At 63.6% G+C, this 113,502-nt stretch carries 110 protein-coding genes (2 of these 110 running past the window's edge); 23 read left to right on the top strand and 87 right to left on the bottom strand.

Features of this window, described 5'->3' with window-relative positions; all coding sequences use genetic code 11:
• The 54 genes from fliR to flgB form a co-directional block, all read right to left on the bottom strand.
• Window positions 1-428, bottom strand: partial view of a flagellar biosynthetic protein FliR gene (fliR, locus tag AC05QJ_RS10635; protein WP_476746817.1) — the 5' portion only. 349 nt of this gene lie to the left of the window's left edge; the window shows 428 of its 777 coding nt (coding positions 1-428); its start codon is at window positions 426-428; the stop codon falls past the left edge of the window.
• Window positions 429-435: 7 nt separating this feature from the next.
• Window positions 436-705: a flagellar biosynthesis protein FliQ gene (gene fliQ, locus AC05QJ_RS10630; protein ID WP_400172261.1), complete on the bottom strand. Its 270-nt coding sequence runs from the start codon at window positions 703-705 to the stop codon at window positions 436-438.
• A gap of 16 nt (window positions 706-721) precedes the next feature.
• The gene (gene fliP / locus AC05QJ_RS10625; protein WP_476746816.1) at window positions 722-1,474 is read right to left on the bottom strand and encodes a flagellar type III secretion system pore protein FliP; all 753 of its coding nucleotides are present in this window, start codon (window positions 1,472-1,474) and stop codon (window positions 722-724) included.
• Window positions 1,474-1,935: a flagellar biosynthetic protein FliO gene (gene fliO / locus AC05QJ_RS10620; RefSeq protein WP_476746815.1), complete on the bottom strand. Its 462-nt coding sequence runs from the start codon at window positions 1,933-1,935 to the stop codon at window positions 1,474-1,476. The genes fliP and fliO overlap by 1 nt, the downstream gene beginning before the upstream one ends.
• Window positions 1,936-2,406 (bottom strand): flagellar motor switch protein FliN, encoded by a 471-nt coding sequence (fliN, locus tag AC05QJ_RS10615; RefSeq protein WP_476746814.1) that lies wholly within the window; start codon window positions 2,404-2,406, stop codon window positions 1,936-1,938. It abuts the gene before it with no gap.
• Window positions 2,407-2,452: 46 nt separating this feature from the next.
• A complete protein-coding gene (fliM, locus tag AC05QJ_RS10610; RefSeq protein WP_476746813.1) occupies window positions 2,453-3,421 on the bottom strand; it encodes a flagellar motor switch protein FliM in 969 nt (322 codons plus the stop codon).
• A gap of 9 nt (window positions 3,422-3,430) precedes the next feature.
• A complete protein-coding gene (gene fliL, locus AC05QJ_RS10605; RefSeq protein WP_476746811.1) occupies window positions 3,431-3,937 on the bottom strand; it encodes a flagellar basal body-associated protein FliL in 507 nt (168 codons plus the stop codon).
• Between the two features lie 129 nt (window positions 3,938-4,066).
• Window positions 4,067-5,365 (bottom strand): flagellar hook-length control protein FliK, encoded by a 1,299-nt coding sequence (locus AC05QJ_RS10600; protein WP_476746810.1) that lies wholly within the window; start codon window positions 5,363-5,365, stop codon window positions 4,067-4,069.
• A gap of 97 nt (window positions 5,366-5,462) precedes the next feature.
• The gene (locus tag AC05QJ_RS10595; RefSeq protein WP_476746809.1) at window positions 5,463-5,810 is read right to left on the bottom strand and encodes an Hpt domain-containing protein; all 348 of its coding nucleotides are present in this window, start codon (window positions 5,808-5,810) and stop codon (window positions 5,463-5,465) included.
• Window positions 5,811-5,837: 27 nt separating this feature from the next.
• On the bottom strand, window positions 5,838-7,541 hold the full coding sequence (locus AC05QJ_RS10590) for a SpoIIE family protein phosphatase (protein ID WP_476746808.1): 1,704 nt from the start codon (window positions 7,539-7,541) through the stop codon (window positions 5,838-5,840).
• Window positions 7,542-7,549: 8 nt separating this feature from the next.
• Window positions 7,550-7,855 (bottom strand): STAS domain-containing protein, encoded by a 306-nt coding sequence (locus AC05QJ_RS10585; protein ID WP_476746807.1) that lies wholly within the window; start codon window positions 7,853-7,855, stop codon window positions 7,550-7,552.
• Between the two features lie 95 nt (window positions 7,856-7,950).
• Window positions 7,951-8,403, bottom strand: coding sequence for a flagellar export protein FliJ (gene fliJ / locus AC05QJ_RS10580; RefSeq protein WP_476746806.1), 453 nt, complete (start codon window positions 8,401-8,403; stop codon window positions 7,951-7,953).
• Between the two features lie 6 nt (window positions 8,404-8,409).
• The gene (gene fliI, locus AC05QJ_RS10575) at window positions 8,410-9,768 is read right to left on the bottom strand and encodes a flagellar protein export ATPase FliI (protein ID WP_476746805.1); all 1,359 of its coding nucleotides are present in this window, start codon (window positions 9,766-9,768) and stop codon (window positions 8,410-8,412) included.
• Window positions 9,758-10,555: a flagellar assembly protein FliH gene (gene fliH / locus AC05QJ_RS10570; protein WP_476746804.1), complete on the bottom strand. Its 798-nt coding sequence runs from the start codon at window positions 10,553-10,555 to the stop codon at window positions 9,758-9,760. The genes fliI and fliH overlap by 11 nt, the downstream gene beginning before the upstream one ends.
• A 125-nt stretch (window positions 10,556-10,680) precedes the next feature.
• Entirely contained in the window at window positions 10,681-11,700 is a 1,020-nt protein-coding gene (gene fliG / locus AC05QJ_RS10565; protein WP_476746803.1) for a flagellar motor switch protein FliG, read from the bottom strand.
• A complete protein-coding gene (fliF, locus tag AC05QJ_RS10560; RefSeq protein WP_476746802.1) occupies window positions 11,693-13,477 on the bottom strand; it encodes a flagellar basal-body MS-ring/collar protein FliF in 1,785 nt (594 codons plus the stop codon). Before fliF ends, fliG begins: the two co-directional genes overlap by 8 nt.
• A 16-nt stretch (window positions 13,478-13,493) precedes the next feature.
• Window positions 13,494-13,820, bottom strand: coding sequence for a flagellar hook-basal body complex protein FliE (gene fliE, locus AC05QJ_RS10555; RefSeq protein WP_476746801.1), 327 nt, complete (start codon window positions 13,818-13,820; stop codon window positions 13,494-13,496).
• A gap of 117 nt (window positions 13,821-13,937) precedes the next feature.
• On the bottom strand, window positions 13,938-15,329 hold the full coding sequence (locus AC05QJ_RS10550) for a sigma-54-dependent transcriptional regulator (protein ID WP_476746800.1): 1,392 nt from the start codon (window positions 15,327-15,329) through the stop codon (window positions 13,938-13,940).
• Window positions 15,326-16,531, bottom strand: coding sequence for a sensor histidine kinase (locus AC05QJ_RS10545; RefSeq protein ID WP_476746799.1), 1,206 nt, complete (start codon window positions 16,529-16,531; stop codon window positions 15,326-15,328). The genes AC05QJ_RS10550 and AC05QJ_RS10545 overlap by 4 nt, the downstream gene beginning before the upstream one ends.
• Window positions 16,532-16,734: 203 nt before the next feature.
• Window positions 16,735-18,210 (bottom strand): transcriptional regulator FleQ, encoded by a 1,476-nt coding sequence (gene fleQ / locus AC05QJ_RS10540; RefSeq protein ID WP_476746798.1) that lies wholly within the window; start codon window positions 18,208-18,210, stop codon window positions 16,735-16,737.
• Between the two features lie 171 nt (window positions 18,211-18,381).
• On the bottom strand, window positions 18,382-18,678 hold the full coding sequence (fliT, locus tag AC05QJ_RS10535) for a flagellar protein FliT (protein ID WP_476746797.1): 297 nt from the start codon (window positions 18,676-18,678) through the stop codon (window positions 18,382-18,384).
• 22 nt (window positions 18,679-18,700) lie between these two features.
• Entirely contained in the window at window positions 18,701-19,084 is a 384-nt protein-coding gene (gene fliS, locus AC05QJ_RS10530; protein ID WP_476746796.1) for a flagellar export chaperone FliS, read from the bottom strand.
• 126 nt (window positions 19,085-19,210) lie between these two features.
• Entirely contained in the window at window positions 19,211-20,611 is a 1,401-nt protein-coding gene (gene fliD / locus AC05QJ_RS10525) for a flagellar filament capping protein FliD (RefSeq protein ID WP_476746795.1), read from the bottom strand.
• Window positions 20,612-20,691: 80 nt separating this feature from the next.
• Window positions 20,692-21,057 (bottom strand): flagellar protein FlaG, encoded by a 366-nt coding sequence (locus tag AC05QJ_RS10520; RefSeq protein ID WP_476746794.1) that lies wholly within the window; start codon window positions 21,055-21,057, stop codon window positions 20,692-20,694.
• A gap of 67 nt (window positions 21,058-21,124) precedes the next feature.
• On the bottom strand, window positions 21,125-21,979 hold the full coding sequence (locus AC05QJ_RS10515) for a flagellin domain-containing protein (RefSeq protein WP_042124605.1): 855 nt from the start codon (window positions 21,977-21,979) through the stop codon (window positions 21,125-21,127).
• Window positions 21,980-22,197: 218 nt separating this feature from the next.
• Window positions 22,198-22,452 (bottom strand): hypothetical protein, encoded by a 255-nt coding sequence (locus AC05QJ_RS10510; protein WP_476746793.1) that lies wholly within the window; start codon window positions 22,450-22,452, stop codon window positions 22,198-22,200.
• The gene (locus AC05QJ_RS10505) at window positions 22,449-23,738 is read right to left on the bottom strand and encodes a motility associated factor glycosyltransferase family protein (RefSeq protein ID WP_476746792.1); all 1,290 of its coding nucleotides are present in this window, start codon (window positions 23,736-23,738) and stop codon (window positions 22,449-22,451) included. The genes AC05QJ_RS10510 and AC05QJ_RS10505 overlap by 4 nt, the downstream gene beginning before the upstream one ends.
• A gap of 70 nt (window positions 23,739-23,808) precedes the next feature.
• On the bottom strand, window positions 23,809-24,735 hold the full coding sequence (locus AC05QJ_RS10500; RefSeq protein WP_476746791.1) for a ketoacyl-ACP synthase III: 927 nt from the start codon (window positions 24,733-24,735) through the stop codon (window positions 23,809-23,811).
• Window positions 24,736-24,980: 245 nt separating this feature from the next.
• Window positions 24,981-26,033 carry a pseudaminic acid synthase gene (gene pseI, locus AC05QJ_RS10495; protein WP_476746790.1) on the bottom strand — a complete coding sequence of 351 codons (1,053 nt, stop codon included), beginning with the start codon at window positions 26,031-26,033 and terminating at the stop codon, window positions 24,981-24,983.
• On the bottom strand, window positions 26,020-27,489 hold the full coding sequence (gene pseG / locus AC05QJ_RS10490; protein ID WP_476746789.1) for a UDP-2,4-diacetamido-2,4,6-trideoxy-beta-L-altropyranose hydrolase: 1,470 nt from the start codon (window positions 27,487-27,489) through the stop codon (window positions 26,020-26,022). Before pseG ends, pseI begins: the two co-directional genes overlap by 14 nt.
• Window positions 27,486-28,202, bottom strand: a complete 717-nt coding sequence (pseF, locus tag AC05QJ_RS10485) for a pseudaminic acid cytidylyltransferase (protein WP_476746788.1) — start codon at window positions 28,200-28,202, stop codon at window positions 27,486-27,488. Before pseF ends, pseG begins: the two co-directional genes overlap by 4 nt.
• Window positions 28,199-29,374 carry a UDP-4-amino-4,6-dideoxy-N-acetyl-beta-L-altrosamine transaminase gene (gene pseC / locus AC05QJ_RS10480; RefSeq protein ID WP_476746787.1) on the bottom strand — a complete coding sequence of 392 codons (1,176 nt, stop codon included), beginning with the start codon at window positions 29,372-29,374 and terminating at the stop codon, window positions 28,199-28,201. The genes pseF and pseC overlap by 4 nt, the downstream gene beginning before the upstream one ends.
• Window positions 29,371-30,372, bottom strand: a complete 1,002-nt coding sequence (pseB, locus tag AC05QJ_RS10475) for a UDP-N-acetylglucosamine 4,6-dehydratase (inverting) (protein ID WP_476746786.1) — start codon at window positions 30,370-30,372, stop codon at window positions 29,371-29,373. The genes pseC and pseB overlap by 4 nt, the downstream gene beginning before the upstream one ends.
• Window positions 30,373-30,539: 167 nt before the next feature.
• Window positions 30,540-33,422, bottom strand: a complete 2,883-nt coding sequence (locus tag AC05QJ_RS10470) for a TIGR00180 family glycosyltransferase (RefSeq protein ID WP_476746785.1) — start codon at window positions 33,420-33,422, stop codon at window positions 30,540-30,542.
• Between the two features lie 94 nt (window positions 33,423-33,516).
• Window positions 33,517-34,248 carry a cephalosporin hydroxylase family protein gene (locus tag AC05QJ_RS10465; protein WP_476746784.1) on the bottom strand — a complete coding sequence of 244 codons (732 nt, stop codon included), beginning with the start codon at window positions 34,246-34,248 and terminating at the stop codon, window positions 33,517-33,519.
• Between the two features lie 19 nt (window positions 34,249-34,267).
• Window positions 34,268-35,341 (bottom strand): class I SAM-dependent methyltransferase, encoded by a 1,074-nt coding sequence (locus AC05QJ_RS10460; protein ID WP_476746783.1) that lies wholly within the window; start codon window positions 35,339-35,341, stop codon window positions 34,268-34,270.
• Complete coding sequence (locus AC05QJ_RS10455) at window positions 35,331-36,242, bottom strand: NAD-dependent epimerase/dehydratase family protein (protein ID WP_476746782.1); 912 nt, start codon at window positions 36,240-36,242, stop codon at window positions 35,331-35,333. The genes AC05QJ_RS10460 and AC05QJ_RS10455 overlap by 11 nt, the downstream gene beginning before the upstream one ends.
• Window positions 36,194-37,417, bottom strand: a complete 1,224-nt coding sequence (locus tag AC05QJ_RS10450; protein ID WP_476746781.1) for a methyltransferase domain-containing protein — start codon at window positions 37,415-37,417, stop codon at window positions 36,194-36,196. Before AC05QJ_RS10450 ends, AC05QJ_RS10455 begins: the two co-directional genes overlap by 49 nt.
• Entirely contained in the window at window positions 37,414-37,974 is a 561-nt protein-coding gene (locus AC05QJ_RS10445; protein ID WP_476746780.1) for a dTDP-4-dehydrorhamnose 3,5-epimerase family protein, read from the bottom strand. The genes AC05QJ_RS10450 and AC05QJ_RS10445 overlap by 4 nt, the downstream gene beginning before the upstream one ends.
• On the bottom strand, window positions 37,971-39,053 hold the full coding sequence (gene rfbG / locus AC05QJ_RS10440; protein WP_476746779.1) for a CDP-glucose 4,6-dehydratase: 1,083 nt from the start codon (window positions 39,051-39,053) through the stop codon (window positions 37,971-37,973). Before rfbG ends, AC05QJ_RS10445 begins: the two co-directional genes overlap by 4 nt.
• Window positions 39,035-39,808: a glucose-1-phosphate cytidylyltransferase gene (gene rfbF, locus AC05QJ_RS10435; RefSeq protein ID WP_476746778.1), complete on the bottom strand. Its 774-nt coding sequence runs from the start codon at window positions 39,806-39,808 to the stop codon at window positions 39,035-39,037. Before rfbF ends, rfbG begins: the two co-directional genes overlap by 19 nt.
• A gap of 142 nt (window positions 39,809-39,950) precedes the next feature.
• A complete protein-coding gene (locus AC05QJ_RS10430) occupies window positions 39,951-43,538 on the bottom strand; it encodes a glycosyltransferase (RefSeq protein WP_476746777.1) in 3,588 nt (1,195 codons plus the stop codon).
• A gap of 115 nt (window positions 43,539-43,653) precedes the next feature.
• Complete coding sequence (locus AC05QJ_RS10425) at window positions 43,654-45,228, bottom strand: flagellar hook-associated protein 3 (RefSeq protein ID WP_476746776.1); 1,575 nt, start codon at window positions 45,226-45,228, stop codon at window positions 43,654-43,656.
• Window positions 45,229-45,241: 13 nt separating this feature from the next.
• The gene (gene flgK, locus AC05QJ_RS10420) at window positions 45,242-47,290 is read right to left on the bottom strand and encodes a flagellar hook-associated protein FlgK (protein ID WP_476746775.1); all 2,049 of its coding nucleotides are present in this window, start codon (window positions 47,288-47,290) and stop codon (window positions 45,242-45,244) included.
• 10 nt (window positions 47,291-47,300) lie between these two features.
• Entirely contained in the window at window positions 47,301-48,503 is a 1,203-nt protein-coding gene (gene flgJ / locus AC05QJ_RS10415) for a flagellar assembly peptidoglycan hydrolase FlgJ (RefSeq protein ID WP_476746774.1), read from the bottom strand.
• Between the two features lie 12 nt (window positions 48,504-48,515).
• A complete protein-coding gene (locus AC05QJ_RS10410; RefSeq protein ID WP_476746773.1) occupies window positions 48,516-49,625 on the bottom strand; it encodes a flagellar basal body P-ring protein FlgI in 1,110 nt (369 codons plus the stop codon).
• A 12-nt stretch (window positions 49,626-49,637) separates the two neighbouring features.
• A complete protein-coding gene (gene flgH, locus AC05QJ_RS10405; RefSeq protein ID WP_476746772.1) occupies window positions 49,638-50,333 on the bottom strand; it encodes a flagellar basal body L-ring protein FlgH in 696 nt (231 codons plus the stop codon).
• 48 nt (window positions 50,334-50,381) lie between these two features.
• The gene (flgG, locus tag AC05QJ_RS10400) at window positions 50,382-51,167 is read right to left on the bottom strand and encodes a flagellar basal-body rod protein FlgG (RefSeq protein WP_476746771.1); all 786 of its coding nucleotides are present in this window, start codon (window positions 51,165-51,167) and stop codon (window positions 50,382-50,384) included.
• A 45-nt stretch (window positions 51,168-51,212) separates the two neighbouring features.
• Window positions 51,213-51,953 (bottom strand): flagellar basal body rod protein FlgF, encoded by a 741-nt coding sequence (locus AC05QJ_RS10395; protein WP_476746770.1) that lies wholly within the window; start codon window positions 51,951-51,953, stop codon window positions 51,213-51,215.
• A gap of 202 nt (window positions 51,954-52,155) precedes the next feature.
• Window positions 52,156-52,335: a hypothetical protein gene (locus AC05QJ_RS10390; protein WP_476746769.1), complete on the bottom strand. Its 180-nt coding sequence runs from the start codon at window positions 52,333-52,335 to the stop codon at window positions 52,156-52,158.
• Window positions 52,336-52,425: 90 nt separating this feature from the next.
• Complete coding sequence (gene flgE, locus AC05QJ_RS10385; protein WP_476746768.1) at window positions 52,426-53,757, bottom strand: flagellar hook protein FlgE; 1,332 nt, start codon at window positions 53,755-53,757, stop codon at window positions 52,426-52,428.
• A 30-nt stretch (window positions 53,758-53,787) separates the two neighbouring features.
• The gene (gene flgD, locus AC05QJ_RS10380) at window positions 53,788-54,510 is read right to left on the bottom strand and encodes a flagellar hook assembly protein FlgD (protein ID WP_476746767.1); all 723 of its coding nucleotides are present in this window, start codon (window positions 54,508-54,510) and stop codon (window positions 53,788-53,790) included.
• A gap of 15 nt (window positions 54,511-54,525) precedes the next feature.
• Window positions 54,526-54,966 (bottom strand): flagellar basal body rod protein FlgC, encoded by a 441-nt coding sequence (gene flgC / locus AC05QJ_RS10375; RefSeq protein WP_009402938.1) that lies wholly within the window; start codon window positions 54,964-54,966, stop codon window positions 54,526-54,528.
• 3 nt (window positions 54,967-54,969) lie between these two features.
• Window positions 54,970-55,377: a flagellar basal body rod protein FlgB gene (flgB, locus tag AC05QJ_RS10370; RefSeq protein ID WP_476746766.1), complete on the bottom strand. Its 408-nt coding sequence runs from the start codon at window positions 55,375-55,377 to the stop codon at window positions 54,970-54,972.
• A gap of 28 nt (window positions 55,378-55,405) precedes the next feature.
• Here flgB and AC05QJ_RS10365 point away from each other — a divergent pair, with 28 nt between their 5' ends.
• Together AC05QJ_RS10365 and AC05QJ_RS10360 are read left to right on the top strand one after the other, a co-directional pair.
• Window positions 55,406-55,702: a hypothetical protein gene (locus AC05QJ_RS10365; RefSeq protein ID WP_476746765.1), complete on the top strand. Its 297-nt coding sequence runs from the start codon at window positions 55,406-55,408 to the stop codon at window positions 55,700-55,702.
• 19 nt (window positions 55,703-55,721) lie between these two features.
• Window positions 55,722-58,337 carry an autotransporter family protein gene (locus AC05QJ_RS10360; protein ID WP_476747909.1) on the top strand — a complete coding sequence of 872 codons (2,616 nt, stop codon included), beginning with the start codon at window positions 55,722-55,724 and terminating at the stop codon, window positions 58,335-58,337.
• 395 nt (window positions 58,338-58,732) lie between these two features.
• Here AC05QJ_RS10360 and cheR read toward each other — a convergent pair whose 3' ends face one another.
• Together cheR and AC05QJ_RS10350 are read right to left on the bottom strand one after the other, a co-directional pair.
• Window positions 58,733-59,560 carry a protein-glutamate O-methyltransferase CheR gene (gene cheR / locus AC05QJ_RS10355; protein WP_476746764.1) on the bottom strand — a complete coding sequence of 276 codons (828 nt, stop codon included), beginning with the start codon at window positions 59,558-59,560 and terminating at the stop codon, window positions 58,733-58,735.
• 56 nt (window positions 59,561-59,616) lie between these two features.
• Complete coding sequence (locus tag AC05QJ_RS10350) at window positions 59,617-60,546, bottom strand: chemotaxis protein CheV (RefSeq protein ID WP_476746763.1); 930 nt, start codon at window positions 60,544-60,546, stop codon at window positions 59,617-59,619.
• Between the two features lie 68 nt (window positions 60,547-60,614).
• Here AC05QJ_RS10350 and flgA point away from each other — a divergent pair, with 68 nt between their 5' ends.
• From flgA to AC05QJ_RS10330, 4 genes are all read left to right on the top strand, one after another.
• A complete protein-coding gene (flgA, locus tag AC05QJ_RS10345; protein ID WP_476746762.1) occupies window positions 60,615-61,367 on the top strand; it encodes a flagellar basal body P-ring formation chaperone FlgA in 753 nt (250 codons plus the stop codon).
• A gap of 184 nt (window positions 61,368-61,551) precedes the next feature.
• Window positions 61,552-61,869: a flagellar biosynthesis anti-sigma factor FlgM gene (gene flgM / locus AC05QJ_RS10340; RefSeq protein WP_476746761.1), complete on the top strand. Its 318-nt coding sequence runs from the start codon at window positions 61,552-61,554 to the stop codon at window positions 61,867-61,869.
• 46 nt (window positions 61,870-61,915) lie between these two features.
• Complete coding sequence (locus AC05QJ_RS10335; RefSeq protein WP_476746760.1) at window positions 61,916-62,383, top strand: flagella synthesis protein FlgN; 468 nt, start codon at window positions 61,916-61,918, stop codon at window positions 62,381-62,383.
• Window positions 62,384-62,458: 75 nt separating this feature from the next.
• Window positions 62,459-63,202, top strand: coding sequence for a flagellar brake protein (locus tag AC05QJ_RS10330; RefSeq protein ID WP_476746759.1), 744 nt, complete (start codon window positions 62,459-62,461; stop codon window positions 63,200-63,202).
• Between the two features lie 39 nt (window positions 63,203-63,241).
• Here AC05QJ_RS10330 and AC05QJ_RS10325 read toward each other — a convergent pair whose 3' ends face one another.
• The 3 genes from AC05QJ_RS10325 to bkdR form a co-directional block, all read right to left on the bottom strand.
• Window positions 63,242-64,573: an MFS transporter gene (locus tag AC05QJ_RS10325; protein ID WP_476746758.1), complete on the bottom strand. Its 1,332-nt coding sequence runs from the start codon at window positions 64,571-64,573 to the stop codon at window positions 63,242-63,244.
• Window positions 64,574-64,722: 149 nt separating this feature from the next.
• The gene (locus AC05QJ_RS10320; protein WP_476747908.1) at window positions 64,723-65,964 is read right to left on the bottom strand and encodes a glutamine synthetase family protein; all 1,242 of its coding nucleotides are present in this window, start codon (window positions 65,962-65,964) and stop codon (window positions 64,723-64,725) included.
• Between the two features lie 268 nt (window positions 65,965-66,232).
• Complete coding sequence (gene bkdR / locus AC05QJ_RS10315) at window positions 66,233-66,724, bottom strand: Bkd operon transcriptional regulator BkdR (protein WP_476746757.1); 492 nt, start codon at window positions 66,722-66,724, stop codon at window positions 66,233-66,235.
• A 200-nt stretch (window positions 66,725-66,924) separates the two neighbouring features.
• Here bkdR and AC05QJ_RS10310 point away from each other — a divergent pair, with 200 nt between their 5' ends.
• Genes AC05QJ_RS10310 through lpdA form a run of 4 tightly spaced genes read left to right on the top strand, consistent with a single transcriptional unit; the run spans window position 66,925 to window position 71,892 of the window.
• The gene (locus AC05QJ_RS10310; protein ID WP_476746756.1) at window positions 66,925-68,157 is read left to right on the top strand and encodes a thiamine pyrophosphate-dependent enzyme; all 1,233 of its coding nucleotides are present in this window, start codon (window positions 66,925-66,927) and stop codon (window positions 68,155-68,157) included.
• A gap of 1 nt (window position 68,158) precedes the next feature.
• The gene (locus AC05QJ_RS10305; RefSeq protein WP_476746755.1) at window positions 68,159-69,217 is read left to right on the top strand and encodes an alpha-ketoacid dehydrogenase subunit beta; all 1,059 of its coding nucleotides are present in this window, start codon (window positions 68,159-68,161) and stop codon (window positions 69,215-69,217) included.
• On the top strand, window positions 69,218-70,495 hold the full coding sequence (locus AC05QJ_RS10300; protein WP_476746754.1) for a dihydrolipoamide acetyltransferase family protein: 1,278 nt from the start codon (window positions 69,218-69,220) through the stop codon (window positions 70,493-70,495). It abuts the gene before it with no gap.
• A gap of 8 nt (window positions 70,496-70,503) precedes the next feature.
• Window positions 70,504-71,892, top strand: a complete 1,389-nt coding sequence (gene lpdA / locus AC05QJ_RS10295) for a dihydrolipoyl dehydrogenase (RefSeq protein WP_476747907.1) — start codon at window positions 70,504-70,506, stop codon at window positions 71,890-71,892.
• 206 nt (window positions 71,893-72,098) lie between these two features.
• Here the strand turns inward: lpdA and AC05QJ_RS10290 are convergent, their stop codons facing one another.
• Complete coding sequence (locus AC05QJ_RS10290; RefSeq protein ID WP_476746753.1) at window positions 72,099-72,821, bottom strand: TylF/MycF/NovP-related O-methyltransferase; 723 nt, start codon at window positions 72,819-72,821, stop codon at window positions 72,099-72,101.
• Window positions 72,818-73,684, bottom strand: a complete 867-nt coding sequence (locus AC05QJ_RS10285) for a phytanoyl-CoA dioxygenase family protein (RefSeq protein WP_476746752.1) — start codon at window positions 73,682-73,684, stop codon at window positions 72,818-72,820. Before AC05QJ_RS10285 ends, AC05QJ_RS10290 begins: the two co-directional genes overlap by 4 nt.
• A 335-nt stretch (window positions 73,685-74,019) precedes the next feature.
• On the opposite strand from AC05QJ_RS10285, the gene AC05QJ_RS10280 reads away from it, so the two are divergent.
• Window positions 74,020-74,649, top strand: coding sequence for a hypothetical protein (locus AC05QJ_RS10280; protein ID WP_476746751.1), 630 nt, complete (start codon window positions 74,020-74,022; stop codon window positions 74,647-74,649).
• Between the two features lie 385 nt (window positions 74,650-75,034).
• On the opposite strand, the gene AC05QJ_RS10275 is transcribed toward AC05QJ_RS10280, so the two are convergent.
• On the bottom strand, window positions 75,035-76,237 hold the full coding sequence (locus AC05QJ_RS10275) for an NAD(P)/FAD-dependent oxidoreductase (RefSeq protein WP_476746750.1): 1,203 nt from the start codon (window positions 76,235-76,237) through the stop codon (window positions 75,035-75,037).
• 246 nt (window positions 76,238-76,483) lie between these two features.
• Here AC05QJ_RS10275 and AC05QJ_RS10270 point away from each other — a divergent pair, with 246 nt between their 5' ends.
• The 4 genes from AC05QJ_RS10270 to AC05QJ_RS10255 all read left to right on the top strand — a co-directional run bounded on the left by AC05QJ_RS10270 (window position 76,484) and on the right by AC05QJ_RS10255 (window position 81,473).
• Window positions 76,484-77,038 (top strand): RrF2 family transcriptional regulator, encoded by a 555-nt coding sequence (locus tag AC05QJ_RS10270; RefSeq protein ID WP_476746749.1) that lies wholly within the window; start codon window positions 76,484-76,486, stop codon window positions 77,036-77,038.
• Between the two features lie 244 nt (window positions 77,039-77,282).
• Window positions 77,283-78,194 (top strand): 5-dehydro-4-deoxyglucarate dehydratase, encoded by a 912-nt coding sequence (gene kdgD, locus AC05QJ_RS10265; RefSeq protein ID WP_476746748.1) that lies wholly within the window; start codon window positions 77,283-77,285, stop codon window positions 78,192-78,194.
• Between the two features lie 104 nt (window positions 78,195-78,298).
• Window positions 78,299-79,852: a galactarate dehydratase gene (gene garD / locus AC05QJ_RS10260; protein ID WP_476746747.1), complete on the top strand. Its 1,554-nt coding sequence runs from the start codon at window positions 78,299-78,301 to the stop codon at window positions 79,850-79,852.
• A gap of 37 nt (window positions 79,853-79,889) precedes the next feature.
• Window positions 79,890-81,473, top strand: coding sequence for an aldehyde dehydrogenase (NADP(+)) (locus AC05QJ_RS10255; protein ID WP_476746746.1), 1,584 nt, complete (start codon window positions 79,890-79,892; stop codon window positions 81,471-81,473).
• A gap of 147 nt (window positions 81,474-81,620) precedes the next feature.
• Here AC05QJ_RS10255 and AC05QJ_RS10250 read toward each other — a convergent pair whose 3' ends face one another.
• From AC05QJ_RS10250 to AC05QJ_RS10205, 10 genes are all read right to left on the bottom strand, one after another.
• Window positions 81,621-82,358 carry a FadR/GntR family transcriptional regulator gene (locus AC05QJ_RS10250; RefSeq protein WP_476746745.1) on the bottom strand — a complete coding sequence of 246 codons (738 nt, stop codon included), beginning with the start codon at window positions 82,356-82,358 and terminating at the stop codon, window positions 81,621-81,623.
• A 174-nt stretch (window positions 82,359-82,532) separates the two neighbouring features.
• On the bottom strand, window positions 82,533-84,332 hold the full coding sequence (locus AC05QJ_RS10245) for a glycosyl hydrolase family 28 protein (RefSeq protein ID WP_476746744.1): 1,800 nt from the start codon (window positions 84,330-84,332) through the stop codon (window positions 82,533-82,535).
• Window positions 84,333-84,371: 39 nt separating this feature from the next.
• Window positions 84,372-84,740 carry a 5-carboxymethyl-2-hydroxymuconate Delta-isomerase gene (locus tag AC05QJ_RS10240; protein ID WP_476746743.1) on the bottom strand — a complete coding sequence of 123 codons (369 nt, stop codon included), beginning with the start codon at window positions 84,738-84,740 and terminating at the stop codon, window positions 84,372-84,374.
• Window positions 84,741-84,764: 24 nt separating this feature from the next.
• Window positions 84,765-85,541 (bottom strand): ABC transporter ATP-binding protein, encoded by a 777-nt coding sequence (locus tag AC05QJ_RS10235; protein ID WP_476746742.1) that lies wholly within the window; start codon window positions 85,539-85,541, stop codon window positions 84,765-84,767.
• A gap of 10 nt (window positions 85,542-85,551) precedes the next feature.
• A complete protein-coding gene (locus AC05QJ_RS10230) occupies window positions 85,552-86,391 on the bottom strand; it encodes an ABC transporter ATP-binding protein (RefSeq protein ID WP_476746741.1) in 840 nt (279 codons plus the stop codon).
• Window positions 86,392-86,403: 12 nt separating this feature from the next.
• Entirely contained in the window at window positions 86,404-87,315 is a 912-nt protein-coding gene (locus AC05QJ_RS10225) for an ABC transporter permease (RefSeq protein WP_476746740.1), read from the bottom strand.
• Window positions 87,316-87,348: 33 nt separating this feature from the next.
• Complete coding sequence (locus tag AC05QJ_RS10220) at window positions 87,349-88,962, bottom strand: ABC transporter substrate-binding protein (RefSeq protein WP_476746739.1); 1,614 nt, start codon at window positions 88,960-88,962, stop codon at window positions 87,349-87,351.
• Between the two features lie 43 nt (window positions 88,963-89,005).
• Window positions 89,006-90,043: an ABC transporter permease gene (locus AC05QJ_RS10215; protein ID WP_476746738.1), complete on the bottom strand. Its 1,038-nt coding sequence runs from the start codon at window positions 90,041-90,043 to the stop codon at window positions 89,006-89,008.
• Window positions 90,044-90,103: 60 nt separating this feature from the next.
• A complete protein-coding gene (locus AC05QJ_RS10210) occupies window positions 90,104-91,714 on the bottom strand; it encodes an ABC transporter substrate-binding protein (protein WP_476746737.1) in 1,611 nt (536 codons plus the stop codon).
• A 71-nt stretch (window positions 91,715-91,785) separates the two neighbouring features.
• Window positions 91,786-92,940 (bottom strand): mandelate racemase family protein, encoded by a 1,155-nt coding sequence (locus AC05QJ_RS10205; protein ID WP_476746736.1) that lies wholly within the window; start codon window positions 92,938-92,940, stop codon window positions 91,786-91,788.
• 360 nt (window positions 92,941-93,300) lie between these two features.
• Here AC05QJ_RS10205 and AC05QJ_RS10200 point away from each other — a divergent pair, with 360 nt between their 5' ends.
• From AC05QJ_RS10200 to AC05QJ_RS10185, 4 genes are read left to right on the top strand one after another with little or no spacing between them, the layout of a single operon-like run.
• Complete coding sequence (locus AC05QJ_RS10200) at window positions 93,301-94,029, top strand: oligogalacturonate-specific porin KdgM family protein (protein ID WP_476746735.1); 729 nt, start codon at window positions 93,301-93,303, stop codon at window positions 94,027-94,029.
• A gap of 52 nt (window positions 94,030-94,081) precedes the next feature.
• The gene (locus AC05QJ_RS10195; protein WP_476746734.1) at window positions 94,082-94,891 is read left to right on the top strand and encodes an NAD-dependent epimerase/dehydratase family protein; all 810 of its coding nucleotides are present in this window, start codon (window positions 94,082-94,084) and stop codon (window positions 94,889-94,891) included.
• Window positions 94,892-94,903: 12 nt separating this feature from the next.
• Complete coding sequence (locus AC05QJ_RS10190) at window positions 94,904-95,779, top strand: SMP-30/gluconolactonase/LRE family protein (protein ID WP_476746733.1); 876 nt, start codon at window positions 94,904-94,906, stop codon at window positions 95,777-95,779.
• The gene (locus tag AC05QJ_RS10185; protein WP_476746732.1) at window positions 95,772-96,635 is read left to right on the top strand and encodes an aldose 1-epimerase; all 864 of its coding nucleotides are present in this window, start codon (window positions 95,772-95,774) and stop codon (window positions 96,633-96,635) included. The genes AC05QJ_RS10190 and AC05QJ_RS10185 overlap by 8 nt, the downstream gene beginning before the upstream one ends.
• A 185-nt stretch (window positions 96,636-96,820) precedes the next feature.
• Here AC05QJ_RS10185 and AC05QJ_RS10180 read toward each other — a convergent pair whose 3' ends face one another.
• Complete coding sequence (locus AC05QJ_RS10180) at window positions 96,821-97,570, bottom strand: FadR/GntR family transcriptional regulator (protein ID WP_476746731.1); 750 nt, start codon at window positions 97,568-97,570, stop codon at window positions 96,821-96,823.
• 70 nt (window positions 97,571-97,640) lie between these two features.
• Complete coding sequence (locus AC05QJ_RS10175; RefSeq protein ID WP_476746730.1) at window positions 97,641-98,354, bottom strand: TraX family protein; 714 nt, start codon at window positions 98,352-98,354, stop codon at window positions 97,641-97,643.
• A gap of 70 nt (window positions 98,355-98,424) precedes the next feature.
• On the opposite strand from AC05QJ_RS10175, the gene AC05QJ_RS10170 reads away from it, so the two are divergent.
• The gene (locus AC05QJ_RS10170; protein ID WP_476746729.1) at window positions 98,425-99,219 is read left to right on the top strand and encodes a PA3715 family protein; all 795 of its coding nucleotides are present in this window, start codon (window positions 98,425-98,427) and stop codon (window positions 99,217-99,219) included.
• Window positions 99,220-99,232: 13 nt separating this feature from the next.
• On the opposite strand, the gene AC05QJ_RS10165 is transcribed toward AC05QJ_RS10170, so the two are convergent.
• On the bottom strand, window positions 99,233-100,087 hold the full coding sequence (locus tag AC05QJ_RS10165) for an AraC family transcriptional regulator (RefSeq protein ID WP_476746728.1): 855 nt from the start codon (window positions 100,085-100,087) through the stop codon (window positions 99,233-99,235).
• Between the two features lie 84 nt (window positions 100,088-100,171).
• On the opposite strand from AC05QJ_RS10165, the gene AC05QJ_RS10160 reads away from it, so the two are divergent.
• The 3 genes from AC05QJ_RS10160 to AC05QJ_RS10150 all read left to right on the top strand — a co-directional run bounded on the left by AC05QJ_RS10160 (window position 100,172) and on the right by AC05QJ_RS10150 (window position 103,048).
• Entirely contained in the window at window positions 100,172-100,798 is a 627-nt protein-coding gene (locus AC05QJ_RS10160; RefSeq protein WP_476746727.1) for a glutathione S-transferase family protein, read from the top strand.
• 36 nt (window positions 100,799-100,834) lie between these two features.
• Complete coding sequence (locus AC05QJ_RS10155; protein ID WP_476746726.1) at window positions 100,835-101,746, top strand: DMT family transporter; 912 nt, start codon at window positions 100,835-100,837, stop codon at window positions 101,744-101,746.
• A gap of 114 nt (window positions 101,747-101,860) precedes the next feature.
• Entirely contained in the window at window positions 101,861-103,048 is a 1,188-nt protein-coding gene (locus AC05QJ_RS10150; protein ID WP_476746725.1) for an MFS transporter, read from the top strand.
• Window positions 103,049-103,058: 10 nt separating this feature from the next.
• Here the strand turns inward: AC05QJ_RS10150 and AC05QJ_RS10145 are convergent, their stop codons facing one another.
• The 12 genes from AC05QJ_RS10145 to AC05QJ_RS10090 all read right to left on the bottom strand — a co-directional run.
• The gene (locus tag AC05QJ_RS10145; protein WP_476746724.1) at window positions 103,059-103,520 is read right to left on the bottom strand and encodes a hypothetical protein; all 462 of its coding nucleotides are present in this window, start codon (window positions 103,518-103,520) and stop codon (window positions 103,059-103,061) included.
• Window positions 103,521-103,535: 15 nt separating this feature from the next.
• A complete protein-coding gene (locus AC05QJ_RS10140) occupies window positions 103,536-104,114 on the bottom strand; it encodes a TerD family protein (protein WP_476746723.1) in 579 nt (192 codons plus the stop codon).
• A 32-nt stretch (window positions 104,115-104,146) separates the two neighbouring features.
• A complete protein-coding gene (locus AC05QJ_RS10135; protein ID WP_476746722.1) occupies window positions 104,147-104,722 on the bottom strand; it encodes a TerD family protein in 576 nt (191 codons plus the stop codon).
• 18 nt (window positions 104,723-104,740) lie between these two features.
• Window positions 104,741-105,748 (bottom strand): TerC/Alx family metal homeostasis membrane protein, encoded by a 1,008-nt coding sequence (locus AC05QJ_RS10130; RefSeq protein WP_476747906.1) that lies wholly within the window; start codon window positions 105,746-105,748, stop codon window positions 104,741-104,743.
• 128 nt (window positions 105,749-105,876) lie between these two features.
• Window positions 105,877-107,055 (bottom strand): TerD family protein, encoded by a 1,179-nt coding sequence (locus AC05QJ_RS10125; protein ID WP_476746721.1) that lies wholly within the window; start codon window positions 107,053-107,055, stop codon window positions 105,877-105,879.
• Window positions 107,052-107,642, bottom strand: coding sequence for a TerD family protein (locus tag AC05QJ_RS10120; protein WP_476746720.1), 591 nt, complete (start codon window positions 107,640-107,642; stop codon window positions 107,052-107,054). Before AC05QJ_RS10120 ends, AC05QJ_RS10125 begins: the two co-directional genes overlap by 4 nt.
• Before the next feature lie 105 nt (window positions 107,643-107,747).
• On the bottom strand, window positions 107,748-108,698 hold the full coding sequence (locus AC05QJ_RS10115) for an HpcH/HpaI aldolase/citrate lyase family protein (RefSeq protein ID WP_476746719.1): 951 nt from the start codon (window positions 108,696-108,698) through the stop codon (window positions 107,748-107,750).
• Window positions 108,698-109,792, bottom strand: a complete 1,095-nt coding sequence (locus tag AC05QJ_RS10110; RefSeq protein WP_476746718.1) for a cysteine protease StiP domain-containing protein — start codon at window positions 109,790-109,792, stop codon at window positions 108,698-108,700. The genes AC05QJ_RS10115 and AC05QJ_RS10110 overlap by 1 nt, the downstream gene beginning before the upstream one ends.
• Window positions 109,785-110,543 carry an HAD family hydrolase gene (locus AC05QJ_RS10105; RefSeq protein WP_476746717.1) on the bottom strand — a complete coding sequence of 253 codons (759 nt, stop codon included), beginning with the start codon at window positions 110,541-110,543 and terminating at the stop codon, window positions 109,785-109,787. Before AC05QJ_RS10105 ends, AC05QJ_RS10110 begins: the two co-directional genes overlap by 8 nt.
• Entirely contained in the window at window positions 110,533-111,705 is a 1,173-nt protein-coding gene (locus AC05QJ_RS10100) for a phosphoribosyltransferase domain-containing protein (protein ID WP_476746716.1), read from the bottom strand. The genes AC05QJ_RS10105 and AC05QJ_RS10100 overlap by 11 nt, the downstream gene beginning before the upstream one ends.
• Before the next feature lie 515 nt (window positions 111,706-112,220).
• The gene (locus AC05QJ_RS10095; protein WP_476746715.1) at window positions 112,221-112,526 is read right to left on the bottom strand and encodes a heme-binding protein; all 306 of its coding nucleotides are present in this window, start codon (window positions 112,524-112,526) and stop codon (window positions 112,221-112,223) included.
• On the bottom strand, window positions 112,495-113,502 hold the 3' portion of the coding sequence (locus AC05QJ_RS10090) for a Fic family protein (RefSeq protein ID WP_476746714.1). 531 nt of this gene lie beyond the right edge of the window; 1,008 of the gene's 1,539 nt are visible here — the last part of the coding sequence; the start codon falls outside the window, past its right edge; it ends in the stop codon at window positions 112,495-112,497. The genes AC05QJ_RS10095 and AC05QJ_RS10090 overlap by 32 nt, the downstream gene beginning before the upstream one ends.

The following is a 113,502-nucleotide window of genomic DNA, read 5'->3' as shown; positions in this document are numbered from 1 at the left end:
CCGTTCATGGACAGGAACAGCAACGTCACCAGCATGGTCAGGAACTGGCTGATCACCGTGGTGTTGACGCCGTTGGCCGGGTCGACCATGGAGGCAAACGCGAGGCCCATCTGGATCGCAACGATCTGACCGGCGATGACGAAGGCCTGGAACAGCAACTGCAGGGCCAGGCCGAACAGCGCTCCGATGAGGATCTGCTCGCCAATCAGCAGCAGTGCACTGAGGTCCAGCGCCTGGACCGTGGGCATTGGCGGCAAGGCGGGCACGATGACCACGGTAATGGCAACCGCGAAATACAGGCGTACGCGGGTCGGGATCAGGGTCGTGCCGAACACCGGCATGGTCATGAGCACGGCCGCCACGCGGAACAGCGGCAGCATGAACGTCGCCACCCAGGTGGATATCTGCGCGTCCGTCAGTTCCAGCATCGCCCGCTCAGCCGATCAACTGCGGGATGCTGCCGTACAACGACAGGATGTACTCCATGAACTTCTGCACCAGCCAGGGCCCGGCGACGATCAGGGTGACCAGCATCACCAGCAGGCGCGGCAGGAAGCTCAGGGTCTGTTCGTTGATCTGGGTGGCGGCCTGGAACATCGCCACCAGCAGGCCCACCAGCAGGCTTGGCACCACCAGCACGGCCACCATCAGGGTGGTCAGCCACAGGGCATCGCGGAACAGGTCTACGGCGACTTCAGGTGTCATGGTTCTCTCCCCGGCGCTATACGCCGCCGAAACTGCCGGCCAGCGTGCCGATGATCAGTGCCCAGCCATCCACCAGCACGAACAGCATGATCTTGAACGGCAGCGAAATGATCAGCGGCGACAGCATCATCATACCCATCGCCATCAGCACACTGGCCACCACCAGGTCGATGATCAGGAACGGGATGAAGATCATGAAACCGATCTGAAACGCGGTCTTGAGCTCCGAGGTGACGAACGCCGGCACCATGATGGTCAGCGGCACCTGGTCGGGACTGGCGATGTCGGTACGCTTGGACAGGCGCATGAACAGGTCGAGGTCGCTCTGCCGGGTCTGCGCCAGCATGAAGTCCTTGAGCGGTACCTGAGCCTTGTCGATGGCCTGTTGCGCGGTCAGGGTCTCGGCCAGGTAAGGCTGCAGGGCATCGCGATTCACCCGGTCGAATACCGGGGCCATGATGAACAGGGTCAGGAACAGCGCCAGGCCGATGAGGATCTGGTTGGAAGGCGTCTGCTGAAGACCGAGGGCCTGGCGCAGGATCGAGAAGACGATGATGATCCGGGTGAAACTGGTCATCAGGATGACGAACGCCGGAATGAAGCTCAGCGCCGTCATGATCAGCAGGATCTGCAGACTGACCGAATACTCCTGCTGGCCATCCGCCCCGTTGGACAGGGTGATGGCCGGAATCGACAGCGGGTCCGCCGCCACGGCCAGCGGCGCCGCCAGCAGCAACAGCAGCGTCAACAAGGTTCGCAAGGCGGGCATTACGGCTTGTCCTTCTGATCCTTGCCCAGCAACTCCATCAGGCGCTGGGCGAATTCCGGTGTGGCCGGCCGGGCATTGGCCGGCGCCGTGACAGGCTCGGCCATGACATGCAGGGTGGTCAGGCTGCCAGGGGTGTGGCCGACGAGGATCTGCTCGTTGCCCACCTGCACCAGCAACAGGCGGTCACGGGGACCGACCTGGCGACTGCCGACCACCTGGATCACCTGATTGGCAGCCGGCGCAGCGTTCTGCACCCGGCGCAGCAGCCAGGCGAGGAAGAAGATCAGCCCCAGCACCAGCAACAGGCCCAGGACCAGTTGGGTCAATTGCCCCGCCACGCTGCCAGAGGTTGCCGGCGCCACCACCGTGGCCGCCGGGCTGGCGCCGACTTGCGCAGCCCCGGCGATCGACTGCCAGAACAGGACAGGCGCCGCCAGCGCCAGGGAAACGAGCCGTTTCACTCAGCGCAGCTTCTTGATGCGTTCGCTCGGGCTGATCACGTCCGTCAGGCGAATGCCGAACTTCTCGTTGACCACCACCACCTCGCCATGGGCGATCAGCGTGCCGTTGACCAGCACGTCCAGCGGCTCGCCAGCCAGGCGATCCAGTTCGATCACCGAGCCCTGGTTCAGTTGCAGCAGGTTGCGGATGTTGATTTCGGTGCTGCCCACTTCCATGGAAATGTTCACCGGGATATCGAGGATCACGTCCAGGTTCGGCCCATCCAGGCTGACCTGGTCGTTAGGGCGTGGCGAACTGCCGAACTCTTCCATCGGCAGACGGCTGGCGCCGCCACCGGAAGCACCGCTGTCACCCGCCATCAGGGCGTCGATATCAGCCTGGCCAGCATCACCGGTTTCGCTCAGGGCAGCCGCCCACTCATCGGCCAGGGCCTGTTCTTCCAGGGAAGTAATATCGTTTTCGTTAGCCATCTTGTCCTCGACGGGCAATCAATTCGGTTAATGAGAGGTCGGGCGCTCAGCGCCGCTCGATCGGTGCCTTGATCTGCAGGGCCAGGGTGCCCTTGTGCGAACCCAGCCGGGCCTTGAACGACGGTACGCCATTGGCGCGCACGACCAGGTCCTCGGGCAGCTCGACCGGAATCACGTCGCCCGGCTGCATGTGCAGGATGTCGCGCAACTTCAACTGGCGGCGGGCCACGGTGGCGCTCAGCGGCACGCTGACGTCCAGCACGTCTTCGCGCAGGGCCTTGACCCAGCGCTCGTCCTGGTCGTCCAGGTCGGACTGGAAACCGGCATCGAGCATTTCCCGCACCGGCTCGATCATCGAGTACGGCATGGTCACATGCAGGTCGCCGCCACCACCGTCGAGCTCGATATGGAAGGTCGAGACCACCACGGCTTCGCTGGGGCCGACGATGTTGGCCATGGCCGGGTTGACCTCGGAGTTTATGTACTCGAAGTTGACCGGCATGATCGCCTGCCACGCTTCCTTGAGATCGACGAAGGCCTGATCCAGCACCATGCGAACCACTCGCAGCTCGGTCGGAGTGAACTCGCGCCCTTCGATCTTGGCGTGACGGCCATCGCCGCCGAAGAAATTGTCCACCAGCTTGAACACCAGCTTGGCGTCGAGGATGAACAGCGAGGTGCCACGCAGCGGCTTGATCTTCACCAAGTTGAGGCTGGTGGGAACATACAGCGAATGCACGTACTCGCCGAACTTCATTACCTGCACCCCGCCCACCGCCACGTCAGCCGAGCGACGCAACAGGTTGAACATGCTGACGCGGGTGTAACGGGCGAAGCGCTCGTTGATCATTTCCAGGGTCGGCATGCGACCACGGACGATCCGGTCCTGGCTGGTCAGGTCGTAACTCTTGACACTGCCGGGCTCGGCACTGGATTCGGTTTGCACCAGGCCGTCGTCGACCCCGTGCAAGAGGGCATCGATCTCATCCTGGGACAGCAGGTCCTGCACGGCCATCTTCGGCTCCTACTGCAATACGAAATTGGTGAACAGCAGTTGGTCCACGACCAGCTTGCCGACTTCCTTCTGTGCCACTTCCTGGACGCTGGCGGTCGCTTTCTGGCGCAGCATCTCCTGACCCACCGGCGTTGCCAGGGATTCGAACGACTGGCCCGAGAAGAGCATCACCAGGTTGTTGCGGATCACCGGCATGTGCACTTTCAGGGCGTCCAGCGAGGCCTGGTCACGGGCCTGCATTGTGATGCTCACCTGCATGTAGCGCTGACGGCCGTTCTGGTTGAAGTTGACCACGAACGCCGGCGACATGGACTCGTAGATGGCCGGCTGCTTGACGTTGGCCGCTGCGGCCGCGGCAGCCGGATCGACCTCCGGCTTGCTGTCCGACTTGTGCAGGAAGAACCAGGTTGCACCCACCGACAAGCCAATGGCCAGCAACAGGGCCAGCACCAACAGCAGGATCAGCTTGAGTTTGCCTTTTGCGGCGGGGTCTTTCACTGCTTCGCTTTTCGCCATGCCAATAATCCGTCACTCACAGGAGGTTTGTTCCACTATGGCGAGTGGTCGAGCAAGTGTTATGCCAGATTCAGGCGAAGGTTCCGGGAACCGCCGCCCGCTCGAAGCGGGCGACGGTGCGGGCGTGGTTCAGACCACGTAATCGACGGTGCTGGAGCCGATCACCGTTTGCGTTTCCACCGCGTCGGTAGCGGCAGCGACAGTACCATCGGCCACCTCGGCGTTGCGCCGGGCAGCGACGCCACTCATCTTCGGTGTGTCGTCCTGGTTGCCGCCCTGCTGCTGGCGGGACTGGTCAGCGACGTTGACGTCCGGTTGCGCCAGGCCTTGCTGGCTGAACATCTCGCGCAGACGATGGACCTGGCCCTCGAGCGCATCACGCACACCGGCGTGGCCACTGGTGAAGGTGATCTGCGCCGCCTGATCGACGGCCATGTTCACCTTGATGTCCAGGCGCCCGAGTTCCTTGGGCTCGAGCTGGATGTCGGCAGACTTGAGGTTCTGGCTGGACAGGTACATGACCCGGTTCACCAGCCCCTCGGTCCAGCCGCTCTGATTCATCGCCAGCGGCTGATGCAAGGGCGCGGGCGCCACGGCATTGGCGGTCTTCGGCGTGGCGGCCTGGGTCAGGGAGGCGAGGCGATTGGCGAAATCGTCGACGCGGGTATCGCTGCTGGCCCCCTTGAGGTCCTTGAGGCCGTCGTCGATCAGGTTGGCGAAAGCTTTTTCGCCGCCTTCGGACTGGCCGGCATCGGCGTCTGCCGACTCGACCATCTGCGCCAGCGTATTGACGGCCGGCTGCTGCCCGGCGGCGGCATCGGTTGGCGTGTTGCCTTTGGCGTGGGTCGACGTGGTGCCCTGCGCCTGGGCATTCTGCTCAAGCGCCAATCGCAGCACCGGCAGCTCGGCCAATGGATCACCCTCCGGATCGAACGGCCCTTCCTCCGTCGTCACCGCGGCAGGCACAGGTTGCTGGGTGGCAGCCTGAAGTACCGGCGCAACGGTTTCGGCCTGGGCCTGCAGCAGTTGTGCGCCCTGCGGGGCGTCGGTCAACTGACCGGCGACCAGGTTGGCGTCCAGCGATTTGGGATCGTCGCTGGCCGGGTCGGTCGCATCGGCCTGGTCGGCACTCTGGGCCTTGGCATCCGGGTCATCAGGCAATTTATTGCCACCATCGGCAACCTTGCCGGCAGCGTCCTTGTCCGCCTTGCCGTAATTTGCCGCCGGCTTGTCAACGCCGCCCCTGTCGCGCACCGGCGCTTCGATCTTGCCGTCGGGCTTGTCCCGGGTGTGCTGCGCATAGACCTGGGAAAAGTCGGAACCCTTGTCGTTGAGGCTTTGCTGGGCCTTGTCCAGGGTGCTGTTCTGGGCACGCGCAGCCTTGCTGGCAGTACCGGTTTGCAGCAATGGATTTGAAGCGACGGGCATGAAAAAGGTCTCCGCTACAGAAGCTCGTCAACACGAATAGCGAAGCCTACGCAAAAGTCGCGCCAGTTTTGCTCCCACGGCAAGACCGGCGCCTCGCTCAACTGACCCGCACGCGCTGGCACTCTTCGCGAAAGACCTGACGCACTTCACCGAATTCGCGACGGATCTGGTTGATCAGATGTTCGATGCCGAACAGCGCCTGGCTGTGAACCTGCTCTTCCAGCTGGCGGCACAGCTCGGCCAGTTGATGGGCGCCCATATTGCTGGCGCTGCCCTTGAAGCTGTGCGCGGCCTGTCCCAGCTCTTCGGCATTGCGCGCGGAAAAGAGCTGCCGCAGACGTTCCTCCGAATCGGCCAGGAAGGTTTCCAGCAACTTGATGTAGCCATCCTCCATGACATCCTGGAGATCGCTCAACACCTTGCGGTCAACATGCGTATCGGACACTTGTTCACTCCTTGATCAAGCCCTGGATTATGCCAGAGCGTCCCAGGCAAACTCCACGCATGCGCGGCGCCCGCCGTCTGTCCATTCAGCCTGCCGGCTCAACCCTTTCACAAGATTCAGACCACGACCACACAGCCGTTGTTCAACACCCGGCTGGCACTGCACCTTGCTCAGGTCGAAACCGGCGCCGCTGTCTTCGACTTCGATGACCAGACGCCCTCCGCCCTCGCGGGGCTCGACCTTCAGCAGCAGACGGATATAGCCGTGGTTCAGGGCTTCCAGCCGCCGGTTACGCTCTTCGTAATAACTGGCAAAGCCTTGCGCGTCACGCTTAAGTGCCGAGTCCAGGCCCAGCACACCGTGCTCCAGGGCATTGGAATACAGCTCGTTGAGCACGCTGTGCAACGCCCCGCTCTGCACCCTGAGCCCATGGATTTCCTGAAGGAGCTGCATCAGGCAAGGCAGCGGGTTGAAACGCTTGAGCGTCTGGGCCCGAAATTCGAACGACAGCGACCAATCCAGCGGGCTCGACTGCCCGCTGTCGGAATACACTACCGGTGGCGGTACCAACCGCTCAGGCGGCACCACGGTGATTTCAAGCATGCTGACATCATCCCGCGCCCGCCCACGAAACCGCTCCAGTGCCTGCAGCACATCCTCGAACAGGTGCCCGGGTTGCCGGCTGTCGGCAAAGACCTGCTGCAACCGCTCGACACCGAACAGTTGCTCGTGCTCGCTACAGGTATCCACCACACCATCGGACAGCAGGAACAGGCGGTCGCCCAGCGCCAGCGGCAAGACGTCGGTATGCCCGTCGAAGCGCTCCGGCGGCAGTACGCCCAGCGGCAAATGCCGCGACACCATGGGAATCGGCTCGCCGCCGGCAACCGGCAACAGATAGCCGTCAGGCATTCCGCCATTCCACACTTCGACCACGCGCCGCTCGAAACTCAGGTTGAGCAGCAGTGCACAGCAGAACATGTCCACCGGCAGGATGCGTTTGAGCTTGGCATTCATTTCCCGCAGGGTTTCGGCCAGGCCGTACCCCTTGGCCGTCATGCCATAGAACACTTCGGCCAGCGGCATGGCCCCGACGGCGGCCGGCAACCCGTGGCCGGTGAAATCTCCCAGCAGCACGTGCATTTCGCCGGTGGGCGTGAACGCCGCCAGCAGCAGATCGCCATTGAACAGGGCGTAGGGCGATTGCAGGTAGCGAATGTTCGGCGCGCTCAGGCAGCCACCATGGGCCACCTGATCGAAAACGGCCTTGGCCACCCGCTGTTCGTTGAGCAGATGATCGTGATGCCGGGCGATCTGGTCGCGCTGCTCCAGCACCGTAGCCTGCAGACGCCGCAGGCGATCCATCGCCTTGATCTTGGCTGCCAGCACCGCCGGACTGTAGGGCTTGGCCAGAAAATCGTCGCCGCCCGCCTCCAGGCAACGTACCAGCGCCTCGTCTTCGGTCAGCGAGGTCAGGAAGATGATCGGCACCAGGGCCTCACCTGCCAGGCGCTTGATGCGCCGGGCGGCCTCGAAACCATCCATCACCGGCATGACCGCATCGAGCAGCACCAGTTGCGGCCGCTCTTCGGCGAACAGCGCCACCGCCAGCTCACCGTTCTCGGCGGTGATGACCCGATGCCCTTGTTTGCGAACGATGGTGGCCAGCAGGAGACGATCGGTCGCACCGTCTTCGGCGATGAGGACAGTGAGCGGCCGAGCGTCGTTCATGAGCGAATTCAAGCTATGACGAACAGCTTGTCGAAATTGGAGATCGCGAGAATCTTGCGCACATCGGAATTGGCGTTGATCACTCGAACATCCGCTTCTTCTCCGCCGGCATAGTCACGCAACAGCAGCAACATGCCCAACGCGGAACTGTCCAGGTACGTGGTGTCCATCAGGTCGACCACCACGGCATCGGGCCGGTGCACCTGACGCTCGTAGGAGTCGCGAAACTCCTGATGCTTGCCGAAATCGAAACGACCCTTGACGCGGATCGTCAGCTCTTTCCCTTCCTGAGAAAAATCGGACTCAACAGCCATGTTTGCGCTTCCTTCGAAGATGGCCTGGCGTGGACATCTAAAGGTTTAGCAGTGGTCGGTCGGCCGGGCAACCCGCACCGACCAACGCCAGCCCCTCAGAAACGGTCGTGCCGGGGCAGGCGCTGAGACAGTTCGTCGAGCAGCTTCTGCTCGCGCTTGTCCTCGATCAGGCGGGCTTCCTCGATATAGCGCTGGACCAGCTTGCGCAACCCTTCGACGCGCGCGTAAGCCTCCTGCCAGGTGGTACGGGCGCTGTTGAGGTTGTTCTGGTGCCAGGTCAGGCTCTGGTGCTGCTGGGCGACGGCGGTGTCGAGCTGGCCCAGAAAGCGGTGAAACCCCACCAGCCACTTGCCACTCACGCCCTGCCCGCCGCGCTGCATCCACTGTTGCTGGTAATCGGAACGGAACTGGTCAAGCTCAGCCAGCTTGGCCTGCGCCAGGCTGACCTGTTGCTGGAAGTGCCCCAGACGCTGGGCTGCCTTGCGCTCGGCGTCCTCGGCCATCTCCACCACCGGGGCCAGGCGAGCAGCGCGACTGGGCTGGGCCATGACCTATCAGCCCGCCGCCAAGGGCGTGAAGACGCTCGCCAGGTGCTCGCGGCTCTGGGTCAGCCCCACGTTCTCATTGAGTCCCTGGCGCAGGAAATGCACGAGCTTGGGCTGCAGCGAGATCGCAAGGTCAGTTTCCTTGTCACCTCCGGCGACGTAGGCGCCGACGCTGATCAGGTCACGGCTCTGCGAAAGACGCGACCACAGCTGCTTGAACTGCTGCGCCTGCGTCATCTGCTCGGGCGTCACCACTTGCGGCATGACCCGGCTGATGGAAGCTTCGATGTCGATGGCCGGATAATGCCCCTCCTCGGCCAGCCGCCGCGACAGCACGATGTGGCCATCGAGCACGCCTCGCGCCGAGTCGGCGATCGGATCCTGCTGGTCGTCGCCTTCGGACAGCACAGTGTAGAACGCGGTGATCGAGCCACCGCCCGCCTCGCCGTTACCGGCCCGCTCCACAAGCTTGGGCAGCTTGGCGAACACCGACGGCGGATACCCCTTGGTCGCCGGTGGTTCGCCGATGGCCAGGGCGATTTCCCGCTGCGCCTGGGCAAAACGGGTCAGGGAGTCCATGAGCAACAGGACGTTCTTGCCCTTGTCGCGGAAGTATTCGGCGATCCGCGTGCAGTACATCGCCGCGCGCAGCCGCATCAGCGGCGCATCGTCCGCAGGCGACGCCACCACCACCGAGCGCTTGAGGCCCTCGGTGCCGAGGATGTGCTCGATGAATTCCTTCACCTCGCGACCCCGCTCGCCGATCAGGCCAACGACGATGATGTCGGCTTCGGTAAAGCGGGTCATCATGCCCAGCAGCACACTCTTGCCCACGCCAGTACCGGCGAACAGGCCGAGCCGCTGGCCGCGACCCACGGTGAGCAGGCCATTGATGCTGCGAATGCCGACATCCAGCGGCACGTGAATGGGGTCGCGATTGAGCGGGTTGATGGTCGGACCGTCCATCGGCACCCAGTCCTCGGCCTTCATCCCGCCCTTGCCGTCGAGAGCGCGACCGGCGCCGTCCAGCACCCGGCCAAGCATGCTCATGCCCATGGGCAGGCGCCCGCTGTCGTCCAGTGGCACCACACGGGCGCCAGGGGCGATGCCCGCCACGCTGCCCACCGGCATCAGAAACACCTTGCCGCCGGCAAAGCCCATGACTTCGGCCTCGACTTCCACCGGGTGATAGCTGTCATCGTTGATGACCAGGCAACGGCTGCCGACCGCAGCACGCAAGCCCTCCGCTTCAAGGGTCAGGCCGACCATCCGCAACAGGCGCCCTTCGACGACGGGCTGGGTCGGCAGGCTGATGGCTTCGGCATAGGTTCCCAGACGCTTGCCGAAACTGGTCCGGTCAAGGCGCATCGCTGGTTTCCGTTTCTTGCTCGGGGGCGCTCACCTTGTCTTGCAGCTCGATATGCAGATCAGCGGCTGCCGGGTGCAGCCCTTGATCGTGCAACTGATCGAACAATTGCTTCATGGCTTTTTCGATACGGGTTTCAACGGTGGCGTCGATGCGGCTGTGGGCCGTTTCGATCCAGCAGCCCCCGGGTTGCAGGCTGTCATCCTCGAGCAGACGCCAGTTCTCTTCATGACGCTCGCGCAAGGCCTTGGCCAGGGCGAAATCCTGCGGGTTGACATGGATGCGGATGTTCTCGGCGCCCATCGGCAGCAGCTTGAGGGCTTCGCGCAGGACATGGGTGATCTGGCTCGAATCGGTGCGCAGTTCGCGGCCGATCACTTCCCGGGCGATATGGCTGACCAGGTGCACCAGTTGCTTTTCGATCTGCGCGTCCTGCTCGGCAATCGGGTCGAGCAAGTGCCCCATCAGTTGCTCCAGGCTTTCCAGCCGGGCATTGAGCGCCACCTCGGCTTCCTGGCGGACCTTGAGCTGGGTGCTGTGGAAACCCTCGCGCTCGCCGGTGGCGAAGCCTTCGTTGTAGGCCTCCTGACGGATGCTCTCGAGTTCTTCGAGGGTCAGCGGCTGGACTTCCTCCAGCGGCACTTCCTCGACTTCCTCGGTCAGTTCCGGCGCAGGCTCGGGCTCTGGTTGCGGCTCGGGCTCGGGATCGAAGCTGGGCAGCGCCCAGCGATCGAACCCCTCGAGATCGCGGGCGCGGATCAGTTCACTCAAATGCTCGTTGGTCGACATGATTCCATGCGCTCGAAAGTCGGTTTGCGGATGATCGGCCTTTGCAGGTGGCGGGCGCTACCCGGAAGACCCCAGCATCGCCGGCCGGGTTCCGTGGAGACACGGAGCGGGCCGGCGACGACGGATCAGATCATCTCTTCGGCACCCTTGCCGCCCAGCACGATTTCGCCGGCTTCGGCCATGCGGCGGGCGATGGTGAGGATTTCCTTCTGCGCCGTCTCGACGTCGCTGACACGCACCGGGCCCTTGGCCTCCAGGTCGTCGCGCAGCAGCTCCGAGGCACGCTTGGACATGTTCTTGAAAATCTTTTCCTTGACCTTCTCGTCCGCCCCCTTGAGCGAGACCACCAGCACATCGGAGGACACTTCCCGCAGCAGCGCCTGGATGCCGCGATCGTCGACGTCCGCCAGGTTGTTGAAGACGAACATGAGGTCTTCGATCTGCTCGGAGAGATCGCCGTCGATGTCGCGGATGGCATCCATGAGCTGGCCTTCGACCGAACTGTCGAGGAAGTTCATGATGTCGGCGGCGCGCTTGATACCGCCCAGAGTGGTACGCGCGGCATTGGAGTTGCCGGAGAACTGCTTTTCGAGGATCTGGTTCAGTTCCTTGAGCGCCGCCGGTTGCACGGTATTGAGCGACGAGACGCGCAGGATGATGTCCAGGCGCACCTTGTGGTCGAAGTTGCCCAGCACCTCGCCGGCCTGGTCGGGATCGAGGTAAGCCACGACGATCGCCTGGATCTGCGGGTGTTCGTAACGGATGACGTCGGCCACGGCACGTGGCTCCATCCACTTGAGGCTGTCCAGGCCGCTGGTGTTGCCGCCCAGGAGAATCCGGTCGATCAGGCCGTTGGCCTTGTCCTCGCCCAGGGCCTGGGTGAGCATCTTGCGGATGTAGCCGTCGGAGCCGACGCCCAGGCTGGTCTGGTCGCCGACGATCTCGACGAACTCGCTCATGACCTGCTCGACCTGTTCGCGATGGACGTTGCCCATCTGCGCCATGGCCACGCCAACGCGCTGGACCTCTTTCGGCCCCATGTGCCGCAATACCTGTGCGGCATCGGTCTCACCCAGCGACAGCAGAAGGATCGCCGCCTTGTCGACACGGGTGAGTTTGGCTGTCATGGCTCGATTGTCACTCATCGGCGTTGATCCACTCTTTCACGACCTGGGCCACGCGACCCGGGTCTTCTGCCACCAGACTCTTGATAGCGTTGAGCTGGGCATCGTAGCCCTCGCTCGGACTAGGCAAGAGGATGCTTTGCGGACCACCCAGGCTCACGCGGTCGTTGGCGAGTTCGCCATCCAGACCCATCATGCCGCCCAGTTCCATGTCGCTGTCGCTACCCGACGACTGCTTGCCGTTGCCGGTGATGTTGTTGAGCACCGGACGCAGGACCCCGAATACCAGCACCAGGATGAACAGCACGCCGAGCACTTGCTTGACGATGTCCCAGAACCAGGGCTGCGAGTAGAACGGAATCTCGGCGATCGCTTCGCCACGATCGGCGGCGAACGGCACGTTGATCACACTGACACTGTCACCGCGGCTGGCATCGAAGCCTACGGCATCCTGGACCAGACGGGTGAAGCGCGCCAGATCCTCGGCACTCCAAGGCACCGTGCTGGTATTGCCGTTGGCCGGATCGATCTTGACCTGGTCATCCACCACTACCGCGACCGACAGACGGGTCAGACGCCCCTGCTGCTGACGGGTATGGCTGATGGAGCGGTCCAGCTCGAAGTTCTTGGTGGATTGCTGACGCTTGTCTGCCGGATAGGGCGCGAGCATCGGCTGGCCGGTAGCCGGGTCCATGACCTGCTGGCCATTGGCATCGAGCAGCGGCTGTCCAGGCTGGATCGCAGCTGCCGCACCCGCAGCGCCACCACCGGTGGTCTGCGGCGCCGAGGCCGGACCTGGCGGCTGGTTGCTCAGCGCACCCGGAACACCCTGAGGGCCGGAGCTGCTGGAGCGCTGTTCATTGACCGACTGCTCGCTGCGCAGGGCCGGCTGATCGGGGTTGAACTGCTCGGAGGTGGATTCCACCGCACTGAAATCGACGTCGGCAGAGACTTCGGCCTTGTAGCGGTCGTTGCCCAGCACCGGCTGCAGGATATTGTGCACGCGCTGGGTCAGCAGTCCTTCCATGCGACGGCTGTAGTCGAACTGCTTGCCGGCAACGGTGAGCTCACTGTTCTGCAATTGATCGGAGAGCAGGTTGCCCTTCTGGTCGACCACGGTGACCTGGGATTTGTCCAGTTCCGGCACACTGGTCGCAACCAGGTTGACGATGGCCATGACCTGGCCCGGCTCCAGGCCGCGTCCCGGATAGAGCTCGACGAGTACCGAAGCGCTTGGCTTGCGTTCGTCGCGCACGAACACCGAACTTTTCGGAATTGCCAGGTGGACCCGGGCAGCCTTGACGTTGTTCAGGCTGGAGACGGTGCGGGCGAGTTCGCCTTCGAGGCCGCGACGGTAGCGCGTGGCTTCCATGAACTGGCTGGTACCGAGGCCCTGCTCCTTGTCGAGAATTTCGAAACCGACGTTGCCGTCGCTCGGTGCAACCCCGGCGGCGGCAAGTTTCAGGCGCGCGCGGGAAACGTCGTCCGCCTTGACCAGCAAGGCGCCGGAGTTGGGTTCGACGTTATAGGGAATGTCGGCGGCAGCGAGGGTTTCCATGACCTGCTTGGTGTCCATGCCGCTGAGGCTGCCGTAAAGCGGACGGTAATCGGGCTGCTGCGACCACAGGACCACAGCGAAGCCGATGGCCACGCTGGCAGCCAGGCCGACCAGCAGGCCGATCTGACGCAGCATGGGCATCTGCGAAATGTTTTCCAGGAACGACAGGCCAAACAGCGGCGGTTTGGGCGCTGGCGGGCTGCCCTTGGCGGGCACGTTATCGACGACTGCATCGGCCATGAATCAAATCCCGCCCTTAAACCGGCATCTGCATGATGTCTTGATACGCCTGGACCAGCTTGTTGCGAACCTGAGTCAGCGCCTGGAACGAGACACTGGCTTTCTGCGACGCGATCATCACATCGGTCAGGTCGACACCGCTCTTGCCGATCTCGAACGCGTTGGCCAGTTGAGTGGAAGCCTGCTGGGTGTCGTTGACCTTGTTGATGGCCTGCCCAAGCATGTCGGCGAAGTTGCTCTGCCCCAGTTCGGGCGCCTGGACAGCCTTCGGCGTGGACATGGCTTCCATTTGCATGGCCCGCATGTCCAGCATCAATCGATTGAATTCAACACCTTGGCTCATGGACTTCTCTCTCCGACGACCCGCATTTTTTTGACACTCACCCAGCGGATGAACAGGACTTAGCAACAAGAGTGCCAGCTACGCCTGCGCCCCTCGCGAAACCCTTGCGCAATACCCTCAAAGCCCCGTGGCGTATAGGCTTGCCTCGATATCCATGCCGGCATCGCGCATCTGCGCCAATTTGTAGCGCAAGGTGCGTGGACTGATGCCCAGACGCTCCGCGGCCTCTTTGCGGCGCCCGCGCTCGGCGCGAAGGGTGTCGATGATCATCTGGAATTCATGGCGACGCAAGTCGTCGCCAAGCCCGCCTGCATCGGCGGTTTCGACCACCGCCTGCGGGGCCGGCGGCGCCAGCGGGCGAGGCGCCAGAGCCGGCAGCACGCCGGCCAGGCAAAAGTCCGCTGCGGCGATCGTGCCACCCTGCTGCAGGATCAGGGCCCGCTGGATGGCATTGTCCAGTTCGCGAACGTTGCCCGGCCACGGATACGCCTGCAGGCAGGCACGAGCCTCCTCTGAGAGCCTGACCGGCGCGTGCTTCATTTTATTGACGTGGCGCAGTAGCAGACGCTCGGCCAATGGCAGAATATCGGCGCTCCGTTCTCTGAGCGGGCGCCAGGCCAACGGGAAGACCGACAGGCGATAGAACAGGTCTTCGCGGAATCGCCCTGCCGCCACCTCGCCAGCCAGATCGCGATTGGTCGTGGCGACCACGCGGATATCCAGCGCAATCGGTTTGCGCCCGCCTACCCGCTCCACTTCCCGCTCCTGCAAAACCCGCAGCAACTTGGCCTGCAGCGCCATGGGCATTTCGGAAATCTCGTCGAGCAGCAGCGTGCCGCCGTCGGCCTGCTCGAACTTGCCGGCCTGCGCGGCGATGGCGCCGGTGAACGCGCCCTTTTCATGGCCGAACAACGTGGCTTCGAGCATGTTGTCGGGAATCGCCGCGCAGTTGATCGCCACGAACGGCTGACCGGCCCGCGGTGACTGTTGATGGATGTAACGCGCCAGCACCTCCTTGCCGGTTCCCGACTCGCCGGAAATCAGCACCGTGGAGTCGCTTCGCGCCACCCGCGCCGCCAGCTCCAGCAGTTGCGCACTGGCCGGCTCGCACGCCACCGGCCCCTCGCTGTCGGCGCTGCCGGTGACACCCAGCGCATGGCGGGCGACCAGATCCAGCAAGGCGCGGGGCTCGAAGGGCTTGACCAGATAATCCACCGCGCCCTGGCGCATGGCATCCACCGCACGCTCCACAGCCGCGTGGGCCGTCATCAACAACACCGGCAACTGCGGTTGGACGGTGCGCAGGCGGGCGAGCAACTGATGGCCATCCATGCCGGGCATGTTGACGTCGCTGACCACCAGGCCGAAGACCTCGACGGCCACCGCTTCCAGCGCTTCCTCGGCAGACCCCACCGCGCAATAGGTGAAACCGCCCAGCTCCAGGGTGTCACCCAGTGCCTGACGCAAGGAGCGATCATCCTCGACCAGCAGCACCTTTATTCTGCTCATGCCGAGGCCTCCGACAGCGCGCCGATCAACGGCAGGACAACCATGGCGCAGGTTCCCCGCCCCTTGCGCGAGCGCAGGTGCAACTCGCCCTGGTGCGCACGGGCGATCGCCTTCACCACCGCAAGACCAAGACCGGTACCGGTGGCCTTGGTTGTCAGGAACGGCTCCCCCAGACGTTGCAGCAATTCACCGTCGATGCCGGCACCGGCATCGCTGACGCACAGCCGCAACCAGGCACCACGACGATACAGGTGCACCTTGAGGCGGGCCTCGCCTTCGCTGGCCTGCAAGGCATTCTCCACCAGGTTGAGCATCGCCCCCACCAGGGTGTCGCGATTGCACAGCAATTCACCCAGGTGGCTGTCGCACTGCCAGCGCACGCTGTGCCCCTGCACCTGAACCTGGGCCGCCTGCTGCAGGGCCTGGAACAGCGCCTTGGGCGTAAGCCGATCGGTCAGCGGCAACTCGCCACGGGCGAATACCAGCATGTCCCGGACCTGATGCTCCAGTTCGTGCAGGCGCTCCTTGAGATTGCCTGCAAAACGCTGGCGGGTCTCCAGAGGCAGGTCCTGTTCGGCGAGATGACTGGCGTACAACAGGGCTGCCGACAGCGGCGTGCGGATCTGATGAGCCAGGGACGCCACCATTCTCCCCAGGGTAGACAGGCGCTCATGACGGGCGAGCTGGTCCTGCAGGTGGCGGGTCTCGGTCAGGTCGGTGAGCAGTACCAGCTGGCCTGGCTCGGCATCGAGGGAACGGGTGGCGATGGACAGGCGGCGACCATCGCGCAGTGAAATTTCGTGGCCATCGTCTTCCCGCGGCGCGAAGCTGCGGGCAATCACCTGACGCCACAGCTCACCCACCAGGGGTTCGCCAAGCAGCTCGCAGGCGGCCGGATTGGCCTCGCGCACATTGCCCTGGCCGTCGATCACGATGACACCGCCCGGCAGCAGATCCAGCAGGTTCTGCAAGCGGTTGGCCAGCCGCTCCTTTTCCGCCAGCTCGGCCATGCGCTGAGCGCTGACCACCTCAAGCTCGCCCTTGAGCTCGGTCACCCTGGCTTCGAGCAGGTTGTAGGACTGGCTGAGCTGCGTGGACATCTGGTCGAACAGGGCAAAGGCCTGCTCCAGGCCGACCCGGCTTTGCTGCTCGGCAGCATCCGGACGGGGCGGCTGGGGGGAGGTAATGGCGGCGTGGGGCATCGTGCACTCTCGCATGGCTCACCGTCATAAAACGGCATCTTGAGAGCGGTATAGCAATAGCCATGCCGGAAACTTTTCCGTCATTGGCGAGCGGACGCACCGCTGGCGGCAAAGCCCGTGGTACCGGGCATTCACCTCATAAACAGAAAGGGTTTTGCCGCGACCACCGGGCGCGCGGCGAAAGGCCCGGAAACCAACAGGCGTCAATCCTCCGCCTGTTCGTCTCCTTCGCGACGGCTCATGCCGTACTTGCGCATTTTTTCCACCAGCGTGGTGCGACGGATCCGCAGGCGTTCCGCAGCCCGCGCCACGATACCGTTTGCGTCGTCCAGCGCCTGCTGGATGAGCCCCTGCTCCAGGCTACCCAGGTAGTCCTTCAGGTCCAGGCCTTCCGGCGGCAGCATGGCGTTGCTAGGGAAACTCGGCGCGTGCCCGTTGATGGCGACCCGCTCTTCCAGATCGGAGCGCAGGCTGTCGACGAGCTGCTCGTCTTCATCATCGACGTAGCGGAATTTCTTCGGAAGCTCGGCAACACCGATCACACCGTAGGGGTGCATGATCGCCATGCGCTCGACCAGATTGGCCAGCTCGCGGACGTTGCCAGGCCAGCCGTGGCGACACAGCGACATGATCGAGGCAGAGTTGAAACGGATCGAACCCCGTTTTTCATGTTCCATGCGCGAAATCAGCTCGTTCATAAGCAGCGGAATGTCTTCCACCCGCTCGCGCAGCGGCGCCATTTCGATCGGAAACACGTTGAGGCGGTAGTACAGATCTTCACGGAACGATCCCACCTCGATCATGCTTTCGAGGTTCTTATGGGTCGCAGCGATGATGCGTACATCGATGCTCTGGGTCTTGTTGCTGCCCACCCGTTCGAAGGTCCGCTCCTGCAGCACACGCAACAGCTTGACCTGCATCGGCAACGGCATGTCGCCGATCTCGTCGAGGAACAGGGTGCCGCCGTTGGCCAGCTCGAAGCGGCCGGCTCGGCTGGTGATGGCACCGGTAAAGGCACCCTTCTCGTGGCCGAACAGCTCGCTTTCCAGCAGCTCGGCGGGGATCGCACCACAATTGACCGGCACGAACGGCGCTTCCCGGCGCTTGGAATGGTAGTGAAGGTTGCGCGCAACCACTTCCTTGCCCGTTCCGGACTCACCCAGGATCAATACGCTGGCATCGGTATCCGCCACCTGCTGCATCATCTGCCGGACATGCTGGATCGCCCGGCTGGTGCCCACGAGGCTGCGGAACAGGTTGGGCTCGCGCTGACGACCACGCTCACGCGCCTGGTCGTACATTTCGCGATAGACCTGGGCACGGTGCAGCGAATCCAGCAGGTTGCTGTAGCTGGGCGGCATTTCCAGGCTGGAAAGCACGCGGCGACGCAGGTCTTCGGGAAGCTCGGGCAAAGAATTTTCGCCCAGAAGCAGAACCGGAAGGAACTCATCCCAGGCAGCCACTGTCTTAAGCAAGCCCAAAAGACTTGCCGGGGCATTTACCGTCCCGAGGAGAACACAAAGCACTTCGCGACTTGACGACAACGACTCGACTACCTGCTGCCAGTCATGGCTCGAGCAAGGCAGATTTTCTTCCCCAAGAAAATTGAGTACTACCGCCAGCTCATGGCGGCGAGCACTATCGTCATCGATCAGGAGAATTTTGGTTTCACGCCACATGCAATAGCAACTTCCCTAGTCAACTCGAGGCCCTTTCGGAGGGCATGCTCGACATCATTCCGACTGAACGGTCAGTGTTCCGACGTCTGAAATTAGAAAACAGCCACTAGTTAAGTCAAAAAACGTTCAACAGTCAAATTTATGGCGCGCAACTGATTTTCGATTCACTCGTCAGCGGTACAGATGGTATACCTTCGACGCCTGTTGCGCCTGCTTGATCTTTGACATCTCGTCGGCAATCGACTGACGCTCCTCGGTCGCTACATCGATAAGCTGGCGATACACCCCCAACAGATCCTTGAGGTTGTCCCGCAGCGCCTCTTCGTCGATCTGCTCTGCGCTCATCACTTCATCCATGCAGGCGCGGCAAGCCTGATCCAGCTCACCCACCGCTTCCCAGTCTCGCTTGGCCAATGCACCGACCAGCGCGTCACGGGTTTCCTCGATTCGTTTGAGCACAGCACTCATCACGACACCTCATTGCAACTGGTTATTGTGGGGCGACCGCGTCCCAGCCTTCCTTGACGGTGGTCAACAATTCGGTCACTTCGTCGAGCGCAGCGATATCGCTCTTGAAGTTGGCATCGGTCAGGCGCCGGGTCATGTACAGGTAGAGCGCATCAAGGCGCTCCAGTTCCGGGGTCATGTTGTCCCGGTCCAGGCCCTCGCGCAGACCGCCGACGATGCCGATGGCCTTGCCGATGGCGATGCCCTTGCCGGCGATGTCCTTGCGTTCCAGCGAGCCTTTCGCCTGGGCGATACGATCGAGGCCGCCTTCCATCAACATCTGCACCAGGCGGTGCGGACTGGCTTCGGAGGTCTGTGCCTGCGCGCTGATTTTCTGATACTGCCGAAGGGCCAACATTGGATTCATGTCCGTACCTCAACACAATTGCTCTATGACCGGGCTATCGGCCCTGCGTCAAAAAACTTTAAAGGAAGATGTAAAAAGCCCGACACGCTGCAAAAGCAGTGCCGGGCTTTTGGCGTCAAGCCGGAATCAGGAGTTCTTGGCCTGGGCGTTCATGGCTTCGAAGATCGACGTGATGCTGTCGCGCTGGGAATTCAACTGACCCACCAGGGTGTCCATGGTGTTGTATTTCTTGGTCAGAGAAGCGGTCAATGCAGTGATCCGGGAATCGAGGTTGGACTGCTGGAGCGACAGATTCTTCTTGTTGGTTTCAAGAATCTTCGACCGGTCGGCCAACAAGCCATCAGCCTGGGTATAGACCTCCATCGCCTTGTTCATGCGACTGGCCATGCCGTCTTCACCGGTGAACAGGCTGGCAATCTGGCCACCCAGCTTCTGGGTATCGATCGCAGCGGTAAACTTGGTGCTATCCAGCTCCAGCAGACCGGTGCTCTGCGAGGTATTGATGCCCAACTGGGACAGTACCTGCAACTGACCATTGCCACCCGTGCTCGGCACCGTCAGCTCCGTGCGCAATGCAGTGAGCATGCCGCGCGCCAGCGAGTCGCCCGCCAGGGCCGGCGCAGTACCCAGGGTACCGTCGGCATTCTTCGGGGTCTGGCTCAGGCTGTTGATGGTGGTCACCAGCGCGTTGTAGGCATCCACGAAGCTCTGGACGGATTTCTTCAGGCCATCGGTGTTGGTCGCTACAGTGACCGTCGATTTGCCCTCGGCCACCAGCTCCAGGGTCAGGCCGCTCACCGCGCTGTCGATCTTGTTCGACTTGCTGGTGAGGCTCATGCCGTCAACCTTGTATTCGGCATCGCCGGCCAGATCGCTGATGTAACCCGCCGCCGTCCCGGCCATCTTGGTGGTACCGCTGATCTCCAGCTCGGGGATGTCGCCACCGACGGAAATGTCGGAGAGCTTGCCGGTGGTGGTCGAGGTCAGAACCAGTCGCGAACCGGTGCCATCGTTGATGATGTTGGCACTGATGCCTTTGGTGTTGACCGCAGCGTTGATGGAGTCACGCACCGACTGCAGGGTGGCGCCCGCTTCGATCTTGACGTCGTAGGTGGTGCCATTCTGCGAAATCTGCAGGGTGCCTTCGCCAATCGCCGCGCTGCTGTCGGCAAAACGCTGACTGGCCACCTTGGACGCGGTAGCCAGCTTGGTCACTTCGACGGAGTAGCTACCGGCAACCGCAGTAGAGCCCGCCGTGGCCTTGACGATCTTTTCGTCGCCAGTGGTTGCTGCGTAGCCGATGAACTGCGGCGTGGTGGTGCTACCGAGCTTCTCCAGCGCGGTCTTGTAGGTAGCCAGTGCGCTTTTCAGGCTGCCAATGGCCGAGATCGATGCCGTGTTGACCTTGGTCTGCCGGTCGATCTGGTTTTGCTTGGGCGTTTTTTCGGCGTTAACCAAAGCCTCGACGATCGCAGTGGTATCGAGCCCGCTGCCAAGGCCCAGGGACGGTAGAATTGGACTTGCCATTTTTCTCTCCTTTTTGGTTCACGCCAAACGCTTGACCATTTCCGTGCTGAAACGGAAATGCATCAAAATCCGTACCGCTTTCAGACTTTCTCGTCGAAAAGCAGGCTATTGACGTCTTTCATGCTTTTGGCCAGTTCCAGCGCGGTTTCGGAAGGGATCTGCCGAATCACCTCGCCGCTGTCACGGGCGATCACCTTGACGACCACCGTTCCGGTGGAATCGTCCAGGGAAAACTCCAGGTTGCGCTGCAACGACTGGACGAAATCCTGTAATGCCTTCACCGCCGTCTGCAGCTCGGCGCTGTTGTCCTGCTCATCTGCAACAGCCGAAAGTTTCGGCTTGTCGAACACCTTGTCGGACGCACCCTGTTCAGCGGTTTTTTCCTGCTGGGCCGCAGCTGCCGCCGGAGCCGGGTAAGACGAGTTCAATCTGACGCTCATGTCCATCGCCTGTCACCTCCAAAGTAAAAAGCGAGGGAATGCGCGTGCATCCCCTCGCTTTTCATCGTAGCTATTACTGAAGCAGTTTCAGTACAGCGGATGGCAGTTGGTTGGCCTGGGCCAGAACTGCGGTGGACGCTTGCTGCAGGGTTTGCTGCTTGGTCAGCTGAGCGGTTTCTGCGGCGAAGTCGGTGTCCTGAACGCGACCCAGAGCCGAAGCCGAGTTCTCGTTCATGCTCTGCAGGTTGTTGATGGTGCTCTGGAAGCGGTTCTGGATAGCACCCAGCTCCGACTTCTTGTCGTCAACTTTCTGCAGTGCAGCGTCGATCGCGGTGATCGCGCCGTCAACAGCGGTGTGGACTGCGGAGTCCGAAGTACCGGAGATCGCCAGGGCGCCGGTACCAACAGCCAGGGCGGTCGCCGCGAAGCTGGAGGTCATCGAAACGCTCAGGATCTGGCTGGTGCCGGTCATCGCACCGACCTGGAACTCCATGGTGCCAGCGGAACCGTTCAGCAGTTGCTTGCTGGTGCCGTAGGTGGTGGAGGTGGCGATACGGGTGATTTCGTCGGACTTGGCCGCGAATTCCTTGTTCAGCGCCGCACGTTCAGTGGTGCCGTTGGAGTCGTTACGCGCTTGCAGAGCCAGCTCACGCATACGCTGCAGGATGTTGGTGATTTCCGACAGAGCGCCTTCAGCGGTCTGGGTGATCGAGTTACCGTCGTTGGCGTTCTTGATGGCAACGGTGGTACCGGTAACCATGGTCTGCAGCTTGTTGGCGATCTGCTGGCCAGCGGCGTCATCCTTGGCGCTGTTGATGCGCAGGCCGGACGACAGACGGGTCATCGAGTTGCTCAGCGCGTCGGAAGCTTTGTTCAGGTTCTTCTGCACGCCCAGCGAAGTAGTGTTGGTGTTTACGGTTAAAGCCATGACGAATTCCTCGTTGGATGGATACTGCGGCTTCCGGCCCTGGCATCCGCCGGGTGTGGCCTAGAGAACCTTCGTAATGTTTATCGTCGACTTCGCGGGTTGCTTTAGGGCTTTTTCGAAAAAAAATGCCATCACCCCGCCACCCCTTGAAAATCAGCCACTTGCCGGAAGCCAGGGGCGCAAGGAGGTGACGGCACGGTGTGACGGCCGTCACAGTTTCATCTGGAAACTGCCTGATCGATCAACTCCGCCATTTCATATTCGAGGCTATCGGCTACCCCGATCCAGTCCTGGCGTTGCTGGGCGGCGAGCATCTGGCCCAGCAGGGCCGCCGATGGCTGCTGCAGGTGCGGTGCGCCGAACAGCGCCAGCAGCTCCTCGATCAGCGCCACCATTTCGGCGCTGCCCTCCACGTCCCGACCCAGACGGAACAGACCGGCGCAGTGGCGGACCTTCTCGTGGACGACACTCACAGGCAGAACTCCTGATCGAATACCGTGCCGGCAATCAGCGCGCCGGCACGACTGGTGTTGTAGAACGCCACATCAGGATGACGGGCGATGAAGCGCTCCAGCTCGATCAGGTAACCGCGGAAGTTGAGCTGGGTCCGTACCCGCTGGCCATGCCCATCCAGTACCCAGTGGCGCGCGGCAGACACCTGTGGCCCCAGCACACCATCGTCCCATCCGGTGTGGGTGCGGTTACCCGGAAAGGCGAAATCGGCACCGAACAGGGTGATACGGCGCATCCCCATCTTCACCGCCAGGTCAGCGGCCGGATGGATCACGCTGCCACCGACGAACAGATGGCCGCGGGGCAGTTGCGTCCGCACCCGGTCGTACAGGGCACTGTCGGAATAGGCGGCGTAGCGGGCACCACGCCAACCGGCCAGGGTGTCGACATCGAGCATTGGCATGTAGACCAGCGCTGTGGCGGCCGAAGCCTCGGATGGCAGGTGATGCAGGCGGATCTTGTGATCGACGCTGACCACGATGTCCGGCTTGATCCCGGCCGCCAGCAGCGGCTTGTAGGCGGTGTCGACGGCGATGAACAGCGGCCGCTCGGCCTGCTCGCGAACACGCTTCAGCGCCGCCAGGTGCCCTTGCAGGGACGGGCCGGTGGCGATGACGAACGCGCCCTGCCCTTCCCCACGGCCAAACAGCTCGGCCACGTCACGGTCCGCCCGCAGCAGTGGCAGGCTCTTGTCCAGCAACTCCACCAGATGAGGGTCGGCGACATCGAAGGTGGTGTTGTTGAACGTCAGGTGGGTTTCGCTGATCAGGCGGTCGCGGATCTTCGCATTGAAATCGTCGGCCAGCACCAGCTCGGCCGGCAGGGCGAAGTAAGGCAGGGCTATTTCAGTGGCGTCCCCCGCGTAGTGCAGCTCGACCCGCGGATCGGCCAGCCACTCAGACTGATCGAGCAGGTGCAGGACCAGCACGAACAGCGCGCCGTTGAGGAGATGGACATGCAGGTGGCGCAGTTCCGGACGCTGCAGCAGCACGCCCTGAAGATCACCGAGACCGGTGCCATAGAGATGGAGCGAGGGACTTTCGGGCAGGCTGGATGCCTGGAACCGGGCTTCGGCGAGGCGATCATGGCGACTGGTGAGCTGGATACCCTCCACGCTCAGGGTCGATCCCCGCCCTTCGGTCAATACGGCCTGGACCTTGCTGCTGTCCTCCCGCGCCAGGCGGGGGAACAGCGACGGCCAGCGCGCCTGGAGAATCTCGGCGTTACGCTGGAAAAACTCGCTCATCGGTCGAGCATCCTTTACCTGCGAAACGCCTGAGATTAACCCAGTGGCGAGGTTTATTCAGCCACCGCCCTCAAGGACGATGAAGAATGGCGGAGCCCCACGACAGGCCGACACCGAAACCGCTCACCGCCACGCGCTGCCAGGTGCTGTCCAGCGCATGTTTCTCGAGGAGCAGAGGAATGCTCGAAGACACGGTGTTGCCGGTTTCGACCATGTCCTTGACGAACTTGTCCGGGTTGTCTTCGAAGCGACGCGCCACGGCGTCGACGATCGCCGCACTGCCCTGGTGGATGCAGAACGCGTCGATGTCATCGGGCGACAGGCCTGACTGCCCGAGCAGCTCGTGCAAGTGCGCCGGGACCTTGAGCAACGCAAAGTTGAAGACCTGGCGCCCGTTCATGAAGAACACGCCATCGTTGACCTTCAGGTGCTCGGCGCCGGAACCGTCGGTACCGAAGGCGGATTTGCCCAGTGCCCAGACCGGGTCTTCCCCCATCCAGGTCGCGGTTGCGGCATCGCCGAACAGCATGGTGGTGTTGCGGTCTTCGGGATCGACGATCTTGGAGTACGGATCGGCGGTCACCAGCAGGCCGTTCTTCAGGCCGGTGGCTTCCATGAAGCCCTTGAGCGCATAGATCCCATAGACGTAGCCGGAGCACCCCAGGGAAATGTCGAACGCCGCGACATGCGTCGGCAGGCCGAGCTTGTCCTGAACGATCGCAGCGGTGTGCGGCAGGCCTTCGGCGTCGCCGTTCTGGGTGACGACGATCAGGGCGTCGATGGCGTCGCGGGACAGCCCGGGATTGGCGGCGAACAAAGCGTTGACCGCCTCGACGCACAGGTCCGAGGTTTCCTGCTCGTCGGATTTGCGCGGCAGGAAAGCCGAACCGATCTTGCCGAGAATGAACTCTTCATCCTTGCCGAATTTGGCGCCTTGCGCGTAGTTGTCCAACCCCGCGCCAGGCACGTAGCTCGCAATGCTTTTTATGCCAATCATCATGGCTTCCCAATAAATAACCGCTAGAGATCACCGCTCGCATGATTCGAGGGGCGCCAGAAAACAGGGATTTCCGCCGCCCGATCACTTGGACGACAGTGGAAATGACGGTGACACGGCCCGCCGCTCCCATCAACGATAGAGACACAGATGTCCGTTCTGACCGATAGGTCACGGATTTTCACAGACAATGCCACAATTTCCTAGCGTGTGCGCCTCAACGCACCGCGCCAGAGGCACCTGGCCTATTCGACCAGCGACCAGTCAAGGGCCGTGCCGCGGGCCAGGGGCTGCCGGGCCTTGCGCCCGAGCAGTGCCTCCAGGTGCTTGGGCGCAAGCCCCAGCCCCGGACGAATGGCGCGCACGTTGCTGGCGCTGAAGACTTCGCCGGCGGCCATGTCGCGCACCACGTAGAGGGAACGCCGGAAGCGTCTGGACGCCTCCTCGGCCTGGCTTGCGCCGTAGCGCACCTGGCCCAGGGACTGCCAGGCACGTTCGGTCTCCTGCACCAGGCTGGCCAGTTCCGCAGGCTCGAGGGAAAAGGCGGCATCCACGCCACCTTCCGCCCGGCTGAGGGTGAAATGCTTTTCCACCACGCTGGCCCCCAGCGCCACGGCCGCGACCGAAGCGCCGACACCCAGGGTGTGGTCGGACAGACCGACCTCGCAACCGAACAGCTCACGCAAGTGGGGAATGGTCCGCACGTTGCTGTTTTCCGGGCTTGCCGGATAGGTGCTGGTGCATTTGAGCAGGACCAGGTCGCGACAGCCCGCCTCGCGTGCTGCACGTACCGTCTCGTCCAGTTCCGCGAGGCTGGCCATGCCGGTCGAGATGATCATCGGTTTGCCGGTTGCCGCCACCTTGCGAATCAGCGGGAGGTCGGTGTTTTCGAAGCTGGCGATCTTGTAGGCCGGCACATCCAGGCTTTCGAGAAAGTCCACGGCGCTCTCGTCGAACGGTGTGGAAAACGCCAGCATGCCCAGTTCCCGGGCACGACGGAAAATCGGCGCGTGCCATTCCCACGGCGTATGGGCCTGCTGATACAGCGCATAAAGCGAGGAACCGGACCACAGGCTGTGGGGATCCTCGATGAAGAACTCGCCCTCACTCAGGTCCAGCGTCATGGTGTCGGCAGTGTAGGTCTGCAGCTTCAGCGCATGGGCACCGGCACGGGCAGCGGCCTCGACGATCTGCAGCGCACGGTCCAGCGACTGGTTGTGATTGCCGCTCATTTCGGCGATCACCAGAGGCGCCGCATCCGCGCCGACGCGGCGTTGCCCGATGTCAAAACTGCTCATGCTGCAAATCCTTGAATATCCGTTCGAAATGGCTTTCGGCCTGTGTATAACCCGCCGCCCGGAACAGCGCCAGCGAGGCCTGGTTATCCGGCAGCACCTGGGCTTCGATCAGTTGCAGAGCGGGCCATCGCCTGCGCACTTCGCGCTCCCCTACCAGCAGCAGCGCCCTGCCCCACCCCAGCCCGAAACGGCCGTCGAACAGGTAAAGCGACACACGGGCGCGGGCATCGTCCAGCCGGTCATAGCGCAACGTGCCCACCGGGCCATCGCCGTGCTCACCGATCAGTAACACGCGACGGGGATCGGCCAGGGTGGCAGTGAGCCAGCAGCAATGATCATCCCATTGCAACGGTGCCTGCTGCAGCGAGACACGCCGGACCGGCTCGGCGTTGCGTCCGTCGAACAGCAACCGGGCATCGCCTGCTGCGGCGTCTCGCACACGCAGCCCCTCGCCCAGCAGAGCCACCGCCACCCGCTGCGCGCCAAGGCCATCCACAAGCGCCTGGCCGCGCTCGGCGAAGTGCTGGCGCAGCAGTGGATTGTCCAGCAGCACGGCGATAGCACACTGCAGCGCCTCGACACTCACCCCGCATGCCGGCCCCAGATACAGGTGCACCCCCGCCCTGGCCAATGCTTCGGCGTTGGTCACCTGATTGTCGGCGACGCTGACACACAGGCTCGGCAAGCCCACGGCGGCCCGCTCCCAGGTCGTGCCACCACCGGCACCGATGAACAGCGTGGCCGCCGCCATGCGCTGCGGCAGATCGTCGACGAAGGGCAACAGTACCCACTCCGGATGCTGATCGACCAACGCCTGCAAGGCAGCGAGGTCCGGGCTCGACTGGCCGGCAATGCAGTGCACCTGCACGCGCTCGAGCCCAGCCAGTGCCTGAAGGGTCTTCAAGGTCATGCCGGCTTGATCGAAGCCACCGAAGCTGACCAGCACCCGTCGGCCTTGCTCGTCCCGTGCGGCCCTGTCCGTTCTGAAGGCCGGGCGCAACAAGGCATGGCGAGGTCCCGCCAGCACCCGGCAGGTCGCGGGCACCAGCGGCTGGTAGAGCGCCTGACTGGCGGTGAAATTCTGATCCAGCAACAGGTCGCAGTCGTGCGGGCGGTCGGCCAGGTCGTCGATGACCATGATCCGTCGCCCCCAGCGCCGCGCCGCCGTTTCCCAGGCGGCGCCCAGCTGGTAGTGATCGACGATGATCCAGTCGAACGCCGATCCGGGTGGCAGGAGATCGCCCAGGGCGGCAATGTCATCAGGCGCTTCGGCTGGCAGGGCCAGCACTTCATGTCCCGCCTCGGCAATGCGCGCCAGCTGGTGCCCAGCCAGTTCCCGGCAGGCAAAGCTGACGCGCGCCCCCTGAGCGACCAGCACCTGCGCCAGCGTCAGGCAGCGCGCTACATGGCCAATACCGATCGCGGTACTGGCGTCGGCGCGGATCAACACCCTCACCCGTGCAACTCACCGGCCGCCAGCAGGGCCGTGTAGAGGAATTCGGCGCGGCGCCAGTCTTCTTCGGTATCGATGTCCTGGACTAGATGGCGCGGCAGGATCACGGGCAAACTGCGTTCGGAAAACAACGCTTCGCCACTGAGCCAGGCTTCGCTGCGGCCCCAGTAGAACTGACCGGCATCCTGGAACGCCGGCGGCAGGTCCTGGGAGCGCGTCTCACGGTACTGCGGATAGAGCGGCGTCAGGCCGCCGTCCTCGGTCAGGCCCAGCGCACGCTGTACCGGAAAGCCGAAACTGCAGACAGAGAATGCGAAGGACTTCTCGGCGCACGCCCGCAGCAACAGCAGGCCCTCTCGCAGGTAGCCCACCTGCAGCAACGGCGCGGTGGCGTAGATGCAGCAGGCCAGCTCCACGGCGTAGCCCTGCTCGCGCAGTGTGCGCAAGGCGTGCACGATCACCGCCGTGGTGGTGGCGTGGTCGTCGGCCAGTTCCGCCGGTCGCATGAACGGTACTTCGGCGCCGTGGGCACGCGCCACCTCGGCGATCTGCTCATCGTCGGTGCTGACCACGACCCGCTCGAACAGGCCGCTGCGCAGCGCCGCGCGGATCGAGTGGACGATGATCGGCTCGCCACGAAACAGCTTGAGGTTCTTGCGCGAGATGCGCTTGCTGCCGCCACGGGCAGGAATGATTGCCACCACGCCAGCGGTCATGGACGCTGCTCCGCAGCCGAGGCCAGCACCCGACGCAAGATGTCCGCCACCTGATCCTGCTGCCGGTCGCTCAGGTCCGGATACAGCGGCAGGGTGATGGCCTGGCGGTAGTAACGCTCGGCCTCGGGGAAATCGCCCTCGGCGAAACCGAGTTCGCGGTAGTACGGCTGCAAGTGAATGGGGATGTAATGCAGGTTGACGCCGATGCCGGTCTCCCGCAGGGCCTCGAAGATCGAGCGATGACAGGCCTCGAGCCCGGGATGCAGGCGCACCACGTACAAATGCCAGGCAGACTCGGCCTGCGCCTGCGCTACCGGCAACTGCAACGGCAGGTCGGCGAGCAACCGCTGATAGCGTGCGGCCAGGGCCCGGCGGCGCTCGAGGAACCCGTCGAGCCGACGCAGTTGCGACAACCCCAGCGCGGCCTGGATATCGCACATGCGGTAGTTGAAGCCCAGTTCGGTCTGCTGGTAATACCAACCGCCGTGGGCCGGCTCGGTCATTTGCGAAGGATCACGGGTGATACCGTGACTGCGCAGGCTGCGCAGCCGCTCGGCCAGTTCCGGCCGATCGCACAGGACCATGCCGCCCTCACCGCTGGTGACGATTTTCACCGGATGGAAGCTGAACACCGTGAGGTCGGCGTACGCACCGCTGCCCACCGGTTCGCCGGCATACCGCGCGCCCAGGGCGTGCGCCGCATCCTCGATGACGACGAAGCCGTATTCCTGTGCCAGCCGGCGAATACCGGCCATGTCGCAGCTCTGGCCGGAAAACGCCACCGCCACCACGACTTTCGGCAGGCGCCCGGCCGCCCTGGCCTGCTCCAGCTTGCGCGCCAGCGCACCGACGTCGAGGTTCCAGGTGTGCGGGTCGATATCGACGAAGTCCACCTGGGCGCCGCAATAACGGGCGCAGTTGGCCGAGGCGACGAAACTGTTGGGGCTGGTCCACAGCCCGTCACCCGCTCCCAGCCCCGCCGCCAGGCACGCCAGATGCAGACCGGCGGTGGCATTGCAGACCGCGACCGCATGACGGGCACCACAGCGCTCGGCCACCGCCTGCTCGAAACGTTCCAGGGTCGGCCCCTGGGTCAGCCAGTCGGAGCGCAGCACCTCGACCACCGCATCGATATCACCCTGATCGACGCTCTGCCGGCCGTAGGGAATCATGCCGACAACCGCGCATGCAGCTCGGCGAGCTGGCCGACGGAGAGGAATTCGGGGTTGGTGTCGGAGCGGTACTCGAAGTCTTCGGCCACTCGCCGGCCCTGCTCGCCGCGGCCATCCAGGGCGAAATCAGCCTCGACGTTGTTGAAGCGGATCGACGGCTCGATGGTGAAGTGATCGGCGAACTCCAGCGTCATGCGCGCATCGTCCAGCGGGATCATCAGTTCGTGCAGTTTCTCGCCAGGACGGATGCCGACGATCCGGTGCGGCAGTTGCGGCGCCATTCCCCGGGCCAGGTCGACGATACGGATCGATGGAATCTTGGGTACGAACACTTCACCGCCGTGCATGCGCGCGAAGCTGTCGAGCACGAACTGCACGCCATGGTCGAGGGTGATCCAGAAACGGGTCATGCGCGGGTCGGTGATCGGCAGGTCGCTGGCACCCTCGGCGACCAGTTTGTTGAAGAACGGCACCACCGAGCCACGGGAGCCAGCGACATTGCCATAGCGAACCACGGCGAAGCGGGTCTGTTGCTGGCCACCGACGTTATTGGCGGCAACGAACAGTTTGTCCGACAGCAGCTTGGTGGCACCGTAGAGGTTGATCGGGCTGGCGGCCTTGTCGGTGGACAGGGCGACGACCTTCTGCACACCGTTCTCGATGGCCGCGGCAATGATGTTTTCCGCGCCATTGACGTTGGTGCGGATGCATTCGGTGGGGTTGTATTCAGCGGCCGGCACGTGCTTCAGCGCAGCGGCATGGACCACGTAGTCGATACCGCGCATGGCCTGACGCACGCGCTCGGCATCCCGCACATCGCCAAGGAACCAGCGCATGCACGGCGCGGTAAAGCTTTGCTGCATCTCGTACTGCTTGAGCTCGTCACGGGAAAACACCACGACCCGCTTGGGCCGGTAGTGCTCCAGCAGACGCTTGATGAAGTTGCGCCCGAACGAGCCGGTACCGCCGGAGATGAAGATGGACTTGTCGTCGAACATGCCTGGATCCTTGCTGGGCCGCCGCCAGCGCTGTGACACAGGCCAGGCGGCGACCGGAACTCGCATTGGGTGGGGGCCGGAACGTTTTTCTGACCCCTGCCCTGTTTATGCAAGCCCGAAGCAAGATACAGGCCACTCCCTGGCCCGTTTCGCGGCGCTGCGGCGCCTCAGCCGATCAGGCTTTTCCAGTCGAAAACGGCACGGGCCGGCGCCAGGCTGCGCGCATGGGCAGCGCTCTGCCACAGGCCGGCCCACTTCTGCCGCAGTGCCGCCAGCGCGACAGCATCTTCCGGCAATCGGCCCGGGTGGACGACCTGGACCTGCGGCGTCCACACGGTCAGCAGGCCCGCATCGGCGACTTTCAGGCACAGGTCGACATCGGCGTAGTGACTGGCGAAGTCGCCTTCATCCAGGCCGCCCAAGGCCCGGAATACCTCGGTACGCACCATCAGGCAGGCACCCGACACCGCCGGGTAGTTCTGCTCCACGCCCGCCTGGCCCAGATAGCCGGTTTCTTCCCTGGCCAGGCCGACATGGGCAGCCACCACACGACCGTCGTCGGCGAGCATCAGACCGCCCTGGGTGACCTTGCCGGCCGCGTCCACCAGTTTGGCGCCGACCACGCCGACTTCCGGACGCTGCGCCTGATTGAGGAAGGCTTCCAGCCAGTTGGCGTTGACCAGTTCGGCATCGTCCGCCAGCAGCACCAGGTACTCACCGGTAGCCTCGGCGCTGGCAGCATTGACCAGCGCGGCCGGGCTGAGGCGCTGCGGGCTCTGCAGCACGCGCACGCGGCCACCCAGTTGCTGCAGTTGCTCCAGCCATTGCAGGTGCTGCGGCGACTGGCTGGCGTTGTCGGCGACCAGCACTTCGTAGCGCAGGTAGCGGGTCCGTTGCAGCACGCTTTCCAGACAGCGTTGCAGGGTCTCGTGGTTGTCTTCGCTGCGCAGGATGATCGACACCTGCGGCCGCTCCATATGCCGGTAATCGACCCGCAGGGCACCGGGCTGCGCCGAGATGACCTGGGCCTTGTAGCCGCGCGCGGACAAATGCCGGGCCAGCGCCTGGCGGGCATGCTCGTTGTGCTTGAGCTCGGGAGCGCGGGCAATCAGCAGCGGCTCGTCGAGGTGAGCCAGGCCACTCAATCCGCCCTGCTCGATCAGGCGCAGCAGCAGTTCGTATTCCAGCGCGTCGCTGAAATCGGCACGATAGCCACCCGCCTCGACCAACACCTCACGGCGTACCAGCCAGTGCCGCGCCATCATGACCGGCAGGCTTTGCAGCAGGTCGAGGTTGACCCCGGGGCGCAATACTTCGCGCCAGGCGCCGCCAGACAGTTGCTGGATCTCGTCCACCGCCACGGCACGGATGTCCGGGGCGTCCATCAACTCCAACCCCGCACGCAGCAGGCCGGCACTGGTGAACTCATCGCCGGCCTCGGCCAGCATCAGCCACTCGCACGAGGTCTGCCGGGCGATCTGGTTGATCTTGTCGATGTAATCGTCCTTGGTCACCCGGACGAAGTGCAGGGTGTTGTGCAGCGAGGTCATCGCCGGCAGCGGGCCGGCGGTGAAGACCACGATACGGAACGACCGGCTGACGCCGCCCAGCAGGCTGTCGAAGGTGGCCTGGAGCCGGGCTTCGTCATGCTCGAGGTTGAGCAGCAGGATGCCGATCTGTGGCCCGCCCTGATGCTGCTTGAGGTGTTCGGTAACCGCCTCGCGGCTAGACGCGTCGGGGTGGCGCGCCTCCAGCCAGTCGAGCAGGCGGCCGGACGGCTGGTCAGCGAGCAGACTGCGGCCGCCATCACGGGTCACGGCCTCCAGGCGAACGGCCCATTCGCGGAGCTTGCCGGCTGCCTCGCTTTCACCGTCGTCGGCGAGCAACTGCTCCAGGCGCCTGACCACGTCGAGGTTGTACGGATTGGCGGCCAGCGCCTCGCGGGCACGGGCAATCTGGCTGAAGGCGTTGTCGTCGGCACGTACCGCCAGCAGGCGCTCCTGGCGCAGCCAGACCGACTCCAGTTGTTCACGCTGCACGCGCCCGGCCGGCATGGCGTGGAGCAGGAATTCGATCGCGGTCAGTTGATCGAAGAACGCCTTGTTGTAGAACGGCAACTCGACGTACTGGGTCGGCAGGAACTTGCGCTTCGGCTCGTCCCCCAGGCCTTCGATGACCGACGAGAAGATCGGTTCGATGATCAGCGAGCGGCCGCCCGCCAGGCCTTCGTACATCTGGGCGAAGCTCTGGTGGGCGAAGGCCTGCAGGTCTTCGCGCTCACCCTTGAGGGGGGTGTCCAGGCTCGCCAGGACGCCGGCGAACTCCTCGCGGCTGGCCACCGAGACCGGATCCGGCAACGCCAGGGCGTAGGTCACCTCGGTGTTGTGCTCGGAAGCGCCGTAGTTGGCCTCGCGCACCGCGTAGGGAATTGGCAGCATGCGCGCCTTGGCGCTGGCCAGCAGGAAGTAGGTGTGGCTGACTTCCAGCCACTCGAAACGCAGGTTCTTCGGAATCTGTGCAGCCCAGTCGCGCAGCAGCGGGGTGCGGGTCACGGCATAGAACGGCGGAATGAACGCGTACAGGTAGTCCATCACGCGCTGGCGCGGATCTTCGCTGGCGAAGTCTTCCTGGCCGATCTTCTTGTCGCGGCGGTAGTAGTTGATGTGCCCGGACTCGGCCAGGTACATCATGCTGTAGCCCTGGCAAATGCCGTAGTCGGGGTTGGCCTCGAGGAAGTCCAGCGATTCGGCGATGGCCTCCGGCAGGATGAAATCGTCATCCGCCACCAGTGCCATGTACGGCGTCTTCACCAGGTCCAGGCCGTGCTTGATCTTGGCCTGGAAGCCCATGTAGTCGTACTGCGGCAGATGCCGGTAATCCACATGCGGGAAACGGCTGGCGATGTCGGTCGCGGGCTCGGGGGACGAGTCCAGCACCAGCAGGGTGCCCGGGAAGTCCTTGTAGTACTGCAAGGCACGACTCAGGAAGGCCGGACGCTTGTGGGTCAACATGACGAGGGTGAAGTGCTCGCGCAGGGCGGTGCTTTGCATATCTGTACCTGACAGGGAAATCGGCGGTGTTCTCGAGGGCCTCATCGCTGGCAAGCGGCACGCCGCCAGGCCAGCGCCCACGAGGTGGTAGGTTTCAGCGGATCCGGCGCAGGTAGCCGTCCGGTGCCACGCTGAGCAGCAGTTTGTCCTGCATCTGCTGGTCGATCTCGAAATCGCTGTTTTCCTTGAGGTATTCCCACACCGCGGTCTTCGGGTTGTCGCCTGGGCCCCACGGGCGGTCGGGGAAGAACTCGGCCGGCATGTCCTCGACCACGGTGTCCATCACCACGCAGTAGCTGTCCACTGCCAGCAGCGGCGCATAGGCGCGCAGTTCGGCAAGGACGTGGTCGTGGGTGTGGTTGGAGTCCAGCACCAGGATGACTTTCTTGCCTTCGGCGATGGCCCGCACCTGGGCGATGGTCGCCTCGTCGATGCTGGAGCCTTCGATCATGGAAATGCGCTTGCTCATCGGGTGCGACTCGATGGCCTCGCGGTTGTGCGGGCGGATGTCGCGGTCGATGCCCAGCACTTCACCGTGGCCCTGCAGTTCCAGCAGCGAGGCGTAGTAGATGATCGAACCACCGTGGGCGATGCCACACTCGACGATCAGGTCCGGCTTGACCCGCCAGATGATCTCCTGCATCGCCAGCATGTCCTGGGGCAACTGGATGATCGGCCGGCCCATCCACGAGAAGTGGTAGCTGTACTTGTGCTTCGCCGACTCGTTGAAGAAGTCCCGGGCCAGGCCCTTGAGGTTCTCGTCCCGGCCCTGGGCGGCGATTTCGGCCTGGCACTCGGCTTCGAAGGCTTTGATAACGTCGGTCATGGTGCGATCTCTTGGATAGTCATTGAAATGCGGCGCTGTCGACGGCGTGGTAGACGAACCGGTCGGCGGTCATGCGGCGGATTTCTTCGAGGTAGTTGGAATTCATCACGAACAGGTTGGCACCACCGGGCAGTGCGGCCATCGCCTCTTGCGGCGATGACACCCGCGCGCCGCTCAGGGGCAGGTAACGGCCCTGCTTGGCCGGGTTGATATCGACCACCTGGTCGACCGACACCCCGGCACGCTGGAGAAACAGCGAATAGATCACGCCCTTGGACGAAGCGCCCCAGATGGCCGAGCCGCGCCCGATATCGCGGCGCACGATCTCGACGGCCCGTTCGAGGCTGGCGCTGAAGTCGTCCGGCAACTGCAGCGGCTCGATGGCGCAGCCCTCGAGGCTGCGCAGGCTGGCAAGGTCGGCAACGATATACAGGTACTGCCCGCCGAACAGGCGCCCGGCTTCCAGCACGCGGCCGAAGGCACGCTCCAGGTCGGCAAGGCGGAAGTAATTGACGTGCTCGTAGAACAGGTCGAACCAGGCCTTGTGCTCGATGATCCAGTCCAGGCATGGCACTTCGATGTAGATCAGGCCGCTGCCGCCATTGGCCTTGGCGATCTCGCCAAGGAAGCTCATCGGATCGGCGATGTGCTCCAGCACATGGCGCAGGACGATGGCCTCGGCGCGCAGGTCCAGCTCGGCGGTGAACGGTGCCTTGATCACGTCCGGGTTGTTGCCTTCGTAGGCCGGATCGATACCGGTGACGGCGTAGCCGCGCTCGCGCAGCAGTTCCAGGAAATAGCCTTTGCCACAACCCACTTCGATCAGGCTGCGCCCGCCAAAATGCCTCGCCACGACGGCCTCGACATCATTCAGATGGCGCTGGAACTGCCCGGAGTGGGCCTGCTCGTTCTGGTAGTCGCTGTCGTAGCTGAGCTTGTCGGCATCGAAGGCATCGTTGAACACCAGGCCGGTGCGGGCATCCTGCACCAGCAGCATGTCGGCCGAGGCACTGGCGCGGGCACTGGCAGCGTCGGCGAAGGTGCGGTTCTGCAGCACCGGCAAACCGGTGGCGCGATACAACTCATGCTTCATGTTCTGCTCCCAGCAGGTCATGCAGGCGGCGGGCATCACCCCAGAACGCCATCGGCTCGTGGGTCGGATAAGGGTAATGACCGAGGTTCAGGGCAATGTGCGAGCCACGGGCGGCACAGTGGCGTTCCACCAGTTTGCGTACCGACACCGGCTGGCCGCTGCACAGGTTGACCACACCGCTGAAGTCGCGACGCTGCAACAGCGCAGCGAGGTGCGCGGCGACGGTTTCGACAGGCAGAAAGTCCCGCAGTTGCTCACCGCCCGACATGTCGAAACGCCCGACGCCACTGTCGATGGCGCGATCCAGGGCCGCCAGCAGGCTGTTGGGGTTCTGCCCCTCGCCGTACAGATAGAACAGCCGTGCCCATTGCAAGGTGAATGGCTGCTGCTGGCGCAAGGTTTCCAGGAACAGGCGCAGGCTGTGCTTGGCCAGGCCATAAGCCGTGGCGGGATGGCAGCCGTCGGTCTCGCGCAGTGGTCCGCTCTGCAGGCCGTATTCGAAGCAGGTCCCGGTGACCTGCACCTGCGCGACGCCGCTCGCCACCACACGCTTGATGAAGCCGTAGTCGGCCATCAGGTTGTGCTCGAGGTGGAACAGGCCCTGGTAATTGGGCAACCCGGGCCAGGCCAGGTGCACTAGTGCGTCGATGCCATCGCACAGGGCGGCGACATCGGTGTGCGGATCGTGGATATCAGCCGCGACGAACTCGACAGCGTCGAACCACGGCAAGGCTTGCGCCGGTTCTTCGCGGCGCGCCACCGCCCGCACCTGGCAGCCACGCGCCAGCAGCGCCGCGGCCAGGTGCCGGCCGACGAAACCGGTAGCGCCGGTGAGCAGTACCTTGAGGCCGGTCACAGGACGGTCAGCTCCGGCACGGCGATGACGAAGCGACCGCCCCATTCACGCACCAGCGCCTGTTGTTCACTGACTTCCTTGAGCAGGTTCCACGGCAGCACCAGTACGTAGTCCGGCTGCTCGATGGCCAGACGCTCCGGCGCCACCACCGGAATCCGACTGCCCGGCAGGAACTTGCCCTGCTTGTGAGGATTGGCGTCAGCCACCCAGGCCAGCAGGTCGGCACGCACCCCGGCGTAGTTGAGCAGCGTGTTGCCCTTGGCGGCAGCGCCGTAGCCCACCACGCGCTTGCCCTCGGCACGGGCCTGCAGCAGGAAGCGCAGCAACTGGTGCTTGATCCTTTCGGCGGCCGGGGCCAGGGTCGAATAGAAGTCGGCGCTGGTCACGCCCACCTTGTCCTCGATGCGCAGCAGGTTTTCCACCGTCGGCAGGATCGCCTGCGGGCCACCGGCACGCTGCACGAACACCCGCAGCGAGCCACCATGGGTCGGCAGTTCCTGGACATCGAAGATCGCCAGGCCATTGCGTTCGCACAAGGTCCGGACCACCGTCAGCGACAGGTAGGAATAGTGCTCGTGGTACAGGGTGTCGAACTGGTGCTCGGCCATCAGGCTAAGCAGATGCGGGAACTCGAAGGTGGCCACGCCCGACGGTTTGAGCAGGGTGGCGAAGCCGCGCAGGAAGTCGTTGATATCGGGGACATGGGCCAGGACATTGTTGGCGGCCATCAGGTCGGCAGACCAACCCTCCTCCACCAGTTGCCGGGCGCTGTGCTCACCGAAGAACACTTCGCGGATCTCCAGGCCTTTTTCCCGCGCCGCCTGGGCGGTACTGCGCGTGGGCTCGACGCCCAGGCAGGGAATGCCACGGGCGGCGACGTACTGCAGCAGGTAGCCGTCGTTGGCAGCGATCTCGACCACCCGGCTGGTGCTGTCCAGGCCGAAACGCGCAGCCATGTCTTCGACGTAATGGCGGGCGTGGGCCAGCCAGGAACTGGAATACGAGCTGAAATAGGCGTAGTCGGCATCGAACAGCGCATCGGCGCGGGTGTAGTCCTCGGTCTGCACCAGCCAGCACTGCTGGCAGACACCGACCTTGAGCGGCACCCAGGCTTCGGCCTGGGCCAGTTGTTCCGCGCGCAGGTAGGCGTTGGAAGGCGGCGCGGTGCCCAGGTCGATCAGCGGCAGGCTCAACGCTGCGCCACAGCCACGGCAGTTCATGGATGCACTCCGGTGAAATGATGATCCAGCCAGGGATGAGTGGCGTCCCTGGCCGACAGATTCTTGACAGGTAGCGGCCAGTCGATCGCCAGGCGCGGGTCGTGGACCGACAGCCCACCCTCGCGGCCCGGCGCGTAGTCGGCGCTGTGCAGGTACAGCAGCTCGGCTTCGTAGCTCAACACCTGGAAACCATGGGCAAAGCCGGCCGGGATCAGCAGGCTGCGGCCGTCGCCGGCGCACAGCCGTTCGGCATGCCAGTGCAAGAAGGTCGGCGAGCCGCTGCGCAGGTCCACTGCCACGTCCCAGACCTCGCCGCGCAGGCAGGTGATCAGCTTGGCTTCCGGAGTCTCGCCCTGCTGGTAATGCAGGCCGCGCACGGAGCCCGCGCCGAGGGTGCGGGAGTGGTTGATCTGGCGCACATGGAACGGCGTTCCCAGTTCGCTCAGGCCACCTTCGCAGAACAATCGGGCGAACTGGCCACGGGCATCGCCATGGCGCTTGTGCTGCACGCTGAACAGCCCGGCCAGCGGCAGCGATTGCAACAGCAGATCGCTCACGACAGCTCCGCGTACAGGTTCAGTTGGTCAAGGGTGACGGCGCGCAGATCGTCGCCGCGCTTCCATGCCAGGTGCCATTGCAGGGTGTGCTCCAGGCACTCGCGCAACGACCAGCGGGTGCGCCAGCCCAACAGTTGGCGGGCGCGACCGCTGTCCAGGCGCAGCACACCGGCCTCATGCAGTTCGCTGGCCTCGACCCGCACGCCAGGTGCGTCGGACCACTGCCGGGCCAGGTGAGTCACCACATCGCCGACGCTGCACATGTCGCCTTCGTTCGGCCCGAAGTTCCAGGCGCCGGCGAATTCCGGGCCCTGGGTATAGAGCCGATGCGCCAGCAACAGATAGCCCGCCAGTGGCTCCAGCGCATGCTGCCAGGGCCGGATGGCCTGCGGATAACGCAGGGTCACCGGCTCGCCTGCGGACCAGGCCTTGAGCACATCGGGAATCAGCCGCTCGGCAGCGAAGTCGCCACCGCCCAGCACGTTGCCGGCCCGCGCGGTGGCCAGCGCAAGACCGTGATCCGCGTGACCTGCGGGCGGGAAGAAGGATGCCGTGTAGGACTGAGCCAGCAGTTCACAGCACGCCTTGCTGCTGCTGTAGGGATCATGGCCGCCCAAGGCTTCGTTCTCGCGGTAGGGCCACGGCCATTCCTGGTTGGCGTAGACCTTGTCGGTAGTGACCAGCACCACCGAACGCACCCCGCCGACCTGGCGGATCGCTTCCAGCAGGTTGAGCGTGCCGATGACGTTGCTGGAGTAGGTGCCCAGCGGATCGCGATAGGCTTCGCGCACCAGCGGTTGCGCGGCCAGGTGCAGGACGATTTCCGGCTGGGCGTCAGCTACCACTTCGAGCAGGGCACCGAGGTCGCGCAGATCGCCACGCACATCCTTGATGTCACTGCCGACACGGGCCAGTTCGAACAGGCTCGGCTCGGTGGACGGGTCAAGGGCGAACCCGGTGACCTCGGCCCCCAGCTCACGCAGCCACAGCGCCAGCCAGCTGCCCTTGAAACCGGTGTGGCCGGTCAGCAGGACGCGCTTGCCTTCCCAGAATTCGCGATTCAGGCCCACTGTTTCCATGGGGCCTCCCCGCTCTGCCACAGGTGTTCCAGATGATTCTTGTCACGCAGGGTGTCCATCGGATGCCAGAAGCCGTCGTGCTGGAAGGCTTGCAACTGGTCCTCGGCCGCGAGGCGCGCAAGGGGCTCGGACTCCCAGGAAGTCTGGTCGTCGCTGATGTAGGGCAACACCTTGGGCGACAGCACGAAGAAACCACCATTGATCCAGCCGCCGTCTCCACGGGGCTTTTCGATGAACCCGCTGACCTTGTCGCCCTCGCGTTGCAGGGCACCGTAGCGCCCGGGCGGTTGCACAGCAGTGACGGTAGCGAGTTTGCCATGGCGCAGATGGAAGTCCACCAGCGCGCCGATGTTCAGGTCGGATACGCCGTCGCCATAGGTAAAGCAGAATGCCTGCTCGTCCTCCAGGTAACGGGACGCACGGCGCAGGCGGCCGCCGGTCATGGTTTCCTCGCCGGTATCGACCAGGGTGACCCGCCAGGGCTCGCTGTAGTTCTGGTGGACGTCCATGCGGTTGTTGCGCATGTCGAAGGTGACGTCGGAGGTATGCAGGAAGTAGTTGGCGAAGAAGTCCTTGATCGCGTAGCCCTTGTAGCCGAGGCAGATCACGAAGTCGTGGATACCGTGAGCCGAGTATTGCTTCATGATGTGCCAGAGAATTGGCTTCCCGCCGATCTCGATCATCGGCTTGGGCTTGAGGTGCGACTCTTCGCTGATGCGCGTGCCCAGTCCACCGGCCAGAATTACCGCCTTCATGTCATCCCCTCTTGTTCGTCACCGGCCCGGCGCACGCGCCAGGCCGCCCTGATCCATCCCGCACGCCGGAGCAGTGCGGGATTTATGGCGATATGAGGGGTACTTGCAGGAAACGCGCCAGCTCCGGCCCGGCGTGACGGCGTCAGCCCGGCATCCAGCCGTCGTACCAGACCTGCACGTGCTCGGGCCGCAGCACAAAGTTGCGCATGACTTCGTCGTGCAACTGGTCGCCCATGCGGTAGCTGGCGTCCGGATCGGCCAGGTGCATGCGGATGGCCTCCAGCCATTCCTCGGTGGAGTTCGTCTTGACTCGCGTGCAAGGCAGGTAGCCGCGGTAGGCGGCAGTGTCGGTGACGATCACCGGATAACCGCAAGCGCCGTACTCCAGCAGGCGCAGGTTGCTCTTGCAGTCGTTGAAGATATGGAACTCCAGCGGTGCCAGTGCCAGGTCGAGGTTGAGGCTGGAGAGCTTCGCCGGGTATGCGGCCAGGCCCACCGGCGGGTGGAATTCATGGACGTAGGGACGCAGGTCCGGCGGGCACATGCCGAAGAACACCCACTCAACGTCGTTGGCCAGGGTCTTGATGACTTCGGCGATGACTTCCAGGTCGCCGGTATGGCTGGTACCGCCGCCCCAACCCACCCGTGGCTTGCTGGAGGTCCGGCGCTGGGCGCGGCGACCGACCCACAGCTCTTCGGCGAGCATGTTGGGCAGCACACGGATGTCGTGATGGGTGTCGCTCAGGGCATCGGCCAGCGGCTCGGTGGACACCACCAGGCGGTCGCAACGGGCGATGCCGCGACGCAGCGAACCTTCGAGGTCGCGCGGGGTGTGCTTCAGGTGGCCGTTCTTCTTCGGCACCTTGATCACGTAGTCATCCAGCTCATAGATGACGAAACCCTTGGAGTAGGTTTTCAGCCGCTCGATTTCCTTGATGAACCCTTCGGTGTAGCGCCCCTGCAGAATCGCCACGTCGGGGGAGCTGCGCTCCAGTTCGACGTTGGTGGGGATCTCGAAGTACTGCTGCTGGGTCACCCAGCCCGCCGCTTCGAGTTCGGTCAGCGGCTTGATGACCCGGTAGTGGCCGACCGCAGTCTTGTTCATCGGCAGGGCCAGTACATGGGGCAGCGAGCGACCGAGGAAAGGCTGCCAGCCGTCCTTGAGGCCGGGGTCGAGGCGGAAGGCGGGCCCTTTGAGGGTCAGGTTGATGTTGTAGGCCGGGTCACGGGCAATGACCGGCATCCAGGTGCGCTGGAAGGTCTCGTGCTGCTCGGCCAGGACCACCTGGCGCTCGGCCTGCTCCTGCGGATCCGGTGCGGGGCCTGGCGGGGTATCCAGCACCAGCCTTGCCCTCGGCGTCCAGACACTGAGGTAGCCGGCCTGACGCATGCGCAGGCCCAGATCGACATCGCTGAATGCGGCGCTGAACGCCTGGTCGTCGAGGCCGCCCAGGTCGAGGAACAGCTGCTTGCGCACCAGCACGCAGTCGGTGCCCAGCGCCGAGTAATTCTGCGCCACCTGCAAGCGCTGCATGTAACCACCGGCCTGGACCATTTCACCCACGAACGGCGAGTACACCGCACCGCGCAAGCCCAGCAGGCCACCGGCGTTGATCACCAGCCCTTGCGCATCGCACAGTTCGGCACCCGCCATGCCCACTTCAGGGCGCAGGCCGTGGCCGACCAGGACATCCAGCCAGTCGCCATCGGTCACCACGGCAAACGGGTTGAGCATCAGCACGAAGTCGCCGCGGGCCTGCTGCGCGGCCAGGTTCTGCTGGGTGGCGAAAGACGTCTTCTCGCCCAGCGTCAGCACCCGCAGGCGCTCGCCGCCCATCTGCGACATGGCGGCCAGCCAGACGCGGGACGCCTCGTGTTCGCTGGCGTTATCCACCACCAGCACTTCGTAGTTCGGATACGCCGTTTTGCCCAGCACACTTTCCAGGCAACGCTCCAGCGCTGCCACCTGGTCGCGGAAGCTGATCACCACCGTCACCAGCGGCTGCGCGGCGTGCAGATAGCGAATCTGGTTGATCGCACTGCCTGCTTCGTTTTCGAGACGGTAGTCCATGCCCAGCCGCTGCAGGTGCGCCTGGAGCAGCAGCGGGTTTTCCGCCACCACCGCTGCCGAGGACAGCCAGGCGGCATAACCGAACGCCGACTCCACCAGCACTTCCGGAATGTGCTCGACCGCTTGCGGCCCGTGGCTCTCGACCATCCGCCAGAGCAGATCATGGGGTGCCAGCTCGCGGTAACCCGAAGCGAAACCGCCGGCAGCCAGGCAGTGCGAGCGGGAAAAGGCCAGCACACGCCCGGTGAAGGGATAGGCCCGTTGCAGGTCGAGGTTGAAGTCGGGCTTGAACACCGGGTCCAGTGACTCACCGTCACGAATCCCGCCCTCGTCGCCGTAGCAACAGGCCATCTGCGGCAGGTTTACGGCACGCTCGGCCATCAGCATCAGGCTGAATTCGCTGAGGCGGTCGCCCGCACGCAACAGACAGAACCAGTCCACCCCTTCCAGCTCAGGCAACAGCTCGTTGAGCTGCTGGGCCCAGCTCGCCTGCAACGGGCGCTGGATCAAGCTTTCGTCGAGACTGGAAGACAGGCGCCCGCTGGACAGCAACAGGGTGCTGGCTGCGCCATAGCATTGCCGGTTGATACTCTCGAGCGTGCGCTGTACCGCCTGGCCATCGCCGTCGCTATCAATCACCACCACGCTGATGCGTGGGCGCCACGCCCAGTGCTCGCTCAAGCGCATCAATCTGCGCAGCACCAGCGGGTCCTGACGGCAACCCAGCCACTGGGCATAGAGGTCGGCGAACGTATCGCTGTCGTGGCCGACCTGCGACTCCTGGATCGCCTGCAAGGCACGCAGCACATGCACCAGGAACAGGTTCTCCCATTCCCGCGGCACCGCATGACCGTCCACCGGCAACACATGAATGCGCACCCAGCCGGAAAAACTTTCCGTGGCCGGCGGTCGTGCGGCGAACATGCCGCGCAACCACTGCATTTCGGTGGTTCGGGCGTTCCCGATATCCGGCTGGCGACGCATCTGGGCGGGATGGACTCGCTCGATGCACTGTACCTGCGCGGTCACCGCCAACTCGCCACGGCGCAGCAGGCAAACGAACAGGGCGAAGTCCAGAAGTGCGATGAAACCTGCCTGCACCAGCGCCGGCAACAGTTCATTGAGATCGCTGGCGCGCATCAGCGTATTGCTGAAACCGCCGATGAAATTCAGTGGATTGCTTTCGAAGAAATCCAGCAAGTCGTTGCCGTGGTAGACCGTATCGCCCCAGGTGAACCAACTGTTTTCCAGACGCTGGGAAAGCGCGAAATCCTCGCCATCGGCCAGGTTGCGACGGCAGGCCACCAGGCTGACATCGGCATTGGCCTGGTACAGGCGCATCTCGCTGCTGATGCAGTCGGCCATCAGTCGGTCGTCGTCGCAGAGGAACTGCACGTACTCGCCCCGGGCCATTTCCAGGCCCGCCAGCAGATTGCCGCCAAAGCCCAGCGGCTGCGGGTTGCGCTGGTAATACAGCGGGCAGCGGGCCAAAGGCTCCAGTTCGTCCACTACCGCCTTGATTTCCTCATCGCGACCTTCATCGCAGACGATGACCTCGAGGTTCTCGTAGTTCTGCGCCAGGGCACTGATCAGCGCCGCACGGAAAAAACGAGGATTGCTGGCGGGAATGACGAGACTGACAAGAGGGGCTGGGTTCACGACGAAGACTCTCGACCGGTGACTGCCCTCGGATGAACATCAGAACAGTCTGGACCGTGGGGGATGGACTGGAACACCCGCCACCCCGAAGGACGAAGTGGCGGGTTTGCGGCGATTACAGGACGTTGAACAGGCTCAACTGGCTGACCCGGCTGAAGGCCATCTGCGAAGCCTCGAGCATGGTTTTCTGCAGGGTCAGACGGGTCATCACCTCGGCCGGATCCGAATCGCGGATCGACGACTGGGTGCTGGCATTGGCGATGCTCAAGCTTTCGTTGGCGGTTTCCTGCAGGTCCAGCGCCTTGCCGCGGGCACCGATGGAGGTGACGGTGTAGGCAATCTGGTTCTGCCCGCTGCTGATGTTGGCGATGGCCGAATCGAGGTCGGCGCGCAACTGCTGCGAGGCCGCTTCGCTGCCGTCGATCGGTTTCTCCAGCGCCTTGCGCAGGTTGCTGACGGTGTCGAGGATGCTCTGGGTCTGGTGCTTGTTGACCTGGACGCTGTACTGGTCGGTGGCACCCGGCGTACCGCTGAAGGTGAACTCGATACCGGCGGCAGTGGCTGTCGGCGGCGTACCGCTCACGGTGCCATTGGCCACGGGGCGGCTGTTGGCCGTCAGCGGCTGGGCATACAGCTCGAAGTCGGTGGCGCTGGTGAACTTGATCACCGCTCCGCCCGTAGGGAACGCCTTGGCGTACTTGTCGGCATCGACCACGCTGGTGGAACTGATCTGGCTGCTGGACGTGTTGCCCGGGCTGCGCGTACCGGTGATGGTGTCCGGCTTGCTTTCGAGGGTGAACGTGTGGCCGGCCACCACCGCATCCGGGTTGGTGTCACCCGTCTGCAGGTTGATGTTCAGCTTCAGGTCGACACCGCGGAAGGTGACCGAGCTGCCGCCGATGGTGCCCGGATCGAAGGTCCCGGAGTTGGTAGCCTCGGTGGTGACATCGTTGCCGGAGGCATCGGTGATCTTGAACTGGGTGCTGCTGAGCAGCGTGACGGTGTAAGGCTCGCCGCTGCGGAACTGGTCGTTGTAGGTCACCGAGCCCGACATCTGGCCGTTGCTCAGGCGTACGCGACCATCGTCCGGACTCGGCGCGGTCAGGGTGGTCTGGGTGCGACTGGTGTTCAGCGCCTGCTGGAAGGTGGCGAAACCGCTGTCGTTGGCAGCCATGGTGAGCATGTCGCCGACCTGCAGTTGCAACTGGCCCTGGTCACCCTGGTAGCTGTAGGTACCATCGGCGTTGCGCACGAACGGCTGGGTCTCGGCGTTGGAGCCGGCGAACAGATACTGGCCATTCTCGTCGCGGGTGTTCATCAGGCTCAGCAACTGCTCTTCCAGCTTGCCCAGCTCGGTGGCGGTCGCCTTGCGCTCGGTATCGGTGAAGGTGGCATTGCCCGCCCCCAGCGCCAGCTCGTTGACCCGCTGCAGAATGGTGTTGATCGAGCCCAGCGCAGTCTCTGCCTGGCTCAGGCTGTTGCGAACGGTGGTGGTGTTGGTGGCGTACTGGTCCAGCATCGAGCTCTGGTGCTCGAGCTGCAGCAGACGGGCCGCACCCACCGGGTCGTCGGCGGCGGTGCGCACGCGGATCAGGTCGCTGGCCTCTTCGCTGGTCTTGACCACGCTGGAGTAGTTGCGCTGATAGTTGGCAGCGCTGGATTCGTAGTACTGGGAAGTCGAGATACGCACGTTCTACGTCTCCTTAGAGGGCGCTGATCAGCGTGTTGAACATGTCCTGCGCCGCTTTGACGATCTGCGACGAGGCGGTGTAGTACTGCTGGTACTTGACTAGGTTGCCGGCTTCTTCATCGAGCTGCACGCCAGACAGCGAGTCGCGGGAGGCCTTGGCCTGGGTCAGGATGGCGGTGGTCGCCGAGCTGTCCATCTGCGCCTGCTTGGTCTTGGCGCCGACGCTCTCCACCAGCTTGCCGTAGGCGTCGGTCAGGCTGACGCCCTTGGTGGCGCTGCCGACGTCGACGGTCTGGGCTTTCTGCAATTCCAGCAGCGACAGGCCGTTGCGGTTGTCCGAAGAGGCCGCACCGGTAAGCGAAACGGTGTACGTGTCGTTCTTCTTGGGCGACCCGGCGACGTCCATCTGGAAGCTGAAGGTCTTCTGTACGTTGTTGCTGTCGAGCACCGGGGCACCGGTGGAATCGACCATCGGCACGTTGATCTGCAGGGTGTTGTTCTGGCCCGGCACGAAGGTGCCGCTGCCGATCGAGTTGCCCTTGGAATCCACGACCGAGTAGGTCTGCGGGGTGAGCGTCTCGTCACCGAACACCAGGCGCACCGGCGTCGAATACTTGATGCCGTTCTGCAACTCGAGGCGCTGGGCCGAATCGGCGATATCCAGGACCGAGGTGAGTACCGGCTGGGTAATCACACCGGTGCCGGTGTTGCTGCTGTTGGACGTAGCCGTGAGCGGCGCAGCCAGGGCCAGGCGCTTGGAGTCGGTCATCACCACGTCAAGGTTGGCGGCGGCGTTGCGGGTCGGGGTGATCTTGAAGCTGTCACCGGCGCTGACCGCCCCGCCATTGAGGTTCAGGCTGAAGCCGTCGATCACCGGCTGCGGATCATCGTTGAGATCGAAGGCGCCCATGCTGGTGTTGTCGGGCAGCTTGCGCACGGTGTAACTGGTAGCGCTGGTGAAGGTCACCTGGTAGTCGCTGGTGCTGAGCAGGCCAGTGTCCTTGATCACCACGTCCAGGTTGCCGGAGCCACTGCTGTTGCCGCTCATGGCAATGCTGCGGCCGGCCATGGCCAGCGCGTTGTTGATATCGCTGAACAGTGCCGCGCCGAACTCACCGTTCTTGTCGATGCCCTGGGCCAGTTGCGAGTTCATCTTGTCGGCCATGACCAGTGCCAGGCGACCGATCTCGTTCTGCGCTGGCACCAGCGTCTCGGAACGATAGCGCAGCAGGCCACCGATCTCGCCACCGGTCAGCGAGTTGGTCACGTCGACAGTGGAATTGTTGTAGCTCAGTTTGATCGACACCTGACTCGGGTCGGTGGTGCTGGTCACTGTGGTGAGGGTGTTCACCGAAGTCCCGAGCACCAGCGACTGGCCGTTGGCCAGGGTGATATCGATGTTGCCGTTGCGCTCGCTGGTCTGCACGCCGACCAGTTCGGACAATTGGCGAATGGTCTCGTCGCGCTGGTCCATCAGGTCATTGGGCTGGCCATTGACGGCGGCGACCTTGGCGATCTGTTCGTTCAGCGCGGCGACCGTCTTGGCCAGGTTGTTGACCTGCTCGGTCATCGACTTGAGGTTGCCGTTGATATTGGCGTTCTGTTCCTTGAACTGCGCCGCAATGGTGTTGAAGCGGTTGGTCAGGGCTTCGGCGTTGGTCAGCAGCAGTTGCCGCGAGGCGTCGTCGTTCGGCTTGCTGGACAGCCCCTGCAGGGAACTGAAGAAATTCTGCAGCGCACCGGTGATGCCTGTGTTGGCGTCGGACAGCAGGCTGTCGACCGAGGTGATCTGGCTCAGGTACGACGCCGCATCGCTGTTGAGCGAGGTACTGGTGCGCAACTGGTTGTCGAGGAAGCTGTTGTAGACCCGGCGCACGTCGGCCAGGGTGGTGCCGGAGCCGATGAACACCTGGCCGTAGCGGATCGAACCATTGGTGGTCTGGATATTCTGCTGGCGCGAATAGCCAGCAACGTCGGCGTTGGCAATGTTGTTACCCGTGGTGTGCAGGCCCGATTGCGCGGCCGTGAGGCCCGACATCCCGATGCTGATCAAACTCGCCATGGTTCAAACCTTATAGTTTCGTCGTTGGACTGATCGCCGCGTAGCTTTCGTACGACTTCATCTGTTTTGCGATCTGCGAGATCTTGCTGGCGTAATCCGGGTCGGTGGCGTACCCGGCCTTTTGCAGCTCTCGCACGAATTGTTCCGGGTTATCGGCCGACTTCACCGCTTCTTGATAGCGGCTGTTGTTCTGCAACAGGCTGACCAGATCGTGGAAGCTGTCCTGGTAGGAATCGTAGGAACGGAAGGCCGCCGTCTCCTTGACGAACTGGCCGTCGCGGAATTCGCTGGTGATCGCCCGCGCCGAATCGCCCTGCCAGTTGCCGGTGGCCTTGATGCCGAACAGGTTGTGACTGCTGCTGCCATCGCTGGCGCGCATGACCGACTTGCCCCAGCCGGTTTCCAGGGCAGCCTGGGCCACCAGGTAACGCGGATCGATACCGATGCGCTTGGCGGCCTGCTCGGCCATCGGCAGCATGGTGCTGATGAACTCGTCGCTGGAGGCGAAGGCCCTTTTCGCGGGCGCCAGCGGCGGCTGGGCCACGGCACGGCTGTAGATCTGCATCGAGTTCGGCGCTGCGAAGCTCTTGGCCGGCTCCCAGTCGCCCTTGATCACCGCGTCGGTGGCAGCGGTGGTGCGTTGTGGCAGCGCTGCGGTATTGGTGGTCGCGGCTGCAGCGTCGGCGGACGGCACGATGCCGGCCAGCAAACGGTCCGTCAGCTTGCCCGGCAGCGCCAGGCGACGGGAATTGAGCGCGGCCACATCGTTGCGGGTGGTCGCGGTCTCCTCGGCATTGCGTACCGGCTCGGCCACCTTGCTCGCCCACAGCGAGCGCTGCTGCACATCCACTCGCGGGAACGGGCTGGTGTTGGGCGTTGCTGCCTTCTGCTTGGACAACTGGCGCATCAGCACGTCCTGCAGGCCGATCCCCCCGCCCTCGCGGGACAGGCTGACGGCCAGTTGCTGGTCGTACATCTGCTGGTACTGCTTGGTGGTCTCGGTATTGAGCGGGTTGTCCTTGGCCAGCACGTCGGTAGCCGAACGCACCGACTTGAGCATTTCGTTGAGAAACAGCGACTCGAATTCCTGGGCGACCTTGCGCAGGTTGCCCTCGCTGTCGCGGTCGCCGACCTTCAGCGAATTGAGGCGATTGAGGTCGGTGTAGGCACCGCTGTCGGTGGTGCCGTAGGTCGTGCTCTTGGGCATGTCCATGGGTACGAGGCCTCAGATCACGATCAGGTCGGCCTGCAACGCGCCGGCCTGCTTCAGGGCTTCGAGGATCGCCATCAGGTCGCTCGGTGCAGCGCCGACCTGGTTGACGGCACGGACAATCTCGTCGAGCGTGGTGCCCGGGCCGAACTTGAACATCGGCTTGGCTTCCTGCTCGGCGTTGACCCGGGAACGCGGCACCACGGCGGTCTGGCCATTGGAGAAGGCGCCGGGCTGGCTGACGATCGGGTCTTCGGTGATGGTCACGGTCAGGCTGCCGTGGGTGACCGCAGCCGGCGATACCTTGACGTTCTGGCCAATGACGATGGTGCCGGTACGCGAGTTGATGATGACCTTGGCCACCGCCTGGCCCGGATCGATCTCGAGGTTCTCCAGGATCGACAGGTAGTCGACCCGCTGCCCCGGATCCAGCGGCGCGGTAACCCGCACCGAGCCGCCATCCACCGCCTGGGCAACACCCGGGCCGAGCAGTTCGTTGACCTTGTCGACGATGCGCTTGGCCGTGGTGAAGTCCGGGCGATTGAGGTTCAGGGTCAGGCTGTTGCCCTGGTTGAAGCCGCTAGGCACGGCGCGTTCCACCGAGGCACCGCCGGGAATACGGCCGGCAGAGGGCACGTTGACGGTGATCTTCGAACCATCACGGCCCTCGGCGTCGAAACCGCCCACCACCAGGTTGCCCTGGGCGATGGCGTAGACGTTGCCGTCAATCCCCTTGAGCGGCGTCATCAGCAGGCTGCCGCCGCGCAGGCTCTTGGAGTTGCCGATGGACGACACGGTGATGTCCACCACCTGCCCCGGCTTGGCGAACGGTGGCAGATCGGCATGCACCGACACCGCAGCGACGTTTTTCAATTGCACGTTGCCGGAACCCGCCGGCACCTTGATGCCGAACTGCGAGAGCATGTTGTTGAAGGTCTGCAGGGTGAACGGGGTCTGGGTGGTCTGGTCACCCGTACCGTTCAGCCCCACCACCAGGCCATAGCCGATCAACTGGTTGGAGCGCACGCCGGAAATGCTGGCGATATCCTTCAGGCGCTCGGCATGGGCGCCGAAGGCGGCACCGAGCAGAAGGGTCGCGGCAAGCAGTTGCTTGAAGTTGAACATGGGCATCCGGACCTAGAACGGGAAGAGCGGGCTGAGGAAGAAACGGTCGAACCAGCCCGGCTGACTGGCGTCGGCGAAGGACCCTGTACCCGAGTAGGTGATGCGTGCATCGGCAACCCGGGTCGAGGACACGGTGTTGTCGGTGGCGATATCGTCGGCGCGAACCATGCCGGCGATGCGCACCAGCTCGTCGCCGGTGTTCAGCGTCATCCATTTTTCGCCACGCACGGCAATGATGCCGTTGGGCAGCACATCGGCCACGGTCACGGTGATCGAGCCGGTCAGGGTATTGCCCTGGGCCGCCTTGCTGTCGCCTTTGGTGGCACGGTCGCCGCTGTAGCCGGCGCTCAGGCTCAGGTCGTTGCTGCCGATCGGGTTGTTGGTGGTCAGGCTCGACCCGAACAGCGAGGTCAGGCCCAGCTCGGCATTGCTGTTCTTGGCGATCTGCGAGTTGGCGTTCTTGCTGGCCTGGGTTCGCTCGTTGAGGGTGATGGTGATGATGTCACCGACCCTGAACGCCTTGCGGTCGCTGTACAGGTTCTGCTCGAAGCCGGCCTGGTAGATCGAACCATTGTTGGCCGCCGCCGGCAGGGGCGTGCGCGGCAACACCGGCGCGTAGTACGGATCGTTGGGCTTGGGCGTCGGACCGACGCAACCTGCCAGCAATACCACCCCCCCCAGGGCGAAAACGGACAACAAACGGCTCATGACTCTGACCTCACGGTGTAGCGGATGACGTGACCTGGGCGACTTCAATTACAGGTTCTGGGTAACGTACTGGAGCATGCTGTCGGCGGTGGAAATCACCTTGGAGTTCATCTCGTAGGCACGCTGGGTGGTGATCATGTTGACCAGCTCTTCCACGGTGCTGACGTTGGAGTTTTCCAGGGTCTGCTGCAGGGTGGTGCCGAAGCCGTTCAGGCCTGGGGTACCGATCTGTGGCGCACCGCTGGCAGCGGTTTCCAGGAACAGGTTGCCACCCATGGACTGCAGGCCGGCCGGGTTGATGAAGTCGGCGGTCTGGATGTTGCCGATGATCTGCGCGGCAGGGTTGCCGGCGGTGGTGATCGACACGGTACCGTCCTGGCCGACGGTGAAGGTCTGGGCATCCGGCGGAACGACGATGGCCGGCTCTAGGGCGAAACCGTTGGCGGTGACGACCTGGCCGTCGGAGTTCAGGTGGAAGGTACCGTCACGGGTGTAGGAAACGGTGCCGTCCGGTTGCAGGACCTGGAAGAAACCACGACCGTTGACCGCGAGGTCCAGCGGGTTCTCGGTGGTCTGCAGGCTGCCGGTCATGAAGTTTTTCTGGGTGCCGACGATGCGCACACCGGTACCGACCTGCAGGCCCGATGGCAGCTCGCTGTCCTGAGTGGACTGGGCACCAGGCTGGCGCTTGACCTGGTAGAGCAGGTCCTGGAATTCGGCGCGATCACGCTTGAAGCCGGTGGTCGAGACGTTGGCCAGGTTGTTGGAAATGACGGTCAGGTTGGTGTCCTGGGCGGACAGACCGGTTTTACTGACCCAAAGAGCCGGAAGCATGCTGTTCTCCTCGTACGCCTGTTTTACGGCGCTACGCCTGTGTAATTAGCTGATTTGCAAAACCCGAGCCATGGCTTCGTCGCCTTCCTTGGCCGTGTTCATCATCTTGACGTGCAGTTCGAACTGCCGGGCCAGCGCCAGGACCGACGTCATCTCTTCCACGGCGTTGACGTTGCTCGCTTCCAGGAAGCCGGACACCACCTGCACGTTGGCATCGGCGTCGGCCGGCTGGCCGCTCTTGGTATGGATCAGGCCGTCGAGGCCCTTGGTCATGTTCTTCAGGTCGGGGTTGACCAGCTTGATGCGGTCCACCTCGGCCATCACCCGCGGGCCTTCGCCCATGGCGCGGATGCTGATGGTGCCGTCCTGGCCGATTTCGACCTTCTGCTCCGGCGGCACGGCGATGGGACCACCGTTGCCCATCACCGGCATGCCGTTGCCGGCGCGCAGCACACCGACACCGTCGATGTTCAGGCTGGCGGTACGCACGTAGGCTTCGCTGCCGTCGGGAGCCTGCACGGCGATGAAGCCGTCACCGCCCACGGCGATATCCAGGTCGCGACCGGTTTCCTGCAGCGCACCGGGGCTGAAATCGGTGGCCGGGCGTTCGGTCATGGCGTAGGCCCGCGCCGGAAAGCTGTCACCGAATACCGGCATCGAGCGCGCCTGCTCCAGGTCACGCTGAAAACCGCTGGTGGAAATGTTCGCCAGGTTGTTGGCGTGGGCCTTCTGGGCCAGCGCGTTCTGGCTGGCGCCGGTCATGGCCACGTATAGCATCTTGTCCACAGTCATCCTCCGCTGCGCTGGCGAACACTTGCCGTTCACCGCTGCTCCGGCACGATGAAGCAATTTTCGAACCAAGTTGCTGACGCCAGAAAAAAGCCCCGTGTTTTCGGGGCTTTGACTGGGCAGAAATCTGCCGGGGCGGAAACGGAAGACAAATTATCGGCGGCGGACTGCCGTCAGCGGCAAGATTCCGCCCCGTCACTCAGGGACGACAACCGGCATTGTTGAAGGGACCGGCGAACTGCCGCCAGCCCTCCCCGGGAGAGTGCTGAGAACAGACCAGCCGCCCGTCCGCCTGGCTTTCCCAGCGGTACCACGGCGCCATCGCCGCCCACGACTGAGCCGCCAGCAGCGCCAGGACAAGCCACAGATATCGCTTCATCGATCACCTCCAGAAACAACGAACCCCCGCCCGGATCGGGAAGGGGCTCGCTCGACACTCAGGGCACCGGATCAACCGGCGCCACCCTCATCAGGTCATCTGGATGATGGTCTGCATGATGGCGCTCTGGGTGGAAATGGTCTTGGCGTTGGCCTGGTAGTTGGACTGCGCCTTGACCAGCTCGACCAGCTCCTGGGTCAGGTTGACGTTGGACTCTTCCAGCGAGTTGGACGAAATGGAACCCAGGGTGCCGGTCTTCGGCGTGTCGATGCCCGGGATGCCGGAGGAATAGGTTTCCTTCCAGCGGGTTCCGCCCTGCTGCTCCAGACCCTGCTCGTTGGCAAAGCTGGCGATGGCCAACTGGCCGATGGCGCGGGACTGCTGGTTGCTGAAGCTGGCGAACAGCACGCCGGTGGAGTCGATGCTCAGGCTCGACAGGATACCGGTGGCATAACCGTCCTGGGACTGGGACAGACGGGCCGTCTCGGTGTTGTAGGAGGTGGTCGAGTTCATGTCCAGGCGAATGCCGGAGGCATTGGCCTCGGAGCCATTCGGCACCCAGGTACCGGTAGTGGAGTTGTACGCCGACGGAATCCAGCCCTTCACGGTGAAGACGTTGTTCACCACCTCGAAGCTGTCATCCGGCGCAACACTGCCGGTCATGGCCTTGACACTACCGTCGGCATTGAAGGTCATGGTACCGGTGAGCGGCACAGTGCTCGCAGGGTTCTGCGGGTTGCGACCGTCGATCAGGGTGTACATGGTCCAGGTGTTCTGGTCGGTCTTGCGATAGTACTGCTCCATGGTGTGTTTATTACCCTGGCTATCGTAGATCTCGGTCGAGAACTTCTTGCTGTAGGTGGTCTCGTCGGTCGGCACGAAGGTCGGGCCAGCCGGTGTAGCGGTCGGCAGCGGAATGCTGTCGGCGGAAGAGTTCAGGTTGATGCCCTGGTCGATCAGACTGGTGGGCTTGGGCGCCAGTGCCGAGGTATCGATCTTCAGGTCGGTCAGGCCAGCCTTGAGGATGGTGCCGTTCTCGTCTGCGGCGTAGCCCTGCAGGCGCAGGCCGTCGGAGGTGACGACGTAGTTGTCCTTGTTGGTCTGGAAGGCGCCGGCACGGGTATAGCTCAGCGAACCGTTGTCGCTGAGGATGAAGTAACCCTGACCCTGGATGGCCATGTCCAGCACGTTGCCGGTGTTGTTCACATCACCCTGGCCGAACTGCTGCGACACTGCCGCCAGACGCACGCCGTTGCCGACGGTCTTGCTGCCGACGCCCAGCTTGCTGGCCGAGTACACGTCCTCGAACTCCGCGCGGGAGGACTTGAAGCCGGTGGTCGCAACGTTGGCGATGTTGTTGCCGGTTACGTCCAGTTGTTTGCTGGCTGCATAGAGACCGCTAAGGCCGATATTGAAAGACATCTTTCCACTCCTGTGCCGCGTTAGCCGGCTCTATATACCGATGGTTTGGACTTTGGACAGCGCGACGCTGCCCAGACCGGCGAGGTTCAACATCATCTCGCCCCCTGTCTGACTGATAGTGACGCTGCTCACCGTTGCCGGCAGCAGGGTATACATTTCCATGGCCTTGCCATCGACGGTGGTGGTGGCCGTGAAGGTGTAGGTATCCGGCGAAACCACTTCGCCCTTCTCGTTCTTGCCGTCCCAGACGAAGGCAGCATTACCGGCCGATTGCGCGCCCAGGTCGAGGGTGCGCACGGCGTTGCCGTCCTTGTCCTTGATGGTCACGGTGACACTGCTCACCGACTGCGGCACCACCACCGAACCGTTCAGGCTCTTGCTGGTATCGACCACTGCCTTGTCGGTCTGGGCGATGACCGAGCGGCCCACCAGCGACGACGCCTGCAGCGCCTGCGACGACTTGTAGTTGCCGGAAATGGCGGTGACCGACTCGTTCAGCGAGGTGATGCCTTCGAGGCTACTGAACTGCGCCAGCTGGGCGACGAACTCGCTGTTGTCCTGCGGATCGAGCGGGTTCTGGTGCTGCATCTGGGTAACCAGCAGTTGCAGGAACGCATCCTTGCCCAGGGTCTGGCCACCGGTGGAGCTGTTGGTGGCAGAGGCGACGCCGGTCTGACTGGTGGTGGTCTTCCCCGACGCCTTGATGACGTCGTTGAGGTTAACCCCTGCGGTTGTATCGTTGACGCTGGCCATTGGCGTGGTCCCTTATCACTGACCGAGGGTCAGTACTTTCTGCATCATGGTCTTGGCCGTGTTCATCAACTCGGCGTTGGTCTGGAACGAACGGCTGGCCGAGATCATGTCGGCCATTTCCTCGACCACGTTGACGTTCGGGTAATAGACGTAGCCGTCCTTGTTCGCCGCCGGATGGTTCGGCTCGTAGCGGGCCTCGAGGTTGCTCTGGTCCTCGACCACGCCGAGCACCTGCACGCCCTGGCCTGCCGCATCCTGATCCTGGAACAGCGACTGGCTGCCGTTCTGGGCCTGCTGGAAGGTGGTAGCGAACACCGGATGGCGAGCGCGGTAGGTCTGGTCGATGCTCGACGACACGGTCTCGGCGTTGGCGATGTTCGAGGCGACGGTGTTCAGCCGGGTGGTCTGGGCACTCATGCCGCTACCGGCGATATTGAAAACACTGGCGAGGGACATGGATTACTCTCCGCGCAGGGCTGAAACCAGCCCTTTGAATTTACTGTTGAGGAGCGTGAAGCTGGCCTGGAAGCCCACGGCGTTCTCGGCGTAGCTCGATTGCTCAAGCTGCGCGTCGACGGTGTTCTGGTCGATCGAAGGCTGCATCGGCGTGCGGTACTGCAAGGCTTCGTCGCTGAGGGTGACACCCTCGGCCTCGATGTGCCGGGAGTTGGTCCGGTCGAGGGCAAAATGACCTTTCTGGGTCTTCTCGGTCTCGGCAGCGAGCACGCTGGAGAAGTCCATGTCCCGGGCCTTGAAGTTCGGCGTATCGGCGTTGGCGATGTTGTTGGCCAGCACTTCGGCACGCTGGGCACGGAAGCTCAGTGCCTTTTCATGGATGCCGAGGGCTTTGTCGAAGCTGATGCTCATGTCGGGGAAACCTTCGAAGGTTGACCGGATGTTCGTTGCCGAATCAGAGAGCAAGTCCCATGCCAATCAGATCAAGCCCAGTAAAACCGGGGATTTGGCCCTGTTGCCGCCGGCGGCAATGCCAGAAAAGCGGCAACGGCTTTCCGCCGGACCAGGTCAGCAGCGGCGAAAAGCGGCAATGCCGCACGGAAAGCCGGCGCCAAAAGGATGTCATTTTAATGGCCAGTTCGTTACCATCCCCGCCGCTCGTTGCGTGGCATTAAGCCATCACCACCAGCAAGGCCCCGGCCACGCAAGGACGTACCGTGATATCCAAGACGTTTAAGGAATGAACTGTGGCTTCCGTGATTTTCCGCAAGACCCTGCTCGCCCTGGCGGTAACCGCCACCACCCTGCCCGCCTATGCGCAGACCGTCCAACTGACCAACGCCGGTTTCCTGAGCGAGCGTCAGACCTACACCGAAGATCTCGAGATCACCGGCACCTACACCGGCGGTAGCGATGAAGATGCCATCGAATTCAATGGCAGCCATCTGCAGAAAGACCTGATCCTCAACGCCACCATCAACAGTACCGGCGACTTCGCTGGCGGCGTGGACATGGATGTCTACGAAGACGGCCTTACCTCGATCAACAACTACATCGACGGCAGCGTGATCAACAAGGGCAGCATCAGCGCGATCGGCGGCGGCGCCAACGCCCTGATGATCGACCCTGCGATCATCGGCGGCAGCGTGATCAACGAAGGCCTGCTGTCGGCCAAGGGCGAACCGCTGACCGATGGCGGCGGCACCGACGTGGCCCGCGCCATCGACATGAGCGGCTCGACCCTCATCAAGGGCGACCTGGTGAACGCCAGCAGCGGCCGCATCCTGGCCGAAGGCACCGATGCCAAGGGCATCAACCTGGAAGGCGGTGAGATCGTCGGCAAAGTCATCAACCGCGGCCTGATCCAGGTCACCGGCAACGGCGCCACCGCCATCGACGTCACCTCGAACGAGCGCTGGCTGCAGACCGATATGACCGATCTGGCCGGCCTCGAGAACCACGGCACCATCATCGCCACCGGCGACGATGCCGAAGGTATCCGTATCGATGGCGCCAGCTTCACCAGCACGTCCAACCAGGTGATCAATACCGGCACCATCCGGGCTACCGACGCGGCCATCGTCATCGGCGGCGTCGACATCGACCCCGATGAGACCCACCCGAGCCCTTATCAGCCGCTGAACATCATCAACAGCGGCAAGCTCACGTCCGAGGACGAAGCGGTCGATGCCAGCGAAAGCAACCGCAGGGTGTACCTGACCCTGCAGAGCGGCAGCGAGATTACCGGCAACCTGATCGATCTGAGCAATATCATCGTCACTGGCAACACCGACTTCACTGGCACCAACGCCGACTCCGACGGCTATAACATCCGCATGGCGGATGGCAGCAATGACTGGGTCGATGTCGGTAGCGTCTCGAACAACACCCCAGCACAACTGAACCTGCTCAGCGCCCATACCAGCCTCGATGGCAGCCTGTGGGTCGCCAGCAACTCTGCCCTGGGCCTTAACCTGAGCAGCGCGACCAACCCGGACGTCGCCGTACTGAGCATCACCGGCACCGCCGAATTCGGCCAGAACGCACAGATCAAGCTGGCCGCCCAGGGCGAGGATTTCTCGGCCAACGGTACCGTCTACAAACTCATCCAGGCTGGCCAGATCAACGTCCAGACGGCCGACGGCCTGGATGTGGACCCGAATGGCAAGCTCAACCTGGTCAGCTCCTCGGCCCTGCTGAAAATCGATAGCTACAGCCTCGAAAACAACACCCTGGTGGCCACCGTCACCGGCAAGGGCAAGGACGAAGTCGAGGAAATCATCACCAACAACGGCGGCTCGGCCAACAGCCAGAAAGCCCTCGGCAGCCTGGTCAACGACGGCGTGATCAACCGCATCCGCCAGCAGAACCCGAACGACCCGTTGCTGCAGGCCCTGCTCAACACCAACGAAGCCGACCTGACCCGCATCGCCGAACAACTGGCCCCGGAAACCAACGGCGGCGCCACCCAGGCGGCCACCACCAGCCAGAATCTGGTCAGCAACGTGACCGGCAGCCGTACCAGCAGCCTGCGCGGTGCCTCCTCGGGTGAAGGCTTCAAGGAAACCGGCGTCTGGGTGCAGACCCTGTACAGCGACGCCACCCAGGACCTGCGTGACGGCGTGGCCGGCTACAACGCCTACAGCCGTGGTATCGCGGTGGGCGCCGACGGCAAGCTGAACGACAACCTGACCCTGGGCCTGGCGTACAGCTTCATCAACACTGACGTCAACGGCAAGACCGGCAACAAGACCGAAGTCGACAGCCACGCCTTCACCCTGTACGGCGGCTACGAGCTGGGCAACTACTTCGTCGACGCCAGCCTGACCTACGGCGTCAACGACAACGACAGCAAGCGCAGCATCGCCAGCACCCAGGCCAAGGCCGACTACGACAGCGACCTGCTCGGCCTGAACCTGGTGGGTGGCTACACCTGGAAGATCAGCCCGCAATTGCTGGTCGAACCACGTCTGGCCGCGCGCTACAGCCTGGTGAACATCGACGGCTACCGCGAAAAAGGCTCCTCGGCGGCACTGAAAGTCGAAGACCAGCGCTACGAAGCCATCGAACTGGGCGCAGGCTTCCGGGTTGCCAGCAGCTATGCACTGGGCGCCGGCACCCTGGAGCCACAGGTCAAGCTGATGGCTTACCACGACTTCGCCGCCGACCAGGCCAGCAGCACCTCGACCTTCCTGCTGGGCAACACGCCCTTCGTGACCACTGGCGCCAAAGCCGTGCGCAACAGCTATGAAGCCGGTATCGGTACCGACTACAAACTGGGCGCGGTGACCCTGGGCGTGAACTACGACTACATCGGCAAGTCGGGCTTCGACGCTGACGTGTTCAGCGCCAAGGTGCGTTACGACTTCTGAGGCAGCTGTAAGCTTCAAGCTGCAAGCTGCAAGCTGCAAGAAAGAGCCGTCCGCGCCGCTGCCCCCGCCGGCTTTCACTTGCAGCCTGAAGCTTGAAGCAACCAAGACCCCAGAAGCCAAAAGCCCCCAGTCGCAAGACATGGGGGCTTTCTCGTTTCAACCAAGCCTCAAGCGAAAAGACAAGGCGCCAACAACGCGACCCGCTCATTCTTGCAACTTGCAACTTGCAACTTGCAGCTTGCCCCCCAGAAACCAAAAGCCCCCGATCGCAAGACACGGGGGCTTTCTCGTTTCAACCGAGCCTCAAGCAAAAAGACAAGGCGCCAACAACGCGACCTGCTCTTTCTTGCAGCTTGCAGCTTGCAGCTTGCAGCTTGCAGCTTACAACTTGCAGCTCACTTGGCCTGATAGATGATCCCGGGACTGCACTGGACCATCTGGTAATGGTCGGGCAGGCCGTTCAGCGCCTCGGACGCACCGAGGAACAGATAGCCACCCGGCTTCAGGGTGGCATGGATGCGGGTCAGAATGTCTTTCTTCACCTGCGCCGAGAAGTAGATCAGCACGTTGCGGCAGAACACGATGTCGAACTTGCCCAGGGCGGCGTAGCTGTCGAGCAGGTTGAACGAACGGAACTCGACGCGACTGCGGATCGGCGCCTTGACGGCCCAGCGCCCCGGCCCTTTCGGATCGAAATAACGCTGCAGGCGCTCCTGGGACAATCCCCGGGCAATCGCCAGACTGTCGTATTCGCCGGTCTTGCAGTTGGCCAGCATCGAGCCGGACAGGTCAGTGGCGACGATCTGCGCGCCCATCTTCAACTGGCCGACGTTGCTGCGCTCGAATTCGTCGATGGACATGGAGATCGAATAGGGCTCCTGCCCCGAGGAACAGGCCGCCGACCAGATCCGCAGGCGCTGCCCCGGGTTGTTGCGGATCAGCTCCGGCAACACCTTGTTCTTCAGCACCTCGAAGGGGTAGGTATCGCGGAACCAGAGGGTTTCGTTGGTGGTCATGGCATCGACCACCTGTTCGCGCAGGCCACTGCGCGGCTGGCTCTGGATACGGTGCACCAGCTCGGTCAAGGTCTTGATGCCCTGCTGTTCCATCAGCTTGTCGAGACGACTGGAAACCAGGTACTGCTTATTTTCACCCAGCAGGATGCCACAGGCTTTTTCCAGGAAGACCCGGAACTGCTCGAAATCCAAATTACCCGTAGACAATGGTGCCGCCTCTTAAATCATTTACAACACCAGGGGCCGGGGCCCCTGGCCGTTATTTAGTGTGTGGCCTTGATCCGGTCGACCACGCGCTGGGCCAGGTCGTCCGGCCGGAACTTGGCCAGGAAGTCGTCGGCGCCGACTTTCTTGACCATCGCCTGGTTGAACACCCCGGACAGCGAAGTATGCAGGATGATATGCAGGTTTTGCATGCGCGGATCGTTGCGGATCTCCGCGGTCAGCGTGTAACCGTCCATCTCCGGCATCTCGATGTCGGAGATCATCATCAGGAATTCCTCTTCCGGACGCTTGCCCTCATCCACCATCGCCCTCAGGTAATCCAGCGCCTGACGACCGTCATTGAGCGCAACCACCTCGACACCGACAGTCTGCAGGCAGCGACTGACCTGCTTGCGCGCCACCGAGGAGTCGTCGACGGTGAGCACCCGCAGCGAAACCGCCTTGCTGTGGACCTCTGCATCGACCACACCGGTCGAGACCGACTCGGAACTCGGCGCCACCTCGGCGAGGATTTTCTCCACGTCGATGATTTCGACCATCTTGTTGTCGACCCGGGTCACCGCCGTCAGGTAGTGATCGCGACCGGTCCCCTTGGGTGGCGGATGGATCTCTTCCCAGTTCATGTTGACGATGCGTTCGACCGAGTGCACCAGAAACCCCTGGGTCTTGGTGTTGTACTCGGTAATGATGACGAAACTCTTGCTTGTATCTTCATTCAGACCGGGCAAACCGGTCGCCATCGCCAGATCCAGGATCGGGATGGTCGCCCCACGAATATTCGCGACACCGCGCACGACCCGACTGGACTTGGGCAGAAGCGTCAGGCTCGGGCATTGCAGCACTTCCCGAACCTTGAACACGTTGATCCCGTACAACTGCTCGCCGTTGAGGCGGAACAGCAGCAGTTCGAGACGATTCTGACCCACCAGTTGCGTGCGCTGGTTCACCGAATCCATTACACCAGCCATGCCAGACTCCTCAACCAACACATGGGGTCGCGTGACCATATAGGCACGCGCCTTGCTTTTTAACTGTTATGAAAACGAAAACGACATTTTTCCGACGCCTGCACCGCCATCTGCCCGGCTTCCTTGCTGCGCTGTGCTTGTTGACTCCTGGCGCTCGAACTCTGGCTGATACGTTCACCTTGCCTGAACAGCTTATCGGTGTCACCCAGGGGTTTCTTGAATTCACCGTTGAAGACTACCTCGCCAAGACCCAGACCGAAGGCCGCTACGAGATTCAGGTGAACAATCTCGACCCGCGCCTGCGCATGCCCTTGTGCAGCGAACAGCTCGGCGCCAGCCTGGAAAGCCCGCCCCAGCCACTGGGCCGGGTCACGGTGCGAGTGCGCTGCGATGGCACTTCGCCCTGGACCGTGTTCGTCCCCGCCCAGGTCAAGCTCTTCCGCGACGTGGTCGTGGTCACCCGCCCGCTCAAGCGCGAAGCCGTGGTCAGCGAGCAGGACGTGGCCCTGCGCGAGCGCGACGTCGGCCTGCTGGGCCAGGGCTTTCTCGCCAGCCTCGACCAGGCCGTTGGCCAGAAGGTCGTCCGACCAATGGTCATCGACCAGGTCATCACGCCGGTTCATCTGGAGCAGGCCGAGGTCATCCGCAAGGGCGATCATGTGGTCATCACGGCCCGCAGCGGCACCCTGGCCGTGAGAATGCCGGGCGAAGCCCTGACCAAAGGCGGCATGAGCGAACAGATCCGGGTGCGCAATCTCAACTCCAAACGGGTAGTCAAAGCCAGGGTAACCGGTCCCGGCCAGGTGGAGGTTTCCATGTGACCTTGTGACGCACAGCAAACGCCCGGCCGATGAAGGCTGGCGATAAGGAAGCGCATTTCCTAAACTGTGTCCCATTACGGGCTGATGGACCTGCCGCGACGGATGTATTCATTCGCGCCTAAAGTTTTTTCCGGGTTGGCCGAAAAAAGGGCAAGCGTCCAAATTCCCACGAGGTTTTCTGATCATGGTCATCGACTTCAGTCGTTTGAATAACTCCCCGTCAGTGACGGGCGGCCTGCGCACTGGCAGCAGCCAGGAAAGCGCCGCCAGCAACCGCGCAGGCCAGCCCGATGCAGTCTCCAGCACTGGCCAGAGCGGGGAAGCGGTACATCTCAGCCAAGAGGCACAGCAGTTGCAACAGGTCAGCGACAAGCTGCGCGACCAGCCTATCGTCAACAGCGACCGTGTGGCCGCGTTGAAACAGGCTATCGCCGACGGCAGCTACCAGGTCGACGCCAACCGCGTGGCCAGCAAACTGCTTAATTTCGAAGCCCAGCGCTAGCCCCCGGGCCCGCTGACTTCAAGGACGCCAGGACCAAGAGCCAGCCATGCACGACACGACCCTGCTGCAACTGATCGAAGACGATATCGGTCCGGCGGAACAACTGCTCCAACTGTTGCGGGACGAATACGTCGCCCTGCACGGACGGGACATGCCGGTACTGGAGAACATCCTCGCCCACAAGCAATCCCTTGTGGTGCTGCTCGATCAGCAGGGACGTCGGCGCAGTCAACTGCTCACCAGCATCGGCCTTACAGCGGACCGCGCCGGGGTGGAAGTACTCGCCAGCCAGTCGCACCTGGGGCCGAAATTGCTGCAGCAACTCGATGTACTGGGCAACCTGCTCAACGAGTGCAAGGAGATCAACGAGCGCAACGGCCAGTCGATCGTCCTGCAGCAGGCCACTACGGCCAACCAGATCAGAATCCTCATGGGCGGTGAAGCCCCTTCGCTCTACGACAGCCGGGGCTCTACCTCGCCGCTTGCCAAGCCTCGTGCGCTCAGCCAGGCGTGACCCTCTATCAAGGCACAACGCATGCTGGCAGAATGCCGGCTGCGTGTGTCGTTTTTGCCTGGAGATTCATCAACCGTGTTGAATGACGTAGACGCTCCGCAGCCTCCAAAGGTCCTAACCACGCCCTTGGAAATTGCCGCCCACTTGCGGACGCTGCTAGAGAGCCATGATCCACTGATCATTACCTTCCATGAACGCAGCCAGCGTTTCCAGAGCTACGTTGTCGAAGTCGACCGCGACAGCAACGTCCTGGCCCTGGACGAAATGATTCCTCGCGACGGCGAGCGTTTCCTGGAGAACGGCGAGCCCTTCCGGGTAGAAGGTTTCCATGATGGCGTCCGGATCGCCTGGGAATGCGACCAGCCCATGACGGTCTCGTCTTCCGACAGTAGCCGTTGCTATCGGGGCGCCCTGCCCACCGAGGTCACTTATCATCAGCGCCGCAATGCCTTCCGTGCGGCCCTGAAGCTTTCGCAACTGGTCGATGTCGTGCTCGACGGTGAAAAGCTCAAGGGTGCCGGTGCGATCCGTGGCAAATTGCTGGACATCTCGGCAACCGGCTGCAAATTGCGCTTCGAGGGCAACATCGAAGAGCGCCTGCAGTTGGGTCAGGTCTACGAGAAGTTCGCAGCGGGTGCGCCGCTGGGGCTGACCAGCATGTCGGTGGAACTGCGCCACCTGCATTTCGAGGAGCGCCAGAACATCACCTTCGCCGGTGTGCGCTTCCACAATGTCACCGGGCAGATGCAGCGCAAGATCGAAAGCTTCGTTTACCAGTTGCAGCGCGAAGCACGGCGGTTCGACAAAGACGATTACTGATCGTCGCCCGCCAGGGGCCGCCTCGCGGCCCCACCACCCTCAAGACCGAACCGGCTCTTCCCCCTCGGGCTTCACCTTTTCCCCTTCCTCTTCCTCGGTGTCCTCCGCGGCAACCGGCGCCTGCATCTGATCCTGCACTACCTGCTCGGCCACCCGCGGGTCCAGCGCTGCCGCCAGAGGCGAACTTGCGGCCGGCATGGCAACGTGAGACAGCGGGGCATCGTCGACCTGGTGCAGCCCCGTCACCGCTTTCGGCCGGATTCGCCAGACCAGCACCAGGGCGAAGAAGGTGAAGAAGGCGTAGAGCATCTGGTCACCGAACGTCTTCATCAGCACGCCCGCCGCCAGAGGCCCGATACTCGCGCCAACGCCGTAGGTCACCAGCAACATCGCCGTCAGCGATACCCTGCGCTCGCTCTCGACATGGTCATTGGAGAAGGCCACGGCCAGGGGATAGAGGCAGAACTGCAGCAGCGAGACCACGAACCCCGCGACGAACAGCACCAGCATCGGCACGCTCGGCAGGATCGCCAGCGGCAAGGAGGCCACCGCCAGCCCCACCGCGACACTACGGATCAGCACGGCACGGTCATAGCGGTCGGACAGCCAGCCCAGCGGCCACTGCACCAGCAGGCCGGCGAAGATGCAGCAACCCATGAAGATACCGACCTGTTCGGTGCTCAGGCCCTGCTTGGACGCATACAGCGGCGCCAGGCCATAGAAAGAACCGACGATCAGGCCGGAGCCGAGCACCGTGCTCAGGGACTGCGGCACACGCTTGATGAAAAACCGCGGCTCCATCGGCGCCGGGCGCAGCGGTGCCGGGTGGATGCGCCGGGTGAGCGCCACCGGCACCAGGCACAAGGCAAAGCACATGGCGACCAGCATCAGCAGTTCAGGGCCGAGTTGCGGATGCACCACGAGAATCAACTGGCCGAGCACCAGGCCGAGGTAGGACGCGATCATGTAGCCGCTGAACACCGCCCCGCGCTGCCTGGCGTCGGCCTGCTCGTTCAGCCAGCTCTCGATGACCATGTACTGGCACATCATGCCGAGGCCGACGATGACCCGCAGGAACAGCCAGGCCGGCAGGAAACTCACCAGCCCGTGCCCAAGTACCGCCGCACCGACGATGCCGGCGCAGGTGGCATAGGCACGGATATGACCGACCCGGGCGATCAGCCGGTGGCCGATCTTGCCGCCCAGGGCCAGGCCGAAGTAGTTGGCGGCCATCAGCGCACCGACCCAGAGACTGTCCACCTGATCGGCACTCAGGCGCAGGGCCAGGTAAGTACTCAACAGGCCGGAGCCGATCAACATCATCAAAGCGGCGAAGTACAACGCGCGAAAAGACTTCCAGATAGTGCGCATCAGCGTCCCGAACGGCCTCTTGAGCAGATGGAAAAACTGCGTGAAAGCATAAGTGATTATTTCAGCGACAGGCTCGGGGATGCGGAAAAAAACACAGGGCCGATTCGCTTGCTGAGCGGATCGGCCCTGTTTTGTGAAGCCGTCGACGGTCAGGCCTGGGCAGCCAGTACGCGACGCTCCCACGGCGTGATTTCATCGAAGAAGCTGGTCAGCTCCATGGTCTTGGTGGCGTGGTAGCCGTCGACGAACTCCTTGCCGAACAGCTCGCGCGCCAAGGTGCTGCGCTTGAGACGGTCGAGTGCCGCATGCAGGGTGCAGGGCAGCGACAGATGATCCGGCACCTCGAACTCGCCCTGGATAGCTGCGGTCGGCTGCAGGCGCTGTTCGATGCCATGCAGGCCGGCCGCGAGGCTGGCAGCGATGGCCAGATAAGGGTTGGCATCGGCGCCCGGCAAACGGTTCTCGACCCGTCGCGCCACGGGCGAACTGGCCGGAATGCGCAGGCCGGCGGCGCGGTTGTCCTCGGACCAGCAGGCGTTGTTCGGCGACGCGTAGGGATGGCACAGGCGCTGGTAGGAGTTGACGTTGGGCGCGAACAAGGCGGTGAAGTCGGCCATGCACGCCTGCTGGCCGCCAATGAAGTGATGGAACATGTCGGTGGGTTTGCCGTCGGCAGCGCTGAACGCGTTCTTGCCGCTGTCGATGTGCACCACGCTCTGGTGGATGTGCATCGAGCTGCCAGGCGTTCTGGCCAGCGGCTTGGCCATGCACACGACGGTCACGCCGTGCTTGAGGGCGACTTCCTTGAGCAGGTGCTTGAACAGGAACGTCTGGTCGGCCAGCAGCAGCGGGTCGCCGTGAAGAAGGTTGATTTCGAACTGGCTGACGCCCATCTCGTGCATGAAGGTGTCACGGGGCAGCCCCAGCGCCGCCATGCAGCGGTAGACCTCCTGGAAGAAGGGTCGAAGGCCATTGTTGGAACTGACACTGAACGCCGAATGGCCCTCCTCGCGACGCCCATCCAGCCCTAGCGGCGGCTGGAACGGCTGGGTCGGGTCGGGATTGGGAGCGAAGACGAAGAATTCCAGTTCGGTCGCCACCACCGGCGCAAGCCCGAGGGCAGCGTAGCGGGCGATCACGTTCTTGAGCTGGACCCGGGTCGAAAGTCCGGAGCCTTCGCCGCTCAGTTCGTCGGCATCGCAGATCGCCAGCGCCCGGGCAGGTTCGCTCCACGGCAGGCGGTGGATCTGCGCGGGATCGGCCACCAGTGCCAGGTCGCCGTCATCGCTGCCGTAGAAGCGCGCCGGCGGGTAGCCGCCCATGATGCATTGCAACAGCACGCCCCGCGCCAGTTGCAGCCGACGGCCTTCGAGGAAGCCTTCGGCAGTCATCACCTTGCCGCGCGGCACGCCATTGAGGTCCGGCGTGACGCATTCGATTTCATCAATGCCCGTCAAACGCTCGGCGAGAGAGCGCTGGTCATTGGTCGTCATGACTCTATCCTTGTTGTTTTCGCATGCCGTGAACGGCGACCTCCACAACATAGGCAGCGAGCGTTAAAAATATCAAGCATAGAAGTGGCCAGATGATCGTGATTTTCTACACCTGTAGATTGCAATCGCCGGCAAGCCGGCTCCCACAGCCTGGACTACCTCCAGGTTAACGCGACTCCCGCAACGTCACCCCATTGGCCGGTAACGGCAGCGCAGTCTTGTAGCGCACCTGCTTGAGGGCAAAGCTTGAGCGGATATTGGCCACACCCGGCAGCCGCGTCAGGTAATCGAGAAACCGCTCCAGCGCCTGGATGCTCGGCAACAGCACCCGCAGCAGGTAGTCCGGGTCGCCGGTCATGAGGTAGCACTCCATCACTTCCGGGCGTTCGGCGATCTCTTCCTCGAAGCGGTGCAGCGATTGCTCCACCTGTTTTTCCAGGCTGACATGGATGAACACATTCACGTCCAGCCCCAGCACCTCCGGCGCCAGCAGGGTCACCTGCTGGCGAATCACTCCAGAGTCCTCCAGCGCCTTGACCCGGTTGAAACAGGGTGTGGGCGACAAATTCACCGAGCGGGCCAGCTCGGCGTTGGTGATGCGGGCATTTTCCTGAAGGCTGTTGAGAATGCCGATGTCGGTACGATCCAGTTTGCGCATGAGAGAAATTTCCCTGCCTTTTGTTCTTTTGCAGAATATTTATCCGCGCGCCCCGGCAAAGGCAATCAACATCAGAAAAATATTCTTCGGGGGCCGGAATATCATGTAGTCAGGACTGACTCTCTGGTCACAAGCCGGGTCTCAGTAGCGACCGCTTCGAAGCTCAACAAAAACACAAGACAGAGCGAGCGTAAAAAAGCATGAACGAGTACGCCCCCCTGCGTCTGCATGTGCCCGAGCCTACCGGCCGGCCAGGCTGCCAGACTGATTTCTCCTACCTCCGGCTGACCGACGCCGGCAAGGTCCGTAAACCCGCCATTGACGTGGAACCGTCCGACACTGCCGACCTGGCCTACAGCCTGGTGCGGGTGCTCGACGAACAGGGCAATGCCACCGGCCCGTGGGCCGAGGACATCGACCCGCAGGTACTGCGCCAAGGCATGCGCGTGATGCTCAAGACCCGGCTGTTCGACAGCCGCATGGTGGTCGCGCAGCGGCAGAAGAAGATGTCCTTCTATATGCAGAGCCTCGGCGAGGAAGCCATCGGCGCGGCCCAGGCCATGGCCCTGAACCGCACCGACATGTGCTTCCCCACCTACCGCCAGCAAAGCATCCTGATGGCCCGCGACGTGTCGCTGACCGAGATGATCTGCCAGTTGCTGTCCAACGAGCGCGATCCGCTCAAGGGGCGCCAGTTGCCGATCATGTATTCGGTGCGCGAAGCCGGCTTCTTCACCATCAGCGGCAACCTCGCCACCCAGTTCGTCCAGGCCGTCGGCTGGGCGATGGCGTCGGCGATCAAGGGCGATACCAAGATCGCCTCGGCCTGGATCGGCGACGGCGCCACCGCCGAATCCGACTTCCACACCGCCCTGACCTTCGCCCACGTCTATCGCGCCCCGGTGATCCTCAACGTGGTCAACAACCAGTGGGCAATCTCCACCTTCCAGGCCATCGCCGGTGGTGAAGCCACTACCTTCGCCGGTCGTGGCGTCGGTTGCGGCATCGCTTCGCTGCGGGTCGACGGCAACGACTTCGTCGCGGTCTACGCCGCCTCGCGCTGGGCTGCCGAACGCGCCCGCCGCGGCTTCGGCCCGACCCTGATCGAGTGGGTCACCTACCGCGCCGGCCCGCACTCCACCTCCGACGATCCGTCCAAGTACCGCCCTTCCGATGACTGGAGCCACTTCCCGCTGGGCGACCCGATCGCCCGCCTGAAGCAGCACCTGATCGCCAGCGGCCACTGGTCGGAAGAAGAACACCAGGCCGTCACCGCCGAACTGGAAGCCGAGATCGTCAAGGCACAGAAGGAAGCCGAACAGTACGGCACCCTCGCCGGCGGACAGATGCCGAGCCCGGCGTCGATGTTCGAGGACGTCTACAAGGAGATGCCGGAGCACCTGCGCCGGCAGCGCCAGGAACTGGGGATCTGACATGAACGATCACAACACTTCAATCCAGTTGGACACCGCCATGGCGACTACCACCATGACCATGATCCAGGCCCTGCGCTCGGCCATGGACATAATGCTCGAACGCGATGACAACGTGGTCATCTACGGCCAGGACGTCGGCTACTTCGGCGGCGTATTCCGCTGCACCGAGGGCCTGCAGACCAAGTACGGCAAGTCGCGGGTATTCGATGCCCCGATCTCGGAAAGCGGCATCGTCGGCACCGCGGTGGGCATGGGCGCCTACGGCCTTCGCCCGGTGGTGGAAATCCAGTTCGCCGACTACTTCTACCCGGCGTCCGACCAGATCGTCTCGGAGATGGCCCGCCTGCGCTATCGCTCGGCCGGCGAGTTCATCTCCCCGCTGACCCTGCGCATGCCTTGCGGCGGCGGCATCTACGGCGGCCAGACCCACAGCCAGAGCCCGGAAGCGATGTTCACCCAGGTCTGCGGCCTGCGCACGGTGATGCCGTCCAACCCTTACGACGCCAAGGGCCTGTTGATCGCTTCGATCGAGTGCGACGACCCGGTGATCTTCCTCGAACCCAAGCGCCTGTATAACGGCCCGTTCGACGGCCACCACGACCGCCCGGTAACGCCCTGGTCGAAACACCCGGCCAGCGCCGTGCCCGACGGTTACTACAGCGTGCCGCTGGACAAGGCAGCGATTACCCGCCCCGGCAACGATGTCACCGTGCTGACCTACGGCACTACCGTCTATGTGTCCCAGGTCGCCGCCGAGGAAACCGGTGTCGATGCCGAGGTCATCGACCTGCGCAGCCTGTGGCCGCTGGATCTGGAAACCATCGTCGAGTCGGTGAAGAAGACCGGCCGCTGCGTGGTCGTTCACGAGGCCACCCGCACCTGCGGCTTCGGCGCCGAACTGGTGTCGCTGGTGCAGGAGCATTGCTTCCACCATCTGGAGGCGCCCATCGAGCGCGTCACCGGCTGGGACACCCCTTACCCGCATGCGCAGGAATGGGCGTACTTCCCCGGCCCTTCGCGGGTCGGTGCGGCATTGAAACGGGTCATGGAGGTCTGAATGGGCACGCACGTCATCAAGATGCCGGACATCGGCGAAGGCATCGCACAGGTTGAGCTGGTGGAATGGTTCGTCAAGGTCGGCGACACCGTCACCGAAGATCAGGTCGTGGCCGATGTCATGACCGACAAGGCCACGGTGGAAATTCCCTCGCCGGTGTCCGGCAAGGTCCTGGCCCTGGGTGGCCAGCCCGGCGAGGTCATGGCGGTGGGCAGCGAGCTGATCCGCATCGAAGTGGAAGGCGCCGGCAACCATCAGGAAAGCGCTGGCAAACCGGCTCCGGTGGTGGAAGACACACCCGCTCCCGCGCCCAAGGTGGAAACCCAGGCTGCACCTGCGGTACCCGCCGCGGCCGCCCCAGCAGTGAGCAACGTACAGAGCGCGCCGATCGTTCCCCGCGAGGCCAACGAACGTCCGCTGGCCTCGCCCGCCGTGCGCAAGCGTGCCTGGGACGCCGGCATCGAATTGCGCTATGTGCACGGCAGCGGCCCGGCCGGGCGCATCCTGCACGAAGACCTCGATGCGTTCCTTACCCAGCCGAGCCGCGGCCAGGCAGCACCGAGCGGCTATGCCAGGCGCGAAGACAGCGAGCAGATCCCGGTGATCGGCCTGCGCCGCAAGATCGCCCAGCGCATGCAGGACGCCAAGCGCCGCGTCGCCCACTTCAGCTACGTCGAGGAAATCGATGTCACCGCCCTCGAAGAACTGCGGGTGCACCTGAACAGGAAATGGGGTGACAGCCGCGGCAAGCTGACCCTGCTGCCGTTCCTGGTCCGGGCCATGGTGGTGGCGCTGCGCGAGTTCCCGCAGATCAACGCCACCTACGACGACGAAGGCCAGGTCATCACCCGCCATGGCGCCGTGCATGTGGGCATCGCCACCCAGGGCGACAACGGCCTGATGGTGCCGGTACTGCGTCACGCCGAAGCCGGCAGCCTGTGGGCCAACGCCAGCGAAATCGTGCGCCTGGCGCACGCAGCACGCAACAACAAGGCCAGCCGCGAGGAACTGTCCGGCTCGACCATCACCCTGACCAGCCTCGGCGCCTTGGGCGGCATCGTCAGTACGCCGGTGGTCAACACCCCGGAAGTGACGATCGTCGGCGTCAACCGCATCGTCGAACGGCCCATGGTAGTCAACGGCCAGATCGTCATCCGCAAAATGATGAACCTCTCCAGCTCGTTCGATCACCGGGTGGTCGACGGCATGGACGCCGCGCAATTCATCCAGGCCGTGCGCGGCCTGCTGGAACAACCCGCCAGCCTGTTCGTGGAGTGAGAGTGAGCATGCAGACTCTGGACACAACCCTTTTGATCATCGGCGGCGGCCCCGGCGGCTACATTGCGGCGATCCGCGCCGGGCAACTGGGCATTCCTACCGTATTGGTGGAAGGCCAGGCGCTGGGCGGCACCTGCCTGAACATCGGCTGCATTCCGTCCAAGGCGCTGATCCATGTCGCCGAGCAGTTCCACCAGACCCAGGCCCACAGCCAGCACTCCAACCTTGGCATCAAGGTTGCGCCGCCTAGCCTGGACATCGGCCAGAGCGTGGCCTGGAAGGACGGCATTGTCGATCGCCTGACCAGCGGCGTCGCAGCCCTGCTGAAGAAAAACGACGTCAAGGTGATCCACGGCTGGGCCAGGGTGATCGACGGCAAACTGGTGGAAATCGACGGTCAGGACCTGCGCATCCGCTGCGAGCACCTGCTGCTCGCCACCGGCTCCAGCAGCGTCGAGTTGCCGATGCTGCCGCTGGGCGGCCCGGTGATTTCCTCCACCGAGGCGCTGTCGCCCACGGCACTGCCCAAGCGCCTGGCGGTGGTCGGCGGCGGCTACATCGGCCTGGAACTGGGCATCGTCTACCGCAAGCTGGGCGTTGAGGTCAGCGTGGTGGAAGCCCGTGAACGCATCCTGCCGACCTACGACGCCGAGCTGACCCAGCCGGTGGCCGAATCGCTGAAGAAACTGGGCGTGAAGCTGTACCTGGGCCATAGCGTCGAAGGCTTCGACGCCGCCGAAAACCGCCTGCGGGTACGCACCCCGGACGGTGCCGAACTGAGCCTGGAAACCGACCAGGTGCTGGTCGCAGTTGGCCGGCGCCCGCGCAGCAAGGGCTTCAACCTCGAAGCCCTGGACCTGAAGATGAACGGCGCGGCCATTGCCATCGACGAGCGTTGCCAGACCAGCATGCGCAACGTCTGGGCCATTGGCGACCTGACCGGCGAGCCGATGCTGGCCCACCGCGCGATGGCCCAGGGCGAGATGGTCGCCGAGCTGATCGCCGGCAAGCAGCGCGCCTTTGCCCCCGCCGCCATCGCTGCGGTGTGCTTCACCGACCCGGAGCTGGTGGTGGCCGGCAAGACCCCGGAGACGGCGAAGGAAGAAGGCCTGGATTGCCTGGTGGCGCAGTTCCCGTTCGCTGCCAATGGCCGGGCCATGACCCTGGAGTCGAAGAGCGGCTTCGTGCGCGTGGTGGCGCGTCGCGACAATCACCTGATCGTCGGCTGGCAGGCGGTGGGGGTTGGCGTGTCGGAGCTGTCGACCGCGTTCGCCCAGTCACTGGAGATGGGCGCGCGGCTGGAGGATGTGGCGGGCACCATCCATGCTCACCCGACGCTGGGTGAGGCGGTGCAGGAAGCGGCGCTGCGGGCCTTGGGGCACGCCCTGCACATTTGAGGCAGCTGCAAGCTACAAGCTGCAAGCTGCAAGTAGAAGCTGCGGGGACATCCGGATTGTCCCCGCGGCCTGAAGCCAGGGTGGTACCACGCTGGCTTCGAAGCAGAGGTGTTCAGGGCTTCAAGCTGCAAGACAAGGCGATGGAGATTCCGCTTTTTCTTGCAGCTTGAGGCTTGCAGCTTGCAGCTTGCAGCTTGCAACTGACCTCACACCCGGAAGTAACCCACCGAAGAATCGAACGGCAGACGCTTGAGTTCGATCTTGTTCAGGTCCAGCACGTCGCGCAGGGCGGCGGTTTCGCCAGGGAAGTTGCGGTAGGCGACTTCGTCCAGCACCACGATGGCGCCCTTGGGCATGTACGGCAGGAAGGTTTCCAGCGCCACCTTGGTCGACGAGTACAGGTCGGTGTCGAGGATCAGCATCGCCACCACCAGGTCCGGACGGGTCTTGACGAAGGCCGGGACGGTTTCGAGGATGTCGCCCTTGACGATCTCGCAACGCGGGATGCGGTTGACCGGACGGATCAGGTCGTTGGCCTCGATCATGTCCTGGATCAGGGTCTCGTCGGTGTCGGAGAACATGCTTTCGTTGATGTCCGACGGATCTTCCTTCTCATCGATGCTGGCAAAGCCCTGGAAGGTGTCGAAGCCGATGATCGAACGGTTGATCGCATACGGCTCCAGAATCATCGACAGCTGCATGTACAGCATCAACGAATTGCCCTTGTAGACGCCGCACTCGACGATGGCGCCAGGAATGTCCTGGACCATCTTGAACAGCTCGATCCGCGACAGCGCCGCGGTCACGGCGATGCGGTTGGCGAAGACGAAGGGGGCGTCGGCCACGTATTGGGCATCGACGCGGCTCAGCACGCTGGCGCGCTTTTCGTTGTACTCGACCTCGGCAGCAGTCAGACGACGCTTGGTCATGGATTAACTCCCTGGAATTGCGAAAAGTCGCTGGCATGGAAAAGGTCTTTGAAGCCGGCCTCGACGTCGAAACAGCCGTTGTCGACGTTCGGCGCACCGCGCTTCTGAATCAGGTCCTGCAGGTGGATCAGGCGGAAGTCCACGCTGAACCGGATGCGGTCGGTGTGGTTGGCCACGGTACCGTGCAGGTGCGAACCGGAAAACACCAGCATCTCGCCGCTGTTGGCGGCCACGCGGATCTCCGCACTGTTGTCGATCTCTTCCAGTGGCACCGGGTGGACGCGGACTTCCTCGGTGATGTTGTCCTTGGCCTTGAGGCGCTGGTTGTTGATCCAGTCGGTCAGGCTCCAGGTGTGGGAAGAGTTCTGCACCGGTTTGGTGAAGTAGGCCGGGTTGATCATCATGGTCTGCTCGGGCTCGATGCTGTAGATCGGCATCCAGGTGTTGAGCTGGCAGTCGACGCTGCCGTACCAGGTGTCGCGGTGCGCCTTGTAGGCGTAGCTGACGCCGGCGTGCAGGTAGTCGTAGTTGGGCACCACGCGCACCCGTGGCACGTCGAAGATGTAGTCGTCCGGGTCGGCGCCGATTTCGAGGATGTAGTCGCGGATCAGCGCCTTGGCTTGCGGGCCGTTGGTGAACTTGCGCTTGAGCCGGGTGACGTGCTCGACGAAAGTTTCCACCGGCATCTGCTTGTGCAGCGACAGGTGATCGGTCTCGCCATCGAAGGCTTCGGTGATGCTGTGACGGGCCAGCGCACACAGTTCGTGGGCACTGCGCAGGTTGGTATCGAGGAAGATGTCGCCCGCGTAGACGTTCTCGCGGAATGCCGGCTTCTTCTGCAACTGGTTGATGTAAAGATTCATACGTGCCTCTTCCTCATAAGGACCGATGCCCACCGGACGCGGCGGGCCATGAATTGAAGTGGACGCAAGGCGACGCCACTCTGCCCGTCCGGCAGAGAACTCCAACCGCATGGGGTCCGGGTCATTGCCCGGATGTAGTGCTCTCTGGATCGGCACCGGGTGGGCAAACTTTAATGCCGCCGGGCAGCGCGCAGCGTTGCCGCAAGCGGCAAGCGGTTTCCGCCCCGGCAGCGTCTGATCAGGTCGCAAGCCCCGGTTTGCCGGGCTTTGCCAGGCTGGCACAGCTATTGCGATAGCACCGCTGAACCTGTGTCCCCACCAAGGAGCATGATCCCGTGAGCATCATCAATGGCCATGGCTGGCAGAACGTCGCCGCCAACCAGCACCGCAGCGTCGCAGCCGTTACCGGCATCGACACGCAAGCTTACCAGTCGGAAACGGCGCTGGCGTCGACGGTATCCACCGTCAGTCGCCCGAGCGCGGCGAACAGTGCGTCCGATTCGTCGTACCAGGACGCAAAGGATGCCCAGGACGAGGCGTTCGCCAAGCTCAAGGTGGCGCTGCAGAACATCGACACCGGCAGTTCCGGTGACGACGAGACCACGGGCGTCAGCGCGTCTGCCACCGGCAGCACCGGCGCCAGCGCCGCCGAACAGTTCCGTGACTACATGGCACTGTCGCCGGCCGAGAAGATCCGCCTCAAGATGCTCAGCGAACTGGGCCTGACCGAGGAAGACTACGAGGCACTGCCGCCGGAGAAGAAAGAGAAGATCGATCTTGCGATCGCCCAGCGCATCAAGGATGAGTCGGAGCTGAAGTCCATGGGCCAGGCGGAGCCGCAGATGCAGGCGGCGATGGCGGCACAGAACCTGAGCGCATCGCTGAGCCAGCAGCAGCGGGAAGCGGCCGATCCGGCCCAGGCACGCAAGGAACGGGAGGATCGGGAAGATCCGTTGAAGGTGTAAGACAGCCTTTGCAAGGTGCTTGCCGATAGACCGCGTTGGAGCTGCGGGGCGCATGCCTTGGGATCTTCAGCGCTCTCCAGATCGAGCGCCGTCCGCACGGCGCATCGCCGGCAACGCCGGCTCCCACATTTGCTGCAACGTGCCATGGCCTGCGAGATAGGCGTTGCCAGCCTTTGGTGCTCGGCGCGATAGCATGCCGTAAAAACAAGGCGAGCAACCATGGCCTGACAGGCGTAGGTACGTTGCAATGTGGGAGCCGGCGTTGCCGGCGATGCGCCGTGCGGACGGCGCTCGATTTCAAGAGCGCTGAAGATCCATCGACAAACGCTGTGCAATCACCACCCTTCAAAAACGTGTGTAGATCCTCATGCCGCAATAGCGTGCATCACGCAATCGGAATCAGCGGATCCGCCGCCGCCAGCGCCACAGCCCGGTCCGCCACCGGCGGATAGATCCACACGGTGTTGATCTGGCTCTTGAGCTGCTTGCCCTCCTCCCGCACCAGCTTCACTTCGCGCTCCCAGCCTTCGGTAAACACCGCGCCCCAGGCACCGAGGTCCAGGCAGGTGACGTACTTGGGCTGGCGATAAGGCGTCGGCGCCACGCCGAGCAGATCGGCGGCGACGTTGTTGCCGGCATGGCGGCCCAGCGGGATGGCATGCTGGCAGGTCATCAGGGCGTGGTTGCCAAGGTCGTCGGTGGCGGCGTAGGCCGTATCGCCCGCAGCGTAGATATCGGGCTGGCCGAGTACTTTCAGGTTGCCGTCCACATGCAAGCGGCCCTGGCGATCACGTTCGCCGGTAATCTGCACGGTCAGGTCGCTGGCACGCACGCCGGTGGTCCAGATTACCGTGGCAGCCTCGATGCGCTGGCCGTCGGACAGCGTCACGCCCTCGGCATCAACGGCTTCCACCGACGCCTTCAGTCGCCACTCCACACCCAGCTCGGCGCTGGCCTGGGCAATGGACGCGGCGATCTCGGCGCCTTGGGACGCACCAATGGCCTCGCCACGGTCAACGACGATCACCTTCACTTCCGCGTCCTGGCCAAGCACGGCACGCAGGCGGGCCGGCATTTCGGCTGCGGTTTCAATGCCGGTGAAACCCCCACCGGCTACCACCACGGTATTGCGCGCTGCCGACGCCGGGCGTTGCGCCAGGGATTTCAGGTGCTCTTCAAGACGCAGCGCTTCTTCGAGCTGGTCCACATCGAATGCATGCTCAGCCACACCAGCCATGTCCGGGCGCGCCAGGCCGCTGCCGGTGGCGAGCACCAGCTTGTAGAAATGGCTGATCGCAAGATTGCCCTGGGCATCGCGGTATTCGACGCGCTTGCCGGCCACATCGATGGTCTGCGCGAAGCCCTGGATGAAACGCACGCCCACCGCCTCGAACAGCTCACCCAGCGGCGCCACGGCGCGGGCAACATCGGCCTCGTAGAAACGCGGGCGGACACGCAGTTCCGCCTGGGGCGCCAGGACACTCACGGTAACGTCCGTGCGGCCATGGATATCCAGCAGGCGGGTCGCGCTCAGGGCGCTCCACAGGCCACCAAAACCGGCACCGAGAATCAGGATGTGCTGTTGCATTGTTGTGCTCCGCTTGAGAAAGGATTCGATTTATCAACTACGACTCTATTGATCGTAGTTAATAAAAACAAGCTACCGTTCATCGCTGCCCTGCTCGCCGGAGCTGGAAAATCCCTCTGACGCCTTGATCCAAGCGGATTCAGGCATCTGAAAATATTTTCGGGCTGACGGAAGGTCGCTTTCGGCTTTGCCGGCGAGTGGCACAGGCTGGTAGTATTTGCGACCAGTTCAGTCGGAGATAACGCGATGTCGCTTTACAGTGCGGGGGTCGAATACGGCATTCACTGCCTGATATTCCTGGTGGGTGACGGCGGCGAAAGCCGCGATGCCAGCGTGCGCGATCTGGCCGAGCTGCAGGGCGTGCCGCAGGACTATCTGGCGAAGATCTTCACCAAGCTGGCCAAGAGCAAGCTGGTAGTGGCGACCGAGGGCGTACGCGGCGGCTTTCGCCTGGCCCGCCCGGCTGACGAAATCACCCTGCTGGATATCGTCGGCGCCATCGACGGGCGCAAACTGATTTTCGACTGCCGCGAGATCCGCGGCCGCTGCGCCCTGTTCGACGGCGAACCGCCCGCTTGGGCCACCGAAGGCCCGTGCGCCGTGCATGCGGCGATGATCACCGCGCAGAAACGCATGGAAGAAGCTCTCGCCCAGCAGACCGTGCTCGACCTGGCGCGCAAGGTCGGGCGCAAAGCCCCTGCCGGGTTCGCCGCCGAGGTTGGCGACTGGATGAGCGGGCGGCGGGAGAAGAAGGCCACGGCGGATGAGACGCAGATTCCGCTGGTCGAACTTCCTTCCTGACACGATCCCCTTGACGCCAGTGCCTGCGAAATGCGGGCACTGGTGCAATTGTCATACGACAACACTCCCGTGCTAAACGCCTCTACAACCCCCGCCGAATCTGCCATCGATCCTCTACGGGCCTCCTGAACAATCCACAGCCGCAGAAAAATTCCATATTCCGGGCTAGTCATCGCGCAAGTTGTACGATAACGTAAGACAACACCTAAGCCGCCCCACTCATCAGACCTCAAGGTTTCACACAATGACTCCACAAGAACTGAAATCCATCCTGTCCCACGGCCTGTTGTCTTTCCCCGTTACCGACTTCGACGCCCAGGGCGACTTCCACCGTGCCGGCTACATCAAGCGCCTGGAATGGCTCGCCCCCTACGGTGCCAGCGCCCTCTTCGCCGCTGGCGGCACCGGTGAGTTCTTCTCCCTGGCCGCCAGCGAATACAGTGAAGTGATCAAGACTGCCGTGGACACCTGTGCCGGCTCCGTACCGATCCTCGCCGGTGTCGGCGGCTCCACCCGCCAGGCCATCGAATATGCTCAGGAAGCCGAGCGCCTGGGCGCCAAAGGCCTGCTGCTGCTGCCCCACTACCTGACCGAAGCCAGCCAGGACGGCGTGGCCGACCACGTCGAGGCGGTGTGCAAATCGGTAAACATCGGCGTGGTGGTCTACAACCGCAACGTCTGCCGCCTCAACGCCACGCAACTGGAACGCCTGGCCGAGCGCTGCCCGAACCTGATCGGCTACAAGGACGGCCTGGGCGACATCGAACTGATGGTGTCGATCCGTCGCCGCCTGGGCGATCGCTTCAGCTACCTCGGCGGCCTGCCGACCGCCGAAGTCTACGCAGCGGCCTACAAGGCCCTGGGTGTGCCGGTGTATTCGTCTGCGGTGTTCAACTTCGTGCCGAAGACCGCCATGGACTTCTACAACGCCATCGCCCGCGACGACCACGCTGCCGTCGCCAAGCTGATCGACGACTTCTTCCTGCCGTACCTGGATATCCGCAACCGCAAGGCCGGCTATGCCGTGAGCATCGTCAAGGCCGGAGCCCGCATTGCCGGTTATGACGCAGGCCCGGTCCGCACGCCACTGACCGACCTGACCGGCGAGGAATACGAAATGCTCGCCGCGCTGATGCACAAGCAAGGCGCCCAGTAAGCGTCACGCGGGTATCCGCCACGGGCTGCCGCGGGTCACTGCAATGACCCGCCGCGGCCCGGACCTGCCTGGAATTCCTGAACAAGAACGACAAGGGCCAACCCATGCAGTTGATCGAACATTCCGACTCACCGCGCTATGTCCGCCTGCACGCCGAGGACAATGTCGTGGTGGTGGTCAACGACCAGGGCCTGGCGGCCGGCAGCCGCTTCGGCGATGGCCTGACCCTGGTGGACAACGTGCCGCAGAGCCACAAGGTGGCACTGGTCGATATCCCCAAGGGCGAGCCGGTGCGCCGCTACGGCCAGGTCATCGGCCATGCCCTGCAGGACCTGCCCCGTGGCAGCTGGGTGCGGGAAACCCAGTTGGCGATGCCCGAGGCCCCGGCCCTGGACCGCCTGCCCATGGCCGACGCCACGCCCGCCGCCCTGCCGCCACTCGAGGGCTACAGCTTCGAGGGCTATCGCAACGCCGATGGCACCGTGGGCACGCGCAACATTCTCGGCATCACCACCACCGTGCAATGCGTGGCCGGGGTGCTGGAGCACGCGGTGGCGCGGATTCGCACCGAGTTGCTGCCGCGCTACCCCAACGTCGACGACGTGGTCGCCCTGACCCACAGCTACGGCTGCGGCGTGGCAATCAACGCCCGCGACGCCTACATCCCGATCCGCACCGTGCGCAACCTGGCGCGCAACCCCAACCTCGGCGGCGAAGCGCTGGTCATCAGTCTCGGCTGCGAAAAGCTGCAGGCCGACCAGGTGATGCATGAAGGCGACGCGTCGGTAGACCTGAGCGAGCCTTGGCTGTATCGCCTGCAGGACGCCGAACTGGGCTTTGGCGAAATGATCGAGCAGATCCTCGAACTGGCCGAGGCCCGCCTGAAGAAACTCGACCAGCGCCGCCGCGAAACCGTCCCCGCCAGCGAGCTGATCCTCGGCATGCAATGCGGCGGCAGCGATGCCTTTTCCGGCATCACTGCCAACCCGGTGCTGGGTTTCGCCAGCGACCTGCTGATCCGCGCCGGCGCCACGGTGATGTTCTCGGAGGTGACCGAGGTGCGCGACGCGATCTACATGCTCACCTCCCGCGCCCGCACCCCGGCGGTGGCCGACGCGCTGGTACGGGAAATGGACTGGTACGACCACTACCTGCAACGGGGCGCCGCCGACCGTAGCGCCAATACCACGCCGGGCAACAAGAAAGGCGGCCTGTCGAACATCGTCGAAAAGTCCCTGGGCTCCATCGTCAAGTCCGGCAGCAGCGCCATCAGCGGCGTGATCGGCCCCGGCGAGCGGGTCAGCGGCAAGGGCCTGGTGTTCTGTGCCACGCCGGCCAGCGACTTCATCTGCGGCACCCTGCAACTGGCCGCCGGCATGAACCTGCACGTGTTCACCACCGGGCGCGGCACCCCTTACGGCCTGGCGATGGCGCCGGTGGTCAAGGTCTCGACCCGCAGCGAACTGGCGCGGCGCTGGCCGGACCTGATCGACCTCGACGCCGGCCGGATCGCCAGTGGCCAGGCCAGCATCGAGTCGCTGGGCTGGGAGCTGTTCCGCTACTACCTCGACGTCGCCAGCGGCCACCAGCGCACCTGGGCCGAGCGGCACCGCCTGCACAACCACATCACCCTGTTCAACCCCGCGCCGGTCACTTGAGCCGGCGCTCGTTTTCATCCCTTTCCGGAGATCCATGATGCCCAGCGTTCTCGGTCACAACTTCATCGGCGGCAGCCGCAGCGCCACCGGCAGCGTCACCCTGCACAGCGTCGACGCCAGCACTGGCGAAGCCCTGCCCTTCACCTTCCACCAAGCTACCCCGGCGGAAGTGGATGGCGCAGTCGCCGCTGCCGAAGCGGCCTTCGCCGAATTCCGCCAACTGAGCCCGGAGCGCCGTGCGGTGTTCCTCGACACCATCGCCGACGAACTGGACCAATTGGGTGACGATTTCGTCGCCCTGGTCTGCCGCGAGACCGCCCTGCCCGCCGCCCGCATCCAGGGTGAGCGCGGCCGCACCAGCGGGCAGATGCGCCTGTTCGCCCAGGTGCTGCGCCGTGGTGATTTCCTTGGAGCACGTATCGACCTGCCGCTGCCGCAGCGCACACCGCTGCCACGGGTGGATATCCGTCAAATGCGTATCGGCGTCGGCCCGGTGGCGGTGTTCGGCGCCAGCAACTTCCCGCTGGCCTTCTCCACCGCCGGCGGCGACACCGCCGCAGCACTGGCAGCGGGCTGCCCGGTGGTGTTCAAGGCCCACAGCGGCCATATGGCCACCGCCGACCTGGTGGGCTGTGCCATCGTTCGCGCCGCCGAACGCAGCGGCATGCCCAAGGGCGTGTTCAACATGATTTTCGGCGCCGGCGTGGGCGAGCAGCTGGTGCGTCATCCCGCCATTCAGGCTGTGGGCTTCACCGGCTCCCTCGCCGGTGGCAACGCCCTGTGCAAGATGGCCGCCGAGCGCCCGCAGCCGATCCCGGTGTTCGCCGAGATGAGCAGCATCAACCCGGTGATCGTGCTGCCGGAGGCGCTGGCCGTGCGCGGCGAGACCATCGCCCGCGAACTGAGTGGTTCGGTGGTACTGGGATGCGGCCAGTTCTGCACCAACCCCGGCCTGGTGATTGGCGTAAGCTCCCTGGCCTTCAGCGCGTTCGTCGAGCAACTGCAGGAGCAGATGGCTGTCCAGCCGGCGCAGACCATGCTCAACGCGGGCGGTCTGCGCAGCTACGCCAAGGGTCTGGAGCACCTGCACGGGCATCCGCAGGTCACTCACCTCGCCGGCCAGCCGCAGCGCGGCAACCAGGCACAGCCGCAGTTGTTCAAGGCGGATGTTGCGCTGCTGCTGGAAGGCGATGAGTTGTTGCAGGAAGAAGTCTTCGGCCCGGCCACCATCGTCGTCGAAGTGGCAGATGATGCGCAGCTGGTCGAAGCCCTGCGCGGCTTGCGCGGCCAGTTGACCGCCACCCTGATCGGCGAAAGCGCAGACCTGGAAGCCTATCAGCACCTGCTGCCGCTGCTGGAGCAGAAGGTCGGGCGGATTCTGGTGAATGGTTATCCGACCGGTGTCGAGGTGTGTGACGCCATGGTTCACGGCGGGCCGTACCCGGCGACCTCCGATGCCCGCGGCACTTCGGTGGGCACCCTGGCGATCGATCGCTTCCTGCGGCCGGTGTGCTACCAGAACTATCCACAGGCCCTGCTGCCGGCGGCGCTGCGCGACGGTAATCCGCTGGGGATCCGGCGGTTGGTGAATGGGGAGTGGTCAGAGGAGAAGATTGACTGAGTGCCCGTTCTTTGAGGGCCGTTTTGCGGCCCTTTTTGGGTTCTTCATGGAAGGAAGGCGCCAGACAAACATCGGCATGCACCTGTCAGCCTTGATGCGGCCCCCCACGGAACAACGTAAAGCCCTTTTCGGAAAGCCCGCTCTCCATCACGCCCCCTGCGCCTGCGCCTCTTCATGCGCCCGCCGCAGCCGCTCGCGGCTGTTGGTCAGGTGCAGCCGCATCGCCGCCCGCGCGCCTTCCGAATCCTGCCGGGCAATCGCTTCGAAGATCGCTTCATGCTCATGGCTCAACCGGCTCAGGTACTGCGATTGCTCGTCATGGGCCAGGCTCGCCGAGTTCAGCCGCGTGCGCGGAATGATCCGCGTGCCCAGATGAGTGAGGATATCGGTGAAGTAGCGGTTGCCGGTGGCCTCGGCGATCTGCAGATGGAACTGGAAATCCGCGCCCACCGCATCACTGGACTGCGCCGCACTGGCGGCAATCGCGTCCAGGGCATCGCGCATGCGCTGCAATTGCTGGTCATTGCGCCTGCCCGCCGCCAGCCCGGCCGACTCGGTCTCGAGGCTGATCCGCAGCTCCAGCACCGCCAGCACTTCCCGCAGGGTGACGATGGTCGCCGGGTCGATGCGAAAACCGCTGGGGCTCGGGGTGTCGAGGACGAAGGTGCCGATGCCGTGACGGGTTTCCACCTGACCGGCCGCCTGCAGGCGGGAAATGGCCTCGCGCACCACGGTGCGGCTGACGCCCTGCTGCTCCATGATTTCCGATTCGGTGGGCAACTTGTCGCCACGCTTGAGCTGGCCCTGGCGAATGCGCTCGTTGAGCACCAGCACCAGTTCCTCGGCCAGGTTGCGACGCTTGCGCGCGCGAGGAGGAGTTTGCATAGAAATGAGTGATCTCGAAGAATCCATGAACGGCATCATAGCCCATGAGGTTGTACGATAACAGGCATTACAAGGGTTGCTGGCCTGCCAAAAGGTCGCACAGGACGGACAAAACCAATAAAAACGGCCGTGGGACGTTAATCCCACGGCCTTGCTGGTGTGACAACCGCCGCCTCAGCGAGGTTCAGGTGCCGGTTTCACATCGCTGAATTCCAGCCCTTCGGCCTTGCCCAGTTGCCAGGGATTGCCCTCGCCGTGGCCGCTGAAGCTCACCCCGTCGAAACGCGAGTCCTTGAGCCCGTCGATCTTCGCCAGGGCCGGCCCGCTGAAACGCACCCGCTCGAAACTCAGCCCTTCGTGCCAGGCATTCAGGTTACCGTCGCCCTTGACCTCGATGGCTGCGGCGCCGGCATTCTCCACCGTCACATCACTGACCCGGACATCGCGGAACTGCCCCGGCACGGTCGAGCGGCGGTAGTCGAGCTTGGCGTTGGGGTCGTTGTAGTCGAGGGTGAAGATGAAGCCCTGCTTGACGCTGTTGCGGATCGCCGAATCGCGGAACACCACGTTGCGCGCGCCACCGCCCATGAAGTTGGTGCTCTTCATGCGCAGGCCGACATCGGTGCCGTCGGAGACGTTGTCTTCGGCGAGGATGTTCTGGATCCAGGCGCCGGTATGGCTGCCGGCAACCACCATGCCGTGACCGCGACGGAAGTAGTTGTTGAAGATCCAGGCATCTTCCTGAGGCTTCTGCTTCACCGCGTCGGCGCCCGTGCCGGCGGCGAAGTTGACGCAGTCGTCGCCGGTGTCGAAGAAATTGTTGAAGACCATCGCGCCACGGCTGTTGGCGAACTCGATGCCGTCGCCGTTGTTGGCGTCGTAGGTCAGGTGCCGGGTGTTGGCCAGCACCACGTTCTCGGTCTCGAGGTTCATGATGCCGTGGGACGCCGGGTTACGTACGGTGAAGCCGCCGTAGAACACGTTGGTCACGTTGCGCAGGGTGATCAGCGACGAGCGCATCTGCCCGTAGGCGTCCTTCACCGGCATGCCGCGGGCCACCGCCTGTTCTACCTGGGCCTTGGCAAGGATACCGTCGCTCATGTAGCGGGTGTTGTCGCTAGCCTGGTAGTACGGCAGTGGCAGGCCGCGTTCGTCGAGGGTGTCGGCCTGGCGCTTCCAGCCGTTGCCGTCGAGGGTGCCTTTGCCGGTGATGCGGATGTTCTCGAACGCCTGGTGCTGATTCGGGTCGCGGGGCAGCGCGTTCAGTAGCGACGCCGGACGCACGGTGCTGGAGTACGGGTACTGGATGTAGCCGGCCAGCGGATAATCCTCGGCCCGCTCGGAGCCGAGCAGGGTCGCGCCCTCCGCCAGCTCCAGGGTCATGTTGCTCTTGAGGTACAGCGCACCGCTTTTCCAGGTACCCGCCGGCAGCACCACCTTGCAGCCCTTCGTGCAGGCGTCGATGGCCCGTTGCAGGGCCTGAGTGTCGAGGCTCTGGCCATCACCTTTGGCGCCGTAGTCGCGCACATCGAAGATCGCCGGCAGTGGCGTGGTGCGCTGCACCAGGACCGGACTGTCCGCCGACTCCTTGCCGTCGACATCCACGGCGCGCACGGTGAAGCGGTACTCGCTGTCGGGGGCAAGGTTTTCGGCGGTGAAGCTGTGGATGCCGATGCGGTGATGGAAGCCCGCCGTGTCCTGCTCGTAGAAGCGGTCGATGTAGGGCTTGGCCGGCGACACCCGGTCGTTGTTGGCATTGGCGCTGCCCAGCAGCTTGCCGTTGGCGTAGACGTGGTAGTCGGCGATGTCGCGATGCTCGGCCGGCTTTTCCCAGACCAGGATGATCTGGTGCTCGTCGTAGGCCAAGGTCGGCACTTGCAGCTTGCCCGGCGGTTGCAGGGCCCAGGCGGGCAGCGACGCGGCAAGGGCAACCAGGGCGGCGAGCGAGCGTTTCAGAGGGTGATGGCTTGGCATGTTCTTGTCCTTGTAGTTGCCAGAGGGTGACGCGCCGTTTCAGGCCGGCGCGGCCACCTGTTGCAGATACTGGCGCCGGTTGACGAAGGTCTCCCGGCGCATTTCCTGTACATCCACCGACAGCGCCGCCACCTCGGGCAGCAGCGCCACCAGCACGCCGACACAGGCCGAGGCCAGGGCGCGGCGCTGGCTTTCGTCACGCCCATGGAGCAGGTACAGGGTGACGTGAACGAAATCGTCGCGGCCCTCGCCGCAGCGGTAGTGCGCATGGGCGTTGAGCCGCAGCTTGATGTCGCCGGGAGCGAACAGCCCGTCGGCATCCAGGGCGTCGTGCAGGCTGTCCAGCAGGCGCTGCTCGCCGACCCGCAGGGCCACGCCCTGCGAGCAATCGATCTGACAATGAGGCATGGCGTTTCCTTGAAAGGCGCTGGCTCAGCCGGCCAGCGCGCGCGGGGTGTCCTGACTGAAATCGCGACTGGCCTGGACCAGCATGCGGGTGTATTCGTGGCTGGCCTTGTCCTGGCTGAGGGCCTGGCTGTCGAGGCGCTCGACGATGCGCCCTTGCTGCATCACCGCGACCTTGTCGCACAGGTGACTGACCACGCCGAGGTCGTGGGTGACCATCAGGTAGGTGAGCTTCTCGCGCTGGCGCAGGTCGGCCAGCAGGTTGAGGATCTCGGCCTGCACCGAGACGTCCAGCGCCGAGGTCGGCTCGTCCAGCAGCAGCACCCGCGGCTCGAGGATCAGCGCCCGGGCAATCGCCACGCGCTGACGCTGGCCACCGGACAACTGGTGCGGATAGCGGTAGCGGAAGCTGTCGTTGAGACCGACCTTGAGCAGGATGTCGTTGATGCGGTCATCGCGATCGCCAATCCCATGGATCACCAGCGGCTCGCGCAGTGCCGAGTCGATGGTGTGGCGCGGGTGCAGCGAGCCGTAGGGGTCCTGGAAGACCATCTGCACCAGGCGGTAGTGCTCCTTGGGAATCTTGTGCTGCAGCGGCACGCCGGCAATGCTCAGCTCGCCGCTCCAGTGCCGGTACTGTCCGGCCAGGCAGCGCAGCACGGTGGTCTTGCCCGAGCCGGACTCGCCCACCAGGCCGAAGGATTCGCCATCGGCGACGCTCAGCTCGACGTCGTGCAGCACCTGGTTGAGGCTCGGGCCGCTGCCGAAACTGAGGTTCAGCGCGTGTGCTTGGATCATGGACATGACGGGTTCCTCAGCAGGTCAGCCAGCGGGGGTCGCGTTGCAGCACGGGCAGCCGCTCGCGGCGGTTGTCCATGCTCGGCAGCGCTGCCAGCAGGCCACGGGTATAGGGGTGTTCGGCACGGTGCAGGTCGCTGGCGGCGAGGGACTCCACCACCCTTCCGGCGTACATCACCAGCACCCGGTCGCAGTAGTTGCGCACCAGGTTGAGGTCGTGGCTGACGAAGATCAGCCCCAGTTCCTGCTGCTCGACCAGTTCTTCCAGCACGCTGAGCACCTGCTGGCGCACCGAGACGTCGAGGGCCGAGGTCGGCTCGTCGGCGATCAGCACGTCGGGCCGGGTGATGACCATCATGGCGATCATGATGCGCTGGCCCATGCCGCCGGAGACTTCGTGCGGGTACAGGTTGTAGACCCGCTGCGGATCGCGGATATGCACCTTCTCGAGCATTTCCAGGACCCGCTCGCGGGCTTCGGCGCGGCTGGCCTTGTGGTGCGCCAGATACGCCTCGGCGATCTGCTCGCCGACCTTCACCACCGGGTTCAGCGAGTATTTCGGGTCCTGCATGATCATCGACATGCGGTGGCCGCGGATTTTCTGCATGGCCTTCTCGCTGGCGGTCAGCAGGTCGAGGTCACCGAACTGCAAGGCGCGCGCGGTGATTTTCGCGCTGGCCGGGTGCAGCTTGAGCAGGCTGCGCCCCACCGTCGACTTGCCCGAGCCGGACTCGCCGACGATGGCCAGTTTTTCCCGCCCGAGGGTGAACGACACATCGCGCACCGCGTGGGTTTCTTTCTTGCCGTTGACGAAGCGGACATCCAGCCCGTCAACCTTGAGTTTGATATCGGACATAGCGGCCTCCGGTTATTCGCTGCGCGGATCGAGGATGTCCCGCAGGCCATCGCCCAGCAGGTTGAACGCCAGGCTCACCAGCATGATCGCCGCGCCCGGTACCGCTACCAGCCACCAGCATTCGAGCATGTAGCGACGGCCGGTGGAGATCATCGCGCCCCACTCCGGCAGCGGCGCCTGGGCCCCCAGGCCGAGGAAGCCCAGGGCAGCGGCGGTAAGGATGATGCCGGCCATGTTCATGGTCAGGCGGATGATCACCGACGACAGGCACATCGGCACGATGTGCTTGAGGATGATGCGGCTGGCCGAGGCGCCTTGCAGTTGCACGGCGACGACGAAGTCGGCCTTGCGCAGCGACAGGGTCTCGGCCCGTGCCAGACGGGCGATCGGCGGCCAGGACGTCAGGGCGATGGCCACCACCGCGTGCTCCAGGCCAGGGCCGAGGGCGGCGATGAAGGCCAGCGCCAGGACCAGGCTGGGGAACGAGATGAAGATGTCGGTCAGGCGCATGAACACCGTGTCCACCACGCCGCCGAAGTAGCCGGAAACGGTGCCGATGAACAGGCCGATGGGGCCGACGATGATGGTCACCAGGGCGATGATGTAGAGGGTGATGCGGGCGCCGTAGACCAGCCGGCTGAAGATGTCGCGGCCATACTCGTCGGTGCCGAACCAGTGCGCGGCACTCGGTGCCTGCAGGGCGTTGGCGAGGTTCTGCACCACCGGGTCATGGGTCGCGATCCATGGTGCGAAGGCAGCAACCACCACCAGCACCAGCGCCACCACCAGGCCGATCAGGGTCATGGGGTTGCGCAGCAGCAGGCGCAGGACCCGCAGGCTGCTCCGGTACAGCGCGTCGAGGCTGGAACCGGGGCTGCCCGGCTGCGCCTTGAGGGTTTCGGAAGAAGACATGTTGGCAATCATCGGCATGTTCTCGGTTGAAGGACGGGGCGCCACTCAGCGCTGCTTGTAGACGCCCAGGTAACGGGTGGCTTCGGCGTCGTCGCCGCTGAAGCCCTTGACCTCGGCATTGCTGACCACGGTGTCGGTCATCTGCGAAATCATCATGATCGGCCCCACTTCGCGGTCGTACAGCGACTGCGCCTGGTGGTACAGCGCCACGCGCTTGCCGGCGTCACGCTCGACCCCGGCCTGGTCGATCAGGCCGTTCAGTTGCGGGTTGAAGAACGAGGCGCGCCAGCCCTGGAAGTTGGGCAGACCGGCGTCGTCGCGGTTGTCGGGGTTGTAGGCGAAGGTGCGCAGGCTGAAGTACGGGTGCGGGTAACGCTCGGCACCGCGGGCGACGATGATCTCGAAGTTGCGCGCACGCATGGCGCCGTACACCTGGTTGCCGGTGCCGCTGACGATGCTGGCCTTGATCCCGCCTTCGGCCAGGGTTGCCTGCAGGCGCGCGGCGATGTCGGTGAACGGCGGCTCGGACAGGGTGCGGATGGTGGTGGTGAAGCCTTGCGGATATCCGGCTTCGGCGAGCAGCGCCTTGGCCTTCGCCACGTCCATTTTGTAGCCGGGATCCGGCAGGCGCGCCGCCAGGCCCAGTTGCATCGGCTGCTGGTTGAGCTTGCCGTAGTACGGCATCACCTGGCGGTCGAGGCCTTGGTAGTCGATCAGGTTGCGTACCGCCTCGCGCACTTTCGGGTCGGCGAACTGCGGCTGCTTCATGCTCAGGGCGACGTAGTACATGGTGCCGCGCTGCAGTGATTGCACTTGCAGCTTGTCGCTGCCGTCGATGGCCTTGATGTCGGGTGCGGCCATGCCATAAGCCAGGTCCAGGTCGCCACGTTCGAGCATCAGGCGCAGCGACTGCGATTCGGTCATGTGCCGCACCACCACGCGCTTGAGCTTGGCCGGGCCGCCCCAGTAACCGTCGAAACGGGTCATCAGCAGCGAGTCGTTGGCGTTCCAGCGGGTCAGGGTGAAGGGGCCGCTGCCGGCTTCGTTGGTGACCAGCCAGGCGGCGCCGAGGTCGCCGTCCTTTTCGTGCTTGAGCACCGTCTGGCGATCCACCACCACGGCGCTGGGCGAGGTGGCCAGGGAGTCGATCAGCAGCAGCGGATCGGTGGGCTGCGGCAGATCGATGACCAGGGTCTGGGCATCGGTGGCACGGATCAGCGACTGGATGTTGTCGACGCTGTAGCCGTAAGCCTTCCAGGTGGTGGCCAGGCCATAGTTGAGCTTCATCACCCGGTACAGCGAGAACGCCACGTCTTCGGCCGTGAGCGGGTTGCCGGAGTGGAACCTGACGTCGTCGCGCAGGGTAAAGGTGATCTGCTTGCCGTCTTCGCTGACCTTCCAGCTCGACGCCAGTTGCGGCAGGTGCTGCTCGGGGTTGCCGTTGTCGCGCTTGACCAGGGTGTCGTAGAGGTTGGCATTGACCCCGGAAGCGTCCAGGCCAGGGGCGTTGGCCGGGTCGATGGAGAACAGGTTGACCAGGCTCATGCCGACGATCAACTGGTCGGCCGGGGTCTTGCCGGCGTGCGCAGCGGCCACAGGGCCGAGGGCAAGGATGGCGCCGAGCAGGCTCAGGCGCAGGGCGGGCAGCAGGTTGTTCATGGGGGCGTCCTTCTTCTTGTAGTTGTTCAAAGGCAACGAAGTGTCAGCGGGTGCGCGGGTCGAAGACCTTGTACAAGGCGTCACTGATCAGGTTCAGGGCGACGAAGATCAGGCCGATGATCAGCACGCAGCCCATCACTGCGTTCATGTCGCCGAGCATCAGGCTGCTGGTCAGGTACTGGCCGAAACCGGGCCAGGCGAACACCGTCTCGATCAGCACCGCGCCTTCGAGCAGCGAGCCGTAGGCCAGCGCCACCACGGTGAGCAGTTGCACGAGGATGTTGCGGAAGGCGTGGTTCCACACCACCTGGCGCCGCGACAGGCCCTTGACCCGGGCGGTGATGATGTATTCCTGGGAGAGCTGTTCGAGCATGAAGCTGCGGGTCATGCGGCTGATGTAGGCCACCGAGTTGAGGCCGAGGATCAGCGCCGGCAGGACGATATGGCGCAGGGCGCTGCTGAAGGCGTCCCAGTCGCCGGCGATGGCGCTGTCGATCAGCAGCAGGCCGGTGGTTTCCGGCACCAGGCCGTCATAGGCAAGGTCGATGCGCCCTGCCCCGCCGGCCCAGCCGAGCATGGCGTAGAACACCAGCAGGCCCATCATGCCCAGCCAGAAGATCGGCGTTGAATAACCGAACAGGGTGATCATCCGCGCCACATGGTCGCCCCAGCGGCCCTGGTTGCTGGCGGCGAACACGCCCAGCGGCAGGCCGATGACGATGCCGAAGAGGATCGCCAGGGTGGCCAGTTCGATGGTGGCCGGGAACACCCGCTTGATGTCGTCCAGCACCGGGTGGCCGGTCAGCAGGGCATTGCCGAAATCACCGTGCAGCAGGTCGTTGAGGTACAGCCCGAACTGGGTCCAGATCGGTTTGTCCAGGCCCATCGAACGGTACACCTGTTCGTAGGTCGAGCTGTCGGCGTCCGGGCCGACCACCGCCAGTACGGGGTCCAGCGGCATTACCCGGCCGATGAAGAAAGTCATGGCCAGCAGGCCCAGCAAGGTCACCAGGACCGTGCCGGAGCGGCGGGCAGTACCGGACACGCGGGTGCCCAGCACGGAGGCAGTGGAAACGAACATAACAGGCTCCAGAAGAGTGATCGCCAGGGCGGATGGCGCGGGCCTCGCGGCCCGGCCGGCTCAGCGCGCCTTGTAGACGTCTTTGTATCGGGTGGTGGCGGCGGTATGACCCTGGTAGTTCTGTACGTCGTGGTACAGCACCACGGTGTCGGTCATCTGCGACACCGGCAGGATCGCCCCCACCTGCTCGTCCAGACGCTGCTGGATCTGCTGGTACTGAGCCAACTGCTTGCCATGATCCGGCTCGACCTCGGCGGTCTCGATCAGGCTGTTCAGCTCGGGACTGAAGAACGAGGTGCGCCAGCCCTGGAAATTGCTCAGGCGAGCTTCGTCGCGGTTGTCGGGGTTGTAGACCAGGGTACGCAGGCTGGAGTGGGGATGGCGTTCGGCACCGCCACCGCCACGCCCGACCAGGATGTCGAAGCTACGCTCGCGCATGGCGCCGTAGATCTGGTTGCCGGTGCCGGTGACGATGCTCGCCTGGATGCCGGCCTGGGCCAGGGTGGCCTGCAGGCTGGAAGCGATATTGATGAACGGCGGTTCGGTGAGCACGCGGATGGTGGTCTTGAAGCCGTTGGGATAGCCGGCCTCGGCCAGCAGTTTCTTCGCCTCGGCGACGTTCAGGGTGTAGCCCGGATCATCCAGGCGCGCTTCCAGGCCCAGCGGCAACGGGCGCTGGTTGAGCTGACCGTAGTGCGGCATCACGGTCTGGTTGATGCCCTGGTAGTCGATCAGCGAGCGCACCGCCTTGCGTACGCGAGCATCCTCGAACGGCTTGGACTTCACGCTCAGGGCCACGTAGTAGAGGGTGCCACGCTGCACGGTCTGGGTACGGACCTTGTCGTCGTGCGACAGCGCCTCGATGTCCGGCGCAGCCATGCCCTTGGCCAGGTCGAGGTCGCCGCGGGCGACCATCAGGCGCAGCGACTGCGACTCGGTCATATTGCGCATGACGATGCGCTTGAGCTTGGCCGGGCCACCCCAGTAGCCGTCGAAGCGGGTCATCAGGATCACGTCGTTGGCGCGCCAGTCGTTGAGCACGAACGGGCCACTGCCAGCAGCGTGGGTGGTCAGCCAGGCGGCGCCCATGTCGCCGTTCTTCTCGTGCTTGAGCACGGTCTGGCGATCGAGGATGAAGGCGCTTGGCGAAGTGGCGAGGGTGTTGAGGACGAGCTGCGGGTCGGTGGGCCGCTGCAGTTCGACGATAAAGGTGTCCGGGCCTTCGGCGCGCAGGCTGCGCTCGGCGTTTTCGGCGCTGAAGCCGTAGGCTTTCCAGGTCGAGGCCAGGGCCAGGTTGAGCTTGAGTACGCGCTGCAGCGACCAGGCGACATCCTCGGCGCTCAGCGGGTTGCCGGACTGGAACTTGACGCCCTGGCGCAGCTTGAAGGTCAGGGTGCGGCGGTCATCGCTGACCTGCCAGCTTTCGGCCAGGGCCGGGACCAGTTGGTCGGGATTCCTGACATCCTGCACCAGCAGCATGTCGTAGAGGTTGGCGTTGATCTCCGAGACGTCCAGGCCGGTGGCAGCAGCCGGATCGAGGGACAGCAGGTTGATCATGCTCATGCCGACGATCAGTTGGTCGGCGGGGGTTTTCGCGTGCACGGCGGTGATGGGCGCCAGCGTCAGCGACGCAGCGAACAGCCCGGCGAACAGGAGTGGGAATCGACGCATGTGAGAAGACCTTTGTTGTAGTTATTCGCATCTCGGACGGCACGGCGCCAGGGCCGTGCCGCGGGCACAGGTCAGTACCGTTCCAGGGTGTGGGTCTCGATGTAGTCGAAGTTGATGTCCTCACCCAGGCCAGGCAGGTCGGAGAGGTGGACGAAGCCGTCGTTGTCCATCGGATCGACCAGACGGTTGAGGTAGGCAGGCACCTCGTCGTAGTCGAGGAACGGGTGCAGCAGGCCGCGCTCGTACCAGGTGCAGTTCTTGATCGCACCGACCACCGCCAGGTTGGCCGCGCCGTTGCCGTGGACTTCGCAATCCATGCCGAACGACTCGGCCAGGTGCGCCACCTTCAGGCAGGCGCCGATACCACCGACCCCGGCCACACCGGCACGGAGAATGTCGCAGACATCGTTTTTCACCCAGCTGGCGCGGCTCATGTATTTGCCGGCCAGGGTTTCCGGACCGAGCACCGGGATGTCCAGGTTGGCCGCAAGCCAGGCATAGGACTCGGCGGACTCTTCCATCATCGGCTCTTCGAACCAGGCGAAGTTGAGCTTCTCCAGTTCACGGCCGATGTACAGCGCGTCGGTGCGGTTGTACCAGTGGTAGCCGTCGAGCATCAGGGCGATATCCGGACCGACCGCCTCACGCACGGCGGCGCAGGCCTTGACGTCGATGCGCGGGCTTGGCGCAAAGGATACCGGCGGCATCCAGGTGTGCAGCTTGATCGCCTTGTAGCCGCGCTTGACCAGGGTCTCGGCGAAGCGGCCGTAGTCTTCCGGAGTCGCCAGACCACCTTCCAGTTCGTCACCGCACATGGTCGAACCATAGGCCGGGACCTTGTCGCGGAAACCGCCGGCCAGCTTGTGCACCGGGATGTTCAGCTTGCGGCCAGCCCAGTCCCACAGCGCCTGCTCGACCAGGGCCAGGGAACGATCGGTGAGCTGGCTGGCGCTGCCGCGCTGCCAGTGGGCCAGGTCTTGCCAGAGGCGCTCGCGGTCGAAGGCGTTCTGGCCAACCAGCACCTTGCGCACGAAACCATCGAGCAGATAAGGACGCAGCAATTCCGGTGCGCCGAAGGCGTAACCCTCGGTGCCATCTTCGGTGCGGATACGCAGCAGGGCCATGCGGGCCTGGGTGACTTCACCGGGATGGGCATGGCCGGCGCTGTCTACGGAGCGACGGGTGGGGTAGGAAAAAACCTGCACATTGACCGCTGTAATTCTCATGGACGTCGTATGCCTTTGTTCTTGGAATTGTGTCTGGAGGTACGTTGTGAGGTCGATCATACGTCATCGTATAACAATTGCAACCCCTCAATGTCGTACCACATATCCCGCCTCCAAACCCGCCAATTCCATGGCAAAACCTGGCTGAAACGCCATTCTCCCGCCTGTAAAGAAAGTAAATTTCCTTCTATTTCAATGCGTTGAAAAAAACATACGACCTTGGTGTTGGCGGCCATAGACAGTGGTCTTTGTTGTACGATAACGTATATTGCAACAACCACAGAGGATGCCCGCCCCAGTCACCGTCCTACGCACTGCCAAACATCGCCCCTACCCAACAAAAACAAAAAAGTAGATCGCATGAAAACCACCCACAGCTTGCTTATCGCGTTGACCACCCTTGCCCTGTCGATCAACGCCCATGCCGACTCCGCCAACATCAACTATCGCCACCAGTACACCGATGACGACCGCCAGCACGCGGACCGCGTCAAGCTCGGCTACCGGATGGACAGCGGCCTGGGGTTCGAAGCCGAGATCAAGTACCGCACCGCCGGTGACCGCAAGGATGTTGCCTACGACAACATCATCAACAATGGTCACGAACTGACGGTCAGCTACAACTACAAGCTCAGCCCGCAATCGACGCTGACCCCTGCCTTCCAGATGGACAGCTCGAAAGACAGCACCACCTACAAGTTCGGCCTCAAGTACAGCTACAAGATCGACGACCAGTGGTACGTCGCCACGCGCTATCGCTACGACGCCAAGCGCCTGGACCGCGACCAGATCAACCGCAACATGGATGACCGCGCCAAGGACAACCAGAACACCAACCGTTTCGAGGGCTGGCTGGGCTACACGCCGACCGGCAGCAAGCTGGCCTACGAGTACCAGTTCATCTGGTTCCAGACCGACTACATCCGCTTCGATAACAAGAAGAGCGACTACGAGCAGAACCTCATCGTCAAATACAAGCTGACCAAGCAGTGGCAGCCGTTCATGGAAATCGGTGACATCAAGGTCAACTCCACCACCGACGACCGTCAGGCCCGCTGGCGCCTGGGCATCCAGTACAACTTCATGTAAGCCGGGGCCGCGTTGGCGGCCTCCCCTCTTTCCTGCCCCTTCGAGGAACCCCATGACAGCGAGCAAACCCTTCAAGCGCATCCTGCTCACCGGCGCCGCCGGCGGCCTGGGCCAGGTGCTGCGCCAGAGCCTGCAACGCCAGGCCGAGACCGTTCGCCTCTCCGATATCAGCAGCATGGCCATTGCCGACGGCCTTCACGAGGAAGTGCGCCCATGCGACCTGGCTGACAAGGCCGGTGTGCTGGCCCTGGTCGAGGGTGTCGATGCCGTCGTCCACCTGGGCGGCGTGTCGGTGGAGCGACCGTTCGAGGAGATCCTCGAGGCCAACATCCGCGGCACCTTCCACCTCTATGAAGCAGCGCGCATCCACGGCGTGCGCCGGGTGGTGTTCGCCAGTTCCAACCATGTCACCGGTTTCCATTCGCCCCAGGACCGCCTCGACAGCCGCTCCGAGCGCCGTCCGGACGGTTACTACGGGCTGTCCAAGTCCTACGGCGAAGACCTGGCAACCTTCTACTTCCACCGCTACGGCATCGAGACCGTCAGCCTGCGCATCGGCTCGTCGTTCCCCGAACCACGCAACCCGCGAATGCTCAGCACCTGGCTGAGCTACTCGGACCTGGAGCACCTGGTGGAACGCGCCCTGCTCAGCGAAGACGTCGGCCACACCGTGGTCTACGGCGTGTCGGCCAACCGTGATACCTGGTGGGACAACCGCTACGCCGCGCACCTGGACTTCGTGCCGAAAGACAGCTCCGAGCGCTTCCGCGAGAAACTCGAAGCCCAGCCCAAGCCCGCCGCCGACTCGCCGGAAGCCCGCTACCAGGGCGGCGCCTTTACCGCCGCCGGCCCGTTCGAGTGAGGGAGCACACACATGACTGCTGAACTGATTGTCGACGCCCGCAACGGCGTCGGTGAAAGCCCGGTGTGGGTCGCCAGCGAACAGGCGCTGTACTGGGTGGATATCCCCACCGGCAGCCTGCAACGCTGGGCCCTCGACGGCAGCGTACACAGCTGGCGTGGCGACGAAATGCTCGGCTGCGTCGCGCCCATGGCGGGTGGCAGTTGGCTGGCGGCGCGGGAAAGCGGACTGTTCCGCCTGCGTGCCGACGGGCAGCGCCTGGCCGGCGAGTCGGTCGCCGAAGCGCGTCATGCCCGCAGCGGCATGCGCTTCAACGACGGTCGCTGCGACCGCCAGGGCCGCTTCTGGGCGGGCACGATGCAGATGAACATGGGCAGCGAAGCGGTGGGCAAGCTCTACCGCTATACCACTGGCGATGGCCTGAGCGAATGCCTGGACGGCCTGATCGTGCCCAACGGCCTGGCCTTCAGTCCCGACGGCAAGACCATGTACCTGTCCGACTCCCACCCAAGCGTGCAACTGATCTGGGCCTTCGACTACGACACCGCCAGCGGTACGCCGAGCAACCGCCGGGTATTCGTCGACATGAACCAGCACCCCGGTCGCCCGGACGGCGCCGCAGTGGATGCCGAAGGCTGCTACTGGACCTGCGCCAATGACGCCGGCCTGGTACTGCGCTTCACCCCCGAGGGCAAGCTGGACCGCAGCCTGCCGCTGCCGGTGAAGAAGCCGGCAATGTGTGCCTTCGGCGGTCCGAGACTGGACACCCTGTTCGTCACCTCGATTCGTCCGCAGGGCGTCGATCTCGAGGACCAGCCGCTGGCCGGTGGCCTGTTCGCGTTGAATGTCGGCGTGAAAGGCCTGGAAGAGCCGATGTTCCATGGCTGACAGTGAACTGCTGGTTCTGGAAGACCATCTGACCCGCCTGCTGCTGGCGCCCGGCCTGGGCGGCAGCCTGGTGGACTGGCGGCGCCGCGCCGACGGCCAGCCGCTGCTGCGCCCGGGCAATCTCCAGGCGCGGCCGCTGACGGCACGGCAGCAGGCCTGCTTCCCACTGGTGCCTTGGTCCAACCGCATCGCCGGCGGCGGCTTCGAAGGGCCGCAAGGCTGGTTCGAACTGCCGGCCAACACCACCGACTCGCCGCTGGCGGTCCATGGCAGCGCCTGGCAACAGCCCTGGCAGATCCTCGGCCAGAGCAGCGACAGCGTGCTGCTGCGCCTCGACAGCCTGCAGCCCTTCGCCTACCGCGCCGAACAGCGCATCCACCTCGCAGACGGTTGCCTTACCCTGGAACTGAAGGTCACCCACCTGGACAGCCGGCCACTGTGGCACGGCCTTGGCCTGCATCCGTTCTTTCCGCGGACCGCAGCGACCCGGGTGACGGCGCGGGCGGATGGGGTATGGCTGAGTGACGGACAGCAGTTATCCACAGAGCACCATGCGTTGCCGGGTCAATGGGATCTTGGCAAGGGCGCGCAACTGCCGCCGGACAAGGTGGATCACTGCTTCACCGGCTGGGACGGCCATTGCCGGATCGAACAGCCCGACGCCGGCTACCGGCTCGACTGCCACGCCGAGGGCTTCGATCACTACCTGCTGTACTGTCCGCCGGGGCAGCCGTTCTTCTGCTTCGAGCCGGTGAGCCATCCGGTCAACGCCCACCACCTGCCGGGACGACCGGGGCTGGTGCTGCTGCAGCCGGGCGAATCCATCAGCGGGCGCTGGCGCATGGTTTACTCCTGAGGAAACCAGCGCTATCCAGCTGTGGATGGCTTCATTGCCTGGCACGGACCTTGTAGGAGCGGCTTTAGCCGCGAACGACGGCAAAGCCGTCGCAAAACCTCAGCCTCCGATCAGACTGATACACCCCGGATACCGGGTTTGTGGCCGCTACGCGCCCAATCGCGGCTGAAGCCGCTCCTACCTTGTCAACCCTGGCCCTGGGCCTTCTCGTAAGCCTGGCGCAAGTGCTCGCGGCTGTTGCCCAAGTGCAGGCGCATCGCCGCTCGGGCCGCCTCCGGGTCCTGGCTGGCGATGGCGCTGTAGATCTGCTCGTGCTCGCGCTCCAGCCGCTCCAGGTACTGCTGCTGGTCACCGGTACGGGCGTAGGTCTGGGTGCTGAGGCGCGTACGCGGAATCACCTTGGTCCCCAGGTAGCCGAGGATATCGGTGAAGTAGCGGTTGCCGGTAGCCTCGGCGATCTGCAGATGGAAAGCGAAGTCGGCGGCCGCCGAATCGCTGCGGTTGCGCATCAGGCCATTGAGGGTATCGAGGGACTCGCGCAGGCTGGCCAGTTGCTCGTCGGTACGACGACGGGCCGCCAGGGAGGCCGACTCCACTTCCAGGCTGATGCGGAACTCCATCACCGCCAGCACATCGGCCAGGGTCATGACCGTATCGCTCGCCTCGCTGAACAGCCCCGGACTCGGCGCCTCCAGCACGAAGGTACCAATGCCGTGGCGGGTTTCCACCTGGCCGGCGGCCTGCAGTCGGGAGATCGCCTCGCGCACCACGGTCCGGCTGACGCCGAACTGCTCCATGACCTGCGCTTCGGTGGGCAATTTCTCGCCGGGCTTGAGCAGGCCGTCGCGGATCTGCCCGGTGAGGGCGGCCACCAGCTCTTCAGCCAGGCTGCGGCGCTTGCGCAGGGGTTGCGGGGAGGTGCTGTTGTTATTCATGGGGTGCACGGTTAATGGCAACGAGGGGGTGCATCATAGCCAAGGGAAATGCGACCGGTCATCCCCGCGGTCAACTAATTACGCTCACCAGCTTGATCGCCGCCAGGTGCAGCGGGTAGAAACCGTAGCCCCAACGGCCCACGGGGCGCACCGCCCACGGCACTCGTGCCGGCAACAACACCAGCCCCAGCGGCGCGGCAACGAAGGCCGTCGCCAGTACCACCACGGCGATCGGCTGCGAGGCGTTGTGCAGGATCCAGCCGTTGGTGAGGTTGCCGGCCATCGCCAGCAGACCCGCCAGCCACCCGTAACCCGGCCGCTGCAGCGCCAGCAGGAAGGCCGCAGGCAGCAACACGCCCGGCAAACCGTACATCAGCCACTGACTGCCGAGCGCCGCCGCCAGTAGCGCGGCCAACGCCAGTCCAACAGCAGCGCGCCCGCGATGATGCACACCCCAGGCCACCACCAGCCCGAGCGTCAGGGTCGGCATCACGTTGAGGGTGACCGAACCGTTGTCCAGCCAGCGATAGGGCAGCTCCGAGGCCAGGGAAAACGCCAGGCACCAGCCGAGATAACGGCCATTGCCGGGGCTGAACAACACACCGGGCACAGACCGCGCGACGTTGGCGGCGATCGCCAGGCAGAAAAACGGAAAGGCCAGGCGCCCGACCACGAACAGCCAGTGCTGGTCCGGCCAGAGATAACGCAGGTGGTCGCCGACCATGGTGACGATCGCCAGCCACTTCAACAGGTCCAGGGAAGCCGAGCGGTCGGGGCGGGCCAATGGATGCTCCTTCGCAGAGGGCGGCAGGCCTTGTAGCATACGCGACCTTTCACCTCGATCGAGAACCGACATGGACCGTCCCTCCCGCCTTCTGCTGACCCTGACGCTGTGCCTGCCATCATTGGCCGGCGCCATGGAGCGGGAGCCACAGGCCTGCCCGCAGCCACTCCTCGACTCGCTCGCTACGCAACTGGTACAGCAGAACTGGATCCCGCCCACCTATGACAACGACGGCCCGCTGCTCGCAGCGGCCTGCAAGCAATGGCCGGATGACCCGGCGCTGTCGGTGGTCGCAGTCGCCTACCGTGACGCCGACGACCATCAGCCACCCGGCGAGCGTAGCCCGCACCTGCTGGTGGCCAAGGTCGATACGCGCACCGGCCTGCTGCGCGAGCGGTTCGACCAGGCACTGAGCGAAGATGCCGAACTGACAGTCGGCCCCAATAGCCTGTGGCTGGACACCGCCCGCTATCGCCTCACGCCCGGCGTACGCGCCTTCGGCGTGGTCGTGACCAGCGCCGCCCGCGGAGCCAGTTGCCCGGATGCCGGCTACGAAGGCTTGCTGACGCTTGTAGTGCCGGAGGGCGAGCACTTGCGTCCGGTGTTCACCACCTACCTGAGCACCTGGACCACCGTCAAAGGCGTCAGTTGCAGCGAAGGCTTTGAAAGTGAGCAGGCCAGCCTGACCATAGCCATCGGTCCTCAGCGCTCCCAGGGATACGCCGACCTGATCGTCAGTGCCCAGGTGCGCAGCGACTACGACAAACCGGTATCACGCACCGTCAGCCAGACGCTGCATTACGACGGCAACCGCTACCCGTTCGACGAATACCCGACCTTCTGGCACAGCAAGCCGCAGCCCTGAGCACGCGCCCGACTCACCTGGCGACGCGCAACACCCCGTCGCGAAAGGCCTTGGGCGTTACCCCGACGATCTTCTTGAAGGCGCGGGCCATGTGACTCTGGTCGAAAAAACCGCAGGCCAGCGACGCCTGCGCCAGGTCCATTCCGCCGCGCAGCAGCGCCTGGACCCGCGCCACCCGGCGCTGGATCTGGTAGCTGTGGGGCGCCACGCCGACCTCGCGCTTGAACACGCGGATCAGGTACAGCGGGTCCATCTCCACTTCCCGTCCCAGACTTTCCAGAGACAGGTTCTGCTCCAGTTCGTCGTCCAGCCGCTGGCGTATCCGCCGCACCGCCTCACGCTCGGCGCGGCCCTGGGCCGTCGGCGCCAGGCCATGGCGCCGGAACAGTCCGGCCAGGGCCTCCACCAGCACGGTTTCGCGCTCAAGCGGCATGGCCGAACCGGCGATGGTCTGGTGAGCCGAAACCAGCGCAGCCGCGAGCGCCGGATCGTTGGCCATGGGCTGGCGGAACAGATGTACATGGTCCGGCCCGCCCTTGTGCAGCACAACCTCGCTCAACCACTTCGGCTCGACGTAGAGCATGCGATAGACCCAGCCGCCATCATCCACCGGCACGCCGTCATGGATCTCGCCGGGGCTGAGAGTGACCACGGTGCCGGCGCCGCCAAGGTGATTGGCGCCTCGGTAGTAGAGCTTTTCGTGGCCCTGGGTAATCACCCCCAGCGCGTAGCGGTCATGGGAGTGACGACCGAAATGCTGGTTGCTGTAGCGGGCGCTGAGCAGCTCGCAGCGACCTTCGGGAATGCGCTGGAAGCGGGAAAAATCCTTGGCCGCATCGGCAGCGTGGTCGTGGGAGCTGTCGTTCATGAAGCAGTCCAGTTTCATACAATCGTTGTACGAAACAACTTGTTAGGTTTGATTTCCATTCAAGCTAACAGGCGCTTCCCTTCCATGGCAATCAAGCTGGCAATCGGTGATTTCAACAAGTCCTCCTGGTCGTTTCGTGCGTGGCTGATACTGACCGCCGCCGGGATCGACGTCGATCTCGAACAGGTTCTGCTGGAGCAGGACGACACCCGCGCCAGGATTCTCGAGCTGTCGCCGTCGGGCAAAGTCCCGGCGCTGATCGACCGCGACCTGGTGATCAACGACAGCCTGGCGATCGCCGAATATGTCGCCGACCTGCACCCCGAGGCCAATCTCTGGCCCGAAGACTTCGACCTGCGGGCCCTCGCCCGGGCCGCCAGCGCGGAAATGCATGCGGGCTTCGTCAGCCTGCGCACGCAACTGTCGTTTGGCCTGAACACCGGCGACAGTGCCCCGCCGCTGCTCGACGCGACCTACGACGACATCAGCCGGATCTTCCAGATCTGGGAGGACCTGCGTGCCCGCAGCGGGCGCGGTACTTATCTGTGCGGCGAACACTTCGGCATCGTCGATGCCATGTACGTGCCGGTGATCTTCCGCCTGCGCCGCTTCGGCATTCCGTTGCCGGCGCCGCTGCAGGTCTACGCCGAGGCCATCCTCGCCTACCCGCCGGTACGCCGCTGGCTGACCCTGGCTGAAAGCCGCCCCTGATCGAACCGCACGACGATTACCTTTCGAGTCACTGACATGCACAACCAACGCGCCCTGCTTGAATTGACCCTTGGCGGCCTGATGCTCAGCCTCTCCGCGCTGGCGGTCACCTTCGCCGACATCGGCGCCGGCGGTGCCGGTTTCTATCGGATGCTGTTCGCTTCCGCGCTGTTCTACCTCAGCCTGAAGTGGCGCAAAGTCCCGATGCGCCTGCCGAGCCGCAAAGCCACCGTGCTCACCGCACTGGCCGGAGTGTTCCTTGCCATCGACCTGATTCTCTGGCACCACAGCATCTATATCGTCGGTCCGGGCATCGGTTCGATCCTGACCAACTGCCAGGTGTTCTTCATGACCTTGCTCGGCCTCTACCTGCTGAAGGAAAAGCCATCGCTGAACTTCGTCATCGCCATCCTCCTGGCGTTTGCCGGCCTGTACTTGCTGCTGGCCCCGGAAATGACCAGCAGCCTCGGCACCAAAGGCGTGATCTTCGGCATCGCCTCGGGCCTGGCCTACGCCATTTGCGTGTATTACCTGAAGGCCGCCAGCAACCTGCCGGAGGGTGGCGGCGACAAGATCGCGCAAATGCTCAACCTGAGCCTGTGGTCTGGACTGGTGATGCTGGGCTACGCCGTGCTGCGTGGCGAAAGCCTGGCCATCGGCGATGGCCAGACCCTGCTGATGCTGGTGATCTATGGGGTGATGGTGCAGTTCGTGGGCTGGCTGATGGTCAACCGTTCCATCGGTTTCATCAGCCTGGGCCTGGCCGGGCTGATCCTGCTGCTGGAGCCGGTGATCACGTACTTCGTCGATGTGGTGTTTCTGGACAAGCCCAGCTCTGCGGTGCAGATCGGTGGCGCGCTGCTGACGGTGGTGGCGGTGTACATCGGTTCGCTGAAACCGCCGAAGAGAGTCAAGGTAGCGGGAACCCGCAAGGTCGGCGAGGCTTGAAGGCCGCTGGAACGTCGAGTCTGGGGAACGTCGAATGCCTGCCGGCCCTCGACGATCCACCCCCGATTGTCTAGGATCGGGGCTTTAACGTTTCAGCGTATTTCAAGGAATTGCATGTCTGTTCAGGAAACACCCCCACCGGTCGCCTCTAGAAGCACTGTCGCCAAAATGGAAGCCGCCATGGCGCTGGGAAGCTTCGCCATCGGCACCGGCGAGTTCGCCATCATGGGGCTGATGCCCGATATCGCCAGTAACCTGAAGCTCAGCGAGCCCGAGGTCGGCCATGCCATCAGTGCCTATGCGCTGGGCGTCGTGGTGGGGGCGCCAGCGCTGGCCATTCTCGGCTCCAGGCTGCTGCGCAAACACATGCTGCTGTTGCTGATGGCCCTCTATGCCATCGGCAACCTGGCCACTGCTTTCGCGCCGTCGTTCGCCGGACTGGTCGCCTTCCGCTTCATCAGCGGCCTGCCCCACGGTGCCTATTTCGGCATCGCTGCGGTAGTGGCGTCGAGCATGGTCCCGAGCAACCAGCGCGCCGGTGCCGTGGCCCGGGTGATGATGGGCCTAACCGTCGCCATGCTGCTGGGCAACCCCATCGCTACGTGGCTGGGTCAATTCTTCGGCTGGCGCTCGGCGTTCATTCTGGTGGGGGCGATTGCGCTCTGCACCATCGCCCTGGTCTGGTACTTCGTCCCGCAACCCCGTAACGAAGCCCGCAGCGACCCGCGCAAGGAACTCCAGGCCTTCCGTCTGCCGCAAGTGTGGATGGCCCTGGGCATCGCCTCCATCGGCTTCGCCGGCATGTTCTGCGTATTCAGCTACCTCGCCCCGACCCTGCTGGAAGTGACCCGCGTGTCGCCGCAGTGGATTCCATTCGGCCTGGCAGCCTTCGGTGTGGGTGGAATCATCGGCAACATTGCCGGCGGAAAACTGTTCGACCGCCTGGGCTTCCGGGCTGTGGGCCTGGTGTTGCTGTGGTCCGTCGCTGTGTTGCTGTTCTTCACCGTCGCGGCACAGTCGCTGTGGTCGATCCTGCTGGGTATCGGCCTGGTCGGCACCATGATCGCCCTGGCTGCACCGCTGCAGATCCGCTTGATGGATATCGCCCACGAGGCGCCGAGTCTGGCGGCCGCCTCGAACCACGCGGCGTTCAACCTGGCGAACGCGCTGGGGCCATGGCTGGGAGGAATGGCGATCACCGCCGGAATGGGATGGACCAGCACCGGCTACATCGGCGCAGTGACGGCACTGGTGGGGCTGGGGATCTACGCGGCGGCCCGCCGCATGAACGGCGGGCACTGAGCGGCGCGCTCTATTTTCTGGAGGCCTGCCTGCGTTGCTGCTCGTGGCGAATGCAGCCATCGTAGTAGGTCTTCTTCACTGATGCCGGCTGCAGCCGGCTTCGGCTGGCATAGGTCTGCTCAGTGATCCCCAGGGCCATCTTCGGCATCCAGGGCTCGCGATACTTGCGCACTTTGAGATTCTCACGAACACGCCACAGGCTCGTCCCGGAAAGCTTGGACTGTTGCGCCGACCGGGCGACTTCCGCACCCCAGCGGCACATTTCAACCTGCTTCCTGTCGAGGCTCTTCGCATGCACTGAACTCATCGCAGACAGCAGCACCAGAGCTGCCAAACCCATATGTATGCATCGCATCGAGAACCTGCTCTCCTTCCTGAAAGCTGAAAATGCTATGCGAAAACAAGGGGTTGGGAGGGCCAGTAATTGGCCTGCATGGGTGACGTGAAAAGCCCCGGCAAAACCGGGGCTCATCGTTGTTACCGCCGTTCAGCCAATGCTCACGCCATGAGCTTCGGCCAAGGGCTTCAAGCCACCCGCAAAACCTTGGCCGATCGCCTTGAACTTGAATTCGTCGTTGTGGCGATAGAGCTCACCGAAGATCATTGCGGTCTCGGTAGAGGCATCTTCCGACAGGTCATAGCGCGCAATTTCCTTGCCATCGGCCTTGTCGAGCACCCGGATGTAAGCGTTGGCCACCTGTCCGAAGGACTGCTTGCGGTTTTCGGCATCGTGGATGGTGACGGCGAAAACCAGCTTTTTCACATCCGCTGCCAAGCCATTCAGCTTGACGACCACCTGTTCGTCATCACCTTCACCCTGCCCCGAACGGTTGTCGCCCTGATGCTCGACAGTGCCATCGGCGGACGTCTTGTTGTTGTAGAAGATGAAGCTGCCGTCGTTCAAAACCTTCCCCGTATCGCCGGTAATGAACACCGATGCGTCGAGGTCGAATTCGACGCCGTCCGTGACACGCGGGTCCCACCCCAGGCCAACGACCACTTCGGACAGACCCGGTGCCTCTTTCGACAGAGAGACGTTACCGCCTTTGGACAAACTTACCGCCATGATGTGTTTCCTTGTTCAGTTGAGATAAGGGATCAGAAATTCAGACCGTAACCATTGGCCAGCGCACCCAGACCGCCTGCATAGCCCTGTCCGACGGCGCGGAATTTCCACTCGCCGTTGTTGCGGTACAACTCTGCGAAGATCATCGCGGTCTCCACCGAGGCGTCTTCCGTCAGGTCGTAACGAACCACTTCGGCACCGGTCACCTCGTTGACGACCCGAATGAACGAATTGCCGACCTGGCCGAAATTCTGCGCACGGGCCTGAGCGTCATGGATGGTGACGGTAAAGGCGATCTTGTCGACGTAAGCCGGAACGCGGCTCAGATCGACCTTGATCACCTCGTCATCCCCCGCACCGGCACCGGTACGGTTGTCACCGGTGTGCTCGACCGATCCGTCCGGACTTCTGAGCTGGTTGTAAAAAATGAAATCGGACTCGCCGCGGACCTTGCCACTGGTGTCCAGGAGGAAAGCGCTGGCGTCCAGATCGAACTCGATCCCATTGGTCGCCCGCGGGTCCCAGCCAAGTCCCACCAGAATCCTGGTCAGGTTGGGATCAGCTTTGGAAAGAGACAGGTTGCCGCCCTTCTGAAGGGTCAGTGCCATGAATACAGCTCCTTATGATTACTGCGGGTTAGCGTTTTCGCCTGGCGTGTCTTGTTTCTCGGGGAACACCACACTGGCGAGAATCCCCAGGGCAAGCACCACCATCACGATCAGCAGACTGGTGTTGGGGGAAATGGCGATGCCGTGGTGGAACAGGTGATCGGTAGCGTTCAGCCCGAGCTTGGCCGCGATGAAGAACAGCAGCACGATGACGGCCTTCTCCAGATGCACCAGATAGCGCTTCAGGGCCTCGAGTACGAAGTACAAGGTGCGCAGGCCGAGGATCGCGAAAAGCATCGCGGAATAGACGATCAGGGGTTCGCGACTGACGGCGATGATCGCCGGAACCGAATCGAACGCGAACAGAACGTCCGAGACCTCCACGACCACCAGACACAGGAACAGCGGAGTCGCGAACAGACCGCCCTTGGCCGCCAGGCTCATACCCTGGTTCTCGGGCTTCTGAACCTCTGCTTCAAGGACCTTGCGGCTGACGAAGAACCGCTGTCCGTGCAGCTTCGGCCACACGGGAAACAGCCGGCTGGCAAAGCGGTAGGCGATATGGCGAGAGTAGTCTGGCTCCTCGTCATCATCTGCACCGGAGCGCAGCATCATCACGGCTGTCCAGGCAACGATCAGCGCGAATACCAGCTCGACCCATGGACCGAACGCCAGCAGGCCGGTACCGATGGCCACGAACACACCCCGGAACACGATGGCGCCGATGATTCCCCAGTAGAGAATCCGATGGCGCAAGCCATCCGGGACCTTGAACCAGGCGAAAATGGCCATGAACACAAACAGGTTGTCCACCGACAGGACCTTCTCCAGCGCATAGCCGGTGACGAACAGGCTCGCCACCTCACTGCCATGCTGGACATAGAGGAACCCTGCGAAACCCAGCGAAATCGCGATCCAGAACACAGACCAGAGAGAGGCACCGGCCAGCGTGATGGGCTTGTTACCACGGTGGCTCACCATGTCCAACAACAGTGCGCCAAGCGCAATGCCGACGAAGACCGCCATGGTCAGCGGCGGAAAGCCGAGAGATGTTTCCACGTATCAATTCCTCAGGATGGATTCAGCCAGGCCGTTACCGGGCATGGGACAGGTCAGCTGGAAACGCACCAATGGTGCGTTGCAGGGCGAGCGGTTCATTTCGACCCGGCGGTCCAGCGCATGCCCCAGCCATAGGCGTGGTCCAGCTTGCGGTGGCCTTGATGGAAGTCGACACGACGGCTGACCTTCACGGCCCCGTTTACGTTTTCCAGCATGGCGATGGCACACATGCCGTGGCTGCCGCCCTCTTCGTCGAGGCGAACCTCGATGTCCGGCTGGCCAGGAATGAACAGGGTGACGACGCCATCGGTGGCTCTCCAGTTAGGAGCACCTTCGTAGATGAACGCGTAGATCAGGATGCGCCGGATCTCGCTCCACCTCTGGCCGTTGACGTGCAACCATTCGCCGCCGGCGACCGAGCCGGTACGGTCGTCGCCCATGAGCTGGATGAAGGGCTCGGCGTCCAGATCGCCAAAGCTGTCGCCCAGCGCCTGGATTGCCCCCTTTTCACCATTCTGGAGTTCGTAGAGGCACCCCACATCCAGATCAATGTCCTTTTCGCGGCTGAAAAAACCACCGCCGCCAAGCGTCGGGTTCCAGTTCAGATTCACCTTGATCTCACCGAACCCGGCTGCCGTTTTTTCCAGGCTGATGCTCGAGCGGCTTTTGTCGAGGGTTACCTTGCTGAGACTGATCGCCGAGGACGGAGCCGAAGCAGGGGCAGACGGCACTGCCGGACGTGGAACGGCGGTGGAGGCAGCACTCGACGGTGCCGCGACCTCGACACCAAAATGCCGGGCCAGGGGCTCCAGGCCGCCGGTGAATCCCTGGCCGACGCAGCGGAACTTCCATAGCCCCTGGCGCCGGTAGAACTCACCGAGGATCAGCGCCGTTTCGGCCATTCCGAGCGTTGGAATCTGCGCCTCGACACCGCCTGAGAGGGATAGCGCCAACGATGACACGCGTTCGAAACTTGCCTGGTTCTCATGAATGGTCGCCGTCAGCGCCACCCTTTCCACCGAGCTGTCGAGACGTGCAAGGTCCAGGACAAAGCGCCCCAGCCCCGCCGAGGCCGCACTCAGCTGGATCGCCCCGCCGTGCACGTTCGGTTGTCCGTAGAAGCACATGTCTGCGTCGCCCCGGACCTTTCCCGTGTCGAGCAACGCAAAGGCACTGATGTCGATATCAATGCCCGGAAGTGGCGAGTAGTGGACGTCTATCTGCAGCGGGCCGGCGGCAATCGGCACATTTCCACCGGGCATCAGCGCGGTCATGGGCGCACCGCCTTGATGGCCAGGATCACAAGCTCCTCGGCGGTACGCCCGTCGGTGGCTTGTCCGATCGTCTTGAATTGCCAACCATCAGGCTCGCGGCTGAGGCACGCCATCACCACCCCCGTGTGCGCGCCTTTCTCCGCCAGGTTGAAACGGGCCAGCTCCCTGCCGCTCGACGCGTCGAGTACGCGGCAGTAGGCATTCTCGACCTGATCGAAGCGCTGGCCCCGGAAGCTGTTGACGGTGAACACCAGATGCTGCGCATTGGCGGGAAGCCCGGGAAGGTCCACATGGATGGTTTCATCATCCCCCTCGCCCTCACCCGTGAGGTTGTCGCCGGAATGACGGATCGAGCCATCACGGGACTTCAATTGGCGAAACCAGACCAGGTCAAGTGACTTCAGCCGGTCGTCCAGGACGATGCATGAAGCGTCCAGGTCGATCGAGTCGCCACCGCCCATGAACCGGGAAAAGAAGCCGGTGGGCTTCACCGGGTCCCAGCCCAGCCCGAGGGCGATCGAGGTCAGACCGGTACCGGCGGTTTTCTCCAGTGAGATGCTCTGGTTCTTATTCAGGGTGAGTGCCATGCGCACGCTCCATGTTGGTCTTCGTTGTGTGTGTTACGGCCCGGCAGGCGAGCGCTACCTTGGGGTGAGGGCGTTGCAGAACGGGAGGCAGAAAGGCTGTGCGGCTCATCGACGAACCTCCGTCAACCGAACGGTGCAGTCACCAGCCGCTGCGTCTGTAGGCTTGACGCCATGCCATTCAGCGCGCTCGAGAATGTTCTGCGCCCATTTGAGGTGAGTGGCCGGCTCGCACATGGCATCGTTATGGCGAAAGACAGCCGGCGCGACGTCGTTGACGATGAGGCGGGCGCAATTGAGGTCGTCGAGGCTGACGCGCAGTGCATCCTGGATCGGAGTGATCTGGCTTGGATGAATGGCCGTTTTCCCGACCAGCCCATGAGCGAGATCCAGCTCCAGCTCGCGGCTCAACAGATGAGGCTCTGCCAGAAACTCGAACACGGGAGCGGTCATGGCAAAACCCTGGGCGCCCATGATTCCGGCAAGCATGGGAATGACGTAACCCATCGGGGTGCTATACAGCGTGGTGAGCGGATTGCGCCTCAGCCCCAGGCAACCCAGGAGATCGTTGCCACCTATGCGCAATGCAATGATCCGCTCGCCGAAACCGGCCTTGAGTGCCTGGCCCAACGCGACCATCGCTCCGGGATCGTAGACCTCGGGCGTCTCCAGCGTCGGCATGAACCGTAGAGCGCAGTTGCGGGCGACTTTTTCCCACGCCCCCAGCGAGGCCAAGGTCAGCTTGGGCGCAACGAAGCCATCGACATGCTTCATCAACTTCCAATCACTGAGACGGGCAGCCATCACCGCATCGCGAGGGCGAACGAAGAGCAACGGCCCTCGCCCATGACGCCCTCCCTGGGCATCGACAGCCATCAGCAATGCCTTCAGGTTCACCAGCGCCCCGTCAACATCGACCTCCGAAACGGAGTCTTCCAGGCACACGACCAGTGAACGCAGCTCAGGGAATCTGCGCCCGGAAACAACTGCCAGCAGGCCTTCGCGGGTTGCCGGCATGTACAGCGTCGCTCCCAGGGCGAACGGAGAAATGGCGCCCATCAGCGGACACTCCGGATGATGGTCAACGCTCGATAAGGACCAAGTGCCTCTCCGGCCTCCTGGACCGCTACGCCGGCGCTCTGGGAAAGGTGGATCAGGAGTCGGATGTCCTCGTCATCACGGCTGCGAACAAGCACCTGCTGAGGCACGCGCCGCAATACCGCACGAGTGGCTTCGGCGATACCTGGCTTGATACGGTTCAGGTCTTCAACGGCGAACCGGCTGGCGAGGGTATTCACCACATTGTCCGCACGGTTCCTCAGCACCCGGCGCTGCTCGAACGTCCATGAGGTTGCAGCAGGGACGTTACCGAGTGCACGGCGCTCGCGGTCGACATGCTCGATGAACTGACGGGTCGTGTCATGGCTTCGCAGGTGGTCATGGACGACGCAGCCATGCAGGCCACCCTGGGTGGGCCAGATGGAGCGGGACACCAGTCCTGATATCGTCGCCCCCAGTATCCCCGAAGGAATGAGCCAGTCTTGCGAGGACGCTGAAAGCCAGGCGCGCCCACAGGGATCGGCCAGGACCACCAGTCGAGGCTTCGCCGGAAAACGGCTGTGTCTCGCCAGGGTTCGCTCCAGCTCGCCGGCGATGGCCCCCTTACCGGTCCAGCCATCCACGAACACAATGTTCCCGGCACCATGCGTATCAAGGACAATCTCGAGGGCCGTTGCGTCAATACCACGGTCGCGGATGATGCTGACACCGTAGTGGCTGACCTCCTGCCCCAGGTCGACGAGGGCACGACGCAGCAGCACGCCGAGGGGAAGACCGGCCCTGACGAGCGATACCAGCGCTAGCGGCCGGCCTTCGTACTCGGCAGCCAATGCCAGCGCCAATGCCTGGACCTCGGTCGCCATACGCTTGCCGTTCTGCGCCAACGCCTGCGCATACAGCGCCATGTGGCTAGCTGTCGGCACGGGCTCCTCGCCGATCATCTCCGAGTAATGCTTTCGTCCCGTCTGGATCAAGCGTTCCTTTTCATCAAGCGCCGTCGCTTCCAGCTGCATGGGCTGAAGGAGAAAAAGCACGTCTTGGGACGCGTAGCTACCACTTCCTACTGTGGTCAGGCTGGCGAGAGATTCAGTCACAGAGCAGCTTCTCCACCACGCCCGCCAACTGGCTACCGGATGGCGTAGCCCACAGATGACACAAATCCATGAAGCCCAGATCGGAGATGCTGTCACCCAATCCAATGACTGGCCGCTCGCCACGGACAGCCCGATCCCGGCGCAGCCATTCCTGAACAGCTGCTTGCTTGGTCAGGCCATTCGGCAGAAACGCAAGGTTGTTACCGTTTCGATGAACCCACATGCCCGTCAGCAAGCCGTGCGACTGGACGCTGGTCAGTACATCGGCCAGCAGCGTGTCGTCAGACCCGTTATGTTTGGTCAATGCGTAGTGTCGCAGTCCATCCTCAGCCACGACCCAGCTGCGCAGTGAGTAACCAAGCGCCTCGCCGAGCAGCAGGACTTCCTCGCTCAGCGCAGGCAAACGGTCATGGAAGGGCTGGAGGATTCGGCCCATGTGCAGGCGCCATTCCCGGTCGCATGAACCATCGGGGCCAAGCAGGGTGCCGCCGTGCGAGCAGATGGCGCCCTGGACGAACGGCAGCTTCACGCGCCGGTAGGCCTCGACACTGCGGGCGGTGACGGGAACGACATCGGCACAGTCCAGCAACCAGTGCAGGAACATATGCTGGACCGTACTCATGTAGCCGTTGGGGCTACCGTCGATGTCGGTCGTCACCGGTATCCTCGGCAGGTCATCCGGCATCTTGTGTGCGGTCTGGAACAGCGTGTCATCCAGGTCAACGAAGATCAGCGGGCGATCACAGGCCATCGGCGATGACCTCTGCACCCAGGATGTCGACCAGTTCCCCGGACACACCCGCTGGTGACGTTTCCGTGCAAATCAGGACCCGGTCGAACTGGCCGGGCTGGACGTTGTAGAGAAAATTGGGGATGCCGAGGCCATAGTTGTCAGGAAATGACAGCACATGCTCGATGCAATGCCCGAGGGCTATGGGGGAACGTGTGGTGGCGCAGAAATGCACATCCGCCCCGGCACGCTCAAGGCGCTCGGCCAACAGGAAAGGACGCCAGACGAACTCCCCTGTCCCAACCACGAGCACCCGCTCGCCGCAATCCACCACCAGGTCAGGTGCCAGTGTGTCGTCAACGCGCCTTACGCCGAGACGCCCCCAGTCGCGGTCGGGAGACAACAGGTACTTGCCAGGTGCCACGGTCCCGACATCGGGCATTTCCGGGAGCGGTGCATCCGGCTCCTCGTGAAAGCGATAAGCGCCCGTCATGAGCGCTACCGAGCTGACGGATTCGCCGATCATTTCCTGGACGGCACCGGCAGACCAGTCCGTCAGCACACAGGTGACAACGCGTTCGAGGCAGTTCAGCCCAGCGTCCCTCAGTGCCTGATACAAATTGAAGAAGGTCTTGCCGGTCGAAGCCTCGTCATCGACCACGACGAGTGACCGGGCACTCAGCATCATCGCGCGCAGAGCAGGATCCACGGGCAGGTGAATGAGGTGTGCGGTGGCATGGCTATGGTCTTCGTCGAAGCGGGCAAACGGCTCGTGGCCAGAGGAATGGCGCGTGCTGACCACATACAGGGTGTCGGAACGCGTCGAGCTGTAGGCTCGGTGCACCCCTGCCCCCAGCCCCGTTGCGGTTTCGGCCATGCCCACGATGAGAACGGGACCCGGCAAGTCGACCGGCAGCTTCCCCGCCAGTGCTTCGCAAGACGCTCGCATGATCGCTGGACGTACCGGGATGTGCCGACCGAGCACCTTCGAAACAAAGAGAAAGGCACGCTTGGGATTTCTGCGCTCCGCGACGCCAAACAGTTCAGCTGGGGCAACAGCGGAGTCCTCGACGCTGACCTCAAGCAGGCCCCGAACAAGTTGAACGCTTAGAAGTGTGGACAATGAGTTGCTTCCCCATACTGCGATGCCAGCATGCGCGACAAAAAACAAATAGATGCTCATCGAGGCACCAAGGAATTGATGCCCACTACCATGAACTACAAAAGTGTCTGTGTGGTCGGCAGCATTCTTCCATTTAACCAACCCGATTGGGGAGGAAGAGTTTGCCACCGAATATGTACGGGAAGAGTTAGGGTTGCAAAGCAGGCGGTATCGGAACCTCCGCGAGGCCTTTTCTAGATGGGCTTAGACCAAAAAACAGGCTGTTCTTCGGCAGAACCGAGGCCAAGTCAAAATGTAATAACTACTTACCAGAGCTTTTCACTACCCTGACTGACAACCAACAAACAAACTTCAGGGGCAACCCCTTCACATGTAAAATTAATATGAATTAAATGTAGGAATATTCGGTAAATATCAAAGAAAAAACTTACACGCGATACTGTGCTCGGATCACTCAGAAAAAGACGCCTGATGCGACCATGGAACCAGGCAGCAGCCTAAACCGCGGCCGGTAGAAGCCACACCGCGGTAATCAAATGCCATGCTACTGCCCCGCTCCGTCCCGTCACCGGCACCTACTGCCTGGGCAAACGATACGCCGCTCGCTCGAGCCCAAGCAGATCGCACAGTGCATCGACGACGATCTGATGATCCTCACGATCCGGCAGGCCGGAAACTGTAACGCTGCCAATGACTCCAGTGCCCCGCAGGGTTATCGGAAAACTACCGCCAACCCACGCGAAATCCGCAGGAGACAGGTGATAGCGTTGAGTGATGTCCAGTTGCGCCTTGGCAAGCTCGCGGGCCCCTGAGCAGACCGGCCACAGTTCGGGGTATTTGACCGAGCCGTCAGCCGTTGCCTGGCTCAGCGGGCAGCTCATCCTCCGGCTCCGGGGACTCTTCCATTGCCGCACGCTGTGCGGCAAGCACGTCCCTGGCTGCCTCCTCGATGCAGTCGAAGATCGCCTCCGGCACTCTGTAAAGGTACTGCTTACGCCGGTTGTTCGAGACGACCCCACCATTGGTCAGACACATCATCACTAGGGCCGAGAGATCACTGCCCCGAACGTCGAATTGCTCATCTACCGCCTTGTAAACGGTGTCATAGCTCTCCAGGAACGCAGTTTCTTCGCGCAGTTCCACTTCAAGTGCACGCTTGGCCATCTGACAGGTAAACACCACACTCGGTGTCGCATCCCAGTAGCGGTACACCGCGTCCGAGCCTTGGAACTCAAACCCATACTGTTCGAAATCGATCCAGTTGACCTGCCAGAACTCCCGGACCGGCCTAGAGAACGCCTGCAGCGTCTGCAGGTACATACGCTCCTCCCGCTTCATCGCTACCGAAACCGGTAGTAGCAGGCCGTTCTCCAGGGCACCGCTTTGGCAGAGAGCGTGATGGATCAGGAAGCGGGACAATCGCCCATTGCCATCCATGAAAGGATGAATGAACACAAAGCCGAAAGAGATGATGCTCGCGACAACCAAAGGATCGACCTGCTGGGGCGCTGTATTGGCGAAACGCATCAAGCCTTCCATCAGGTCACGACACAGCCCTGGTGGCGGTGGAACATAGCTAACGCCCGCTGCCCCCTGCAGCCCGTTGGCCAGGTGGTTCTGCTCATGACGAAACGCTGCTGCCAGATCCAATTGGTTCGAGACGGTGGCGTTCTGCAAGTGGACCAGATAGTCCTCGGTCAGCGTCAGCCGCTCATGCGCCTGGCGCAGGAGCTGGATAAAGCGCCGGGCCTTGTTCTCGGTGGGCGCCTCTCTCTCGATCAGGAAGGAGTCTTGGGTTTCGTGGAGGTACGCCCAGTTGATGGCACGATCCATCATTACCGGTGGGAGGGATTCAAT

The organism is Pseudomonas sp. TUM25319 (genome assembly GCF_056388475.1).
This window is presented reverse-complemented; position numbering and strand designations above follow the sequence as displayed.

Bases quoted from the DNA above. Each gene is read 5' to 3' on its own strand.
- fliQ (WP_400172261.1), bottom strand. From the start codon at position 705: ATGACACCTGAAGTCGCCGTAGACCTGTTCCGCGATGCCCTGTGGCTG.
- fliP (WP_476746816.1), bottom strand. From the start codon at position 1,474: ATGCCCGCCTTGCGAACCTTGTTGACGCTGCTGTTGCTGCTGGCGGCG.
- fliN (WP_476746814.1), bottom strand. From the start codon at position 2,406: ATGGCTAACGAAAACGATATTACTTCCCTGGAAGAACAGGCCCTGGCC.
- fliM (WP_476746813.1), bottom strand. From the start codon at position 3,421: ATGGCCGTGCAGGACCTGCTGTCCCAGGATGAGATCGATGCCCTCTTG.
- fliL (WP_476746811.1), bottom strand. From the start codon at position 3,937: ATGGCGAAAAGCGAAGCAGTGAAAGACCCCGCCGCAAAAGGCAAACTC.
- AC05QJ_RS10600 (WP_476746810.1), bottom strand. From the start codon at position 5,365: ATGCCCGTCGCTTCAAATCCATTGCTGCAAACCGGTACTGCCAGCAAG.
- AC05QJ_RS10590 (WP_476746808.1), bottom strand. From the start codon at position 7,541: ATGAACGACGCTCGGCCGCTCACTGTCCTCATCGCCGAAGACGGTGCG.
- AC05QJ_RS10585 (WP_476746807.1), bottom strand. From the start codon at position 7,855: ATGGCTGTTGAGTCCGATTTTTCTCAGGAAGGGAAAGAGCTGACGATC.
- fliJ (WP_476746806.1), bottom strand. From the start codon at position 8,403: ATGGCCCAGCCCAGTCGCGCTGCTCGCCTGGCCCCGGTGGTGGAGATG.
- fliI (WP_476746805.1), bottom strand. From the start codon at position 9,768: ATGCGCCTTGACCGGACCAGTTTCGGCAAGCGTCTGGGAACCTATGCC.
- fliH (WP_476746804.1), bottom strand. From the start codon at position 10,555: ATGTCGACCAACGAGCATTTGAGTGAACTGATCCGCGCCCGCGATCTC.
- fliG (WP_476746803.1), bottom strand. From the start codon at position 11,700: ATGAGTGACAATCGAGCCATGACAGCCAAACTCACCCGTGTCGACAAG.
- fliF (WP_476746802.1), bottom strand. From the start codon at position 13,477: ATGGCCGATGCAGTCGTCGATAACGTGCCCGCCAAGGGCAGCCCGCCA.
- fliE (WP_476746801.1), bottom strand. From the start codon at position 13,820: ATGAGCCAAGGTGTTGAATTCAATCGATTGATGCTGGACATGCGGGCC.
- AC05QJ_RS10550 (WP_476746800.1), bottom strand. From the start codon at position 15,329: ATGAGCAGAATAAAGGTGCTGCTGGTCGAGGATGATCGCTCCTTGCGT.
- AC05QJ_RS10545 (WP_476746799.1), bottom strand. From the start codon at position 16,531: ATGCCCCACGCCGCCATTACCTCCCCCCAGCCGCCCCGTCCGGATGCT.
- fleQ (WP_476746798.1), bottom strand. From the start codon at position 18,210: ATGTGGCGTGAAACCAAAATTCTCCTGATCGATGACGATAGTGCTCGC.
- fliT (WP_476746797.1), bottom strand. From the start codon at position 18,678: ATGAGTGCTGTGCTCAAACGAATCGAGGAAACCCGTGACGCGCTGGTC.
- fliS (WP_476746796.1), bottom strand. From the start codon at position 19,084: ATGAATCCAATGTTGGCCCTTCGGCAGTATCAGAAAATCAGCGCGCAG.
- fliD (WP_476746795.1), bottom strand. From the start codon at position 20,611: ATGGCAAGTCCAATTCTACCGTCCCTGGGCCTTGGCAGCGGGCTCGAT.
- AC05QJ_RS10520 (WP_476746794.1), bottom strand. From the start codon at position 21,057: ATGGACATGAGCGTCAGATTGAACTCGTCTTACCCGGCTCCGGCGGCA.
- AC05QJ_RS10515 (WP_042124605.1), bottom strand. From the start codon at position 21,979: ATGGCTTTAACCGTAAACACCAACACTACTTCGCTGGGCGTGCAGAAG.
- AC05QJ_RS10505 (WP_476746792.1), bottom strand. From the start codon at position 23,738: ATGAGCGAGTTTTTCCAGCGTAACGCCGAGATTCTCCAGGCGCGCTGG.
- AC05QJ_RS10500 (WP_476746791.1), bottom strand. From the start codon at position 24,735: ATGATTGGCATAAAAAGCATTGCGAGCTACGTGCCTGGCGCGGGGTTG.
- pseI (WP_476746790.1), bottom strand. From the start codon at position 26,033: ATGAGCAGTTTTGACATCGGGCAACGCCGCGTCGGCGCGGATGCGGCG.
- pseF (WP_476746788.1), bottom strand. From the start codon at position 28,202: ATGACCGCTGGCGTGGTGGCAATCATTCCTGCCCGTGGCGGCAGCAAG.
- pseC (WP_476746787.1), bottom strand. From the start codon at position 29,374: ATGATTCCCTACGGCCGGCAGAGCGTCGATCAGGGTGATATCGATGCG.
- pseB (WP_476746786.1), bottom strand. From the start codon at position 30,372: ATGTTCGACGACAAGTCCATCTTCATCTCCGGCGGTACCGGCTCGTTC.
- AC05QJ_RS10470 (WP_476746785.1), bottom strand. From the start codon at position 33,422: ATGCAAAGCACCGCCCTGCGCGAGCACTTCACCCTCGTCATGTTGACC.
- AC05QJ_RS10465 (WP_476746784.1), bottom strand. From the start codon at position 34,248: ATGACCGACGTTATCAAAGCCTTCGAAGCCGAGTGCCAGGCCGAAATC.
- AC05QJ_RS10460 (WP_476746783.1), bottom strand. From the start codon at position 35,341: ATGAAGCATGAGTTGTATCGCGCCACCGGTTTGCCGGTGCTGCAGAAC.
- AC05QJ_RS10455 (WP_476746782.1), bottom strand. From the start codon at position 36,242: ATGGGGCGGTCGCTTCGTCATCGCCGTGCCGGAGCTGACCGTCCTGTG.
- AC05QJ_RS10450 (WP_476746781.1), bottom strand. From the start codon at position 37,417: ATGAACTGCCGTGGCTGTGGCGCAGCGTTGAGCCTGCCGCTGATCGAC.
- rfbG (WP_476746779.1), bottom strand. From the start codon at position 39,053: ATGGAAACAGTGGGCCTGAATCGCGAATTCTGGGAAGGCAAGCGCGTC.
- rfbF (WP_476746778.1), bottom strand. From the start codon at position 39,808: ATGAAGGCGGTAATTCTGGCCGGTGGACTGGGCACGCGCATCAGCGAA.
- flgK (WP_476746775.1), bottom strand. From the start codon at position 47,290: ATGGCGAGTTTGATCAGCATCGGGATGTCGGGCCTCACGGCCGCGCAA.
- flgJ (WP_476746774.1), bottom strand. From the start codon at position 48,503: ATGGACATGCCCAAGAGCACGACCTACGGCACCACCGACAGCGGTGCC.
- AC05QJ_RS10410 (WP_476746773.1), bottom strand. From the start codon at position 49,625: ATGTTCAACTTCAAGCAACTGCTTGCCGCGACCCTTCTGCTCGGTGCC.
- flgH (WP_476746772.1), bottom strand. From the start codon at position 50,333: ATGAGCCGTTTGTTGTCCGTTTTCGCCCTGGGGGGGGTGGTATTGCTG.
- flgG (WP_476746771.1), bottom strand. From the start codon at position 51,167: ATGCTTCCGGCTCTTTGGGTCAGTAAAACCGGTCTGTCCGCCCAGGAC.
- AC05QJ_RS10390 (WP_476746769.1), bottom strand. From the start codon at position 52,335: ATGAAGCGATATCTGTGGCTTGTCCTGGCGCTGCTGGCGGCTCAGTCG.
- flgE (WP_476746768.1), bottom strand. From the start codon at position 53,757: ATGTCTTTCAATATCGGCCTTAGCGGTCTCTATGCAGCCAGCAAACAA.
- flgD (WP_476746767.1), bottom strand. From the start codon at position 54,510: ATGGCCAGCGTCAACGATACAACCGCAGGGGTTAACCTCAACGACGTC.
- flgC (WP_009402938.1), bottom strand. From the start codon at position 54,966: ATGTCCCTCGCCAGTGTTTTCAATATCGCCGGTAGCGGCATGAGTGCC.
- flgB (WP_476746766.1), bottom strand. From the start codon at position 55,377: ATGAGCATCAGCTTCGACAAAGCCCTCGGCATCCATGAAAAGGCACTG.
- AC05QJ_RS10365 (WP_476746765.1), top strand. From the start codon at position 55,406: ATGTTCGTTGCCGAATCAGAGAGCAAGTCCCATGCCAATCAGATCAAG.
- AC05QJ_RS10350 (WP_476746763.1), bottom strand. From the start codon at position 60,546: ATGGCTGGTGTAATGGATTCGGTGAACCAGCGCACGCAACTGGTGGGT.
- flgA (WP_476746762.1), top strand. From the start codon at position 60,615: ATGAAAACGAAAACGACATTTTTCCGACGCCTGCACCGCCATCTGCCC.
- flgM (WP_476746761.1), top strand. From the start codon at position 61,552: ATGGTCATCGACTTCAGTCGTTTGAATAACTCCCCGTCAGTGACGGGC.
- AC05QJ_RS10335 (WP_476746760.1), top strand. From the start codon at position 61,916: ATGCACGACACGACCCTGCTGCAACTGATCGAAGACGATATCGGTCCG.
- AC05QJ_RS10325 (WP_476746758.1), bottom strand. From the start codon at position 64,573: ATGCGCACTATCTGGAAGTCTTTTCGCGCGTTGTACTTCGCCGCTTTG.
- AC05QJ_RS10320 (WP_476747908.1), bottom strand. From the start codon at position 65,964: ATGACTGCCGAAGGCTTCCTCGAAGGCCGTCGGCTGCAACTGGCGCGG.
- bkdR (WP_476746757.1), bottom strand. From the start codon at position 66,724: ATGCGCAAACTGGATCGTACCGACATCGGCATTCTCAACAGCCTTCAG.
- AC05QJ_RS10310 (WP_476746756.1), top strand. From the start codon at position 66,925: ATGAACGAGTACGCCCCCCTGCGTCTGCATGTGCCCGAGCCTACCGGC.
- AC05QJ_RS10305 (WP_476746755.1), top strand. From the start codon at position 68,159: ATGAACGATCACAACACTTCAATCCAGTTGGACACCGCCATGGCGACT.
- AC05QJ_RS10300 (WP_476746754.1), top strand. From the start codon at position 69,218: ATGGGCACGCACGTCATCAAGATGCCGGACATCGGCGAAGGCATCGCA.
- lpdA (WP_476747907.1), top strand. From the start codon at position 70,504: ATGCAGACTCTGGACACAACCCTTTTGATCATCGGCGGCGGCCCCGGC.
- AC05QJ_RS10290 (WP_476746753.1), bottom strand. From the start codon at position 72,821: ATGACCAAGCGTCGTCTGACTGCTGCCGAGGTCGAGTACAACGAAAAG.
- AC05QJ_RS10285 (WP_476746752.1), bottom strand. From the start codon at position 73,684: ATGAATCTTTACATCAACCAGTTGCAGAAGAAGCCGGCATTCCGCGAG.
- AC05QJ_RS10275 (WP_476746750.1), bottom strand. From the start codon at position 76,237: ATGCAACAGCACATCCTGATTCTCGGTGCCGGTTTTGGTGGCCTGTGG.
- AC05QJ_RS10270 (WP_476746749.1), top strand. From the start codon at position 76,484: ATGTCGCTTTACAGTGCGGGGGTCGAATACGGCATTCACTGCCTGATA.
- kdgD (WP_476746748.1), top strand. From the start codon at position 77,283: ATGACTCCACAAGAACTGAAATCCATCCTGTCCCACGGCCTGTTGTCT.
- garD (WP_476746747.1), top strand. From the start codon at position 78,299: ATGCAGTTGATCGAACATTCCGACTCACCGCGCTATGTCCGCCTGCAC.
- AC05QJ_RS10255 (WP_476746746.1), top strand. From the start codon at position 79,890: ATGCCCAGCGTTCTCGGTCACAACTTCATCGGCGGCAGCCGCAGCGCC.
- AC05QJ_RS10250 (WP_476746745.1), bottom strand. From the start codon at position 82,358: ATGCAAACTCCTCCTCGCGCGCGCAAGCGTCGCAACCTGGCCGAGGAA.
- AC05QJ_RS10245 (WP_476746744.1), bottom strand. From the start codon at position 84,332: ATGCCAAGCCATCACCCTCTGAAACGCTCGCTCGCCGCCCTGGTTGCC.
- AC05QJ_RS10240 (WP_476746743.1), bottom strand. From the start codon at position 84,740: ATGCCTCATTGTCAGATCGATTGCTCGCAGGGCGTGGCCCTGCGGGTC.
- AC05QJ_RS10235 (WP_476746742.1), bottom strand. From the start codon at position 85,541: ATGTCCATGATCCAAGCACACGCGCTGAACCTCAGTTTCGGCAGCGGC.
- AC05QJ_RS10230 (WP_476746741.1), bottom strand. From the start codon at position 86,391: ATGTCCGATATCAAACTCAAGGTTGACGGGCTGGATGTCCGCTTCGTC.
- AC05QJ_RS10225 (WP_476746740.1), bottom strand. From the start codon at position 87,315: ATGATTGCCAACATGTCTTCTTCCGAAACCCTCAAGGCGCAGCCGGGC.
- AC05QJ_RS10220 (WP_476746739.1), bottom strand. From the start codon at position 88,962: ATGAACAACCTGCTGCCCGCCCTGCGCCTGAGCCTGCTCGGCGCCATC.
- AC05QJ_RS10215 (WP_476746738.1), bottom strand. From the start codon at position 90,043: ATGTTCGTTTCCACTGCCTCCGTGCTGGGCACCCGCGTGTCCGGTACT.
- AC05QJ_RS10210 (WP_476746737.1), bottom strand. From the start codon at position 91,714: ATGCGTCGATTCCCACTCCTGTTCGCCGGGCTGTTCGCTGCGTCGCTG.
- AC05QJ_RS10205 (WP_476746736.1), bottom strand. From the start codon at position 92,940: ATGAGAATTACAGCGGTCAATGTGCAGGTTTTTTCCTACCCCACCCGT.
- AC05QJ_RS10200 (WP_476746735.1), top strand. From the start codon at position 93,301: ATGAAAACCACCCACAGCTTGCTTATCGCGTTGACCACCCTTGCCCTG.
- AC05QJ_RS10195 (WP_476746734.1), top strand. From the start codon at position 94,082: ATGACAGCGAGCAAACCCTTCAAGCGCATCCTGCTCACCGGCGCCGCC.
- AC05QJ_RS10190 (WP_476746733.1), top strand. From the start codon at position 94,904: ATGACTGCTGAACTGATTGTCGACGCCCGCAACGGCGTCGGTGAAAGC.
- AC05QJ_RS10185 (WP_476746732.1), top strand. From the start codon at position 95,772: ATGGCTGACAGTGAACTGCTGGTTCTGGAAGACCATCTGACCCGCCTG.
- AC05QJ_RS10180 (WP_476746731.1), bottom strand. From the start codon at position 97,570: ATGAATAACAACAGCACCTCCCCGCAACCCCTGCGCAAGCGCCGCAGC.
- AC05QJ_RS10170 (WP_476746729.1), top strand. From the start codon at position 98,425: ATGGACCGTCCCTCCCGCCTTCTGCTGACCCTGACGCTGTGCCTGCCA.
- AC05QJ_RS10165 (WP_476746728.1), bottom strand. From the start codon at position 100,087: ATGAACGACAGCTCCCACGACCACGCTGCCGATGCGGCCAAGGATTTT.
- AC05QJ_RS10160 (WP_476746727.1), top strand. From the start codon at position 100,172: ATGGCAATCAAGCTGGCAATCGGTGATTTCAACAAGTCCTCCTGGTCG.
- AC05QJ_RS10155 (WP_476746726.1), top strand. From the start codon at position 100,835: ATGCACAACCAACGCGCCCTGCTTGAATTGACCCTTGGCGGCCTGATG.
- AC05QJ_RS10150 (WP_476746725.1), top strand. From the start codon at position 101,861: ATGTCTGTTCAGGAAACACCCCCACCGGTCGCCTCTAGAAGCACTGTC.
- AC05QJ_RS10145 (WP_476746724.1), bottom strand. From the start codon at position 103,520: ATGAGCCCCGGTTTTGCCGGGGCTTTTCACGTCACCCATGCAGGCCAA.
- AC05QJ_RS10140 (WP_476746723.1), bottom strand. From the start codon at position 104,114: ATGGCGGTAAGTTTGTCCAAAGGCGGTAACGTCTCTCTGTCGAAAGAG.
- AC05QJ_RS10135 (WP_476746722.1), bottom strand. From the start codon at position 104,722: ATGGCACTGACCCTTCAGAAGGGCGGCAACCTGTCTCTTTCCAAAGCT.
- AC05QJ_RS10130 (WP_476747906.1), bottom strand. From the start codon at position 105,748: ATGGCGGTCTTCGTCGGCATTGCGCTTGGCGCACTGTTGTTGGACATG.
- AC05QJ_RS10125 (WP_476746721.1), bottom strand. From the start codon at position 107,055: ATGACCGCGCTGATGCCCGGTGGAAATGTGCCGATTGCCGCCGGCCCG.
- AC05QJ_RS10120 (WP_476746720.1), bottom strand. From the start codon at position 107,642: ATGGCACTCACCCTGAATAAGAACCAGAGCATCTCACTGGAGAAAACC.
- AC05QJ_RS10115 (WP_476746719.1), bottom strand. From the start codon at position 108,698: ATGGGCGCCATTTCTCCGTTCGCCCTGGGAGCGACGCTGTACATGCCG.
- AC05QJ_RS10105 (WP_476746717.1), bottom strand. From the start codon at position 110,543: ATGGCCTGTGATCGCCCGCTGATCTTCGTTGACCTGGATGACACGCTG.
- AC05QJ_RS10100 (WP_476746716.1), bottom strand. From the start codon at position 111,705: ATGAGCATCTATTTGTTTTTTGTCGCGCATGCTGGCATCGCAGTATGG.
- AC05QJ_RS10095 (WP_476746715.1), bottom strand. From the start codon at position 112,526: ATGAGCTGCCCGCTGAGCCAGGCAACGGCTGACGGCTCGGTCAAATAC.